At 68.6% G+C, this 111338-nt stretch carries 111 protein-coding genes and 1 tRNA gene (2 of these 112 cut by a window edge); 69 read left to right on the top strand and 43 right to left on the bottom strand.

Going from position 1 to position 111338, the window contains the following annotated elements:
- The 4 genes from VH569_RS02715 to VH569_RS02700 form a co-directional block, all read left to right on the top strand.
- Nucleotides 1-283, top strand: partial view of a PrkA family serine protein kinase gene (locus tag VH569_RS02715; RefSeq protein ID WP_423313825.1) — the final stretch only. The gene continues 1664 nt to the left of window position 1, outside the view; only the last 283 of its 1947 coding nucleotides appear in the window; its start codon lies beyond the left edge, outside the window; the stop codon is at nt 281-283.
- Nucleotides 284-431: 148 nt separating this feature from the next.
- Nucleotides 432-1724, top strand: coding sequence for a YeaH/YhbH family protein (locus VH569_RS02710; RefSeq protein WP_109051971.1), 1293 nt, complete (start codon nt 432-434; stop codon nt 1722-1724).
- Between the two features lie 79 nt (nt 1725-1803).
- Nucleotides 1804-3357: a SpoVR family protein gene (locus tag VH569_RS02705; protein WP_423313823.1), complete on the top strand. Its 1554-nt coding sequence runs from the start codon at nt 1804-1806 to the stop codon at nt 3355-3357.
- 128 nt (nt 3358-3485) lie between these two features.
- Complete coding sequence (locus VH569_RS02700) at nt 3486-4373, top strand: FkbM family methyltransferase (protein WP_423313821.1); 888 nt, start codon at nt 3486-3488, stop codon at nt 4371-4373.
- A 30-nt stretch (nt 4374-4403) separates the two neighbouring features.
- Here VH569_RS02700 and VH569_RS02695 read toward each other — a convergent pair whose 3' ends face one another.
- Nucleotides 4404-5270 carry a hypothetical protein gene (locus tag VH569_RS02695; RefSeq protein WP_423313819.1) on the bottom strand — a complete coding sequence of 289 codons (867 nt, stop codon included), beginning with the start codon at nt 5268-5270 and terminating at the stop codon, nt 4404-4406.
- 187 nt (nt 5271-5457) lie between these two features.
- Between VH569_RS02695 and VH569_RS02690 the strand changes: the two genes are divergently transcribed.
- The 5 genes from VH569_RS02690 to VH569_RS02670 all read left to right on the top strand — a co-directional run bounded on the left by VH569_RS02690 (nt 5458) and on the right by VH569_RS02670 (nt 10262).
- The gene (locus VH569_RS02690) at nt 5458-6549 is read left to right on the top strand and encodes a serine hydrolase domain-containing protein (protein WP_423313817.1); all 1092 of its coding nucleotides are present in this window, start codon (nt 5458-5460) and stop codon (nt 6547-6549) included.
- Nucleotides 6550-6724: 175 nt separating this feature from the next.
- A complete protein-coding gene (locus VH569_RS02685) occupies nt 6725-8470 on the top strand; it encodes a long-chain-fatty-acid--CoA ligase (RefSeq protein ID WP_423313815.1) in 1746 nt (581 codons plus the stop codon).
- Nucleotides 8467-8757, top strand: a complete 291-nt coding sequence (locus tag VH569_RS02680) for an acylphosphatase (RefSeq protein ID WP_423313813.1) — start codon at nt 8467-8469, stop codon at nt 8755-8757. Before VH569_RS02685 ends, VH569_RS02680 begins: the two co-directional genes overlap by 4 nt.
- A 121-nt stretch (nt 8758-8878) precedes the next feature.
- Nucleotides 8879-9763 (top strand): hypothetical protein, encoded by an 885-nt coding sequence (locus tag VH569_RS02675; protein ID WP_423313811.1) that lies wholly within the window; start codon nt 8879-8881, stop codon nt 9761-9763.
- Entirely contained in the window at nt 9750-10262 is a 513-nt protein-coding gene (locus tag VH569_RS02670) for a hypothetical protein (RefSeq protein WP_423313809.1), read from the top strand. Before VH569_RS02675 ends, VH569_RS02670 begins: the two co-directional genes overlap by 14 nt.
- Here the strand turns inward: VH569_RS02670 and lipB are convergent.
- A complete protein-coding gene (gene lipB / locus VH569_RS02665) occupies nt 10259-10921 on the bottom strand; it encodes a lipoyl(octanoyl) transferase LipB (protein ID WP_423314119.1) in 663 nt (220 codons plus the stop codon). The two genes, VH569_RS02670 and lipB, sit on opposite strands and share 4 nt — an antisense overlap.
- Nucleotides 10922-11179: 258 nt before the next feature.
- Here lipB and VH569_RS02660 point away from each other — a divergent pair.
- Nucleotides 11180-11264 (top strand) — tRNA-Leu (locus tag VH569_RS02660).
- Between the two features lie 102 nt (nt 11265-11366).
- Here VH569_RS02660 and VH569_RS02655 read toward each other — a convergent pair.
- Nucleotides 11367-12080: a phosphatase PAP2 family protein gene (locus VH569_RS02655; RefSeq protein ID WP_423313807.1), complete on the bottom strand. Its 714-nt coding sequence runs from the start codon at nt 12078-12080 to the stop codon at nt 11367-11369.
- A gap of 401 nt (nt 12081-12481) precedes the next feature.
- On the opposite strand from VH569_RS02655, the gene VH569_RS02650 reads away from it, so the two are divergent.
- Nucleotides 12482-12802, top strand: coding sequence for a hypothetical protein (locus VH569_RS02650; protein ID WP_423313805.1), 321 nt, complete (start codon nt 12482-12484; stop codon nt 12800-12802).
- 92 nt (nt 12803-12894) lie between these two features.
- Here VH569_RS02650 and VH569_RS02645 read toward each other — a convergent pair whose 3' ends face one another.
- Complete coding sequence (locus VH569_RS02645) at nt 12895-13197, bottom strand: STAS domain-containing protein (RefSeq protein ID WP_423313803.1); 303 nt, start codon at nt 13195-13197, stop codon at nt 12895-12897.
- A 379-nt stretch (nt 13198-13576) separates the two neighbouring features.
- On the opposite strand from VH569_RS02645, the gene mgtE reads away from it, so the two are divergent.
- Nucleotides 13577-15004, top strand: a complete 1428-nt coding sequence (gene mgtE, locus VH569_RS02640) for a magnesium transporter (RefSeq protein WP_423313801.1) — start codon at nt 13577-13579, stop codon at nt 15002-15004.
- Nucleotides 15005-15133: 129 nt separating this feature from the next.
- On the opposite strand, the gene VH569_RS02635 is transcribed toward mgtE, so the two are convergent.
- A complete protein-coding gene (locus VH569_RS02635) occupies nt 15134-16090 on the bottom strand; it encodes an acetyl-CoA carboxylase carboxyltransferase subunit alpha (RefSeq protein ID WP_377808596.1) in 957 nt (318 codons plus the stop codon).
- Nucleotides 16091-16283: 193 nt separating this feature from the next.
- Between VH569_RS02635 and VH569_RS02630 the strand changes: the two genes are divergently transcribed.
- A complete protein-coding gene (locus VH569_RS02630; protein ID WP_423313799.1) occupies nt 16284-17066 on the top strand; it encodes a class I SAM-dependent methyltransferase in 783 nt (260 codons plus the stop codon).
- Between the two features lie 32 nt (nt 17067-17098).
- Here the strand turns inward: VH569_RS02630 and aceB are convergent, their stop codons facing one another.
- The gene (gene aceB / locus VH569_RS02625; protein ID WP_423313797.1) at nt 17099-18718 is read right to left on the bottom strand and encodes a malate synthase A; all 1620 of its coding nucleotides are present in this window, start codon (nt 18716-18718) and stop codon (nt 17099-17101) included.
- A gap of 91 nt (nt 18719-18809) precedes the next feature.
- A complete protein-coding gene (gene pspF / locus VH569_RS02620) occupies nt 18810-19844 on the bottom strand; it encodes a phage shock protein operon transcriptional activator (RefSeq protein ID WP_423313795.1) in 1035 nt (344 codons plus the stop codon).
- A 179-nt stretch (nt 19845-20023) separates the two neighbouring features.
- Here pspF and VH569_RS02615 point away from each other — a divergent pair, with 179 nt between their 5' ends.
- The 4 genes from VH569_RS02615 to pspC all read left to right on the top strand — a co-directional run bounded on the left by VH569_RS02615 (nt 20024) and on the right by pspC (nt 21662).
- Nucleotides 20024-20188, top strand: a complete 165-nt coding sequence (locus VH569_RS02615) for a hypothetical protein (RefSeq protein ID WP_199235430.1) — start codon at nt 20024-20026, stop codon at nt 20186-20188.
- Between the two features lie 17 nt (nt 20189-20205).
- Nucleotides 20206-20877: a phage shock protein PspA gene (gene pspA / locus VH569_RS02610; protein WP_377808600.1), complete on the top strand. Its 672-nt coding sequence runs from the start codon at nt 20206-20208 to the stop codon at nt 20875-20877.
- A gap of 81 nt (nt 20878-20958) precedes the next feature.
- A complete protein-coding gene (pspB, locus tag VH569_RS02605) occupies nt 20959-21186 on the top strand; it encodes an envelope stress response membrane protein PspB (RefSeq protein ID WP_109051986.1) in 228 nt (75 codons plus the stop codon).
- Nucleotides 21187-21260: 74 nt separating this feature from the next.
- Nucleotides 21261-21662, top strand: coding sequence for an envelope stress response membrane protein PspC (pspC, locus tag VH569_RS02600; RefSeq protein ID WP_423313792.1), 402 nt, complete (start codon nt 21261-21263; stop codon nt 21660-21662).
- A gap of 68 nt (nt 21663-21730) precedes the next feature.
- On the opposite strand, the gene VH569_RS02595 is transcribed toward pspC, so the two are convergent.
- Nucleotides 21731-21859 carry a hypothetical protein gene (locus VH569_RS02595; protein ID WP_256379242.1) on the bottom strand — a complete coding sequence of 43 codons (129 nt, stop codon included), beginning with the start codon at nt 21857-21859 and terminating at the stop codon, nt 21731-21733.
- 268 nt (nt 21860-22127) lie between these two features.
- Here VH569_RS02595 and VH569_RS02590 point away from each other — a divergent pair, with 268 nt between their 5' ends.
- The gene (locus VH569_RS02590; RefSeq protein ID WP_395459093.1) at nt 22128-22694 is read left to right on the top strand and encodes an MAPEG family protein; all 567 of its coding nucleotides are present in this window, start codon (nt 22128-22130) and stop codon (nt 22692-22694) included.
- On the opposite strand, the gene VH569_RS02585 is transcribed toward VH569_RS02590, so the two are convergent.
- Together VH569_RS02585 and VH569_RS02580 are read right to left on the bottom strand one after the other, a co-directional pair.
- On the bottom strand, nt 22633-23583 hold the full coding sequence (locus VH569_RS02585) for a glycosyltransferase family 2 protein (RefSeq protein ID WP_423313789.1): 951 nt from the start codon (nt 23581-23583) through the stop codon (nt 22633-22635). The genes VH569_RS02590 and VH569_RS02585 overlap by 62 nt on opposite strands.
- Entirely contained in the window at nt 23580-24989 is a 1410-nt protein-coding gene (locus VH569_RS02580) for a hypothetical protein (protein WP_423313787.1), read from the bottom strand. The genes VH569_RS02585 and VH569_RS02580 overlap by 4 nt, the downstream gene beginning before the upstream one ends.
- A gap of 352 nt (nt 24990-25341) precedes the next feature.
- On the opposite strand from VH569_RS02580, the gene VH569_RS02575 reads away from it, so the two are divergent.
- Nucleotides 25342-27189, top strand: a complete 1848-nt coding sequence (locus VH569_RS02575) for a right-handed parallel beta-helix repeat-containing protein (protein WP_423313785.1) — start codon at nt 25342-25344, stop codon at nt 27187-27189.
- A gap of 131 nt (nt 27190-27320) precedes the next feature.
- On the opposite strand, the gene VH569_RS02570 is transcribed toward VH569_RS02575, so the two are convergent.
- The 4 genes from VH569_RS02570 to hemC form a co-directional block, all read right to left on the bottom strand.
- Complete coding sequence (locus VH569_RS02570; protein ID WP_423313784.1) at nt 27321-28670, bottom strand: heme biosynthesis protein HemY; 1350 nt, start codon at nt 28668-28670, stop codon at nt 27321-27323.
- Complete coding sequence (locus VH569_RS02565) at nt 28667-30433, bottom strand: mitofilin family membrane protein (RefSeq protein WP_423313783.1); 1767 nt, start codon at nt 30431-30433, stop codon at nt 28667-28669. Before VH569_RS02565 ends, VH569_RS02570 begins: the two co-directional genes overlap by 4 nt.
- A gap of 135 nt (nt 30434-30568) precedes the next feature.
- The gene (locus VH569_RS02560; protein ID WP_423313781.1) at nt 30569-31339 is read right to left on the bottom strand and encodes a uroporphyrinogen-III synthase; all 771 of its coding nucleotides are present in this window, start codon (nt 31337-31339) and stop codon (nt 30569-30571) included.
- A 26-nt stretch (nt 31340-31365) separates the two neighbouring features.
- The gene (gene hemC, locus VH569_RS02555) at nt 31366-32304 is read right to left on the bottom strand and encodes a hydroxymethylbilane synthase (protein ID WP_423313779.1); all 939 of its coding nucleotides are present in this window, start codon (nt 32302-32304) and stop codon (nt 31366-31368) included.
- Nucleotides 32305-32461: 157 nt separating this feature from the next.
- On the opposite strand from hemC, the gene tsaD reads away from it, so the two are divergent.
- From tsaD to VH569_RS02540, 3 genes are all read left to right on the top strand, one after another.
- Nucleotides 32462-33547 (top strand): tRNA (adenosine(37)-N6)-threonylcarbamoyltransferase complex transferase subunit TsaD, encoded by a 1086-nt coding sequence (gene tsaD, locus VH569_RS02550; protein WP_423313777.1) that lies wholly within the window; start codon nt 32462-32464, stop codon nt 33545-33547.
- Between the two features lie 46 nt (nt 33548-33593).
- On the top strand, nt 33594-34613 hold the full coding sequence (locus VH569_RS02545) for an NAD(P)H-dependent glycerol-3-phosphate dehydrogenase (protein WP_423313775.1): 1020 nt from the start codon (nt 33594-33596) through the stop codon (nt 34611-34613).
- 137 nt (nt 34614-34750) lie between these two features.
- Entirely contained in the window at nt 34751-35179 is a 429-nt protein-coding gene (locus VH569_RS02540) for a DUF2141 domain-containing protein (RefSeq protein ID WP_423313773.1), read from the top strand.
- Between the two features lie 16 nt (nt 35180-35195).
- Here the strand turns inward: VH569_RS02540 and VH569_RS02535 are convergent, their stop codons facing one another.
- From VH569_RS02535 to VH569_RS02525, 3 genes are all read right to left on the bottom strand, one after another.
- Complete coding sequence (locus VH569_RS02535) at nt 35196-35990, bottom strand: methyltransferase domain-containing protein (RefSeq protein WP_423313771.1); 795 nt, start codon at nt 35988-35990, stop codon at nt 35196-35198.
- An 89-nt stretch (nt 35991-36079) separates the two neighbouring features.
- Nucleotides 36080-36268 (bottom strand): hypothetical protein, encoded by a 189-nt coding sequence (locus tag VH569_RS02530; RefSeq protein ID WP_376957395.1) that lies wholly within the window; start codon nt 36266-36268, stop codon nt 36080-36082.
- A 119-nt stretch (nt 36269-36387) separates the two neighbouring features.
- Nucleotides 36388-37869: a sensor histidine kinase gene (locus VH569_RS02525; protein WP_423313769.1), complete on the bottom strand. Its 1482-nt coding sequence runs from the start codon at nt 37867-37869 to the stop codon at nt 36388-36390.
- 130 nt (nt 37870-37999) lie between these two features.
- On the opposite strand from VH569_RS02525, the gene VH569_RS02520 reads away from it, so the two are divergent.
- From VH569_RS02520 to VH569_RS02505, 4 genes are all read left to right on the top strand, one after another.
- On the top strand, nt 38000-38314 hold the full coding sequence (locus tag VH569_RS02520) for a hypothetical protein (RefSeq protein WP_423313767.1): 315 nt from the start codon (nt 38000-38002) through the stop codon (nt 38312-38314).
- Nucleotides 38315-38383: 69 nt separating this feature from the next.
- Nucleotides 38384-39829 carry a D-glycero-beta-D-manno-heptose-7-phosphate kinase gene (gene rfaE1 / locus VH569_RS02515; RefSeq protein ID WP_423313765.1) on the top strand — a complete coding sequence of 482 codons (1446 nt, stop codon included), beginning with the start codon at nt 38384-38386 and terminating at the stop codon, nt 39827-39829.
- A 198-nt stretch (nt 39830-40027) separates the two neighbouring features.
- On the top strand, nt 40028-40237 hold the full coding sequence (locus VH569_RS02510; protein ID WP_098739051.1) for a cold-shock protein: 210 nt from the start codon (nt 40028-40030) through the stop codon (nt 40235-40237).
- 140 nt (nt 40238-40377) lie between these two features.
- Nucleotides 40378-40791 (top strand): DUF6481 family protein, encoded by a 414-nt coding sequence (locus tag VH569_RS02505; RefSeq protein WP_423313762.1) that lies wholly within the window; start codon nt 40378-40380, stop codon nt 40789-40791.
- A gap of 157 nt (nt 40792-40948) precedes the next feature.
- On the opposite strand, the gene VH569_RS02500 is transcribed toward VH569_RS02505, so the two are convergent.
- On the bottom strand, nt 40949-41107 hold the full coding sequence (locus VH569_RS02500; protein ID WP_042692070.1) for an entericidin A/B family lipoprotein: 159 nt from the start codon (nt 41105-41107) through the stop codon (nt 40949-40951).
- Between the two features lie 281 nt (nt 41108-41388).
- Here VH569_RS02500 and lpdA point away from each other — a divergent pair, with 281 nt between their 5' ends.
- The gene (gene lpdA, locus VH569_RS02495; RefSeq protein ID WP_423313760.1) at nt 41389-42786 is read left to right on the top strand and encodes a dihydrolipoyl dehydrogenase; all 1398 of its coding nucleotides are present in this window, start codon (nt 41389-41391) and stop codon (nt 42784-42786) included.
- A 68-nt stretch (nt 42787-42854) separates the two neighbouring features.
- Here the strand turns inward: lpdA and VH569_RS02490 are convergent, their stop codons facing one another.
- The 6 genes from VH569_RS02490 to fsa all read right to left on the bottom strand — a co-directional run bounded on the left by VH569_RS02490 (nt 42855) and on the right by fsa (nt 48776).
- Complete coding sequence (locus VH569_RS02490; RefSeq protein ID WP_423313758.1) at nt 42855-43484, bottom strand: nucleotidyl transferase AbiEii/AbiGii toxin family protein; 630 nt, start codon at nt 43482-43484, stop codon at nt 42855-42857.
- Nucleotides 43393-43800: a hypothetical protein gene (locus VH569_RS02485; RefSeq protein ID WP_423313756.1), complete on the bottom strand. Its 408-nt coding sequence runs from the start codon at nt 43798-43800 to the stop codon at nt 43393-43395. The genes VH569_RS02490 and VH569_RS02485 overlap by 92 nt, the downstream gene beginning before the upstream one ends.
- Nucleotides 43801-43943: 143 nt before the next feature.
- Nucleotides 43944-46124, bottom strand: coding sequence for a methyl-accepting chemotaxis protein (locus VH569_RS02480; protein ID WP_423313754.1), 2181 nt, complete (start codon nt 46122-46124; stop codon nt 43944-43946).
- Between the two features lie 308 nt (nt 46125-46432).
- Nucleotides 46433-47383 (bottom strand): tyrosine recombinase XerC, encoded by a 951-nt coding sequence (locus VH569_RS02475; protein WP_423313752.1) that lies wholly within the window; start codon nt 47381-47383, stop codon nt 46433-46435.
- Nucleotides 47380-48102, bottom strand: a complete 723-nt coding sequence (locus VH569_RS02470; RefSeq protein WP_098739055.1) for a DUF484 family protein — start codon at nt 48100-48102, stop codon at nt 47380-47382. The genes VH569_RS02475 and VH569_RS02470 overlap by 4 nt, the downstream gene beginning before the upstream one ends.
- Nucleotides 48103-48119: 17 nt before the next feature.
- Nucleotides 48120-48776, bottom strand: a complete 657-nt coding sequence (fsa, locus tag VH569_RS02465) for a fructose-6-phosphate aldolase (RefSeq protein WP_063635338.1) — start codon at nt 48774-48776, stop codon at nt 48120-48122.
- Between the two features lie 105 nt (nt 48777-48881).
- Between fsa and VH569_RS02460 the strand changes: the two genes are divergently transcribed.
- Both VH569_RS02460 and VH569_RS02455 read left to right on the top strand, forming a co-directional pair.
- A complete protein-coding gene (locus VH569_RS02460; RefSeq protein ID WP_423313749.1) occupies nt 48882-51188 on the top strand; it encodes a primosomal protein N' in 2307 nt (768 codons plus the stop codon).
- A 210-nt stretch (nt 51189-51398) separates the two neighbouring features.
- Nucleotides 51399-51905 carry a cache domain-containing protein gene (locus VH569_RS02455; RefSeq protein ID WP_423313747.1) on the top strand — a complete coding sequence of 169 codons (507 nt, stop codon included), beginning with the start codon at nt 51399-51401 and terminating at the stop codon, nt 51903-51905.
- A 110-nt stretch (nt 51906-52015) separates the two neighbouring features.
- Here VH569_RS02455 and VH569_RS02450 read toward each other — a convergent pair whose 3' ends face one another.
- Nucleotides 52016-52411, bottom strand: coding sequence for a hypothetical protein (locus VH569_RS02450; protein ID WP_098739057.1), 396 nt, complete (start codon nt 52409-52411; stop codon nt 52016-52018).
- Nucleotides 52412-52794: 383 nt separating this feature from the next.
- Here VH569_RS02450 and VH569_RS02445 point away from each other — a divergent pair, with 383 nt between their 5' ends.
- From VH569_RS02445 to gstA, 7 genes are all read left to right on the top strand, one after another.
- On the top strand, nt 52795-53364 hold the full coding sequence (locus tag VH569_RS02445) for a F0F1 ATP synthase subunit delta (protein ID WP_098739058.1): 570 nt from the start codon (nt 52795-52797) through the stop codon (nt 53362-53364).
- Entirely contained in the window at nt 53364-54893 is a 1530-nt protein-coding gene (gene atpA / locus VH569_RS02440; RefSeq protein WP_098739059.1) for a F0F1 ATP synthase subunit alpha, read from the top strand. Before VH569_RS02445 ends, atpA begins: the two co-directional genes overlap by 1 nt.
- 85 nt (nt 54894-54978) lie before the next feature.
- Entirely contained in the window at nt 54979-55863 is an 885-nt protein-coding gene (locus tag VH569_RS02435; RefSeq protein WP_423313744.1) for a F0F1 ATP synthase subunit gamma, read from the top strand.
- A gap of 86 nt (nt 55864-55949) precedes the next feature.
- Complete coding sequence (gene atpD, locus VH569_RS02430; RefSeq protein ID WP_098739061.1) at nt 55950-57371, top strand: F0F1 ATP synthase subunit beta; 1422 nt, start codon at nt 55950-55952, stop codon at nt 57369-57371.
- Between the two features lie 146 nt (nt 57372-57517).
- On the top strand, nt 57518-57934 hold the full coding sequence (locus VH569_RS02425) for a F0F1 ATP synthase subunit epsilon (protein ID WP_109048033.1): 417 nt from the start codon (nt 57518-57520) through the stop codon (nt 57932-57934).
- Nucleotides 57935-58207: 273 nt separating this feature from the next.
- The gene (locus VH569_RS02420) at nt 58208-59032 is read left to right on the top strand and encodes an acyl-ACP desaturase (RefSeq protein WP_423313741.1); all 825 of its coding nucleotides are present in this window, start codon (nt 58208-58210) and stop codon (nt 59030-59032) included.
- Between the two features lie 79 nt (nt 59033-59111).
- A complete protein-coding gene (gene gstA / locus VH569_RS02415; RefSeq protein ID WP_423313739.1) occupies nt 59112-59726 on the top strand; it encodes a glutathione transferase GstA in 615 nt (204 codons plus the stop codon).
- 88 nt (nt 59727-59814) lie between these two features.
- Here the strand turns inward: gstA and VH569_RS02410 are convergent, their stop codons facing one another.
- Complete coding sequence (locus VH569_RS02410; protein WP_423313737.1) at nt 59815-61302, bottom strand: DEAD/DEAH box helicase; 1488 nt, start codon at nt 61300-61302, stop codon at nt 59815-59817.
- A 315-nt stretch (nt 61303-61617) separates the two neighbouring features.
- Nucleotides 61618-62160 carry a superoxide dismutase family protein gene (locus VH569_RS02405; RefSeq protein WP_423313735.1) on the bottom strand — a complete coding sequence of 181 codons (543 nt, stop codon included), beginning with the start codon at nt 62158-62160 and terminating at the stop codon, nt 61618-61620.
- A 155-nt stretch (nt 62161-62315) separates the two neighbouring features.
- On the opposite strand from VH569_RS02405, the gene VH569_RS02400 reads away from it, so the two are divergent.
- The 10 genes from VH569_RS02400 to VH569_RS02355 all read left to right on the top strand — a co-directional run bounded on the left by VH569_RS02400 (nt 62316) and on the right by VH569_RS02355 (nt 71768).
- Nucleotides 62316-62762 carry a Fur family transcriptional regulator gene (locus tag VH569_RS02400; RefSeq protein ID WP_423313733.1) on the top strand — a complete coding sequence of 149 codons (447 nt, stop codon included), beginning with the start codon at nt 62316-62318 and terminating at the stop codon, nt 62760-62762.
- Nucleotides 62759-62983 (top strand): hypothetical protein, encoded by a 225-nt coding sequence (locus tag VH569_RS02395; protein ID WP_098739068.1) that lies wholly within the window; start codon nt 62759-62761, stop codon nt 62981-62983. Before VH569_RS02400 ends, VH569_RS02395 begins: the two co-directional genes overlap by 4 nt.
- Before the next feature lie 325 nt (nt 62984-63308).
- A complete protein-coding gene (locus VH569_RS02390; RefSeq protein ID WP_174471114.1) occupies nt 63309-64127 on the top strand; it encodes a phage capsid protein in 819 nt (272 codons plus the stop codon).
- A gap of 63 nt (nt 64128-64190) precedes the next feature.
- Nucleotides 64191-64463, top strand: coding sequence for a hypothetical protein (locus tag VH569_RS02385; RefSeq protein ID WP_377808636.1), 273 nt, complete (start codon nt 64191-64193; stop codon nt 64461-64463).
- A gap of 81 nt (nt 64464-64544) precedes the next feature.
- Nucleotides 64545-65114 (top strand): hypothetical protein, encoded by a 570-nt coding sequence (locus VH569_RS02380; RefSeq protein WP_423313730.1) that lies wholly within the window; start codon nt 64545-64547, stop codon nt 65112-65114.
- 13 nt (nt 65115-65127) lie between these two features.
- A complete protein-coding gene (locus VH569_RS02375; RefSeq protein WP_423313728.1) occupies nt 65128-67023 on the top strand; it encodes a hypothetical protein in 1896 nt (631 codons plus the stop codon).
- Entirely contained in the window at nt 67023-67829 is an 807-nt protein-coding gene (locus VH569_RS02370; protein WP_423313726.1) for a hypothetical protein, read from the top strand. Before VH569_RS02375 ends, VH569_RS02370 begins: the two co-directional genes overlap by 1 nt.
- Before the next feature lie 30 nt (nt 67830-67859).
- Nucleotides 67860-69890: a glycosyl hydrolase family 28-related protein gene (locus VH569_RS02365; protein WP_423313724.1), complete on the top strand. Its 2031-nt coding sequence runs from the start codon at nt 67860-67862 to the stop codon at nt 69888-69890.
- The gene (gene terL, locus VH569_RS02360; RefSeq protein WP_423313722.1) at nt 69887-71413 is read left to right on the top strand and encodes a phage terminase large subunit; all 1527 of its coding nucleotides are present in this window, start codon (nt 69887-69889) and stop codon (nt 71411-71413) included. The genes VH569_RS02365 and terL overlap by 4 nt, the downstream gene beginning before the upstream one ends.
- Before the next feature lie 34 nt (nt 71414-71447).
- Nucleotides 71448-71768, top strand: a complete 321-nt coding sequence (locus tag VH569_RS02355; protein ID WP_376957341.1) for a hypothetical protein — start codon at nt 71448-71450, stop codon at nt 71766-71768.
- A gap of 14 nt (nt 71769-71782) precedes the next feature.
- Here the strand turns inward: VH569_RS02355 and VH569_RS02350 are convergent, their stop codons facing one another.
- On the bottom strand, nt 71783-72001 hold the full coding sequence (locus VH569_RS02350; RefSeq protein ID WP_109048021.1) for a hypothetical protein: 219 nt from the start codon (nt 71999-72001) through the stop codon (nt 71783-71785).
- A gap of 343 nt (nt 72002-72344) precedes the next feature.
- Between VH569_RS02350 and VH569_RS02345 the strand changes: the two genes are divergently transcribed.
- From VH569_RS02345 to infC, 5 genes are all read left to right on the top strand, one after another.
- On the top strand, nt 72345-72719 hold the full coding sequence (locus VH569_RS02345; protein ID WP_109048020.1) for a DUF952 domain-containing protein: 375 nt from the start codon (nt 72345-72347) through the stop codon (nt 72717-72719).
- Nucleotides 72716-73789 carry a quinone-dependent dihydroorotate dehydrogenase gene (locus VH569_RS02340; protein WP_423313719.1) on the top strand — a complete coding sequence of 358 codons (1074 nt, stop codon included), beginning with the start codon at nt 72716-72718 and terminating at the stop codon, nt 73787-73789. The genes VH569_RS02345 and VH569_RS02340 overlap by 4 nt, the downstream gene beginning before the upstream one ends.
- A gap of 128 nt (nt 73790-73917) precedes the next feature.
- Nucleotides 73918-75192, top strand: coding sequence for an EAL domain-containing protein (locus VH569_RS02335; RefSeq protein WP_423313717.1), 1275 nt, complete (start codon nt 73918-73920; stop codon nt 75190-75192).
- A gap of 176 nt (nt 75193-75368) precedes the next feature.
- Complete coding sequence (gene thrS, locus VH569_RS02330; protein ID WP_423313715.1) at nt 75369-77333, top strand: threonine--tRNA ligase; 1965 nt, start codon at nt 75369-75371, stop codon at nt 77331-77333.
- An 84-nt stretch (nt 77334-77417) separates the two neighbouring features.
- Nucleotides 77418-77945 (top strand): translation initiation factor IF-3, encoded by a 528-nt coding sequence (gene infC, locus VH569_RS02325; protein WP_423314117.1) that lies wholly within the window; start codon nt 77418-77420, stop codon nt 77943-77945.
- Nucleotides 77946-78022: 77 nt separating this feature from the next.
- Here the strand turns inward: infC and VH569_RS02320 are convergent, their stop codons facing one another.
- The 3 genes from VH569_RS02320 to VH569_RS02310 form a co-directional block, all read right to left on the bottom strand.
- On the bottom strand, nt 78023-79438 hold the full coding sequence (locus tag VH569_RS02320; protein WP_423313713.1) for a CocE/NonD family hydrolase: 1416 nt from the start codon (nt 79436-79438) through the stop codon (nt 78023-78025).
- 126 nt (nt 79439-79564) lie between these two features.
- Entirely contained in the window at nt 79565-79762 is a 198-nt protein-coding gene (locus VH569_RS02315) for a DUF2783 domain-containing protein (RefSeq protein ID WP_423313711.1), read from the bottom strand.
- A gap of 27 nt (nt 79763-79789) precedes the next feature.
- Entirely contained in the window at nt 79790-81457 is a 1668-nt protein-coding gene (locus VH569_RS02310) for an FAD-dependent oxidoreductase (RefSeq protein WP_423313709.1), read from the bottom strand.
- A 274-nt stretch (nt 81458-81731) separates the two neighbouring features.
- On the opposite strand from VH569_RS02310, the gene VH569_RS02305 reads away from it, so the two are divergent.
- Nucleotides 81732-82370 carry a transferase hexapeptide repeat family protein gene (locus VH569_RS02305; protein ID WP_423313707.1) on the top strand — a complete coding sequence of 213 codons (639 nt, stop codon included), beginning with the start codon at nt 81732-81734 and terminating at the stop codon, nt 82368-82370.
- Between the two features lie 9 nt (nt 82371-82379).
- Here VH569_RS02305 and VH569_RS02300 read toward each other — a convergent pair whose 3' ends face one another.
- Nucleotides 82380-82925: a MarR family winged helix-turn-helix transcriptional regulator gene (locus VH569_RS02300; RefSeq protein WP_423313705.1), complete on the bottom strand. Its 546-nt coding sequence runs from the start codon at nt 82923-82925 to the stop codon at nt 82380-82382.
- A 158-nt stretch (nt 82926-83083) separates the two neighbouring features.
- On the opposite strand from VH569_RS02300, the gene VH569_RS02295 reads away from it, so the two are divergent.
- The 3 genes from VH569_RS02295 (at nt 83084) to VH569_RS02285 (ending at nt 87673) form a co-directional block, all read left to right on the top strand.
- Nucleotides 83084-84208: a homogentisate 1,2-dioxygenase gene (locus VH569_RS02295; RefSeq protein WP_423313703.1), complete on the top strand. Its 1125-nt coding sequence runs from the start codon at nt 83084-83086 to the stop codon at nt 84206-84208.
- A gap of 49 nt (nt 84209-84257) precedes the next feature.
- Nucleotides 84258-85274 (top strand): fumarylacetoacetate hydrolase family protein, encoded by a 1017-nt coding sequence (locus tag VH569_RS02290; RefSeq protein WP_423313701.1) that lies wholly within the window; start codon nt 84258-84260, stop codon nt 85272-85274.
- Between the two features lie 314 nt (nt 85275-85588).
- Complete coding sequence (locus VH569_RS02285) at nt 85589-87673, top strand: methyl-accepting chemotaxis protein (protein ID WP_423313699.1); 2085 nt, start codon at nt 85589-85591, stop codon at nt 87671-87673.
- 15 nt (nt 87674-87688) lie between these two features.
- Here VH569_RS02285 and VH569_RS02280 read toward each other — a convergent pair whose 3' ends face one another.
- The 4 genes from VH569_RS02280 to paaX all read right to left on the bottom strand — a co-directional run bounded on the left by VH569_RS02280 (nt 87689) and on the right by paaX (nt 91696).
- Nucleotides 87689-88741: a 2Fe-2S iron-sulfur cluster-binding protein gene (locus tag VH569_RS02280; protein ID WP_423313697.1), complete on the bottom strand. Its 1053-nt coding sequence runs from the start codon at nt 88739-88741 to the stop codon at nt 87689-87691.
- A 111-nt stretch (nt 88742-88852) separates the two neighbouring features.
- Nucleotides 88853-89881, bottom strand: coding sequence for a hypothetical protein (locus tag VH569_RS02275; protein ID WP_423313695.1), 1029 nt, complete (start codon nt 89879-89881; stop codon nt 88853-88855).
- 253 nt (nt 89882-90134) lie between these two features.
- On the bottom strand, nt 90135-90620 hold the full coding sequence (locus VH569_RS02270; RefSeq protein ID WP_423313693.1) for a BLUF domain-containing protein: 486 nt from the start codon (nt 90618-90620) through the stop codon (nt 90135-90137).
- Nucleotides 90621-90751: 131 nt separating this feature from the next.
- Complete coding sequence (gene paaX / locus VH569_RS02265) at nt 90752-91696, bottom strand: phenylacetic acid degradation operon negative regulatory protein PaaX (RefSeq protein ID WP_395459142.1); 945 nt, start codon at nt 91694-91696, stop codon at nt 90752-90754.
- Between the two features lie 440 nt (nt 91697-92136).
- Here paaX and VH569_RS02260 point away from each other — a divergent pair, with 440 nt between their 5' ends.
- The 7 genes from VH569_RS02260 to VH569_RS02230 all read left to right on the top strand — a co-directional run bounded on the left by VH569_RS02260 (nt 92137) and on the right by VH569_RS02230 (nt 100356).
- The gene (locus VH569_RS02260) at nt 92137-93303 is read left to right on the top strand and encodes an ABC transporter substrate-binding protein (protein ID WP_423313690.1); all 1167 of its coding nucleotides are present in this window, start codon (nt 92137-92139) and stop codon (nt 93301-93303) included.
- Between the two features lie 251 nt (nt 93304-93554).
- Nucleotides 93555-94430, top strand: a complete 876-nt coding sequence (locus tag VH569_RS02255) for a branched-chain amino acid ABC transporter permease (protein WP_109048007.1) — start codon at nt 93555-93557, stop codon at nt 94428-94430.
- A 13-nt stretch (nt 94431-94443) separates the two neighbouring features.
- Nucleotides 94444-95391: a branched-chain amino acid ABC transporter permease gene (locus VH569_RS02250; RefSeq protein ID WP_423313687.1), complete on the top strand. Its 948-nt coding sequence runs from the start codon at nt 94444-94446 to the stop codon at nt 95389-95391.
- Complete coding sequence (locus VH569_RS02245) at nt 95388-96212, top strand: ABC transporter ATP-binding protein (protein ID WP_423313685.1); 825 nt, start codon at nt 95388-95390, stop codon at nt 96210-96212. Before VH569_RS02250 ends, VH569_RS02245 begins: the two co-directional genes overlap by 4 nt.
- A 12-nt stretch (nt 96213-96224) precedes the next feature.
- Nucleotides 96225-96929, top strand: a complete 705-nt coding sequence (locus VH569_RS02240; protein ID WP_109048004.1) for an ABC transporter ATP-binding protein — start codon at nt 96225-96227, stop codon at nt 96927-96929.
- 51 nt (nt 96930-96980) lie between these two features.
- Nucleotides 96981-97631, top strand: coding sequence for a maleylacetoacetate isomerase (maiA, locus tag VH569_RS02235; protein WP_423313682.1), 651 nt, complete (start codon nt 96981-96983; stop codon nt 97629-97631).
- A gap of 160 nt (nt 97632-97791) precedes the next feature.
- Nucleotides 97792-100356, top strand: a complete 2565-nt coding sequence (locus VH569_RS02230; RefSeq protein ID WP_423313680.1) for an ATP-binding protein — start codon at nt 97792-97794, stop codon at nt 100354-100356.
- Nucleotides 100357-100365: 9 nt separating this feature from the next.
- On the opposite strand, the gene VH569_RS02225 is transcribed toward VH569_RS02230, so the two are convergent.
- Entirely contained in the window at nt 100366-101313 is a 948-nt protein-coding gene (locus VH569_RS02225) for a DMT family transporter (RefSeq protein WP_423313678.1), read from the bottom strand.
- A 250-nt stretch (nt 101314-101563) separates the two neighbouring features.
- On the opposite strand from VH569_RS02225, the gene VH569_RS02220 reads away from it, so the two are divergent.
- From VH569_RS02220 to VH569_RS02210, 3 genes are all read left to right on the top strand, one after another.
- Nucleotides 101564-102154: a hypothetical protein gene (locus VH569_RS02220; protein WP_423313676.1), complete on the top strand. Its 591-nt coding sequence runs from the start codon at nt 101564-101566 to the stop codon at nt 102152-102154.
- Between the two features lie 40 nt (nt 102155-102194).
- Nucleotides 102195-102380: a hypothetical protein gene (locus tag VH569_RS02215; protein WP_174470945.1), complete on the top strand. Its 186-nt coding sequence runs from the start codon at nt 102195-102197 to the stop codon at nt 102378-102380.
- A gap of 174 nt (nt 102381-102554) precedes the next feature.
- On the top strand, nt 102555-103349 hold the full coding sequence (locus tag VH569_RS02210; RefSeq protein ID WP_423313673.1) for a cold-shock protein: 795 nt from the start codon (nt 102555-102557) through the stop codon (nt 103347-103349).
- A 17-nt stretch (nt 103350-103366) separates the two neighbouring features.
- On the opposite strand, the gene VH569_RS02205 is transcribed toward VH569_RS02210, so the two are convergent.
- The 3 genes from VH569_RS02205 to VH569_RS02195 form a co-directional block, all read right to left on the bottom strand.
- On the bottom strand, nt 103367-103633 hold the full coding sequence (locus tag VH569_RS02205; protein WP_423313671.1) for a DUF2934 domain-containing protein: 267 nt from the start codon (nt 103631-103633) through the stop codon (nt 103367-103369).
- A 32-nt stretch (nt 103634-103665) separates the two neighbouring features.
- A complete protein-coding gene (locus VH569_RS02200; RefSeq protein ID WP_109047997.1) occupies nt 103666-104100 on the bottom strand; it encodes a CBS domain-containing protein in 435 nt (144 codons plus the stop codon).
- Between the two features lie 110 nt (nt 104101-104210).
- Nucleotides 104211-104882 carry an NnrU family protein gene (locus tag VH569_RS02195; protein WP_423313669.1) on the bottom strand — a complete coding sequence of 224 codons (672 nt, stop codon included), beginning with the start codon at nt 104880-104882 and terminating at the stop codon, nt 104211-104213.
- Nucleotides 104883-105030: 148 nt separating this feature from the next.
- Between VH569_RS02195 and VH569_RS02190 the strand changes: the two genes are divergently transcribed.
- From VH569_RS02190 to VH569_RS02180, 3 genes are all read left to right on the top strand, one after another.
- A complete protein-coding gene (locus VH569_RS02190; RefSeq protein ID WP_377808675.1) occupies nt 105031-105669 on the top strand; it encodes a DedA family protein in 639 nt (212 codons plus the stop codon).
- Nucleotides 105670-105818: 149 nt separating this feature from the next.
- Nucleotides 105819-106412: a DUF4398 domain-containing protein gene (locus tag VH569_RS02185; RefSeq protein WP_423313666.1), complete on the top strand. Its 594-nt coding sequence runs from the start codon at nt 105819-105821 to the stop codon at nt 106410-106412.
- A complete protein-coding gene (locus VH569_RS02180; RefSeq protein WP_423313664.1) occupies nt 106409-107179 on the top strand; it encodes an OmpA family protein in 771 nt (256 codons plus the stop codon). The genes VH569_RS02185 and VH569_RS02180 overlap by 4 nt, the downstream gene beginning before the upstream one ends.
- Before the next feature lie 75 nt (nt 107180-107254).
- Here VH569_RS02180 and VH569_RS02175 read toward each other — a convergent pair whose 3' ends face one another.
- Nucleotides 107255-108814, bottom strand: coding sequence for a phospholipase D-like domain-containing protein (locus tag VH569_RS02175; protein ID WP_423313662.1), 1560 nt, complete (start codon nt 108812-108814; stop codon nt 107255-107257).
- Between the two features lie 444 nt (nt 108815-109258).
- On the opposite strand from VH569_RS02175, the gene VH569_RS02170 reads away from it, so the two are divergent.
- Nucleotides 109259-109675: a hypothetical protein gene (locus VH569_RS02170; protein WP_109047992.1), complete on the top strand. Its 417-nt coding sequence runs from the start codon at nt 109259-109261 to the stop codon at nt 109673-109675.
- A 176-nt stretch (nt 109676-109851) separates the two neighbouring features.
- Here the strand turns inward: VH569_RS02170 and VH569_RS02165 are convergent, their stop codons facing one another.
- Nucleotides 109852-110595: a gamma-glutamyl-gamma-aminobutyrate hydrolase family protein gene (locus VH569_RS02165; protein ID WP_423313660.1), complete on the bottom strand. Its 744-nt coding sequence runs from the start codon at nt 110593-110595 to the stop codon at nt 109852-109854.
- Nucleotides 110596-110619: 24 nt separating this feature from the next.
- Nucleotides 110620-111338, bottom strand: partial view of an amidoligase family protein gene (locus VH569_RS02160; protein ID WP_423313658.1) — the 3' portion only. It continues 343 nt past the right edge of the window; 719 of the gene's 1062 nt are visible here — the last part of the coding sequence; its start codon lies beyond the right edge, outside the window — the gene reads right to left on this strand; the stop codon is at nt 110620-110622.

The raw sequence follows: 111338 nt of genomic DNA, 5'->3' as shown, positions 1-111338 counted from the left end.
CTTCCGCAACGAGGTGGTGAAGTTCGCGCTGAGGGCTCGGGCGGCCAATTCCGGCCGCAACCCGTCCTGGACCTCTTACGAGAAGATCCGCGAGGTGATCGAGAAGCGGATGTTCAGCCAGGTCGAGGATCTGCTGCCGGTCATCAGCTTCGGCTCGAAGAAGGACGGCGACACCGAGAAGAAGCACACCGAGTTCGTCTCGCGCATGATGACCCGCGGCTACACCGAGCGGCAGGTCCGCCGGCTGGTCGAGTGGTACATGCGGGTGAAGCAGGCGGGCTGAGGCCGGCGGGTTGGGACAGGTGGACCGAGGGGACGCTTAATTGCCGCGGGGCGGGGTGTTGCAACGCCCCGCGGCAACCCCACTGTCATAGAAAGCTGTCAGAATCCTAAGGCCGCGTGACGAAACGGGTGGGAGGGCCAGCCCCTTGATGAACATCATCGACCGTCGCCTGAACCCGCAGGGCAAGAGCCTGGCCAACCGCCAGCGCTTCCTGCGCCGTGCCAAGGAACAGGTGGTCAAGGCGGTCCGCGACGCCTCGGGAAAACGGGGCATCCAGGATATCGAGAACGGCGAGAAGGTGACGATCGCCGCCGGCGGCGTGCGCGAACCGTCCTTCCACCGCGCCAGCCAGGGCGGGGTGCGCGACTATGTCGTGCCCGGCAACAAGGAATATGTGGAAGGCGACACTATCCAGCGCCCGGACGGCGGCGGTGGCGGCCGCGGCAGCGAGGGCAGCGCCGACGGCGAGGGCGAGGACGAGTTCCGCTTCGTCCTGTCGCGCGACGAGTTCCTCGACATCTTCCTGGAGGATCTGGAGCTTCCCGATCTGGTGAAGCAGAAGGTCAAGCAGTCGGAATCGCACACGCTGACGCGGGCCGGCTATTCGGTGTCGGGGTCGCCCGCCAACCTGAACCTGGTCCGCACCATGCGGAACAGCCTGTCGCGCCGCATCGCGCTGAAACGCCCGAAGCGCGACGAGATCCGCGAGCTGGAGGAGATGCTGCGCGAGGCCGAGGAGTCCGGCGAGGACGCGACGCAGATTCAGGCGCTGCGCGAACAGCTGGAACACATCGTCCTGCGTTCCCGCCGGATTCCCTTCATCGACCCGATCGACGTTCGCTACAACCGGTTCGAATCGGTGCCGAAGCCGATCGCCCAGGCGGTGATGTTCTGCCTGATGGATGTGTCCGGCTCGATGACCGAGCACATGAAGGATCTGGCCAAGCGCTTCTTCATGCTGCTGTACCTGTTCCTGCGGCGGCGCTACCGCTCGGTCGACATCGTCTTCATCCGCCACACCCACGAGGCCAAGGAGGTGGACGAGGAAACCTTCTTCTATTCCACCGAGACCGGCGGCACCGTGGTGTCGACGGCGCTGGAGGAGATGCAGAAGGTGGTGCAGGAGCGCTACCCGCACAATGAATGGAACATCTACGCCGCCCAGGCGTCGGACGGCGACAACATGTCGTCGGACAATGCCAAGTCGGCGACCCTGCTGCGCGATGTCGTCCTGCCGATGTGCCAGTATTTCGCCTACATCGAGGTGGCGGCGGAACACAATATGGGCCTGTCGGCGCTGGGCCGCGAAACCGAGCTGTGGCGCACCTACAAGCAGGTGCAAAGCCCGGAACGCCCGCTGGCGATGCGCCGCGTCCGCTCCCGCCGGGAGATCTTCCCGGTCTTCCGCGAGCTGTTCGCCCGCGAGAAGGCGGGAGCGTAAGGGACGCCTGAGGGGATAAAGGGAAATCACCGCCCTCATCCCCGACAGGGGGCAGAAGGGCGGCAGGGGGAGATCGAGAATGACCGCTGTGATCACCAGACCCGAGGCGCTGCTGTATGACGGCGTCGAGTGGGATTACGACAAGATCAAGCGCGTCTATGACGCCATCGAGCACATCGCGCTGAAGGAGATGGGCCTCGACGTCTATCCCAACCAGATCGAGGTCATCACCGCCGAGCAGATGCTCGACGCCTATTCGTCCATCGGCATGCCGCTGATGTACAAGCACTGGTCCTTCGGCAAGCATTTCGCCCGCGACGAGATGATGTACCGCAAGGGCTATCGCGGCCTCGCCTACGAGATCGTCATCAACTCCAGCCCCTGCATCAGCTACATCATGGAAGAAAACACCATGACGATGCAGACGCTGGTCATCGCCCACGCCGCCTTCGGCCATAACCATTTCTTCAAGAACAACCAGCTGTTCCAGCAATGGACCGATGCCCAGGGCATCCTCGACTATCTGGAATTCGCCAAGACCTACATCGCCCATTGCGAGGAACGCTACGGCCATGCCGCGGTGGAGCGGGTGCTCGATGCCGCCCATGCGCTGATGAGCCAGGGCGTGCACAAATACCCGAAGAAGCGTTCCGACCTGCGGACCGAGCAGCGGCGCGAGCGCGAGCGGCAGGAATATCAGGACCAGACCTTCAACGACCTGTGGCGCACGGTGCCCAAGACCACCGCCGGCCCGCGCCCGGCCAAGTCGGTGTCGGAGCGCAAGAAGCTGCTGGGCCTGCCGGAGGAGAACATCCTCTATTTCCTGGAGAAGAAGGCGCCGCGGCTTGAGCACTGGCAGCGCGAGCTTCTGCGCATCGTCCGCCACATCTCGCAGTATTTCTATCCGCAGAAACAGACCAAGGTGATGAACGAGGGCTGCGCCACCTACGTCCATTACCAGATCATGAGCCGCCTGCATGAGACCGGCCAGATCAGCGAAGGCGCCTTCCTGGAGTTCCTGCACTCGCACACGTCCGTCGTGTTCCAGCCGGAATTCGACGACAAGCGCTTCTCCGGCCTGAACCCCTACGCGCTGGGCTTCGCGATGATGCAGGACATCGCCCGCATCGCCGAAAAGCCGACCGACGAGGACCGCCAGTGGTTCCCCGAGCTTGCCGGCCGCGGCGACGGCATGGCGGCGGTGCGCGAGGCCTGGGCCAACTTCCGCGACGAGAGCTTCGTCCTGCAATATCTCAGCCCGCACCTGATGCGGAAGCTGAAGCTGTTCAGCGTGCGCGACGACGCCGAAGACCCTTATCTGCTGGTCGATCACATCCACAACGAGCGCGGATACCGCGACATCCGCAAGAAGCTGGCCCGCCAGTACGACCTGGGATATCTGGAGCCGGACATCCAGATCGTCGACGTCGATCTCGCCGGCGACCGCAAGCTGATCCTGCAGCACCGCGTCACCAACGGCGTGCTGCTGGACGAGAGCGACGCCAAGGCGGTGCTGCGCCACATCGCCAATTTGTGGGGCTACGAGGTGCAGCTGATCGAGGTGTCGGCGATCTCCGAAGCGATCCTGAAGGAGCATGCCGTCACCGCGCCCAGTGGAATCGGCGTGGTGTGATGCCTTGCCCTCTCCCCCCGGCCGCCGTACGGACGGGCCGGGGAGGGGGGCCGTCATGGCTCCGGCGGACGCGACCTTTGCATCGGGCTCCGCTACAGTTCCGGCCGATGGAGCGGCGGGAGGGGGCGATGGCGGACGATCTGCTGGGTGGAGAGGGGCCGGTCGGGCTGGTGAAGGCACGGCACGGCCTGATGATGTACCGGCGGACCGACAGCGTCGTCGGGCGTTCGCTTGGCTATTATGGTGAATATTTCGAGCAGGAGGTCGCACTGTTCCGCCAGTGCGTCCGGGCCGGCGACCGGGTGATCGACGTCGGCGCCAACATCGGCGCCCACACGGTGGCGCTGGCGCGGCTGGTCGGCCCCGCCGGCCGGGTGCTGGCGCTGGAGCCGGTCGATGCCAACCACCGGCTGCTCTGCGGAAATCTGGCGCTGAACGGGCTGGACTGGGCCGATGGCTTGCTGGCCGCCGCCGGGGCTGCTGACGGCATGCTGCATCTCGCCGCGGTGGCGATGGACACGGACGGCAATTTCGGCGCGCTGTCCCTTGACGAACTGGCCGGCGACCGGCCGGTGCCGGTGCATCGCCTGGACGGGCTGTGCCGTGAGGGGGCGGGCCGCATCCGCCTGATCAAGATCGACGTCGAGGGCATGGAGGCCGAGGTTCTGGAGGGCGCGCGCGGCCTGATCGCCCGCGACCGGCCGGTCCTGTATGTGGAGAACGACCGTCCCGACCGGTCGGCCGCGCTGATCCGGCTGCTCGGCGAGCTGGGCTATGCCTGCTACTGGTATCTGCCGGCCTTCCACAATCCCGCCAATTTCGCCGGCCGGTCGGAAGCGATCTTCGGCTATGGGCTGGTCGACAACGGGACGGAGATCCACGGGCTCGGCATGGGGATCAACCTGTTCTGCCTGCCGGCGGAAGCGGGCGCGCGGATCAACGGCCTGCTGCCGGTCGCCGATCCGGACGAACATCCGCTGGTGCGCGGCCACAACGGACGCTTCATCGGCGGTTGAGGGCACGGTGCCGGCCTGAGGGCGGCCGCATCAGCGCTCCGGTTCGGGCTTGATGCCGGCTTCCTTCATGGCGTGCATCAGGTCAAGCATCACGGTGCTGATGTCGGGGAAGGACAGGGCCACCGCGCGGCGGTCGGGGTCGAGGCGCACCACATGGGCGATCTGCCGGCCGCCGACCCGATGGCCGGCCTTGTCCGGACGGCTTGTTTCCGGACCGGCTGCCTCCGGAATTTCCGGGCAATGCAGGTCCAGCCGCAGCTTGCCGCCGACGGCATGGGCGAACTCCTCCGGCGGCAGATCGACCAGCAGGCCGCGGGTCGACCAGTTGATCGTGGTGCAGCGCCGGCCCTCCGCCTCCACCGCCAGGACCGGATCGGCATAGCGGATGGCACGGCGGCGTTCGATCCCGTTCGGCGGCTTGGCGCCGACATCGTGCTGGTCGAGCTTGCGTTTGGCCGCCTGCTTGGTGCGCTCGTCCACCCCGTCCTTGCTGGTCATCAGCGTCGCCTGCACGCGCCGTTCGACGCCGTGGCGGAACTCGTCGTCGGCACCGAAACGCAGGGCCTTGGCGAAATGGTCCTTGGCCTGGGTCAGCAGCGCGTTGCGCCCCTTTTCGTCGCCGCGATGGCCGCAGCGTTCGGCCTGGACCAGCAGAGAATCGACGCTGCGCTGGTAGGCGCCGCGCTGGTAGACGCGGGACAGCTCGCGGAACTCGGCGGCGCGCAGGCTGGGGAATTCTTTGGTCTTCAGCAGCCCGGCCAGCCCCTCCGCCAGCGAGTCGACATGGGCGGGATCGCCGGTTTCCGCCTCCCGGCGCAGGATCCGGGCCGCCTCCTCCGCCTTGCGAAGCAGCTGATCTTCCAGTTTACGGCGCTGGTCGGCGTCCATCACGGGCATGGCGCGGCCCTCCACACGGGCGATCGCATCAGGATAGCTCAACTCGTGGGGTGCGTCAGCGGCCGGCTATGGTTAATGGGACAGTTGAGGGGCGCCCCAGTAGGATCGGACCGGATTTTCATTTGCCGGCCGACGGCCTTCTTATCTGTGATGACAAACGGAAACGGCGGCGGGGAGCGGACAGGCGATGGGTAAGGACAGGAACGGGGCGGCCGGGGCGGATCCCGGATTGGCGGTGCTGACCGTGGCGCTCGCCGGCCTGCTGGAGGAGGACAGCGCAAGCCCGGCCCCGGCTTCCACGGCGCTCGTCGCCATCGCCCGCGGCCGGGGCGCCGATGCGGAACCGGTGCGGACGCTGGTGCTGCGGTGGAAGGGGACGCATAGCGGGGCGGCGGGCGAGGATTTGGCCGACCGGCGCGCCCTGGTCTACAGCCTGACCAAGACCATTCTCGCCGCCGCCGTGCTGCGGCTGGTCGCCCGCGGCGTGGTCGAGCTGGATGGGCCGGCGGAGCGCTGGCTGCCGGAACTGGCCGGGCGGCCGGGGTCGGTCACCGTGGCGCAAATCCTGACCCATCGTGCCGGACTGCCCGATTATGGCGGACAGGCCGACTATCACGCCGCCGTCGCCGCGGGTGCGGCGCCTTGGAGCGGCGACGAGTTCCTGGCCCGCTGCGGACTGGAGGGGCCGCCGGTCGGCAGCTTCGCCTATTCCAACATCGGCTATCTGCTGATCGGCCGGCTGCTGGAGCGGGCGGGCGGCGCTTCGCTCGCCGAGGTTCTGGGGCGCGAGGTCTTCGCGCCGCTCGGCCTCGCCAGTGCGTCGCTGCTGCGTGACCGCGCCGACCTCGACGGGCTGTTCTTCGGGCCGAGCCCGGCCTTCGGCGGGGCCGCGGTGGCGGAGGCCTATCATCCCGGCTGGGTATCGCATGGGGTGGTGGCGATGACGGCGGCGGACGCCTGCCGCTTCGTTCATGGTTTGACCGAGGAGTATCTGCCGGGCCTGTTGCTGCGGCGGATGCGCGATGGGCTGCCGGTCGGCGGGCCGATGGGCGGGCGTCCCTGGGTCGAGCCATCCTATGGGCTGGGGATGATGGTGGAGCTTGATCCGGCGGCCGGTCCTTACTGGGGCCACACCGGCGGCGGTCCGGGGGTGACGCCGGCGGCCTACCACGCGCCGGGGCCGGTCCCGGTCTCCGTCGCCGTCTTTCTGGATGGCGAGGACGGCAACCTCGCCGAATGGATGGCGGTGGAGGTGCTGCACCGGCTGCGCAGTCGATAAGGGAGCGCGGCACCACATCCTCCGCTTGTTCATGGCCTGCTTGTTCAGGGGTATCGCGATCCCATCTCCTCTCCAGGGGACAATTCCCCGCTTCCCGGCGTAGGCTTGGGGGAGAAGACGGTGCCGGACGAAACCGGCAACCGGGAGCAAGAACCAATGGGGGAGGAACCGCGCGATGGGAGATGCCGTCCGCAAGCTGCCCGATTATCCATGGCTGGCCTCGTACCCGCCGACGGTGGACTGGGGCATGCCGATCCCGGTCCGGCCGCTGACCGAACTGCTGGAGGGGGCGGTAGCCCGCCATGGCGACAGGCCCTGCCTGAATTTCCTCGGCAAGCGCACCAGCTACCGTGAGTTGGGCCGGCTGGTCGACCGCGCCGCCCGCGGCTTCCAGGCCATCGGGGTGGGGAAGGGGACGCGGGTCGGGCTGTTCCTGCCCAACACGCCCTATTATGTCGTCGCCTTCTTCGCTATCCTGAAGGCCGGCGGCACGGTGGTGAACTTCAACCCGCTCTATGCCGAACGCGAACTGGTCCACCAGATCGGCGACAGCGACATCGACCTGATGGTCACGCTGGACCTGAAGCTGCTCTATGACAAGATGGCGCGGATGCTGGCCGAGACCGGGCTGAAGCGGCTGGTGATCTGCCGCATGGCCGATATCCTGCCCTTCCCGAAGAACTGGCTGTTCCCCATCGCCAAGAAGGCGGAGATCGCGGCGATCCCGCGCGACGACCGCCACATCCCCTTTGCCAGGCTGATCGCCAACGACGGCCGGCCGAGCCCGGTCGCCATCGATGCGCGCGAGGACGTGGCGGTTCTGCAATACACCGGCGGCACCACCGGCGTGCCGAAGGGCGCGATGCTGACCCACGCCAACCTCTACGCCAACACCATCCAGTGCGCGACCTGGTACGCGGCCAAGGAGCGCAAGCCGGGGGAGGGCGGCGCGGAAGACGGGCAGGAGCGCATGCTGGGCGTGCTGCCGCTGTTCCATGTCTTCGCCATGACCGCGGTGATGAATTTCGGCCTGCATCTGGGGGCGGAGATCATCCTGCTGCCGCGCTTCGAACTGGAGCAGGTGATGCGCACCTTGCAGAAGGAGCGGATCACCCTGTTCCCGGCGGTGCCGACCATCTACACGGCGATCAACCATCACAAGCACTTGAAGGACTACGACCTGTCTTCCATCCGCTTCTGCATGTCGGGCGGGGCGCCGCTGCCGCTGGAGGTGAAGGAGGCGTTCGAGCGCACCACCGGCTGCACGCTGGTGGAAGGCTATGGACTGTCGGAATGCTCGCCCGTCGCGACGGTGAACCCGGCGGTGCTGCACAGCGATAAGAAGGGCTCCATCGGCCTGCCGCTGCCCGGCACGATCATCGAGATCGTCAGCCTGGAGGAGCCGCGCCGCGTCCTGCCCCCCGGCGAGAAGGGCGAGGTCTGCATCCGCGGGCCGCAGGTGATGAAGGGCTATTGGCGCCGCCCGGCCGAAACGGCACAGACGTTGATCGACGGACGGCTGCACACCGGCGATGTCGGGATCATGGACGAGGACGGCTACACCACCATCGTCGACCGCATCAAGGACATGATCCTGTGCAGCGGTTTCAACGTCTATCCCCGCAATGTGGAGGAGGCGATCTACCTGCACCCCGCCGTCGCCGAATGCGTGGTGGCCGGCGTGCCGGACGAGTATCGCGGCCAGACGGTCAAGGCCTATGTCCGGCTGGACGACGGCCAGAGCCTGACCGCCGAGGCGCTGATCGCCTTCCTGAAGGACAAGCTGTCGCCCATCGAGATGCCGAAAGTCGTGGAATTCCGCCAGGAGCTGCCCAAGACCATGATCGGAAAACTGTCGCGCAAGGCCCTGCTGGACGAGGAGCAGGGCAGGCGCAACGTGGCAAAGGATGGCGCCGCATGAGCGCTGACGACCGGAAGGCGGTGCGTGTCCGCATCCAGGGCAAGGTGCAGGGGGTGTGGTATCGCGGCTGGACCGTCGACAGGGCCGGCGCGCTCGGCCTGACCGGCTGGGTGCGCAACCGCAGCGACGGCACGGTGGAGGCCCTGTTCGCCGGTCCCGCCGACGCCGTCGACCGCATGCTGGAGGACTGCCGCCGCGGTCCGCCGTCGGCAATCGTCCGCGACGTGGTGTCCGAACCGGAGCAGGATCCGGGCATGGCCGGATTCGAGCAGCGGCCGACGGCGTGAGCCCCGCGTTAGCCTTCCGCTAACCATGACGGCGGCATGCTGGCGGTGGACGCGGGTTTTTGGGCCTTGTGGTTGAGGGGCGACGGCCGGGATGACCGCCAGCAAATCGGATGTGGCCGGGATGAAGGCCATGCTCACCGGTGTCTTCGCCAAGGCGGCGAAGGCCAAGGACAAGGCTGGGGACAAGGCTGGCCGCAAGCCGGGGGCCGCCCCGGCTCCGAAATCCTCCACTGTGCCGGGGCACGACCCCGCCGTCCGTCTCAGCCTGGGGCCGGCGGCGGTGGAGGATGCGCCGGCACGCCCGTTCCAAGCTCCGGCGGGTGATGATGATCTTGCCGACCGGCTGGAACCAGCGATCCGGGCGCTGGCGCGCGATCTGGGGCGGCTGCTGACCGCCTTCGGGATGGACGGGGGCGAGGCCACGGCGGCGGAGGCGGCACTGGCCGCCCGCTTCGGCGATGCCGAGCGCCGGGTAGCCGTCGCGGCGCTGGATGGTCCGGCCGGCGCGTTGCGGCCCTTGGCAGACGATGTCCGGCAGGAGGTGGCGGTCGAACTGAGCGGGATCGGCCTTGTCCTGGGCGATGGGACGGCGGGCTTGCGGTTGGACGGTACGGCTCTTGCGCTGGCGCGGGTGCCGGCTGAGGAGAAGGGGGAGGGGCTGGCGGCCATGCTCGGCGCCCTCCGCTCCGCCATACGGCCGGGCAAGGGGTTGACGGTCGAGACCGACCGGATCGCCATCGACGATCTGGGCCGGGTGATGGAGATGCTGACCGCGGCGATGGCCGCGCCGCCGCAGGGGCTGGAAGGCACGGTGACGCTGTCGCCCTTGGGTGCGCCTGCCGATGGCGGGGCAATGGAGCTGTCGCTGACGCTTTCCGGCCGGCTGGGAGAGGCGGTCGCCCCCGCACCGCCCGAACGCAAGCCGGCAAAGGAGCGGCCGTCTGGCGATGCGGTGGGCAATGTGGCGGGCGAGGGGAAGGAGCGTGGGTTCGATGTCCGGATTTGATGTGCGGTCCCTGGCGGTCCTGTGCTTGTGCGCACTGGTGCTGCCGGGAGCCGCCCCGGCGCTGGCCGGTGCGCTGGAGCGGACGGAGCCCGGCCATCAGGCGCCGCCGCAGCCGGGCGGCAACCTGCCCATCGCGCCGCCCATCGTGCAGTATGCGCTGCCGTCGCAATGGATGACGATCCGCTCCAAGGAGGACTGGCGCAAGGCCGGTACCTTCGAGAAGGAGCTGAGCAAGGATTGCGCCGCCCTGCGCTTCGGCGAGATCGAGCCGATGCGCTTCCGCGCCTATTACAAGGGCGAGGTGCTTGGCGTCGCCTTCGGCCATGGGCTGAACCTGCGCGACCCCGGCAAGAAGGCCGACCGCAAGAAGATCTATCTGTTCCGCAACGGCGATTCGACCAACTGCACCGTGCAGTCGATGGACAACAAGGATCCGCGGGTGAACCCCGCCGGCAACCAGGCCGCCACCCCGGCCGCCGGCGGGTTCAAGAAGTATTAGGCTTCCTCCCCGCCCCGCAGCGGGCCGCCGAACACCTCCGGCCAGGCCGCGATCAGGGCCGAGTCCACATCCTCCATCGTCACCAGCTGGCCCAGCGCCACGATGGAGGTGACGCCATGCTCGGCGATGCCGCAGGGGACGATGCCGCCGAAATGGGACAGGTCCGGCTCGACGTTCAGGGCGATGCCGTGGAAGCTGACCCAGCGGCGCACCCGCACGCCGATGGCGGCGATCTTGTCCTCCTGCCCCTTCAGCCCGCCATAGGGCTGCTTGTCGACCCAGATGCCGACGCGCCCCTCGCGCCGCTCGCCCTTGATGTTGAAGGAGGCGAGCGTGCGGACGATCCACTCCTCCAAATCGCGGACGAAGCCGCGGATGTCGGCGCCGCGCGCCTTCAGGTCCAGCATGACGTAGGCAACCCGCTGTCCCGGCCCGTGATAGGTGTACTGGCCGCCGCGGCCGCTGCGGTAGACGGGGAAACGGTCGGCCTCCAGCAGATCCTCGTCGCGCGCGCTGGTGCCGGCGGTGTAGAGCGGCGGATGTTCCAGCAGCCAGACCAGTTCCGGTGCCGTGCCGGCGCGGATCGCCTCGACGCGCGCCTCCATCTCGGCGATGGCGTCGGGGTAGGGCACGGGCTGGTCGGAGATGCGCCACTCGATCGGCTGGCGCGGGGGGCAACTGTCGGGCTGGCTGGCGGAAAGGCTGGCTGGCTGGCTGGTGGGGGAGGTCATTCGATGGGGTCTCTGGCGCTATGGGCGGCGGTGCCGGCAAGGGTCTCGTGGGACCGGCCGGAGGGCCGTTCCGAATTTTTCTTCGCAGAAGATGATTGTAGCGCTTGATCGACCGTCGGGAAGCTGATATCTACCCGCTCCACCCGATGAGGCGCGCAAGCGAGCGTCGGGGACTACCAGCCTGATGCGGTCGTGGCGGAATTGGTAGACGCGCAGCGTTGAGGTCGCTGTGGGGCAACCCGTGGAAGTTCGAGTCTTCTCGACCGCACCACTCTCCCATGCAGATGGGACCATCCCGGGGATACGGGAAAGACGAAAGGCCCGCAGGTCGCAAGACCGAGCGGGCTTTTTCGTGTCCGGGCCTTGCCGGGTTCTAGCCGGCCAGCGCGTGCAGCAGCTTCGATGCTCCGCCTGCGGCGCGGCGGACATCTTCGAACAGCACCATCATCTCGTAGATCGCCAGGAAGGCGCCGCTGTAGAACCAGGGGCGCCAGCGTTCCTCGATCCAGGCGACCAGCCGGTGGGCGCCGTCCATCGGCAGCAGCCGGGCAACCGCCACGGCGCTGAGGATGCCCAGCAGCGCGCCGCCGGTGACGTCGCCGGGGTAGTGCAGGCCGAGATAGACCCGCGGCAGGGAGATCGCCAGTGCCGCCCACAGGCAGGCCAGCAGTCCCCACGGGCGGGAGGCGCGGACGAAGGTGGCGGCCAGTGCGAAGCCCAGGGCGGCATTGTCGCTGGGGAAGGAACTCCAGTTCTTCAGCGCCTCGCGGCTCTGGCCGATGGGCGGGACGAAGGGCAGGCCGGCGTCGTGCAGCGGTCGGGGCCGGGCGGGCATCACCGCCTGGATCAGAATGGATGCCGCCACCGCCAGCACCACGGCGGCGATGGCGTCCACCACCAGCCGGCGTCCGCCCTGCGTGTCCTCCCGGCGGAACCAGAGCCACCACAGCGCCGCGCTGAACAGGCCGAGCTTGACCAGATAGATGTTGGCGATCCCGCGCACCGCCATGTCCAAGGCCGCGCTGTGCCCGGCAAACTGGTTCAGCCAGAGCAGCAGCGTCTGGTCGAGGCGATGCAGCGACTCCACACGGCGTCTCCTCTGGTGGATGGGGGCGGAGGAAAGTGTTGCGGTTTCATGACAAGGGCGGTCAACGGAGCATCGGAAGGCGCCATCCGGGTCAGGGGCAGAGGCTTCGGGGTGCCCCCTCCCGCCAATCCTTGCCGCCGATCCTCGCCGCCGTTGCCGGGATATCCACTGCGGCTGGCGGGCAGCCGGTGCTTTCATGAGATGGCGCAGTATTTAATATCGCCTTTGATAATATAAAGAAAATGTCATCGTCAAAATGATGCCGGAAGAGAATGATTTGGCCAGGATTCATCTGGACTGCTCTTGCTGCTTATCGAAAGTGGTAATATCCTGCGCTGCGAAAGACGGAATGGATGGCGATACGCCAAACCATTCAAGATACGGATTGCATGGGGGATTTGATGGCGACTGTCGTGATGATGAAGCACCCGCAGACGGGGCTTACCAAGAAGGGGCTGGTCGGGTTCAGCTGGACCACGCTGTTCTTCGGCGGCTTTCCCGCCCTGTTCCGCGGCGACTGGGGAATGGGGCTTCTCCTGACGCTGCTGGCCTTCTTCACCGGTAACATTTCCAGCATCATCGCCGCGTTTCTCTACAACAAGAGCTACACGTCCAAGCTGATCGAAAAGGGCTACCTCTTCGCCGATACCGAGGCGCTGAACAGCCTGGCCCGCGCCAAGCTCGGCGTCGAGGCGGCCGCTGCGGTCCCGAACCCGACCTGATCGGCCCTGACGGATCGATCTCGGGAGTTGAAAAGACGACGGGCGGCGCACGGTACGGCGCCGCCCGTCGTCTTTTCAGCTTTTCGTCTTTTTCAGTGGAACTCGATGTAGCGGTCCAGCGCGGCGCGGCGCAGCGCGCGGACGATATGAGGGGGTGCGCCGCTGGCGACGATGTGGCCGCCGGCCTCCCGGCAGCGGTTGGCCAGGATGAACATCATCCCGATGGCGGCGGAATCGATGAAGGTGACGAAACGCAGGTCGAGCCGGACCACCGGGTTGGCTGCGAAATCCCAGTCGCGCAGCATGTCATGGAAGCGGTTGCCATCCTCATAGGTGCAGCGGCCGGACAACAGGATGCCGTCGCAACCGTCGACAGTGGTGAAGGCATACTCCATCGGCCCGTCCAGTCCCTCTCCCCATGATGCGGCGCCTGCGATGCGCCGCCGGCCCATGGGAGCATGAAGGGTTGCGGCGGTGCAAGGGTATGGTGGCAAAAGCGGCGGAACCGGCCGGCCGGTGCCGAAGCGGGCTGGACAAACCGGGGCGACGCCTCTATGTCGGGGTCGCTTCCGCCGACACCGGTCCCGCTCCTGTGCAGCGGGCCTCCGGAACCGGCCGGAAGGCTTCCACAACCCGCAAACCCTGAACGCCGCCGGCCACCGTCCGATGTCGCGGAGGTGTCAGCCTTTCCCTTGCCGCCGTTCCCTCGCCGCGGGACCTCTGGCATTCCGGCTCGGCATCCGGGGATTGCATCGTCGAAGGGAGGGTGCCGGCATGCACACCGATCCCCATGCACCGGTTCCGCGGACGGACAGCGCCGCCAACCCCCATGGCCATGCCCAGGAGGTGGAGGACGAACGCCGCTATGGCGTCGAGCCGGACTTCGTGGAGGAGATCGCCGGCCTGCTGCGCGCCCGCGAGCGCGATGCCGTGCTGGCGCGGCTGGACGGGCTGCATGCCGCCGACATCGCCGACCTGATCGAACAGGCGGAGCCGGCCGAGCGCGCCGACCTGATCGACCTGCTCCCCACCGAGCTGGACGGCGAGGTGCTGTCCTACCTGAACCCGGACCTGCGCGAATCGCTGATCGGGCGGTTCGAGCCGCAGGAACTGGCCGACGCCGTCGCCGACCTCGACACCGACGATGCGGTGGAACTGATCGAGGATCTGGACGCGGAGACGCGGGCGCAGATCCTGGCGAAGCTGCCCGACGCCGAACGCGCCCTGGTCCAGGAGAACCTGACCTACGACGAGGACAGCGCCGGCCGCATGATGCAGCGCGAGCTGGTCGCGGTGCCGGAATTCTGGACGGTCGGCAAGACCATCGACTTCGTCCGGGCGGCGACCGACACGCTGCCGGAGGATTTCTACGACATCTTCATCGTAGACCCGATGCACCGGGTGGTCGGGGCCGTGCCGCTGTCGCGCCTGCTGCGCCAGCGCCGGGCCGTGCGCATCGCCGATCTGGTGACCGGCGAGGTCGACGCCATCCCCGCCACCATGGAGCGGGAGGAGGTGGCGAACCTGTTCCGGCAATATGCCCTGGTCTCGGCCCCGGTGGTCGATGCCGCCGGCCGGCTGATCGGCGTCATCACCGTCGACGACGTCGTCCGCATCATCGACGAGGAGGCGGACGACGACCTGCGCAAGCTGAGCGGGTCGGGCGACACCGGCGTGTTCAGCGGCATCGGCGACATCGCCCGCAGCCGTGTCGGCTGGCTGACCATCAACCTCGGCACCGCTTTCCTGGCGTCGGGCGTCATCTCGCTGTTCGAGGGCACCATCGAGCAGATCGTGGCGCTGGCGGTGCTGATGCCCATCGTCGCCTCGATGGGCGGCAATGCCGGCACCCAGACGCTGGCCGTCGTCGTCCGCGCGCTCGCGACTCACGACCTGTCGTCGGCCAACGCGATGCGCGTGGTGGGGAAGGAGCTGCTGGTCGGGCTGATCAACGGCGGTATCTTCGCCGTGATGGTCGGGCTGATCGCGCTGGTCTGGTACGGCCCTCTGATCGGCGTCGTCATCGGGCTCGCCATGATCATCAATCTGGTCGTGGCGGGCCTGAGCGGTGCCCTGATCCCGCTGGGGCTGGAAAAGTTGGGGGTGGACCCGGCGGTGTCGAGCGCGGTGTTCCTGACGACGGTGACGGACGTCGTCGGGTTCCTGGCGTTCCTCGGGCTGGCGTCGGTGTTCCTGCTGTAGGGAGCAGGGTGCGGGGCGATGGCGCCCGCTGCCTCATCCATTCCCCGCCCCGCTCGACCGAGGAGCGGGCCGAACGCGGGGAGGGGTGGAAAAGGGTAGAGGAATGGAGAGGCGGGAAAGGGCCGGGCCTCAGCCCAGCCCCTTCTGCCCCATCTCCAGGAACTTCTCGCGGCGCTTGGCGCGCAGGGTGACGCCGTCCAGCCCGTCCAGCTCGCCCAGCGACTCCTCGATGCAGTCGCCCAGCTTCCTGATCGTCTCGGCCGGGTCGCGGTGGGCGCCGCCGATGGGCTCGCTCACCACATGGTCGATGACGCCCAGCTCCTTCAGATCCTGGCTGATCAGGCGCAGCGCGATGGCCGCCTCGCCCGCCATGTCGGAGCTGCGCCACAGGATCGACGCGCAGCCTTCCGGCGAGATCACCGAATAGATTGCGTGTTCCAGCATCAGCACGCGGTCGGCGGTGGCAATCGCGATGGCGCCGCCCGAGCCGCCTTCGCCGATGACCGAGGCGACCATCGGCACGTTCAACCGCAGGCAGCGCTCGATGCTCTTGGCGATGGCCTCGGCCTGGCCGCGCTCCTCCGCCTGGACACCGGGGAAGGCGCCGGCGGTGTCGACCAGCGAGACGACCGGCAGCTTGAAGCGGTCGGCCAGATCCATCAGGCGCTGGGCCTTGCGGTAGCCTTCCGGCTTCGCCATGCCGAAATTGTGGCGGACGCGCGTTTCGGTGTCGTTGCCCTTTTCCTGGCCGATCACCACCACGGACCGGCCGCGGAAGCGACCCAGACCGCCGATGACCGCGCGGTCTTCGGCGAAATGGCGGTCGCCGGCCAGCGGCGTGAAGTCCTCGATCAGGCCATGCACATAGTCCAGGCAGTGCGGCCGGTTGGGGTGGCGGGCCACCTGTACCTTCTGCGCGGGCGTGAGCTTGGCGTAGGTCTGCCGCAGGAGCTTGTCGACCTTGGACTGCAGCTTGGCGACCTCGTCGGCGATGTTGATGTCGCCGGCGTTGGTCAGGTGCCGCAACTCCTCGATCTTGCCTTCAAGCTCGGCGATGGGCTTTTCGAATTCCAGGAAGGTCTGCATGCCGGACACAGGTGGTTGGCGAGGCGCACGAAAAATCGCGCGCTTGGTAGCACGCCCGGCGCGCCTGCGCCACAGCGGAAAGGTGCGGGTCACCCTGGGAAGGGTTCCGCGACGAACCCACAGGGTTTATCCTCATCGCCCGGGAAATTCCAAGCCTAATCGTTGTCCCGGTTGATCGAGGCGATCCCATCCCATGCGTTCCTTCCCCCCGCCTTCCTTCCCCTCGCCTTCCTTCAAGGACCATTTTTCCGGCCATGCCGGTGATTACCGCGCGTTCCGGCCGACCTATCCGCCCGGATTGGCCGCCGCCCTGGCCGATGCGGCGCCGGCGCGCGGGCTGGCCTGGGACGTCGGTTGCGGCAACGGGCAGTTCTCCGTGGCGTTGGCCGGCCACTTCGCGGCGGTCCAGGCCACCGACGCCAGCGCCGAGCAGATCGCCCAGGCTGAAGCGCACGATCACGTTCGCTATGCCGTCGCCCCGGCGGAGGAAAGCGGCCTGCCCGACGGCTGCTGCGACCTGATCGTCGCGGCGCAGGCGGCGCACTGGTTCGACCTCGGACGCTTCTATGCCGAGGTGCGGCGGGTGGCGAAGCCGGGGGCGGCGGTGGCGCTCGTCTGCTATGGCCGGCAGTGGCTGGACGATCCCGTGCTGGACCCGGTGGTGGAGCGATTCCACAACGGCACGCTGGGACCGTACTGGCCGGCCGACCGCTGGAAGGTGATCGAGGGCTATCGTGGCATGGACTTCCCGTTTCCGGAACTGCCCGTGCCGCCGCTGGCGATGGAGGCGGTGTGGCCGCTGGCGCGGCTGCTCGGCTACATGAACACATGGTCGGGGGTGAAGGCGGCGACCAGGGCGCTGGGCGGCAATCCGCTGGAGGATTTTGCCGAGGAGATCGTGCCGCTGTGGGGCGATCCGGAAACGGAGCGGCGGATCCGCTGGCCGCTGACGGTCCGGCTGGGGCGGGTGGGGTAGGGGGCGCTGCGTCCCCCTGCCGCGTTGTCCCTTTACGCCCCCTCCGCCACCACGCGCTCATAGGCCGGCAGGGTCAGGAAGTCGGTGAAGTCCTCTCGCGCCACCAGATCGCGGAACAGGGACGCGGCGTCGGCGTAGCGACCCTTGGCATAGGCATCGGCGCCGACGCGGGTTTCCCAGGCCGACAGCTCTTCGGCGACGATGCGGTCGATCAGATCCAGCGTCACGGCCTGACTGTCGTCCAGCGCGGTGCCGGTGTGGACCCACTGCCAGACCTGGGTGCGGCTGATCTCCGCCGTGGCGGCGTCCTCCATCAGGTTGAACAGCGGGACGCAGCCCTGGCCGCGCAGCCATGCCTCGATATAACCGATGCCGACCGCCACATTGTTGCGCAGGCCCGCCTCGGTCTTCGGCCCGGCGGGCACCGCCAGCAGGTCTGCGGCGGTGACGGTCACGTCGGTGCGCTTGCGGGCGATCTGGTTCGGCGTCGGCATGTAGGCGTCGAACACCTCGCGCGCCACCGGGACCAGTCCGGGATGGGCGACCCAGGTGCCGTCATGGCCGTTGGACGCCTCGCGCTCCTTGTCGGCGCGCACGCGGGAGAAGGCGACCTCGTTGGCCTCCGGGTTGTCCTTCACCGGGATGAAGGCGGCCATGCCGCCGATGGCCGGCGCGCCGCGGCGGTGGCAGGTGCGGATCGCCAGCTGGCTGTAGGCCGACAGGAAGGGGGTGGCCATCGTCACCTCCGCCCGGTCGGGCATGACGGCGGCGGGGTCCTTGCGGAACTTCTTGATGAAGCTGAAGATATAGTCCCAGCGCCCGCAGTTCAGGCCGGCGGAATGCTCGCGCAGTTCATAGAGGATCTCGTCCATCTCGAAGGCGGCGAGGATGGTCTCGATCAGCACCGTCGCCTTGATCGAACCATGCGGCAGGTGGAGATACTCCTCCGCCACCAGGAAGACCTCACGCCACAGCCGCGCCTCGAAATGGCTTTCCAGCTTGGGCAGGTAGAAGTAGGGGCCGCTGCCGCGCGCCAGCAGCTCGTGCGCGTTGTGGAAGACATGCAGGCCGAAATCGAACAGCGCGCCCGACATCGGCTCGCCGTCCATCAGCACATGGCGCTCCTCCAGATGCCAGCCGCGCGGCCGGACCTTCAGCACCGCGGTCCTGTCGCCGAGGCGGTATTTCTTCCCGCTGACGGGATCCTCGTGGGTGATGGTCCGGCGCACCGCGTCGCGGATGTTGATCTGCCCCTCGACCAGATTGGTCCAGGTTGGGCAGGTGGCATCCTCGTAATCGGCCATGAAGACTTTGGCGCCGCTGTTCAGCGCGTTGATGACCATCTTGCGGTCGACCGGTCCGGTGATCTCCACCCGGCGGTCGAGCAGGTCGACGGGCAGCGGGCTGATCGTCCAGTCGGCGTCGCGGATCGCGCGGGTTTCCGGCGGGAAGTCGGGCTTGTGGCCCTGGTCAAGCAAAGCCTGCCGCTTGGTTCGCACATTCAGCAGCCGCAGCCGTTCGCCGCCGAAGCGCCCTTCCAGCTCCGCCAGGAAGGCCATCGCCTCCGGCGTCAGGATCTCCTCGAAACCGGGATTGATCGGACCGCGGACCTCGAGACCTGAAATGACTGGACCGGACATGCTGGTGGCCATCGTGCTGCTCCCCATCCCGTAGCGTGACGAACCGCTCTCCCGGCGGTTGGGCACCCGGTATAACACGGGAAACGGACGGTCCGGGGACGGCCTAAGGTCGCAGATGGGCTGGCGGGATCAGCCCATGCTTCTTCAGCATGCCGCGCAGCTGATGGTAGCCCAGCCCGAGAGCCTCGGCGGTCTGGCGCTGGTTGAAGCGATTGCGCTCCAGCGCGTCGCGCAGGATCGACGCTTCGAAGGTGCGGACCTGATCGAGGATGCCGCCGTCGAAGGTGGGGGCGGGGGCTTTCGCCTGGGGGGACGCTATGTCCTGACGGGCGGCCTCCGGACGGGCGGTCGGGGCCACGGCCGGACGCCAGGGCGACTCGAAGGGATCGAGGACGATGTGGTCGAGCGGCTCGTCGGGATCGGCGGCGGCGACGGAGCGCTCCACCGCGTTGCGCAGCTCGCGCACGTTGCCGGGCCAGTCATGGCCGCATAGCCGGTCGAGTGCCGCATCGGTGAAGCCGGGGAACAGCGGGCGTTGCAGCTCGCGGATCATGCCCAGCGCGAAATGCTCGGCCAGCGGCGGGATGTCGTCGGGGCGGGCGCGCAGCGGCGGCAGGGTCACCACGTCGAAGGCCAGCCGGTCCAGCAGGTCGGCGCGGAAGCGGCCGGCGGCGGCCAGCGCCGGCAGGTCGGCGTTGGTGGCGCCGACAACCCGGACATCGACGGTGGCGGTGCGGCCGCCCACCCGCTCGATCTCGCCATACTCGACGGCGCGCAGCAGCTTTTCCTGAACGGCGGGAGAGGCGGTTGCGATCTCGTCGAGGAACAGGGTGCCGCCGTCCGCCTGCTCGATCCGGCCGATCTGCCGGCGGGTGGCGCCGGTGAAGGCCCCGGCCTCATGCCCGAACAGCTCCGAATCCAGCAGCGACTCCGGCAGGGCCGCGCAGTTCATCTTGATGAAGGGACGGTCCCACCGCTGCGACAGGTAGTGCAGCCGGGCGGCGATCAACTCCTTGCCGGTCCCGCGCTCCCCGATCACCAGCACCGGCCGCTCCAGTGGCGCCACCCGCGACACATGGGTCAGCGTGGCGAGGAAGGCCGGCGATTCGCCGAGGAGGGAGGGCGGAGTGACCGTCATCGTTGATTTCGCCATCAGTTCGCTGATCTTGCGATAATATCGCCTGAATGGCGATACGGCAACGGATGGGTCCTGCTGGTCCGGAGCGCCGAACGCCCAAGCGCTTCAAGGGGTTCGTTGCCTTTCGGCGGAATTGGCACGGCGGTTGCGATAGCTCTGTCATGGCAAGGAGGTCATCCATGAGCGACTTCAGCGATTTCCGCCGCCGCTACGGCGGTGACCGCTTCAACGCTTCGCAGGGGCGCCCGCTGGCGCGCCGCGTGCGCAACTATCTCGCCACCCGGCCGGCCGAAAGCTGGCTGTTCTTCTTCGCCGGCATCGTCGCCGGCGCCATCCTCGGCTGATTGACGGGACACGTATCATGAGCATCTTTTCGCGCCTGACCGACATCGTGCAGTCGAACCTCAACTCCCTGCTCGACCGCGCCGAGGAGCCGGAGAAGCTGATCCGCCTGATCATCCAGGAGATGGAGGACACGCTGGTCGAGGTGCGCTCCTCCACCGTCAAGATCATCGCGGAGAAGAAGGAGATCGAACGCCGCGTCGCCGATCTGCGCCGCGAGCGCGATGAATGGGACCGCAAGGCCGAAGTGGCGCTGACCGCCGGCCGCGAGGATCTCGCCAAGGGCGCCCTGATCGCCAAGTCGAAGGTCGCCGAACAGGCCGACACGCTGACCGAACAGCTGGTGCAGGTCGAGGCCGCCCTGTCCAAGGCCAACGAGGACATCGGCCGCCTGCAGGCCAAGCTGACCGATGCCAAGGCCCGTGAGAAGGCGCTGGTCGCCCGCACTCAGACCGCGGCCAACCGCGTCAAGGTGCGCGGCGCCCTGCATGACGAGCGCATCAACGAGGCGCTGTCGCGCTTCGAGCAGGTCGAACGCAACCTGGACGAGCTGGAGGGCCGCGTCGAGTCCTACGACATCGGCCGGACCAAGAGCCTGACCGAGGAGATTGCCGAGCTTGAGGCGAGCCAGAAGGTCGAAGAGGATCTGGCGGCGCTGAAGGCCCGCATCGCCGCCCGCCGCAACGGCTGAGGGCGGATCGGACCCGGCTGCCGGGGTGGGGCGGTGACGCCCCGCCCACTCCCCTCACGACAATAAGAAGGCCCGACGACCATGGGGTTCCTGGGTTTCGTCCTTGCGGTGCTGTTCCTGGTGGTGGTGGCGCCGGTCTGGATCGTCTTCCACTACATCACCAAATGGCGCTCGCAGCGCGGGCTGTCCGCGCAGGACGAACGGCTTCTGGCCGAACTGTGGGAAATCTCCAACCGGCTGGAGACCCGCGTCCATGCGCTGGAACGTGTGCTGGACGCCGAGGCGCCGAACTGGCGCAACAAGCTGTGACGGCGGCTTTTACGGTGGTTTGCCGGCTGTAGCGCGCCTTTTCAGGCTGTGTCATTCAATTCTTGGGAGGAGTCATGGACCGCGCGTCCCCCTACGACTCGCCGAATCCGCACCGGCTCTACCGCGACCCGCAGCGCGGGGTGCTGGGTGGGGTATGCACGGGCATCGCCGATTACTTCGGGATGCAGCCGGGCGTCGTCCGGCTGGCGATGCTGGTCGCCCTGTTCTTCTTTTCGGTGCCGCTGGTGATCGCCTACGTGATCGCGCTGATCGTGCTGCCGGTGCGGCCGCCGCAGCTGTACCGCGATGCCGAGGAAGAGGCGTTCTGGCGCACGGTGTCGACCAAGCCCGACCGCACGCTCGCCGGTCTGACCCAGCGCTTCCGCGACATGGAGAAGCGGATCGTCGGGATGGAAGCCTACGTCGCCTCGAAGGAATTCGAGTTGAACCGCGCGATCCGCGATCTGGATCGCTGATTGGCCTGAAATTTCCCGATGACAGTCCGGTCCGCCGATCCCCGACCGGGGTCGGGGGGCCGGTGACGTCAGCGCCGCTGGCGGCGCCGGTCGCGGACGCGGATCGGAATCGGTTTGGGTGTCGGCATCGTGGCGATCAGACCGGCCAACGCCGCAGCCGTCGCCACCGCACCACCCAGCAGAACGAGATCCATCATAGGCCCTCCACCATCGAGATCCCCGCGTTCACCCACATGGTGAAGCAGATGGTTACAACATGGTAGCGAAAAGAGTGACTGACAACATCTCCGCCACTGCGGTCGCCCCTAGGTCACACCGGTAGGGGACACCCGAGGCGGCGTCCAAGCCTTGATCCAAATCACGGACTGGGCCGTTATTGGTCGAAAGGACAGAGCGCCGTCTTTTCCAGATGGGAAGGGACGGCGCCTTTGTCGAATCCCCGCCCTTCGACGGAGCCCCGCCCCGATGTCCGACAGCAGCCTTCAGCAACGCGCCTCCCGCCGGCGCAAATCCCTGCTCCGCGGCGCCCTGATGCTGAACGGGGCGTCGGTCGTCGTGACCGCGCTGCTGTTCGTCCTGCTGCTGTCGCTGGTGGCGCCGCCGATGGGGCTGAACGCGCCCGGCGCACGGATGGCGCTGTGGGCCCGGCTGGCGCTGTGGCCGGCGCTGCTGCTGTTCGGCATGGTCGTCGGCGTGATGGCGATGCGCGGCCGCACCCAGGCCTTCAATCCGATCGAGGATCCCGAGTCGCGCGGCCAGCGCGTCTGCCAGCGGGTGCTGGCCAACAGCGTGGAGCAGTCCGCCATCTTCGTCCCGGCACTGGCCGCCCTGGTCGCCACCCTGCCGCAGCCCTCGCTGGGGGCCGCGGTGGTGGCGACCGGGCTGTTCGTGCTGGGGCGGCTGCTGTTCTGGGCGGGCTATCTGGTGCATCCCTTCGCGCGGGCACCGGGCATGGCAATGACGCTGACCGTCAATCTGATCGTGCTGGGCTGGGCCGTTCTGCTGCAACTGGGCGGGATGCAGCCCGGCTGACGGGCTTGTCCGCGGGGGGAGCGCTGGCCGGAGCCGCGGTCTTCGCCAGATGCAGCCAGCGGTTATAGGCCTCCACACTGACCGGCGCCCGGTGCTTCCGCCCGATGCGGACGATCTCCGGCAGGGCCAGAAGCACCTTCAAATCGGTCAGGCGCGGGCCGTTGCGCAGGTTCTTCCAGCTGTTGCCGGCCCAGGATCGGGCCAGCCGCCACGCCATCAGCGAGGAGGGGCAGCGCGCCACCTCGCGGATCAGGTCGTTGCGGTGGTTGTAGAAGCGCTCCATCCCCGGCTTGCGGCCCTTCTCGCTCTTGTCGTGGTAGACCATGATGTCGGGCAATGCCACGACGCGGTATCCGGCGCCGATCAGCCGCAGGCAGCGGTCCTTCTCCTCGCCCTGGCGGTAGAGTTCGGGCATATAGAGGCCGACCCGCTCCACGGCGCTGCGCCGCAGCAGGTGACCGCAGCCGACATACCAGGGAACGTCGAACGGAGCGGCGCCCTTGGGGAAATAGACCAGCCCGTCGCGCGTCTCGATGTTGCAGGCGACGGCGGCGACCTCCGGATTCTCCTCCAGATAGGCGACGCAGCGGGCCAGCCCGTCCGGATCCTCGAACCAGCTGTCGTCGTCGACCGACAGGATGCAGTCGCCGGTGGTGTTCACGAAACCGAAGTTGCGGGCCAGGATCAGCCCGCCATTGTGCGGCTGGCGGACATAGCGGACGGTGGGGAACTCCGCCCGCATCATGGCACCGGTGCCGTCGCTGGAGCCGTCGTCGATGACGATGATCTCCATCGGCGGGGTGGTCTGGTTCATCAGCCGGGTCAGCGCGATGCGCAGCTCCGGCCCGCGGTTGTAGGTGGCGATGACGGCGCTGACGCTCAGCGTCATGACGGCCTCCTTCCGACGTAATTGGGCGGTGCCACCACCGGGCGAAGCGGGTCGTCGTCCAGGATGCCCCAGGCGCGCAGCGCCCGCGTCAGCCCGATCCACAGCAGGATCGGCAGCAGCGAGAAGAAGCCGAACTTCACGATGGTGATGTTGCCGTCGCGGAACCATTGCAGGCACAGCGGCAGGAAGGCGCAATAGAACAGCACGGCGTAGCGGTTGCGGAACCCGCTGGTCCAGAACCAGCGGTGCAGGCGGCCGAGGATCAGGCCGACCACCACCATGGTGACGACCATGCCGATCCAGCCGGCGCTCATCCAGCCGTCGCCGGGCAGCGAGGTGGTCAGGTTGTAGAAGACGCCGTAGTCGTTCAGATCCACCCACTTCACCGGCGCGCCCACCGGCTTGCCCGGCCACAGCAGGCGGGGGATCGGCTCGGTGAACAGCTGCAGATACTGGGTGAACCAGGTGTAGGTCGCCGACTGCTTCGGCACCACCCACAGGATGTAGGCGAGGAAGTCGAAGTTCGCCAGATCCTGGCCGGCCAAGGCGTCGAGCGCCCGGCCGCTGCCGCTGCCGCCGTTGAACTTCAGCAGGACGGAGGCGGGCGCGTCGCCGGCCAGCACGTCGCGGAAGGCGTCGCGGTTGTTGCCCAGCACGGTGAACAGGCCCATCACCGGGATGGCGGCCAGCACATGCCACAGCCGGAACCACTTGGTGCGGCTGCGGTACAGCATCAGCAGCACCAGACCCAGGATGCCCATGATGATGGCCCAGCGGCCCCAGCCCAGATAGGCGCGGTAGGCGACGAAGCCGGCGAAGGGGATGAAGGACAGCGGGTGGAAGCGGCAGACCCAGATCAGCCCCAGCGTCAGCGGCAGGCCCATCGAATGGGCTTCCGCGATGTAGCCGGTGGTGTTGGTGTAGATCGGCTGGCCGGTCAGCGGGTCGCGCTCCATCTGCACGTCGCCGGTGCCGTCGAAGCTGGCGCCGCCCTGGCGCTGGACCGCCGAATAGATGGCGAGCGGACCCAGCAGTGCCGCGGTGGTCAGGAAGGCGACGATGTCGACGCGGTCGAAGGTGAAGACCGGCGCCGGCTCGCCGTTCGGGGTCCAGTCGGGCCGGACCAGACCTGCCCAGATGCAGGCGGCGGCGAAGGCGATCAACGCCACCGAACTGACCACCAGCGTCATGACGAACTGCTGCTCACTCGGCCAGAATCCCATGAACAGCCAGACATCGTCGAAATGCTGGGTGTGGACCAGGATCGGCCGCATGACGAAGACCAGGGTGTGGAAGATCAGGTACAGCGTCAGCGGATGGAACATCGACGCGCTGCCGGAGCTGAGGTACACCGCGGTCACCAGCACCAGCACCAGGACCTGCGCGATCAGCGCCATTTCGATCATCGGCAAACCGTCCCCGGTTGTAGGCTCCGCCTGAACAGACGGGCACTCCGCAGGCAAACGGGTACGACCGGCCGGTCAGGCTAGGATGAAAAGCCAGCCTATACGTCCCGTCCCGGTCGGGCAGGTGTGCAGAGGGCGTGGCCCCTTCGCACCCGCACACCCCCTTCGCGCTTTTGCCGGTGCCGTTGGCCTGGGTCAGTCTCCCTCCTTCGGCGGCATCTGCCGCTGTCTTTGAGGAGGTTCTCCCATGTTCCGTTCCCAAACTCGTCTTCGGAGTGGAGCGGCCCAAATCCTGCCTCGGGTTCTGCTGACTTCGGCGTTTTTGCTGACTGCCGCCGGATGGGGGCCGGCTGTGGCGGCACAGACCGGTTCCAATGAAACGACCTTCTACGTCTCGCCCACCGGCAACGACCGCTGGTCGGGACACCTGGCCCAGCCGTCGGCCGACGGGCGGGATGGTCCGTTCGCCACACCGGCCCGTGCGCTGGCCGCCGCCAAGGGAAGCGGCCCGGCGACCGTGCGGCTGCATGGCGGCACCTATCGGCTGACGGCGCCGCTGGTGGTGGATGCGTCGCTGCCGGGGCTTCGGTTGGCCGCGGTGGAGGGCGAGCAGCCGGTGCTGTCGGGGGGCGAGGCGGTCGGCGGCGCGCAGACGGCCAACGGCGTGCTGTCGGCGCCGCTGGCGCGCGATCCGGCGCTGGACGTGTCCATCGGCGGGCAGCGTTTGGATGCTGCGCGCAGCGGCGACTTCACGCCCGGCGATCCGCGCAGCGGCTGGTTCCCGGCCAAGGCGGTGCAGTCCGATCCCAAGAGCCATGGGAGCAAGCGGCAGATGCGGCTGCCTCCCGGCGTGCTGGAGGCCGGCTGGGCCGGGCCGGGGGTGCGGGCGCAGGCGCTGGACCGCGAACGGCTGTCGGACGACCTGCTGGGCGTGGTGTCGGCCGATCCCGGCGGGCTGCTGAGCTTCGACGGCGACGGGCAGTATCCGTATCGCGACGGCTCGACCGTGCGGCTGCTCGGCCATCCCGACTTCCTGACGCGGCCGGGCGAATTCGCCTGGGACGCCAGGGCGAAGCGCCTGCTGGTCAGGCCGCCGACCGGGCTGAACGCCGCGGGGGCGGACCTCATGGTGGCGCGGCAGCCGGTGCTGCTGCGGCTGGACAATGCCCGCAACGTGTCAGTCGAGGGGCTGACCTTCACCGACGTGCCGTGGGACGGCAATGCGGTGGTGGTGAAGGGCGGCAGCGGGGCCAGGGTCGCCGGCAACCGCTTCGCCCTGGTCGGCACCGCGGTGATGCTGGACGGCGCCAGCCGGACCGAGGTGTCGGGCAACCGGATGGAGCATCTCGGCCGGTCCGGCGTGGTGCTGGCGCCGGGCAGCAGCGACAACCGCATCCTCGCCAACCGCATCAGCGACATCGGCGAGGTGCGCTTCTTCAGCGGCGGGGTGATGGGCGCCGGCATCCGCAACACGCTGATCGCCCACAACGACATCCGGCGGTCGGCCCGCTACGGCATCTCGATCAAGAACTGGAACCCGCAGACGGTGAACAGCGACAACACCATCGAGTTCAACCGCATCCGCGACACATCGCGCCAGACCGCCGACGCCGGCGCCATCGAGATGCTGGGCCGCAGCGGCAACGACACCCGCAGCGTCGTCCGCTTCAACGACATCCGCGACACCGGCGGCCTCGCCACCGACGCGCAGGGGCGCTGGCTGGCCCGCTACAAAGGCTTCGGCATCTATCTCGATGACATGACCAGCGGCGTGACGGTGCAGGGCAACCTGCTGGAGAACACCGGCATGGCGGCGATCTTCCTGCATGGCGGCGACAACAACCGGGTGGCCGACAACATCACGGTGATGAATGACGGCAAGGACCGCTTCCTGCGGCTGGAATGGGTGCCCAGCGCCGGACAGGCCGGACGGATGCACGGCAATGTCGCCGACGGCAATGTCGTAGCCGGCCCGTCGCCGAAGGAGCAGCTCGTCAACAGCCTGTCGGGCGGCGAGTACCGCATCGACAACACCCGGCTGGAGAGCGCCGCACCCGTTGCGGAGGCGGCCGGTGCCGCCAATGCCGCCAGGGCAGCGGCTCCGCCGGCCAACGCGCCTGCCGGGGGGCGTTTGCTGGACCGCCTGCTGGCGATGAAGGAACTGCCGCTGGACCGCGTCGGGCCGGAAGGGATGCGGTAGGGCTGCGACGTTCGGTGGGGAGATCGCAGGCGCGGTGGACGGGAGACCGCTGACGCCTGCGTCTGTCCCATAAAGAAAAAGCGCCCTTCCCGGTGGGGAAGGGCGCTTTTTTCGTGCGTTGCAACGATCCCTTACGCGGTCGCCGGACGGGCCAGCGCCGGGGGGATGTCGGTCGGCTCCATCACTGGGACGGCCACCGTCGGGGTCTTCCAGGTCAGGCTGTCGAAGGCGCCGCAATGGCCGCACAGACCGCCCCAGTTGTGGCTGACCGCCCCGCAGGAGCCGCAGGTCCACACCGGATCCTCCGGCGCGTTGGCGGCCTGGGCCAGCCAGTCCTTCGCCGCCTCTTCGTCATGGCGCTCGCTGCGGTCCAGCTCAGCCATCAGGCGATAGGCGCGGCGGGTCGGGCCGATCTCCATGGCGCGGTTCAGGTGCTGGCGCGCCTCGCCCCACAGTTGAGCATCGATGGCGGCCTGGGCGACGGCGAGGTGGGACTCGGCCGAATCGGGGGCTTGACGCACCAGCTTCTGGAACAGACGCACGCGGGTCAGCGCGTCATAGCTGGAAACGATGGTCCGGTAGATGTCGGCAAGTTCCGGGTGCGGCGCGTGGCGCCACGCCCGCTCGACCACCTTGGCGGCCGGCTTCAGCCGGTCGGCGGCGACCTGGAGACGGGCCAGACGCACGGCGGCGGGGGCGAAGCCCGGCATCATGTCGTGCGCGGCTTGAGCATGCGACAGGGCGGCGTCGGCACGGCCGCGGCGCTCCGCCTCGAAGCTGCGTTCCAGCAGCAGGACGGCCCGGTGGCGGCGGCCCTCCTCGGTCGGGATGGCCCCGGTCTGGATCGCCTGCTGCAACGTGCCCTCGGCGGCAGCCCAGTCGCCGGCCTGTGCCTCCAGGTCATAGAGCGTGCTGAGCAGCCAGGGTGTGTTGGGCTGGAGCCCGCGCGCCTTGCGGGCGAGGTTCAGCGCCTCCACCCGGTCGCCCGACTTGATCGCCTGGGTCAGCAGCCCGCGCATGCCGAGGAATGCGGTTTCCGGCCGCTCCAGCATCGCTTCGAAATACTGACGGGCGGCGCGCTCGTCGCCTTGCAGCTGAGCGGCCTGGGCCGACAGCAGCATGGTCAGCGGCGGCTCGTTCAGCAGGCCGTCGGCCTTGCGCGCCATCTTGCGCGCGGTCGGCGCGTCGCCGGCGGCGATGGCGACCATGCCCTGGGTCAGGGCGCGGTAGCCGCGTTCGCGGCGGCGGGCCCGGCTGTGGCGGCGGAGGCGCTGCGGCGTGCGGATCATGCCGCGGAGCAGGCGGTAGCCCAGCGCCGCGATGCCCAGCGCCACCAGCGTGACCAGCAGGGCGACCCAGAAGGGCGCCTCGACGGCGTAGCCCAGCCAATGGACGCTGACGGTGCCGGGACGGTCGGCAAGCCAGATCGCGGCGGCGATGACCACCGCGACCTTCAGAAGGAACCAGAGGGCGCGGATCATTGGGCCGTCCCCTTCCCGCCGGCGGCGGTGGTCATCAGGGCGATGGCGCGGTCGTTCAGCTGGCGCGCGGCCTGATCGGCGGCCACGCGCGCCTTGGCGTCGGCCAGCCACGGCGCGGCGGTCTGGGCGGCCGGACCCTGGAGGGTCGACAGCTCTTCCACCGCCTTGGCCAGATTGCCGGCGGCGAGAGCGGCCTCGGCACGGGCGACGACGGCGTCGGCGGTGGTGCCGACCACCCCGCCGCCCTCACGGCGCACGGTGACCAGGGTGGACAGCTTGCCGACCGCCGAGTCGATCCAGCTGTTGCCCTCGCCGCGGATTTCGGCACGGACGATCTCGCCGGCCAGCGGCTGGAAGCGGTCGGTCAGCTGGGCGCGGGTCGGGATGCCCTTGGCGGCATAGGGCGCCACGGCGTCGAGCGGCTGGGTCACGCCGGCATCGGCGATGTTGAGCGCACGGACGGCCTGGAGGTCCTGCTGGAACGGCTGCCCGCCCGACAGCGAGGCGCGCAGCTGACCGGCGGCCAGCACCAGCGCCTGGGCGGCGGTGGCGGCATCCTGCCGCTCGCTGACGGCCTGGTTGACGCTGGTGACCTGCTGCTTGAGCGCATCGACCTCGCCACGCAGCTCCTGCGCGGCCTGGGCGTTGCCGGAGGCGGCGGTGACCTTCTGCTCCAGGGCGGCGAGGCGGTCGGCCAGCGCCTTCTGGGCTTCGGCGGCGCTGGCGGTGGCACCGGTGTCAGGGGTGGCGGCCGGGCGCTTCTCAAGCGCGTCGATCCGCTGGGTCAGTGCGGAGACGTCGACGCTGGCGCTGCCGTTGCCGGCGGCGGCCGGACGCTGTTCCAGCTTGCCGACGCGGTCGGCCAGCTGCTGGATCTGCGAGCGCAGCGCCGGGTCGGCCGCAGCAGGGGCGGCGCCGGAGGCGGCGGGCGGCGGGGATGCCGGCCAGCCGGGCAGGGCCGGACCCCACCAGGGCTCCGACAGGGCGGCGGCGCCGACGAGCAGGGCCACGACCGACAGGGCGGTGGCGAAACCGCCACCGGAACGCGGCTCCTCGATATAGGACGGGGTCGGGGCGATGGTCGGACGCACCGGCTCGGCATCGGCGCTGCGGCTGTAGCCCGCGCTGCCGGTGGTGCCGGAGGGCGTCCAGCTGGTGGTCGAAGAGGTCGTCTTCGTCCCGCCCGACTTGATGGACTCCGTCTTCGTGTCTTCGGCCTTCTCCGCGTCGCTCTTCGGCAGGTCACCCAGGCTGTCGGTGGCGCCGATGGGCGTGGCCGGCGGGATCAGGGCGTCGGCGGATTGCAGCTCGGTCACCGCACCGGCGGTCGCGCCGGGGGCCGGGGTATCGGCGCCGGAAATGGTGTCGGGGATGGTGTCGGCCGGGGAGGCGGCCGGGATCGGCTCGACCACCGGAACCACGTCGATCGTGGTGACGGAGGCAGCGGCGGGCGGGATGATGACGGTGGCCGCGGAGGCATCCGTCGGACGGTCCTCGCTGGGGGTCGCCGCGTCCAGGTCGGCGTCGTCCAGCTTGATGCGGTGCTTGGCGGCGGCGGCGCGCAGGTCGGCATGGCGCGCCAGCGGGATGGCGCCGCGCTTCTTCCAGCCCTGGACCGTCGTCACCGGGGTGTCCAGCTTATGGGCCATCGGGCGGATGCCGCCGAAACGTTCGACGATGCGGTCGACCGCCGCATTGCCGGTGCTGGCGCCGTCGCCGTCACGGTCGGTGCCGGGGCGTTCGGAGCCTGGACGAGAGGTCATGGGCTGTACCTTCGGTTCGCTGTTGTTCGTTGTAACGTCACAGCCCCCTGACCGGTCCCCCTCGTCCCCCGTACGGCTGACCCGACCATCCGGAAGCACCGGAGGCGTAAGCCGTACGGCCGGACCGCGCCGGGGTTACCCGGCGACCGGCAACAGATCGAGCAGGGAGTCCTGCTCCGGCCGAGCCGCCACCCGTACGCTTCGCCACGGCATCTCTCCCTGTCCGCCGTACGCACGGGCAGCCTCCGCGACCGCGGGGCTGAGGCAGAACGCATCGACCGTACGACAACAGTCGACCAGCCCCGCCTCGGCGAGCAGCCTAACAAAGGATGCTGCGGTACGGGGAGAGAAAAACAACACGCCGTCGAGTGCGGACGTACGCAAAAATGTCGCGGTATCGTCCGAGAGGGTTAGTGCGGGTACGGCATCGTACATCACGCTGCGCCGCAGCGTGAAACCGTCCGCCGCCAGCAGGCCGGCAAGGTCGCCCGCCACCTTGCTTCCCGCCACATGCAGCAGTGCCCCGGCGGCCGGATCGCGCAGCGAGCGCACCCGTTCGGCCAGCGCGTACACGTCGCCCGATGCGCTGTCGACTTGGCCGAAGCCGGCCGCCCGCGCCGCCCGCGCCGTGGCATCTCCGACGGCTTGCACCGGACGGTCGCGCCGGCTCGTACGTTTGGCGTATGCGCGTACGCCGTTTGCGCTGGTGAACAAGAGCGCTTGTACGTCCGAAAGGTCGGGTTCCGGCCCGTCGAGCCAGACCATCGACAGCATCGGCTCCACCGCCGCCGCATGGCCAAGCGCTTCCAGCCGGCGGACCAGCGGCTCGGCATCCTCCGCCGGGCGGGTCACCAGCAGGCGCGTACGGGGCTGCCGGCGAGGCTGTTCGGGCTGCTTTTCCGTCATGCGGAAAACCTGACCGGAGCGGGGGATCAGTGGGGTGAGGCGGCGAAGAAATCGGGCGGCAGCTGTGCCCGGATCTCGGCGCCGGCATCGCTGCCGAGCGACTCGGCATCGGCCGACCGGCCGCGGCGTTCGGTCCGGAAAATGATGCTCCCGTCATGCGACAGCACCTTGGCACGCAGATGCAGCCCGTCGCCGTCCAGCACCGCCAGCGCGGCGATGGGCGTGCGGCAGGAGCCGTCCAGCGCGGCCAGCAGGGCGCGCTCCGCCGTGACGCGGACCATGGTCTCCGCACAGTTCAGCGGGGCCAGCAGCGCACGGGTGGCGTCGTCGTCGCTGCGGATTTCGATGCCGATGGCGCCCTGGGCCACCGCCGGCAGCATGGTTTCCGGTTCCAGAACCGCGGTGATGCGGTCGGTCAGGCCGAGGCGGCGCAGGCCGGCCAGCGCCAGCAGGGTGGCGTCGACCTCGCCGGCGTCCAGCTTGGACAGGCGGGTCTGCACGTTGCCGCGCAGCGGGAAGATCTTCAGGTCGGGGCGCAGTTCCAGGACCTGGGCCTGACGGCGCAGGCCGGCGGTGCCGACCACCGCGCCCGGAGGCAGATCGACCAGCCCGCAGCCGGTGCGGGAGAAGAAGGCGTCGCGCGGATCCTCGCGCGGCAGCAGGGTGGCGATCTCCAGCCCGTCGGGAAGCTGGGTCGGCACGTCCTTCATCGAATGGACGGCGAGGTCGGCGCGGCCGTCGAACAGCGCCTCCTCCAGCTCCTTGGTGAACAGGCCCTTGCCGCCCGCCTCCGCCAGGGTGCGGTCGAGGATGCGGTCGCCGGTGGTCTTGAAGACGACGATCTCGATGGCGCCGGGCGCGGCGAGATGCGGATGCGCGGCGATCAGGCGGTCGCGGGTTTCATGGGCCTGCGCCAGCGCCAGCGGGCTGCCGCGCGTCCCGATACGGAGCGGGTGGGTCGTCATAGGGCGTGTTCTAGGGGATCCGCGCAGCTTTGCAAGGATTCGTCTGCCCTCCATACGTAAGATTGAGGCGGATCAAATCTGCGGCTCAAATGTTGGGCGCGCGGCCACCCGCAACTCCATCCTGTACCCGGACCGCCAAGGCGGCTAATTTGGCGCCATGATCGTTCTTGGAATCGAAACGAGCTGCGACGAGACGGCCGCCGCAATCGTCACCGACGCGCGCGAAATCCGCGCCGACGTCGTGCTGTCGCAGCTGGACGACCACACGCCCTATGGCGGCGTCGTCCCGGAAATCGCCGCCCGTGCCCATCTCGAGCATCTGGACGGGTTGATCCGCCGCGCCATGAGCGAGGCCGGGATCGGCTTCGGCGACCTGGATGCGGTGGCGGCCACCGGCGGGCCGGGGCTGATCGGCGGCGTCATCGTCGGCGTGATGACCGCCAAGGCCATCGCCGCGGCGCGCGGGCTGCCCTTCGTCGCTGTCAATCATCTGGAAGGCCACGCGCTGACCGCACGGCTGACCGACAATGTCGCCTTTCCCTACCTGCTGCTGCTGGTGTCGGGCGGCCATTGCCAGCTGCTGGCGGTGGAGGGGGTTGGGCGCTACCGCCGGCTCGGCACCACCATCGACGATGCGGTCGGCGAGGCGTTCGACAAGACCGCCAAGCTGCTGGGGCTGGGCTATCCCGGCGGGCCGCTGGTGGAGAAGGCGGCGGCGCGGGCCACCGATCCGGCGCGCTTCGAACTGCCGCGGCCGATGCTGGGGCGTCCGGGCTGCGATTTCTCCTTCTCCGGGCTGAAGACCGCGGTGCGGCGTCATGTGGAGGAGTTGGGCGGCATGGCGGGCGGCGTGCTGTCGGATGCGGATCGCGACGACCTCGCCGCTGCCTTCCAGGCGACGGTGGCGGAGGTGCTGGCCGACCGTTGCGCCCGCGCCATCCGCCGCTTCAAGGAGGATCATCCGCAGGGCGGTGCCCTCGTGGTCGCTGGTGGCGTGGCGGCCAACAAGGCGATCCGCAGCCGCCTGTCGATCCTGGCGGAGACGCATCGCATGCCGTTCGTCGCCCCGCCGCTGCGCCTGTGCACCGACAATGCGGCAATGATCGCCTGGGCCGGGATCGAGCGCTTCCGCATGGGCGAGAGCGATCCGCTGAATTTCGCCCCCCGTCCGCGCTGGCCGCTGGACCCGAACGCCGCGCCGGTGATCGGGCGTGCAGGCGTGGGGGCGGGGGTGAAGGCGTGACGAGTGTGCGCATACCCCTCTGTTTCCTATGCGTGAGTGACCTGCCATGAGTGCCTTGCCCACCTCCTCCCTCAACCGCATCGGCGTCGTCGGTGGCGGCGCCTGGGGTACTGCGCTGGCGCTGGCGGCGTTGCGGGCCGGGCGGGAGACCTTGTTGTGGGCGCGCGAGCCGGCGGTGGTGGAGGCGATGAGCATCCGCCGCGAGAACCGCGATTATCTTCCCGGCGTGCCGCTGCCCGATGCGCTGCGGGTCACCGGCGATCTGGCCGATCTGGGCGGCTGCGACGCGGTGCTGCTGGTGTCGCCGGCCCAGCATGCGCGTAGCGTCACCGCACAGATGGCGCCGGTTCTGAAGCCGGGCGCGCCGGTCGTCGTCTGTGCCAAGGGGATCGAACTGGACAGCCACGCGCTGATGAGCGAGGCGGTGGCGGCATCGCTGCCGGCCGGCAATCCGGTGGCGATCCTGTCCGGTCCGACCTTCGCGGCGGAAGTGGCGCGCGGGCTGCCGACGGCGGTGACGCTGGCCTGTGCCGACGAGGAGTTGGGCACGGCGCTGGTCGCGGCGCTGGGCAGCCGCACCTTCCGGCCCTACCGCTCGGACGATGTCGTCGGCTCGCAGATCGGCGGGGCGGTGAAGAATGTGCTGGCCATCGCCTGCGGCGTGGTCGAGGGGCGGCGGCTGGGCGACAATGCGCGGGCGGCGCTGATCACCCGCGGGCTGGCGGAGATCACCCGGCTGGCGCTGGCGCTCGGCGGCCGGGCGGAGACTCTGATGGGGCTGTCGGGGCTGGGCGACCTGACGCTGACCTGCTCCAGCCTGCAATCGCGCAACATGTCGCTGGGGGCGGCGCTGGGCGAGGGCAAGGCGCTGGCCGAGATCCTGGCGGTGCGCCGGTCGGTGGCGGAGGGCGTCTATACCGCCGCCGCAGTGGTCGGGCTGGCCGGGAAGCTTGGCGTCGACATGCCGATCTGCGCCGCCGTCGACGCCATCCTGAACCGCGGCGCCGGGCTGGACGAGACCATCGACGGGCTGCTGTCGCGGCCATTCCGCGGGGAAGGCGTTTAAGGGACGGGCTGATCTGCGGTCGCCATGGTCGCGTACTGTACCGCGAAGCACCCGGCCGGTCGGGTGCCGCCAGGGGAGAACGGGGAATGACGGCACGGCGACGGTTCGCGCGTTGGTCCACACGCTGGTCCACAAGGATGATCGCCCCGGTGACGCTGCTGGCGCTGGCCGCCATGGGATCGGGCGCGGGTACCGCTACGGCCGGGGAACTCCGCGCGATCGTGCGCAACGTCAAGCCCAACCAGGGCAAGGTGATGGTCGCGTTGTTCGACAGCGCCGAGGCGCAGAAGGCGAAGGCGCCGCGCGCCGGCTATTTCGCCGCGGCGCTGGGGACCGAGGTGCAGGTGGTGTTTCCGGACCTGCCGGCCGGGCGCTACGGGCTGATCGCCTTCCAGGATCTCGACAACAATGGGGAGATGGCCACCGGCCTGTTCGGCATCCCGGCCGAGCCGCACGGTTTCAGCCGCTCCGCCCGCGGCAGCTTCGGTCCGCCGGGCTTCGACGACTATGCCGTTGCGGTCGGGGCCTCCGGCGTCGCGACGACGGAGATCCTGCTGGTCGAGTGACGGGCTGGCGGCATCCTCACACCTGCGCCACCAGGAGCAGCCATTTGGTCGGGATCAAGGCGCCGCCGCTGGAATGTTCGGGATAGGCGGTCTCCAGCCGGCGGCGGTAGGCGGCGAGGAAGCGGTCGAGGTCGGGTCCGGCCAGACGGTCCATCACCGGAACCAGCGCCGACTGGTGCAACCATTGCAGAAGCGGCACGTCGCCGTCGAGCGCGTGGAAATATTCGGTTTCCCACAGGTCGATCACGGCGCCCTGGGGAGCCAGCCAGTCATAATAGTCCTGGGCGTCGTGGCTGGGGCTTTCCGTCCGCTCGGCCGCTGGCCAGACATCGTGCAGCCGGTCCGACCAGGGGCCGTCGGCAGCGGTTTCCAGCAGCAGGCGATGGGCGGTCTGGGCCTGCGGACGGGGCAGGGCGACGGCAAGGATGCCGCCGGGGCCAAGCGATTGCAGCAGGTCGGGGAGCAGCCGTTCGTGCCCGCCCACATGGTGGAGCCCGCCGGCGGAGATGATGAGGTCCACCGGCCAGTGCGGGCGCCATTCGCCGAGATCGGCCTGCTGGTAGCGCACGCGCGACGGCGTGTCGGCAGCCCAGCGCAGCATCGCCGGGGAATGGTCGACCGCCAGCACGTCGGCCTTGGGCCAGCGCGCCGCCAGCAGCCGGGACAGCTGTCCGGCTCCGCAGCAGAGATCGACGACGGTGTGCGGGGTTAGGGATAAGGGAAGCGCCGCCGTCAAATCCATGACGGGACGGCGGCGCAGGACATCGATGGTCGCGAAGGCGTTGGGGTCCGCCGTTGTTGCCCGTGTCATAGAGCATGTCATGTGGCACCCGTTTCGTTGGGCGCCTGCCCCCGGGTGGTTCACCCGGCCTTCGCGTTACCGGTCGCCTGGCGCGACCGTCAGTGGGCGGAGCCCGGACGGTCGAAATAGCGGCCGATCGATGCGAAGATGAAGAGCACGCAGCCGAGGAAAACGATCAGGCCGCCGGCCGCGAAGGCTTCGTCTGCCGCGCGCGAGGAGGCGAGCAGCCCGACGAAAGCCATGATGCCGGCGAGGATGGGGTTGATCCAGAAGGAGAAGGCTTTCACGTCGCGGAGTCCTTTCAGAACAAGGCGTTGGCGGTGGGGAAGCGCCCGCCTCCCGCCCCGCCGGGCTGCTCGCGAACGCTTCGGCTTTGAAGGAATTCTGCGGGACTGGCCCGGCAGAATCAATGCGACACAAACGACTTGTGCGCTGCAACGGCTACAGCACCGGTGTCCGCATTGCATTGCGGTATGTCAAGGGCGAAGGCTGTTCCGGCGGCGTCGCTTTCCACCAGCCGCAGCTCGCCGCCATGGGCGCGCAGCACCTCCCGCGCGATGGCGAGGCCAAGGCCCACTCCGCCGGCCCGCGCCGATCCGGCGAAGGGCTGGAACAGGTTTTCCCGTGCCCGCGGCGCAAGTCCGGGGCCGTTGTCCGCGACGGTCAGGGTCAGCCGGTTTGCCGGTTCGGCCTGGATGGAGATGCGCACCCGGTCGGCGCCGGCCTGCACCGCGTTGCGGCCGAGATTGACCAGAGCGCGGCCAAGCTGGGCGGCATCGACCTGCGCCAGCGTGCCGGCGGGGACATCGTTGACCCAGTCCGCCTCCACCCGGCCGCCATCGGGCCGGGCGGTGGCGAGAACCTCGGCGCCGACCTCCTCCACCAGCCGGCGCAGGTCCGTAGGTGCGGGAGAGAGCGGCAGGACGCCGTCGCGGGTGAAGGACAGGGTCTGGCTGCACAGCTCCACCGCCCGGTCGAGCGAGGCGACCAGCCGCGGCGTCACCCGCCGCACCTCGGGATCGGCGCTTTCGGTCAGCCGCTCCGACAGGAGGGAGGCGGTGGACAGGATGCCGCGCAGGTCGTGGTTGATCTTCGCCACCGCGGTGCCCAGCGTGGCGAGCCGCTCGCGCTGGCGCAGGGCGGCGCGCACCGTGCCCTGCATGGCGGCCAGCTCGCGCTCCGCCACGCCGATCTCGTCGGCGCGGGTGCCGGGCACCAGTGGCGGGGCGCCGTCGGGGTCGCGGCGGAAGGCGACCACCTCGGCGGTCAGCCGCCGCATCGGCCGCACCAGCAGGGCATGCAGCGTGACATAGACCAGGATCGCCGCGATCAGCGAGATGGCGACCGACACCGCCAGGATGCGGCGGGAGAAGTCGAGCATGGCATCGATCAGCGGCCGCTCGTCCATCGTCACTTCGACGCGCTGGGCCGGGTCGTTGGGAGACCGGTCGATCACCCGGATCACCCGGTTGCGCTGCGGCCCGACGGTTCCCTCCACAGCTCCCTCCAGGGCGAGCCACAGGGCGTTGCCGGCATCGACGAACTGCATGCCCATGCCGGTGCCGCGCAGGTCGTACACCGCATCGGCCTGCGGCGGCATCGGACGCGACAGCATGTAGACGCGGGCACCCGGCTGGATCAGGTCGATGACGTGGGTGCCGGTGTAGGCCAGCAGCTTGGCCTGCAATTCCTTCGTCACCATCAGGTCGGGGGCCGCTTCCACCGACAATGCTGCGATGTGGGCGGCGGCCAGCCGCTCCTCCAGGTAGCTCATCCGGAAGCGCGCGATGGAGGGGGCGTAGATCAGCACCTCCGCCAGCAGCACGAACAGGATGGTGAGCAGCAGGAGCTTGGCCGACAGGCTGGTCGCGACGGTGGAGCGGGGCATGGTGGCTCGCAGTGTGCCGGATGCACCGGCGGAGAGGGCGCGTGACCTTACGCGCCGGACAGTCATCCACTACACTAAGCCACCGTCAACGGCTCGGATGTCGGAAGGCGGTGGAACCGGAGGACATGCTATGCGGAGCTTTCTGAAATACGAAGCGATGGTCGCCATGGAGCGCAATGCGGCGCTGACCGTGGTCGCCGACGCGCTGGGGGCGGCCGGCGGCTGGATCGTCGACCACACGCTGTTCTCCGACATCATGGCGACCGTCCGCTTCGCGCTGCCGGGCGACCGGGCCGGAATGTTCGAAACCGCGCTGGCCGATGCCGGCCTGACGGTCGAACCGGCCGCGGGGACTACTGGTGCGGAGGAGGTGAACGGGGCGATCACCCTGACCTTCGCCCGCGGAACCGGCGATCTGCGCCGGGACGTTCCCGCTTTTTCCTGACGCCTTCATTCCTGCCGGCGCAAACTTGTCCTCTGGCGTTACCGCTTTGGCGTTGGTAAGACAGGCGCCATGAGCGACCTTGCCCGTCACATCGACACCCTGTCGCGCGCCAACGTGCTGTGCATTGGCGACGTGATGCTTGACCGTTTCGTCTATGGTTCGGTGGACCGGGTGTCGCCGGAGGCGCCGATTCCCGTCCTGCGCGTTGACCGCGAAGTGCCCAAGCTGGGCGGCGCCGGCAATGTCGCGGCCAATCTGGTGGCGCTGGAGGCGGACTGCCGCTTCGTCTCGGTGGTCGGGCGCGACGGCGTCGGCACCGATCTGCTGGCCCTGCTGCGGCGCGAGGGCGTCAGCGACGGCGCCATCGTGATGGAGGACGGGCGCCAGACCACGGTGAAGACCCGCTTCATCGCCGGCCAGCAGCAGCTTCTGCGCACCGACATCGAGACGGTGGTCCCGATCACCGTGACCGACCGCGTGCTGGAGCGGGTGCGCGACCTGCTGCCCGAGGTGGGCGGCGTCATTCTGTCTGATTACGGCAAGGGCGTGCTGACCGACGAGCTGGTGGTGGCGGTGATCGCCGCCGCGCGGCAGGCCGGGCGCACCGTGGTGGTCGATCCGAAGGGGCGCGACTACCGCCGCTATCGCGGGGCCGACATCGTCACGCCGAACCGCAAGGAGCTGATGGAGGCGACCGGCCTGCCGGCGCGCACCGACGAGGAGGTGATCGCCGCCGCCCGCCACCTGATCGCCACCTGCGGCATCGGTGCCGTCGTCGCCACCCGCAGCGAACAGGGCATGTCGGTGGTGACCGCCGAGGATGCGGTGCATCTGCCGGCCGAGGCGCGCGAGGTGTTCGACGTGTCCGGCGCCGGCGACACCGTGGTGGCGACGCTGACGGCCGCGCTGTCGGTGGGGATCGATCTGGTCGATTCGGCGCGGCTTGCCAATCTGGCGGCCGGCATCGTGGTGGGCAAGGTCGGCACGGCGGTGGTCCGCTCGGCCGAACTGCTGTCCGGCCTGCACGAGCAGCAGTGGCGCCATGGCGAGGAAAAGGTGCTGACCCGTGACGCCGCGGCGGAACGTGCGGAGCGCTGGCGGCTGCGCGGCAAGCGGGTCGGCTTCACCAACGGCTGCTTCGATTTGCTGCACCCCGGCCATATCGCGCTGCTGAAGCAGGCCCGCTCCGCCTGCGACGTGCTGGTGGTCGGGCTGAACAGCGATGCGTCGGTGAAGCGGCTGAAGGGCGAAAGCCGGCCGGTCCAGAACGAGACGGCGCGCGCCACGGTTCTGGCGTCGCTGGGCTGCGTCGATCTGGTGGTGATCTTCGGCGAGGACACGCCGGAGACGCTGATCCACGCCCTGCGCCCGGACGTGCTGGTCAAGGGGGCCGACTACACCATCGCGACGGTGGTGGGGGCGGATTTCGTCCAGAGCTATGGCGGAAAAGTGGTGCTGGCCGAACTGGTCCAGGGACAGAGCACGACCAACACGATCAAGCGCATGAAGGGCTGAGACAACTCGGCGCGCATGGCGGACCAGCGTCGTTTGTCGCTTGTAACTGTCCGATGCATGCCCTATCTGTGGGTAGTCGACGTTGCTCTGGGCTTTGTTATTCTGATCCGTCACACGGATTTGGGTCTCTTCCCCGAAGTGAAATTGATGCATCTGCGCAAACTCGCGCGGGTGCAACGCCAGGAAGGGAACTGACCCATGGCTATCGGTACCGTCAAGTTTTTCAATTCGACCAAGGGCTTTGGCTTCATTCAGCCGGAAGACGGCACGCCCGACGTGTTCGTCCATATCTCGGCTGTCGAGCGCGCTGGCATCAGCAACCTCGGCGAAGGCCAGAAGCTGTCCTTCGACGCGATCCGCGATCCGCGCCGCGGCAAGGTTGCGGCTGAGAACCTGCGCGCGCTCTGAGCGCAGCAGGTTCGAAGAGAAAGGGCGGCTTCGGCCGCCTTTTTTTGTACCGGAATTCGGGAGCGCCGCAGCCGGGACCTCTTGTCCCTGGCGCCGCATCGCCATTTTTGGCGGCTTGTGCCCGGTACGGGATTTGTTCGATGGCCTGCCTTGTGGGCAAGGCCGACCTCACGAAATGGATGGATATGAACGGTTTTAAGAATGCAGGGCTTTCCGAGCGTCTGGCCACCGCGGCCGGCGCAAAAAAGGCACTGTTGGAAAAGTTCAAGGCGCAGCCCGGTGTGAACGATCCGGTCTTTGCCGAGCGCGAAGAGGCCCGGCGGGCCATCCGCGTCGCCCGCGAGGCCCGCGAGGCTGAACGCAATGCCGCCCGCGATGCCCGCAAGGCCGCCGAACAGGAAGCGTTGAAGGCCGAACAGGCCGAGCAGGCCGCCCGCGAGGCGCTGGCGGTTCAGGAGATTGCCGAGCAGGCCAAGCGCCAGGTTGCGACCGCAGCGGAGGCGAAAGCCGCCCGCGACGCCCGCTACGCTGCCCGCAAGGCCAGAAGCCGCTGAGGCGGATCGCAGGACGCCGGCAACCGATCCGGCCCGCGGCGCCGATTGTCCAACACAGCAATGGCCTCCCATGCGTTCGATCCGAACCGCATGGGAGGCCATTGCTTTTTGGGGTCGGCTCCGGAGGGCGTTTTCCGAGGCCGCGAGTGCTTCGGGATTACATCTTCTTCTGGACGTTGTCGGCGCCGCGCTCGATGGCGCGGCCACCGGCCTGCACGTCCTGGCCGGCGCCCTCGACGGTGTTGCAGGCGGCCAGCGTGGTGCCCAGCAGGGTGCCCAGGACGGCGAGCAGGGCGAACTTCTTGATGGTGGTCATGGCGGTGGTCTCCGTTGCGGTGGCGCTGTGATGCCGCTTTGAACGCAAGCGGGGCCGTAAAGGTTTCCGGAATCGGAAGGAGAGGGGCCTTGCGCAAAAGGGGTGCCCTTCGCTTCGCCGTTCCCGGTTCCGGCCGCAGCCCTGCGTGCAGAGACGAAGTGTCCCGTTGCCACGCGGCGTGAGCGCGGGCATAAATCGCCCCGCGGATGATCCCGCGTGCCCTCCCCGCTGGATGGGACGGCTTTTGGCAACGAGCAAGAATGGCGAAAGGAAAGCCTCTCATGGCTGAAAGCACTTTTGACGTCGTTGTGATCGGCGGCGGCCCCGGCGGGTATGTCTGCGCGATCCGCGCGGCGCAGCTCGGCTTCAAGGTCGCCTGCGTCGAGAAGCGGGGGACGCTGGGCGGCACCTGCCTGAACGTCGGCTGCATCCCGTCCAAGGCTCTGCTGGCGGCGTCGGAGAAGTTCGAGGAAGCGGCCCACGGCCTCGCCAAGTTCGGCATCAAGGTCGGTGGCGTCGAACTCGACCTGCCGGGCATGCAGGCCCACAAGGACAAAGTCGTCAAGGACAACGTCACCGGCATCGAGTTCCTGTTCAAGAAGAACAAGATCGCCTGGCTGAAGGGTGCCGGCAAGATCACCGCCGCCAACACCGTCGAGGTCGAGGGCGTCGGCGCCATCACCGCGTCGAAGGCGATCGTCATCGCCACCGGGTCGGACGTGACCCCGCTGCCGGGCATCGCCATCGACGAGAAGCGCGTAGTGTCCTCCACCGGCGCCCTGTCGCTGCCGGAGGTGCCGAAGCATCTGGTCGTCATCGGCGGCGGCGTGATCGGGCTGGAGCTGGGCTCGGTCTGGGGCCGCCTGGGCGCCAAGGTGACCGTGGTCGAGTATCTCGACCGCGTGCTGCCGACGATGGACAACGAGCTGTCGAAGCAGGCCCAGCGCATCTTTGCCAAGCAGGGCATGGATTTCAAGCTGAGCACCAAGGTGACCGGCGCGTCCGTGACCGGGACCGGCGTGACCCTGACGGTCGAGCCCGCTGCCGGCGGTGCCGCGCAGACCATCGAGGCCGACACCGTCCTGGTCGCCATCGGCCGCCGCCCCTACACCGAAGGCCTCGGCCTGGAGACGGTGGGCGTCGAGCTGGAGCGCGGCCGCGTCAAGATCGACGGCCATTTCCAGACCAGCGTGCCGGGCATCTACGCCATCGGCGACGTCGTCGAAGGCCCGATGCTGGCCCACAAGGCCGAGGAAGAGGGCGTGGCGCTGGCAGAGCAGCTGGCCGGCCAGAAGAGCCACGTCAACCACGACCTGGTTCCCGGCGTCGTCTACACCTGGCCGGAAGTCGCCGCCGTCGGCAAGACCGAGGAGCAGCTGAAGGCCGCGGGCGTCGCCTACAAGGCCGGCAAGTTCCCGTTCACCGCCAACGGCCGCGCCCGTGCCGGCGGCAACACCGACGGCTTCGTGAAGATCCTGTCGGATGCTTCCACCGATCAGGTGCTGGGCGTCCACATGATCGGCCCGAACGTATCGGAGATGATCGGCGAGCTGGTGCTGGCCATGGAGTTCAGCGCGTCCGCCGAAGACGTCGCCCGCACCTGCCACGCCCACCCGACTTTGTCGGAAGCGGTCAAGGAAGCGGCGCTGGCGGTGGATGGCCGTCCGCTGCACATCTGATCGGGCTTTCCGAACAGATACTGGTGTTGAGCGCCCTCTCCCGCATGCGCGGGAGGGGGCGTTTCGTTTCAGGAATGTGTCGGGCGACCGGATTTGAGGAAGGACAGCGCCCGTTCCGCAGCTTCGCGCGTCATGTAACGCTGCCCGCCGGCGGTTGGATTGATGTCGGTCGCCGCGGCGTCGGCATAATCCGGAACCAGCCGCTCGACCCGGTCGATGACCTTGTCCAGGCGATCCTCCACTTCAGGCAGGCAGGCTGCCAGGCCGGCAGGATCCCGGTCGAGCACCGCCGCCAGATCGAAGAGATCGCGGATCTTGAAGGAGGACGGCCGATAGAAGATTTTCTTGATCGCGATTTCCCATGGCGTTTCGATCAGGATTTCTTCGCCATCGAACGTCCAGGGACGTGTCGGAGTCTCCGTGCGGCGCCCGGCGACGATGAAGTCGATTTCGCCGCTTTCCAGATTGAGTTTGAGGTAGTTGCCCGGGTATTCGAACCCACGCCCCGCCAGCAGTGCGCGGGTGGTCGCGTTGCGCGCTGGAGTCAGGTCTCGCAGCACGTCTGAGTCACGGACGAAGATGTCGATGTCGTAGCTGACGCGGTGGTCATACTGGGCGGCGAGCGCCGTGCCGCCGCCGAAGCTCCAGCGCGGTCTGTCCGGGAGCGACCGTAGCAGACGGAGGGCGTCCGAGAGCAAGGCAGGCCAGCGTGAGGGCGGCCATTTCCTTGATCCAGGGATGGTTTCTTCCATCGGTCACACCCCATATGTCAGCCGCCCGGTCCAGCTGATCGAAATCCACCACGCCGGCCAGCACCAGATCGTGCAGCGCCTCGATCGACACCTCGTCGAACAGGGCTTCGATATGCGGGCGCCAACGCGGATCGGGGCGGTCGGCGCCGAGGCAGTCGAGCAGCGTTGCCTCGTCCATCGTGGCCGGACGGGGCGCGTTGATCGTGCCGAGCACGAGGGCGACAGCCCGGCGGGCCCGCTCCGACAGCGTCACATCCAACATTTCCATCTCCGACCAACGGCCCACAGTGTGGGGAGATGGCGAAGGGGCGTCAACAGCCGGAGAGGCGACGGGCGGCAAAGTTGGTGGATGGCAACAGGTTCCCCCGCCGTCCGGCAGGGGAGCCTGTCTGCGTGTGCAGACCGTCAGGCGGCGCGGATCGTCGACAGGAAGCCGTTCACCGCGGTGCGCAGGCGCCCGGCGTCGTTGGCGAGCTGGCCGGAGACCGACAGGACGTTCTCGGCGGAATGGCCGGCCTCGACGGCGGCGCTGCGGACATCGGCGATGGTCTTCGTCACCTCCTGGGTGCCGCTGGCCGCCTGCTGGACATTGCGGGCGATCTCGGCGGTGGCGGAGCCCTGTTCCTCCACCGCGGCGGCGATGGCGGTGGAGATCTCGTCGATCTGGGCGATGATGCCGCCGATGCCCTTGATCGCGCCGGCGGTCTCGCCGGTGACCCGCTGCATGCCGGTGACGTGGCCGGCGATCTCCTCCGTCGCCTTGGCGGTCTGGCTGGCGAGGCTCTTCACCTCCTGGGCCACCACGGCGAAGCCCTTGCCGGCCTCTCCGGCGCGGGCGGCCTCGATGGTGGCGTTCAGCGCCAGCAGGTTGGTCTGGCTGGCGATGTCCTGGATCAACTGCACCACGGTGCCGATCTTCTCCGCCGCCTCCGTCAGGCTCAGGACCTGACCGTTGGCCTGCTGGGCCGCCTCCACCGCCTCGCGGGCGATCTGGGCGGAGCGGTTGACGCTTTCGCCGATCTCCTGGATCGAGGCCGACAGTTCCTCCGTCGCGCTGGCGACGGTCTGCACGTTGCTGCTGGCATCCTGGGAGGCGTTGGCGACCACGCCCGCCTGCTGGCTGGTCTGGGTCGCGGTGGCGGTCATCGTCTGGGCAGTGCCGGTCATCGACTGGGCGGCGCGGTCGACGCCGTCCACCACGTTCATCACCTGGGCTTCCAGAGTGTCGGCCAGCTGCAGCATGGCCTTGCGGCGCTCGGCGTCGGCCTTGGCCTGATCCTCGGCCCGCTGGTCGATCATCCGCTTCAGCTCGGCCATCATCTTGCGCAGGGCCTCGGCCAGCGCGCCGACCTCGTCGGTCTGCCGGACATCCAGCGTCTGGTCGAAGCGGCCGGCGGCGATGCCTTCGGCGAAGGCGACGCTGGCGCGGATCGGCCGGGCGACGCCGCCGGCGACCACCCACATCACCGCGACGGCACCGAGCGCGACCAGGGCGCCGACGGCGACCTGCCAGAGGATGTTGGAGTTGGCCCGCTCCCCCAGCGCCGATGCCAGGGCCATGCCGTCGGCCAGCACGATGTCCTTCGGTACCTGGACCAGCACGGCCCACGGCTTCTCGGTGTTGCCGAGCGTGATGGGAGCGAAGCTGCGCAGCATGTTGGTGGAGGCTTCGATGTCGACATGCGGCTTGCCCGCCTGGACGCTCGCCAGATCGGCCTGCCAGGAGGCGTCGAAGGTGGAGATCGACTGGCCGATCAGGTCGGGCCGGGCGCTGTGGGCGACGATCAGGCCCATGTTGCTGATAATGACCACCTGGCTGCGGCCGTTGAACACCGCGGCGCTGACCTTGGTCGACAGCTGCTGGACGAAGTCGAGGTTGAAGTCGGCGCCGGCCACGCCGCGGAACTTGCCGCCGATGACCACCGGAACCGACAGGGTCGCCAGGAACACCTGCTTGCCCTGTACGATGTAGGGCAGGGGGTCGAGCACGCTTTCGCGCCCGGTTTCCTGCGGGCCGATGTACCAGCCGCCCTTCATCACGCCGTTGGGATGACGGTCGCGGCTGTCGTATTCGACCAGCGGCTGCATGGCGATGCGGCCGTTCTGGTCGCGGTTCCAGTAGGGGATGAAGCGGCCGGTGGCGTCGGTGCCGGTCTCGCGGCGGCCCCGGAATTCCTCGTCCCGGCCATCGAGCGTGTCGGGCTCCCAGGCCGAATAGGTGCCGTTGAACAGCGGGTTGCGCTTCAGCACCGACAGCAGCACGCCGTTGAAGGCCTCACGCCGCCGTTCCGGCAGGACATTGCCGGGCGCCCCGTCGTCGGCGAGGCTGGAGAAGCTGCTGGCCATCGTCCGCGCGGCATTCAGCGCGGTGTCGAACTCCGACCGCAGCAGTCCGGCCTGGGTGGCCGCGAGATTCTGCAGGGATTCCGTCGTTTTGCTTTCGAGGATCCGTTCGACGTTCCCGGTGACGAACTCATTGCTTGAGCGGGTCGACAGTACGGCGAAGCCGACCAGCACGGCGACGGTGCCTGCCAGGCAGAAGCCCGACAGCATCGCAATCTTCGATTGGATGGATTTCGTCTGCATAAAGTCTTTCCCCCGTCTTCGCCGCATGTATGGGGGGAACTGTCGATCTTCAGAATTAATGATAGATTAACGAGAGTTAAGGGGTCAAATCTCGTCTTTCGTCCTTAAGTATCATCTCCGAGTTGCTCTCTGGGATAATTTAAAAAGTCTGGCGGGGAGGTTTGAAAGTCTTAGAGGATAATTTTATTTCAATGAAGGGATCTTATCGTGAGCGTCGGGGGCCAGCTGGCTGCCCCACGGCACGTGACGCCGCCATAGGCGTAGAAATGAATACCCTAATATGCACAGACGCTTAGAGGCGGTGAGCGTCAGCCCTTGCGCGCCCGCGGATGGGCATTGCGGTACACGTTCATCAGCTGCTCGTTCTCGACATCCGTATAGCGCTGGGTCGTGGAGAGCGACGCGTGGCCGAGCAGATCCTGGATGGCGCGCAGATCGCCGCCGTCCGCCAAAAGATGCGTCGCGAAACTATGCCGCAGGGCGTGCGGGGTGGCGCTGTCCGGCATGCCCATCAGGGCGCGCAGCTTCTGCATCTGGTGTTGGGCGACCCCGGCGTTCAGCCGGCCGCCGCGGGTGCCGACGAACAGGGGGCCGTCGGGCGCGAGTGTGAAGGGGCAGGACTCGATATAGGCGCGCACCGCGTCCGTCACCGCCGGCAGGACCGGGATCATGCGGTCCTTGCGCCCCTTGCCGGTGACGCGCAGCGTGTCGCCCAGCGGGGCGTCCTTGCGCGCCAGCCCCAGGGCTTCGGAAATGCGCAGGCCGCAGCCGTAGAGCAGGGTGAACAGGGCACGGTCGCGCTTGCCGATCCAGGGCTCCTCGCGGTCGCGCTCGGCCTCCTCCAGCAGGCGGTCGGCGTCGATCTCGGTCAGCGGGCGCGGAGCGGGGCGCTTGACCTTCGGGGTCGCCAGCGTGGCGACGGCAGGGTTGTGCAGCCGGCCGCTGCGGTCCAGCCAGCGGAACAGGTTGCGCACCGACGCCAGCTTGCGCGCCCGGCTGGCCCCGACCAGCCCGTCCATCGCCAGCCGGGACATCCAGGCGCGGAAATCCACCGCCTTCAGGTCGCCCAGATCGTTGAGCGAGGGCGGGGAGCCGCCGCGGAATTCGGTGAGGAAGCGCAGGAACTCTCCCACATCGGCAGTGTAGGCCGACAGGGTGTGGCGGGAAACCGCCTTCTCGCTCTCCATCCAGCGCCGCCAGTGGGCCAGCACGTCCTGGACATCGGGCTTCGCTGAAAAACCCAAAATTGGTTCGGTCACGCCGGCAGCTCCAGCCAGCCGCGGATCACCCGCTCGATCACGCGGGCGAGGAAGCCGACCAGCTCGGTGCCCTGGCCGCTGTGGAAGGTGTCGGGTTCGCGGCTGCCGAAGGCGAGCAGCCCGTCGGGCGTCTCGCTGGAGACCTGGATGCGGATCAGCGCCTCCGACCGGACGAGGCCGGCGCCGGGGCCGTAGATCTCGGGATCGCCCTGGATGTCGGTGTTCAGCACCACGTCGGCGCGGCCCAGCCGGTCGGCGATGGCGCCCGGCTCCACCACCCGCACGCCGGAGCGGTGGACATGGGGGATGTCGGTGCCGTTGGATTCGATGACCAGACAGGCGACGTCGAGGTCGAGCAGGACCGCGAGGTCGGTGGTGATGGTCTGGATCAGCTGTTCGAAGCTCTGGGCGTCGAGCAGGAACAGCACCGCGGCATGGATGCGGTTCTGGCTGTTCAGGTTGGCCCGGCTGGTGCCGATCAGCTCGCGCTGCTGGTCCTTGAGGGTGCGGACCTCGGCGCGCAGCCGGTCGACCATGAAGGCCTGGAGGTCCACCACCCCACGCCCGCGGTCGAGCGACGGCGGGGTCAGGTGGTGGACCAGATCGGCGTTCTGGGCCAGGAAGTCCGGGTGGGTCCGCAGATAGGCGCGCACATCCTCCGAAGAGAGCGTCGACGCCTGACGCGGGGGGTGGCCCGGTTCGCGGCCCCTGTCGGCCATGATCGCTCCGGCCCGCCTTACAGGATCGACTGGCCGGTCTTCTTCCAGTCCTCGACGAACTGGGAGAGACCCTTGTCGGTCAGCGGGTGGTTGAACAGCTGCTTCAGCACCGACGCCGGCGCGGTCACGACATGGGCGCCCAGGCGGGCGGCCTTGACGATGTGCATCGGGTTGCGGATCGAGGCGACCAGCACCTCGGTCTTGAAGGCGTCGTAATTGTTATAGATCTCGCAGATGTCCTTGATGATGCCCATACCGTCCTGGCCGATGTCGTCCAGGCGGCCGACGAAGGGCGAGACGAAGCTGGCGCCGGCCTTGGCCGCCAGGATCGCCTGGGCGGGGGAGAAGCACAGCGTGACGTTGACCATCGTCCCTTCGGACGAGATGATCTTGCAGACCTTCAGGCCGGCCGGGGTCAGCGGCACCTTCACCGCGACGCGGTGGGAGATCTTGGCGATCTTGTGGGCCTCGGCGAGCATGGTCTCGAAGTCGGTGGACGCCACCTCGGCGCTGACCGGACCGTTGACGACGTCGCAAATCTCGGCCACGAGGTCGAGGAATTGACGGCCGGACTTGGCGATCAGGGAGGGGTTGGTGGTAACACCGTCCAGCAGACCGGTATCGGCCAGATCGCGGATCTCGGCGATGTCGGCGGTGTCGACAAAGAACTTCATGACGAAGGGTCCATGCTTGCTGATGTTGACCGGAACCGGCCGCGCCGGAAAGCTGACCGACGCGCCGTCCCGCCCGGTGCCCGGGACATGAGGCCACTCTAGCCGATGCGTTCGATTTCCGCCAGTTCCGCCCCGGGCTTTCAGGGGGATCTTCTTGGGGACGCGCCCGAAACGGGGCAGCCCGAAGGCGATTCCACGGCAAATTCCGCAGATTTCCCGGCGAAGCCGCAGCAGCACGGGCCCGACCGCCGCGTCGCCGTGCTGCTGCCGCTGCCCTTGCGCGAGGCCTACGACTACCGCGTGCCCGACGGAATGACGCTGGTTCCCGGCGATTTCGTTGAGGTGCCGCTGGGGCCGCGCCGGCTGATCGGCGTGGTCTGGGGTCCCGGCGCCGGGACGGTGGAGTCCGGCCGGCTGAAGGCGGTGGTGCGCCGGTTCGATGTGCCGCCGATGACCGAGGTCGGCCGCCGCTTCGTCGAATGGGTCGCCGCCTACACCATGACGCCTCCGGGCTTCGTCCTGCGCATGGCGGTCAGCGTGCCGTCGGCGCTGGAGCCGCCCAAGCCGATGCTGGCCTATCTGCGCAAGCCGGATGCGGAACCGCCGCCCGGCTTCAAGATGACCGACCCGCGCAAGCGCATCCTGGCGCTGCTGACGGATGGGCCGCCGCGGACACCGGCGGAACTGGCCGAGGAGGCCGGCTGCGGCGTGACGGTGGTGCGCGGGCTGGCCGAGGCCGGGCTGCTCGACCCGGTGATGCTGCAACCGACGCGGCTCGGCCGACCGGACTGGCGCCGGCCCGGACCGACCCTGTCGGCGAACCAGCAGGGGGCCGCCGACGATCTGCGCGAGCGGGTGATCTCCGGGAGCTATTCCACCGTCCTGCTCGACGGCGTCACCGGATCGGGCAAGACGGAGGTCTACTACGAGGCGATCTCCGCGGCACTGGAACAGGGCAAACAGGCGCTGGTGCTGCTGCCGGAGATTGCGCTGTCGGCCCAGTGGCTCGACCGCTTCGCCCGCCGCTTCGGCGCTCCGCCGGCGGAATGGCATTCGGAGCTGACCGGGGCGCAGCGCCGCGACACCTGGCGCGCGGTGTCGAAGGGCGAGGTGCCGGTGGTGGTGGGTGCCCGCTCGGCGCTGTTCCTGCCTTATCCCGACCTGGGCGTCATCATCGTCGATGAGGAGCACGACTCCGCCTACAAGCAGGAGGAGGGGGCGATCTACCATGCCCGCGACATGGCGGTGGCGCGGGCGCATCTCGGCGGGCTGCCCATCGTGCTTGTGTCGGCCACGCCGTCGCTGGAGACCAAGGTCAATGCCGACAGCCACCGTTATGCCCGGATCGAGCTGCCGTCCCGCCATGGCGGCGCCGTGCTGCCCGACGTGGAACTGGTCGATCTGCGGCGCGACCGTCCTCCGGCCCGGCACTGGCTGGCGCCCAGCCTGCGCAAGGCGCTGACCGACACGCTGGCCGGCGGCGAACAGGCGATGCTGTTCCTGAACCGCCGCGGCTATGCCCCGCTGACCCTGTGCCGCGCCTGCGGCCACCGCATGCAGTGCCCGAACTGCACGGCGTGGCTGGTGGAGCACCGGCTCGCCCGCAAGCTGCAATGCCACCATTGCGGTTTGCAGCAGCCCTTGCCCCATGCCTGCCCGGACTGCGGCGAGGAAGGGACGATGGCCGCCTGCGGTCCGGGGGTGGAGCGCATCGCCGAGGAGGTGGCGGAGCTGTTCCCCGACGCCCGCGCCGCCATCATGGCGTCCGACACCCTGCACGGCCCGCGCGCCATCCAGGAGATGGTGGAAAGCATCGGCCGGCACGAGCTGGACATCATCATCGGCACCCAGGTGATGGCCAAGGGCCACCATTTCCCGATGCTGACGCTGGTCGGGGTGGTCGATGCCGATCTGGGGCTGAACGGCGGCGACCTGCGGGCGGCGGAGCGCACCTATCAGCTGCTGCATCAGGTGGCGGGACGTGCCGGGCGCGGCGAGCGGCCGGGCCGGGTGATGCTGCAGACCTTCATGCCCGAACATCCGGTGATGCAGGCGCTGGCCGCCGGCGACCGCGACGGCTTCTATCAGTTGGAGGCGGAGATGCGGCTGGAGGCCGGCATGCCGCCCTTCGGCCGGCTGGCGGCGCTGATCGTGTCGGGTGAGGATCCGACGCTGGTGGAGCGGGTGGCGATGGCGCTGGGCCGCGCGGCACCGCGCAGCGACACCGTCCATATATTGGGGCCGGCCCCGGCGCCGCTGGCGCTGCTGCGCGGGCGGCACCGCCGCCGCCTGCTGATGAAGGCGCCGCGCAGCACCCAGGTTCAGCCGCTGATCGCGGAGTGGCTGGACCGGGTGGAGATCCCGCCGGCCATCCGCGTGCAGATCGATGTCGATCCCTACAGCTTTCTTTAGGTGCGGTTAATGCGATCGGACCAGGCTGCGGCGAATTGACACGATGCGGTCCCGCGGGCGATCCGGCATGGCACCTGTGACGTTTGGCCCGTTGCACAGCGCGGGGCATGGTATTACCACGACAGGGATGGTTCCGAATCCAAACATCCCTGCCGGGATGAAACCCGCGGAGCCAAACGTCACAGGGACAGGTTCGGGCTGATGGTCGGCATGCTCTCCAAGCTTCGTCTGCGCGTTCAGCGGCAAACCCTGCTGACCGTGCTGCCGGTTCTTCTGCTGCTGGTGGTCATCGCGTTCGCCGCCGGCGCCCCGGCCCGCACCCGCGGCACCGATGCCGAGGCGCTGACGATGATCGACCGTGCCCAGCAGCTGCTGGAGCGGATCGGTCCGGACGCGGCGGCCGAAGCGTTTGCCGGCCATGATAGCGCTTTCACCGACCGCGACCTCTACCCGATGCTGCTGGACGACAAGGGGGTGATGGTCGCCCATGGCTGGACCGCGACGCTGAACGGGTCGAACTTGAACGAACTGCACGACATCGAGGGTAAGCCCTTCATCCGCGAGGCGTTGGACGGGGTGGCGCGCGACGGACGGACCGACGTCACCTATCGATGGATCGATCCGCTGACGGGCCATGTCGCGCGCAAGACGATGCATGCCCGCCGTCTGGTGCTGAACGGCAAGCCATATATGCTGGCGGTCGGCGTCTATCGCTGAGGTGCCGTGTATCGTTGAGGTGTTTGTGAAACCGGTGCGGCGGGTTGCCGCACGTCACTTTTTTACATGGTGAAATTTCGGGGCGGCCGCCGGTCCAGGCCTGAAGCGGGTCAGAAAGCCCGCGGGCGGCGCGGGCGCCAGATCGACAGGCAGTCCGCGGCGCTGTCGCCGGCGCCGATGCCGTACCAGCCCGACCGGTCGTGGAAGGACAGGCTGTAGCGGCCCTTGGCGTCGCGTTCGAAGCGGAAGACGGGGCGGTCCACCTCGGGCAGCAGCACCAGAAGCCGGTCGTGATCGCGTCCCGACTCGCGCAGCACACCGACCCAATGACCGTCGCGAATCTTCGGTTCGGCCACGGCGGCGAAGGCATCCATATCGTCCGGGGTAAAGCGGGCGCGGCAGAACTGGATGACGGTCGCCCCGCGCTCTTCCCCGCGGGAGCCGGCGCCGGCGGCGGTGTCCGCGTCGGCAGTCGCAACGGTGTCGGTCGTCGGCAGGATGGTCATCGCGGATAAGGTCCTTGGTCGCCTGGAGCGGCTGCGGCGGGGCAAAGTGACGGGAAACCAAGGTCGGATCGCCCACCCGCGCGGTTCCGGCCGACCGTGGATCAGATTGGTTAACCTTGAATTAAACAGGCAATAGGGCCACATCGAAGTCACAGCCGGTATGACCAGTCGAGAGCGACTCGAGTCATTGGCGAACGCAGTTGCGACCAATGATTCCGCAGTTGCTCAAAACGCCGCAGCCAAATTGTCCAGACCCCGTTGCGTGGGCGCGATTCCTGTGATATTGGACCGCTCGCTTTCGCGGCCGGGGTGTTTGTGCCTCGGGTTGACACCCTATAAGGCCGCCGAATTCACCGTCTACCGAACTCAATTCGAGGGATCAGGTGGCATCCGAAGGAACAGGCGTATCCGAACTCGCCGCGCGTTACTCCATCGCGCTGTTCGAGCTTGCGGACGAAAACCAGGCGTTGGACACGGTCGCGAGCGATCTGACCACGCTGAAGCAGATCCTGGCCGAGAGCGCTGACCTCCGTCGCCTCGTCCGCAGCCCCGTCATCAGCCGCGCCGACCAGGGCAAGGCCATGGCCGCTGTCCTGGACAGCGCCGGCGTGTCCGATCTGACCAAGCGCTTCATCGGGCTGGTGGCGGCCAACCGCCGCCTGTTCTCGATCGACGGCATGATCGAAGGCTTCCTGGCCGAACTGGCCCGGCGCCGCGGCGAGGTCACGGCGCAGGTCACCTCGGCCCAGCCGCTGAGCGATGCCCAGCGCAACGCCGTCATCGACGCGCTCAAGGCGTCCATCGGTTCCAAGGTGCTGGTGAACACCTCCGTCGATCCGGAGTTGATCGGCGGCATGATCGTTAAGTTCGGCTCGCGCATGGTCGATACCTCGGTGCGAACGAAGCTGAACAAATTGCAACTCGCCATGAAGGCCTCAGGGGGATCAGTCTGATGGATATCCGCGCCGCAGAAATCTCTGCGATCCTCAAGCAGCAGATCGCGAATTTCGGGACCGAGGCGGATGTCGCCGAGGTTGGTCAGGTCCTGTCGGTGGGTGACGGCGTCGCCCGCGTGCACGGCCTGGACAACGTCCGCGCCGGCGAAATGGTCGAGTTCCCGGGTGGCCTGCAGGGCATGGCGCTGAACCTCGAGACCGACAATGTCGGTATCGTGATCTTCGGCGACGACCGCGGCATCAAGGAAGGCGACACCGTCAAGCGCACCGGCACCATCGTCGACGTTCCGGTCGGCCGTGGCCTGCTGGGCCGCGTCGTGGACGGCCTGGGCAATCCGATCGACGGCAAGGGCCCGCTGGTCGACGTGACCCGCACCCGCGTGGAAGTGAAGGCCCCCGGCATCATCCCGCGCAAGTCGGTGCACGAGCCGATGCAGACCGGCCTGAAGGCCGTCGACAGCCTGGTTCCGATCGGGCGCGGCCAGCGCGAGCTGATCATCGGTGACCGTCAGACCGGCAAGACCGCCGTCGTCATCGACACCTTCCTGAACCAGAAGCCGATCAACCAGGGCGACGACGAGAGCAAGAAGCTCTACTGCATCTACGTCGCCGTCGGCCAGAAGCGCTCCACCGTCGCCCAGATCGTCAAGACCCTGGAAGACGCCGGCGCCATGGAATACTCCATCGTCGTCGCCGCCACCGCGTCGGAGCCGGCTCCGCTGCAGTTCCTGGCGCCGTACACCGGCTGCACGATGGGCGAGTATTTCCGCGACAACGGCATGCACGCCCTGATCGTGTACGACGATCTGTCCAAGCAGGCCGTCGCCTACCGTCAGATGTCGCTGCTGCTCCGCCGTCCGCCGGGCCGCGAAGCCTATCCGGGCGACGTGTTCTACCTCCACAGCCGCCTGCTGGAGCGCGCCGCCAAGATGGGCGACGCCCACGGCAACGGCTCGCTGACCGCCCTGCCGGTCATCGAAACCCAGGCCGGCGACGTGTCCGCCTACATCCCGACCAACGTGATTTCGATCACCGACGGTCAGATCTTCCTGGAAACCGGCCTGTTCTACAAGGGCATCCGCCCTGCCATCAACGTCGGTCTGTCGGTGAGCCGCGTCGGCTCCGCCGCCCAGATCAAGGCGATGAAGCAGGTCGCCGGCACCATCAAGATGGAACTCGCGCAGTACCGCGAGATGGCCGCCTTCGCCCAGTTCGCCTCGGACCTCGACGCCTCGACCCAGCGCCTGCTGGCCCGTGGCGCCCGTCTGACCGAGCTGCTGAAGCAGGGGCAGTTCCAGCCGCTTCCGGTTGAAGAGCAGGTCGTGTCGATCTTCGCCGGCGTGAAGGGCTACCTGGACGCCATCAAGGTCGAGGACGTCAACCGCTTCGAGGCCAAGTTCCTGTCGGAAATCCGCGCCAAGGGCGCCGATATCCTGGCGGCGATCCGCACCGACAAGCAGATCACCTCGGCGACCGAAGAGAAGCTGAAGGCTTTCCTCGACGGCTTCGCCAAGGTCTTCGCCTGACCGACCGCGCGTGGGGGCGGGAAACCGCCCCCCACCGTCTTAAAGACGGTCACGGAACGACCTCGAGCGGAATTGAAGGGCCGGCATGCCTAACCTCAAGGACCTAAAGAACCGGATCGCGAGCGTCCAGTCGACGCGCAAGATCACCTCGGCCATGAAGATGGTTGCGGCTTCCAAGCTGCGCCGCGCCCAGGAGCAGGCGGAAGCCAGCGGTCCCTACGCGGAGCGTATGGGCCGGATGCTGTCGTCCCTGGCCGCCAACGTGCAGGACAGCGGCAACGGGCCGAAGCTGATGACCGGGACGGGCGCCGACAAGGTGCATCTGCTGGTCGTCATCAGCTCCGACCGTGGTCTGTGCGGCGCCTTCAACGGCTCCATCGTCCGCGAGGCCAAGCGCCAGATCACGCGCCTGCAGGGCGAGGGCAAGACCGTCAAGGTGCTGACCGTCGGCCGCAAGGGCCGCGACCAGCTGAAGCGCGACTTCGCCTCGCTGATCGTCGAGAGCTACGAGGATGTCGGCCGCCGCCGGCTCGGCTTCAGCGACGCCGACATGGTGGCGACGAAGGTGCTGGCGATGTTCGACGCCGGCGAGTTCGACGTCTGCTCCGTCGTCTTCAACAAGTTCAAGTCGGCGATCTCCCAGATCGTCACGGTTCAGCAGCTCATTCCGTTCGCCGTCCCCGGCGAGGCGGTCGCGGCCACCGACGAGGTGAAGCCGCTCTATGAGTTCGAGCCGGACGAGGAGCAGATCCTCGCCGAACTGCTGCCGCGCAACCTGTCCATCCAGATCTACCGCGCCCTCCTGGAGAGCGCCGCGTCCGAGCAGGGCGCCCGGATGACCGCGATGGACAACGCGACGCGCAACGCCGGCGACATGATCAACAAGCTGACGATCACCTACAACCGGACGCGCCAGGCCTACATCACCAAGGAGCTGATCGAGATCATCTCCGGTGCCGAGGCCCTGTAACGGCGGCATCCGACCCGTAGGGTCAAGCCCATTTGCGCCGGCGACGGCATACCGACACTTACCGAGTTCCTAGGGAGCTTTACTCCATGGCCACCACCAATTCTGTCGGCAAGATCACGCAGGTCACGGGCGCTGTCGTGGACGTGCAGTTCAGCGGCGACCTGCCGGCGATCCTGAACGCCCTGCACACCCAGAACGACGGCAAGACCCTCGTTCTGGAAGTGGCGCAGCACCTGGGCGAGAGCACGGTCCGCACCATCGCCATGGACAGCACCGACGGTCTGGTGCGTGGCTCGGAAGTGACGGACACCGGCAACCCGATCGCCGTGCCGGTCGGTCCGGAGACGCTCGGCCGCATCATCAACGTCATCGGCGAGCCGATCGACGAGCGCGGCGCCGTCAACGCCGCCCGCACCCTGCCGATCCACCGTCAGGCCCCGGACTTCGTCGACCAGTCGACGGACGCCGAAGTGCTGATCACCGGCATCAAGGTCATCGATCTGCTGGCCCCCTACGCCAAGGGCGGCAAGATCGGCCTGTTCGGTGGCGCCGGCGTCGGCAAGACCGTGACGATCATGGAGCTGATCAACAACGTCGCCAAGGCGCACGGCGGTGTGTCGGTGTTCGCCGGCGTGGGTGAGCGTACCCGCGAGGGCAACGACCTCTACCACGAGATGATCGAGTCGGGCGTCATCAAGCTCGACGGCCCGGGCTCCAAGGTGGCCCTGGTGTACGGCCAGATGAACGAGCCGCCGGGCGCCCGCGCCCGCGTCGCGCTGAGCGGCCTGACGCTCGCGGAATATTTCCGCGACGAGGAAGGCCAGGACGTGCTGTTCTTCGTGGACAACATCTTCCGCTTCACGCAGGCCGGTTCGGAAGTGTCGGCTCTGCTGGGCCGCATCCCGTCGGCGGTGGGCTATCAGCCGACGCTGGGCACCGACATGGGCGCCCTGCAGGAGCGCATCACCTCGACGAAGAAGGGCTCGATCACCTCGGTGCAGGCCATTTACGTGCCCGCCGACGATCTGACCGACCCGGCCCCGGCCGCCTCCTTCGCCCACCTGGACGCCACCACGGTGCTGTCGCGCTCGATCGCCGAAATGGCCATCTTCCCGGCCGTGGACCCGCTCGACTCGACCAGCCGCATCCTCGACCCGCGCGTCGTCGGTGAGGAGCACTACGGCGTCGCCCGTTCGGTGCAGAAGGTTCTGCAGACCTACAAGTCCCTGCAGGACATCATCGCCATCCTGGGCATGGACGAGCTGTCGGAAGAGGACAAGCTGGTCGTCGCCCGCGCCCGCAAGATCCAGCGCTTCCTGTCGCAGCCGTTCCACGTCGCCGAGGTGTTCACCGGCACCCCGGGCGTGCTGGTCCCGCTCGAGGAGACCATCAAGGGCTTCAAGGGCATCGTGAACGGCGACTACGATCACCTGCCGGAGGCCGCCTTCTACATGGTCGGCACCATCGACGAGGCGATCGCCAAGGCCAAGAAGCTGGCCGCCGCCTGATCCCACACCAGGGATTGCGGCATTCCGACCCGGCCCCATCGGCCTTGTGAAGAGGCGTGAGACGGCCGGGCGGAAATCGACATCAGCACACCCCCTCCCTCCGTCAGCGGGGGAGGGGGTTCCTATGAAGAGGCACCAGGAAACCCATGGCCGATAAAGTCGAATTCGAGCTGGTCTCGCCGGAAAAGCTGCTGAAGTCGCAGCCCGTGGACATGGTCGTGGTGCCGGGTTCGGAAGGCGATTTCGGCGTCCTCGCCGGTCATTCGCCGATGATCTCGACCGTGCGTCCGGGTGTCATCGACGTCTATGAAGGCGACCGCATCGTCGACCGCGTCTTCGTCGCCGGCGGCTTCGCCGAGGTCACCGAAGCCCGCTGCACCGTCCTGGCCGAGGAAGCGGTTGCGCTGACCGATCTGGACCGCGCCGCGGTCGAGAAGCAGATCAAGGACCTGTCCGAGGATCTGGACGACAGCAAGTCCGACGCCGAGCGGGCCGCCGCCGAGTCCAAGCTGGCCGTCGCGCGTGCCAAGCTGGACGCGCTGAGCCAGGGCTCCGCTCACTGAGCGGCAGCGGCCGTCGGCCTGCATTGGGGCGAACGGCATACATCTCTTCGACGGAACGGGCGGCTTGGGCTTCCAGGCCGCCCGTTTTCCGTTGCGACTTGGTTGCATCGCGGCGAAGACCGATTACATTCGAAGGCCTGAACCGTGAACCCCGCCGCATCCGACGGCAAAAGACGGGGACACGGGAGACAGACCCTTTCCCGGAACGAACCTTTCCCGATATGAACCGGCCGCCACGGCAGGGCGGCCCAAAACGAGGCGGTAGAGCGGATCATGGCGCGTGCGCATTGGCGGATCGACGAGCTTCCCTGGGACCGTTTCGATGCCAGCAAGATCGATCCGGACCTGCTTCCGCTGATCAAGGCGGCGGCGCTGGTGGAGTTCAACGCCGACGACTACACCGCCTATCTGTGCAACGTCTTCAGCGACGATCCTGAGTTCCAGGAGGCCGCCCACGCCTGGTCGGTCGAGGAGGTCCAGCATGGCGAGGCGCTGGGCCGCTGGGCCGAGCTGGTTGACCCGACCTTCGACTTCCGGGCGGCGGTCGAGCGCTTCCGCGCCGGCTATCGCGTGCCGATCGACCTCGACGCCTCGGTCCGTGGTTCGCGCACCGGCGAGATGATCGCCCGCTGCATGGTGGAGACCGGCACCAGCTCCTATTACGCCGCCATCGGCGATTCGACCGACGAGCCGGTGTTGAAGGAGATCTGCCGCAACATCGCCGCCGACGAGTTGCGCCACTACAAGATCTTCTACACCTACGCCAAGAAGTATCTGGACCGCGAAGGGCTGAACAAGGTCCAGCGGCTGAAGGTGGCGCTGTCGCGCATCGGTGAGTCGGAGGACGACGAACTGGCCTATGCCTATTACGCGGCCAACGCGCCGGCCGACGCCGTCTACGAGCACAAGCTCTACAACGCCGCCTACAAGCGCCGGGCGTTCGGCCGCTATCGCCGCAAGCATGTCGACCGTGCCATCGCCATGGTGTTCAAGGCCTGCGGGTTGAAGCCGCACACCCGCCTTTGCAGCGTTGCCTCCCGCGGGGCCTGGTGGTTCATCGACCGTCAGGCGCGGAAGCTGGCGGCGCAGGCCGTCTGATCCCTCGGGAAAGCTGGCGGCGCCGCCCTCTTTGGAGTAGCCATTGCGGCGCCAACCACCCAAAGAGGGTTCCGGAGACATGAAGCTCTATTACAAGCCGGGCGCCTGTTCCTTGTCGCCGCACATCGTCCTGCGCGAAGCGGGACTGCCCTTCGAACTGGTCAAGGTCGATCTCGTGACCAAGACGCTGGCCGACGGCAGCGATTTTCGCGCGGTGAACCCGAAGGGGCAGGTGCCCACCCTGGCGCTCGATGAGGGCGGCATCCTGACCGAGGGTGCGGTGATCGTGCAGTACATCGCCGACAAGGCGCCGGCCAGCGGCCTGATCCCGGCGGCCGGCACGATGGAGCGCTACCGCGTGCAGGAACTGCTGAACTTCATCGGGTCGGAACTGCACAAGGGTGTCGTCCCGCTCTTCCCGATGTTGAACGACGTGGTGTCCGACACCCACCGCCAATTTGCAACCAAGGTCCTGAGCGGCAAGCTGGCGGTGCTGAACCAGCAGTTGGAGGGCAAAGCCTACCTGACCGGCGACAGCTTCACCGTCGCCGACGCCTATGCCTACACGGTGCTGAGCTGGCTGCCGCGCATCAAGTTCGACCTGTCGCCCTTCCCGAACCTTACGGCCTTCGCCGAACGCGTCGCCGCCCGTCCGGCGGTGCAGGCGGCGCACGCTGCCGAAGCCCAGGGCTGAACGCCGGCTGGCCTGGATGAGGACCGGATGAAAAAAGGCCCCGTCTCGCTGGAGACGGGGCCTTTTCCTTGTGGGCGCGCTGTCGGGGTCAGGCGGCGTTGGGCTTGCGCCGCATCGGGGTGTTGCCGCCGGGGGTGCCGGCCGCACGCGACGCCTGCTTGCCGCTGCCGCTGCCATGGCTGTTGCCATGCGACACGGCGTGCGGGGCCGGGCGGCGGTCGTGGCGGGTCTGGTCGTTGCGGGCGGCGTCCGGACGCGGGGCGCCGGCCGGCTTGCCGGCCTTCTGCGGCGCCTTGGCGGGCTGCTGGGCAGCCTTGGGCGCCGCCTTCGGCGCGGCGGGGCGGGCCTGCTGCTGGTTGCGGTTGTTCTGGTTGCGATTGCTGCCCGGCGCCTTGGGGCGGGGCGGCGGCTTGGACGACGCGTGGATCTGCGCCACCTCCACCGCATGGTAGGGATGGGTGGTGTCGGCCGGGATTGGCTGGCGGATCGTCTTCTCGATGTCCTTCAGATAGCCGACCTCTTCATGGTCGCAGAAGGACACCGCGCTGCCGTCGGTGCCGGCGCGCGCGGTCCGGCCGATGCGGTGTACGTAGCTTTCCGGCTCGTTCGGCAGGTCGAAGTTGATGACGTGGCTGATGCCGTCGATGTCGATGCCGCGCGCGGCGATGTCGGTCGCCACCAGCGCCCGCAGCTCGCCGTTGCGGAAGCTTTCCAGCGCGCGGACGCGGGCAGACTGCGACTTGTCGCCGTGGATGGCGTCGGCGGTGATGCCGGCCTTCTTCAGATGGTCGGCGATGCGGTCGGCGCCGTGCTTGGTGCGGGCGAAGACGATGGTGCGGGCCATCGCCGAATCTTCCAGCAGATCGGCCAGCAGGCGGCGCTTGTCGGCGCGGTCGACGAACAGGACGCGCTGGTTGATGCGCTCCACCGTGGTCGACTGCGGCGTCACCTCGATGCGCTCGGCATCGGTCAGGATGCTGTTGGCGAGGTCCACCACGGCGTCGGGCATGGTGGCGGAGAACAGCAGGGTCTGCCGGTCTTTCGGCAGCACCGCGACCACCTTCCGCACGTCGCGGATGAAGCCCATGTCGAGCATGCGGTCGGCCTCGTCGAGGACGAAGAACTCGATGGTGCCGAGATTGACGTGGTTCTGCGCCATCAGGTCGAGCAGGCGGCCGGGGGTGGCGATCAGCACCTCGACGCCGCGGGCGATGGCGGAGACCTGCGGGCTCTGGCCGACGCCGCCGTGGATGACGGTGCGGCGGATCGGCAGATGGCGGCCATAGGTGGTGAAGCTGTCGCCGATCTGAAGCGCCAGTTCGCGCGTCGGCGTCAGGATCAGCACGCGGGGCGACTTGGCGGCCACGCGCTTCTTGTTCTGGAACAGCCGCTGCAGGATCGGCAACGTGAAGGCTGCGGTCTTGCCGGTGCCGGTCTGGGCGAGGCCGAGCACGTCGCGGCCGGCCAGCAGCAGCGGGATGGCGCCGGCCTGGATCGGCGTGGCCGTGGAGTAGCCTTCCTCGGCGACGGCGCGCAGAAGAGGCTCGATCAGGCCGAGGCCGGAAAATTCGGTCATGGAAGCGATGGTCCTGGTCACCAGAATGGGGGCCGCGCCAGGAGGGAGCGGCCGGGCTTGCGCGCTCCGCGGCGGGTTGGCGCGGAGCCGTCGGGCGGCGGGCGATCAGGCGCGCGCAAGTCCTGCGCGGCGCCGGGCGCCGTCCGACCCCGGACAGATAGGGCCGATGGCTTGATTTGGCAAGCAAACTCGGCGCGCGGCAGGGGTGCGCCGTGCCGGTTCGTCTGAACAGGCGGAGGCTTGGCGGCAGGAAAGGGGCGCGAACCGGCTATGCTCTCTTGCGGCATATGGTCGCGCCCCGATGCCTGCGGACGCTTACGGCTTCTTGATGACGCCGCAGGCGAGGCGGTCGCCGGAATTGCCGGCCGGCTGGCTGAGGTAATCGTCGGGCTGGGCGTGGACGATGATCGAGGTGCCGCCCTGCTTGAACAGGCCGTCGGCTCCGTCGGTCAGGGTTACCATGTGGGTGATCGCCTCGAACCCGGCCTTGCCGGCCTCGTTGGCCCAGATGTTGGGCAGCTCGCCGTAATGCATATGCTCGGCCTCAAGCCCGTGCTTGGCGCCCTGGGCGGCGAAATGGCCGCCGGCCGCCTTGAAATCGGGGGTGCAGGCGCCGTTTTCGTGGATGTGGATGCCGTGCCAGCCCGGCGAGAGTCCTTCCAGCTGGCCATGCACCAGGATGCCGTGCGGGAACTTGGTGAAGGTGACGGTGCCCAGCGGCTTGCCCTGCGCGTCGGCGACGGCGGCCTGGGCGGCGGGAGCAGGGGCTGGGGCGGACTGCTGGGCCAGTGCCGGAGCGGCGGCCAGCGACAGGCCGGCGAACAGCAGGGCCGGGGCGAGGGACAGGGTGCGGGGCATTCTGGTGGGTCCTCCGTCTTGAGTGTTGGCCTGTTGGCCGGCGCGCCTGGACGGCCGGCGGGTGACGACTTTACGCCGCTGCGAAACCGCTCTGGGATTGCGAACGGTTTTCAGTATGATGGGGGCATCGGCAAGCAAAGACCAGGGTTGGGGTTATGACGTCGCGTCTGGAAGCGTTGTGCATGGAAAAGGGCCTGAAGATGACCGGCCAGCGTCGTGTCATTTCACAGGTGTTGTCGGAGGCGGACGACCACCCCGACGTCGAGGAGGTGCATCGCCGCGCCGTGCAGATCGACCCGCGCATCTCCATCGCCACCGTCTACCGCACCATGCGGCTGCTGGAGGACGCGCAGGTGATCGAGCGCGTCGACCTGGGCGACGGCCGCGCCCGCTATGAAGAGGCGACGGCGGACCACCACCATCACCTGATCGACACCCGCACCGGCCGGATCATCGAATTCGCCAGCCCGGAGCTGGAGGCGATGAAGGAGCGGATTGCCCACGAGCTTGGCTACAGGATCGTCGGCCACCGGCTTGAAATCTACGGGGTGCCGCTGGACGACGCGGCCGACGGCGCCCGGGATGAGGAGGAGCGTCCATGACCGATCCCCGTTTCCCCGAGGCCGACCAGCCCATCGCCGAGGCCATCGCCTGCCGGAATGCGGTACAGCGCTGCTACTCCGGCCTGTGCCGCTGCGGCCAGCCGGAGCGCTATGCGCTGGAGGCGGCGGTGACCGTCTACCGCTACCACCATCCGGAGATTCCGCCGGCCCAGGCGGAGACCATCGTCAGCCATTGGGTGGCGGGTCCGGTCCGGCATTGAGGTTCCCGGCGGCAAGACAGTCTCCGGCGGATGGTTTTATGAAAATAGTCCTTGATCACCACCGCATAAAATCCTAAAACCAACCCTGTCAAGGCGACGGGTCCGCCCCCGGACCTTACGCCCGACAGCACCAGAGCTCCCCCCTCGCTTCGGTCCGAAAAGGGCCGGCCGGACACTCTCAAGTCCGGCCGGCCCTTTTTGTTTTCGCGTTTCGCCCGCGGCCGGCGCTGCGTCCTGCACGCACCCCCGACAACCGGATGGCGGAACGAATCCCCCCGCCATGCTCCCCGCGGGATCCGCAGGAACGCGAAAGGAAATCATACCCATGTCGACCAGCATCGCCCAGGCATTCGTCAAGCAGTTCGAGCGCGAGGTCCATGAGGCTTACCAGCGCATGGGCTCCAAGCTGCGCAACACGGTGCGCGGCAAGAACAATGTGCAGGGCGCTTCCACCGTCTTCCAGAAGGTCGGCAAGGGCGCCGCCGCCACCAAGTCGCGCCACGGCGCTGTTCCGGTGATGAACCTGGACCACACGCCGGTGGAGTGCGCGCTGTACGACTTCTATGCCGGCGACTGGGTCGACCGGCTGGACGAGCTGAAGACCAACATCGACGAGCGGCAGATCATCGCCAATGCCGGCGCCTATGCGCTGGGCCGCAAGACCGACGAGCTGCTGATCGCCGAGCTGAACAGGTCCGTCAACTATGCCGGCAGCGCCACCGACGGGCTGACCAAGGCCAAGATCCTGACGGCCTTCGAGATGATGGGCGAGGCCGACGTGCCGGACGACGGCCAGCGCTATGCCGTCGTCGGCTGGAAGCAGTGGAGCCAGCTGCTGGGGATCGAGGAGTTCGCCAGCGCCGACTATGTCGGTTCCGACGAGCTGCCTTGGCGCGGCACCCAGGCCAAGCGCTGGCTCGGCACGCTGTGGCTGCCGCATTCCGGCCTGACGCTGAGCGGCAACGTCCGGCTCTGCCACTGGTACCACAAGACGGCGGTCGGCCATGCGGCGGGTGCCGACGTGAAGACCGACATCACCTGGCACGGCGACCGTGCGGCGCATTTCGTCAACAACATGATGAGCCAGGGCGCCGCACTGATCGACACCAGCGGCGTGGTCACCCTGCGCTGCCTGGAGAGCTGAACGGAGGAGGGTGAGCTGCCCTCCCGTCCGCATCCCCCACACAAAATCCGGAGTTTTCGATCCATGGCCTATGCGTCCAAGGATTTGAGCGTGCTCGCCTATGCGAACGGCTTCACGCTCTGGCACTACACCACCCATGACGTGGCGACCGACGTCGACACCGCCGGCTATTTCAACGGGGCGGCCGATCTGTTGCGGGTGGGCGACATGCTGCTGGCGAACTGCGCGGTCGGCAGCGCCACCCCCGCCACCGGCGTGCTGGTGGTGGCGGCCAGCGCCAACGGGGCCGTCGATGTCGCCAACCTGACGCCGTTCGGTAGCGTCAACAGCGACTGATCCACCGAAGGGAAGGGCGCCGTACCGACGGCGCCTTCCGCTCGCCTCCCGCTTCACGTCCGCTACCCGGAGACATGTCCCATGTCCCTGACCGCCATCGGCCTGTGCGGCCGTGCGCTGATCAAGCTCGGCGCCACCGCCATCGCTTCCTTCGAAGACGGCTCAGCCGAGGCGGAGGTGGCCGCCGCGCTTTACGGGCCGACGCGCGATGCACTGCTGTCGGCCAACGCCTGGAGCTTCGCCAACGTGCAGGCCACGCTGCCGCGGCTGGCCGAGCCGCCTGTCGCCGATTATGCCAATGCCTTCCAGCTGCCGGCCGGCTTCCTGCGGGCGCTGGGAGCGGGGGGCGGGGGGCGGGGGCGCGGCCTGTCCTACCGCATCGTCGGACGCACGCTGCTGTGCGATGCCGGCACCGTCACCCTGTCCTACATCGGCCGCCCGGCGGAGGAGGAGTTTCCCGCCTTCTTCGATCAGGCGCTGATCGCCCGGCTGGCTGCCGAGTTCTGCCTGCCGCTGACCGAAAGCTCGACGCGGGCGGAACTGCTGGCCCAGCAGGCCGAGAGCGAATTCCGCCGCGCCCGCCAGATCGACGCCCAGCAGGACAGCCAGCCCGGCTTCGAGGACTTCACCCTGATCGACGCGAGATCCTGACGGGGAGGGCGTGATGGGACGGCTGCATCAGGTCAAGACCAACTTCACCGCCGGCGAGGTGTCGCGCCGCCTGCTGGGGCGCGGCGACCTCAAGGCCTACGACAACGGTGCGCTGGCTTTGCGCAACCTGTTCATCGACCCGACCGGCGGGGTGACGCGGCGGTCGGGGCTCGCCTTCACCGCGCTGGCGCGTGGCGACGGGCGGCTGGTGGCGTTCGAGCGCAATGCCGAGCAGACCTATCTGCTGGTCTTCACCGACCGCTGGATCGACGTGTTCCAGGGCGGCACCCGGTTGGCGTCGGTCGCCGCCCCCTGGACGTTGACGCAACTGGCGCAGATCACCTGGACGCAGAGCGCCGACACGCTGCTGGTCTGCCATCCCGATTTGCCGCCGCGCAAGCTGACGCGCAGCGACGATGGCGGGTGGACGCTGTCGGACTGGATCTTCGCGGTCGAGGGCGAACTGGTGCGCATCCCCTTCCACCGCTTCGGCGATCCGGCGGTGACGCTGACGCCGTCTGGCACCACTGGGGCGATCACGGTCACCGCGTCGGCTCCCGTCTTCGATCCGCGCCATGACGGCACCCGGATCCGCATCAAGGGCAGGCAGTTGCTGGTGACCGGCGTGGTGTCGGCGACGCAGGTGAACGCCACGGTGAAGGAGACGCTGGCCGACACCCAGCCGACGACGGCTTGGGAGGAACAGGCTTTCTCTGCCTATCGCGGCTGGCCGGTGTCGGCGGCCTTCCATCAGGACCGGCTGGTGATCGGCGGGTCGCGCGACCTGCCCAACCGGCTGTGGCTGTCGCGCTCCGCCCAGATCTGGAACTTCGATCTGGGCGAGGGGCTGGACGATCAGGCCATCGAGTTCGGCATCCTGTCCGATCAGGTCAATGCGGTGCGCGCCGTCTTCTCCGGCCGGCATCTGCAGATCTTCACCTCGGGCGCCGAGTATATGGTGACCGGCGACCCGCTGACCCCGCAGAGCATGCAGGTCAACCGGCAGACGCGCATCGGCTCGCCGATGGACCGCGCCATCCCGCCGCGCGACGTGGAGGGGGCGACGCTGTTCGTGCCGCGCAACCGGCGCGAAATCCGCGAGTTCCTCTACACCGACACCGAGGCGGCCTACCAGGCGAACGACTTGGCATTGCTGGCCCGCCATCTGATGGCCGGCCCGCGCGACCAGGATTACGACCAGAACCGCCGGCTGCTGTTCGTCGCGATGGAGGACGGCACGCTGGGGGCGCTGACCGCCTACCGAGCGGAGGATGTCACCGCCTGGACCCTGCTGGAGACCGACGGGGCTGTGCGCTCCGTCGCCGCGGTGGGGGACGAGGTCTACACGCTGGTGGAGCGGCGGGGCGTGTGGACCGTCGAGCGGTTCGACGACGGGCTGAACCTCGACACCGCCATCACGGCGGAGCGGGGTGAGGCAACCGCCGTCTGGGGCGGGCTGGCGCATCTGGAGGGACGGACGGTCGCCGTCGTCGCCGACGGGGTGATCCGCAACCCCGCCACCGTCCAGGCCGGCAGCGTCACGCTCGACCCGCCGGCGCGCAAAATCGAGATCGGACTGCCCTACACCCACCGGATCGAGCCGTTGCCGCCCAACCTGCTGGGGCAGGCGGCCGGGGCCGACATCGTCCGGCTGGTCGCCGTCACCTTCCGGTTGGAGGAGACAGCGGCACTGCGCGTCGATCTGGGACGCGGGTTGCAGGAACTTCCGCTTCACCGGCTGGGGCCGCAACCGGCCGGCGGGGTGCCGCCGCGGGTGTCGGGCGACCGGCGGCTACGGGCGCTCGGCTGGCGCCACGACACCGATGTCCCGCTATGGCGCATCGAACAGGATGCGCCGCTGCCTTTCACGCTGCTTTCCGTGACCATGGAACTGAAGGTGAATGACTGATGGGTGGAATCACTCCCCTCGTGACCACGGCGCTGCCGCTGGCGAACTCCGTCATCGGCACCGTGCGCAATGCCGGCGCCGCATCGTCCAGCGCCGCCACGCAACAGGCCGCCGCCCAGCAGGCCGCGGCCGAACTCGAATACAAGCGCCAGCAGGATGCGGCGCAGGCCGCAGCCGCGCAGGCGGCGCTGGAACAGAAATATCGCGAGGAAGCGGCAGCGGCCGAGCGCAGCGCCCAGGCGGCAGCGACTTCCCGCCAGCAGCAGGCCCAGCTGGAGGCCGAGGCGCAGGCCCGCCAATGGGCGCATGACGCCGAGTTGCGTCAACAGGAACAGGAGCTTCAGCGCCAGAAGGACGAAACTGCGGCGGCCGCGGCGGCGGCGGCGCGGGCCAAGGAGATGGACGATTTCCGCGGAGCACAGGAGCAGACGCTGGCTCAGCTGCGCGCCGGCCAGGACGAGACCGTCCGCGCCAGGGAGACCGATGCGCAGACCCAGCTCGCCCAACTGACCGCCGCGGCGGATGCCGCGGAACAGCGGCGGCTGGCCGCCTTGCGCCAGGCTGTCAGCAAGACCCGCGCCGGGTTGGGTGCGCGGGGAGTCACCGCCCAGGACGGGTCGGGCGAGGCGATCCTGCTGGGTCTGACCAACTCCAGCGAAACCGAGCGCAAGGATGCCCAGGCGACCGATCAGCTGAAACGCGCCGCCATCCAGCAGGGGCTGGACGATGCCAAGCGCCGCAACCTGCTGGAGTTGTCGCAACTCGCCGACCGTCAGCGACTGGAATACATGAGCAAGTTCTTTTGAGGAACGGCTCCATCCTCCGGAGACCCCCCGATGTCCACGCCGCTTCTCATCCCGCGCGGAACCCCGCGCGTCCAGTATCTCGCAGACGGCATGCAGCGGGTCTTTACCTACCCGTTTCCGATCTTTGCCAGCGAGGATCTCCAGGTCTTCCTGGGTGCGGCGCTCCAGAGCACCGGCTATGCGGTCAGCGGATCCGGTACGACCGCGGGCGGCGCGGTGACTTTCGCCGCCGCACCGGCCGAGGGGACCGTCGTGCTGCTGCGCCGGCGCCTGCCCATCGAACGGCGCAGCGATTTCGGCGAGAGCGGGCCGCTGCCGGCCGCCGCCCTCAACGGCGAGCTGGACCGGCTGACGGCCATGCTCCAGCAGGTGGCGGGCGATCAGGAGTTGATGCTGCGCTATGGCGACAGCGACCTGCCGGCCTCCCCCCTGCTGCCGGAGCGGGCCTTGCGCCGGGGCAAGCTGCTGGCCTTCGACAGCGCCGGCAACCCGACAATCCGCCCGCCGGTGGACGAGGAGGCGCTGGCGACCTATGTGCCGCCGGGGGCCGGGGCCACCGCCCGGCCGGTGCGCGACAAGCTGGCCGATCTCGTGTCGGTGAAGGATTTCGGCGCGGCAGGCGACGGGCTGGTCGACGACACGCTGGCCTTGCAGGCGGCGCTGACCTCCGCCCGTGCCGTGTTCGTGCCGCCGGGCAGCTACCGCATCGCCAACACGCTGACGCTCGGCCATGGCCAGACGCTGTATGGGGCGGGGCAGGCGTCGGTGATCCGGGGGGCGTCGAACGGATTCGACCTGATCCATCTGCCGGACGGCTACGCCACCCTGTCGGGCCTGCGGCTGGAGCAGGGCAAGGCGGGGGTACGGCTGTTCGGACGCGACGGCGCTTGCGTGCAGAACAGCCTGACCGACCTGACGCTGTGGGAGCCGGAGGTGGGGCTGGTCTTCGACGGCCACACCGATCCGAACCTGCCCTGCTATTGGAACAACATCGCCCGCGTGCTGGTGGCGCGGCCGTCGCGCCATGGGGTGTGGCTGACGCGGACGGGGGCGGGCGATACGCCGAACGCCAACCGCTTCCAGGCCGTGCGGGTCTATTCGCTGTCGGCGCCGATGAGCGGCTGCGGCTTCTTCGTCGAGCAGGGGCGGTTCAACAACGCCTTCTTCGACTGCGAGGCCAATCTGTGGCCCGAGGCGGAAGCCTGTTTCCGTGTCGGTGCCGTCACCGACAAGACGCTGATCGTGAATTTCTACGCCGAATCGCTGGGCGCCCTGCCGAACCTGCAACTGGATGCCGGATCGGTGGAGACGGCGGTCGTCAACCTGTTCTCCGCCGCCGCCGGGCCGGCGATCCTCGACCGGTCGGGTGGGCGCTATACGGCGGTCAATGCTGGCTATCCGGAGAAGAACCGGCTCCAGCGCAGCCGCATCACCGAGCTGGTGGTGGAGGCCCTGCGCTACGACACCGAGTATGTCGAGCCGGCCGGGGGCGGGGTGATGGCGCTGGACCTGACCAGTTCGGTCTATCTGGCCAGCGCCTATGCCGGGGCGGTGGAGTTGCGGCTCCCCAAGGCCGAGGACGCCAACGGCCATGCGGTGACGATCAAGCGCACCGATGCGTCGACCAACCCGCTCACAGTGACCGAGACCGGCGGGCCGGGGCCGGACGGGCGGGTGCTGTCGCTGGGCAACCGGTACGACTTCGTGACGCTGGTGTCGAACGGGGCCGGCTGGTGGATCGTCGCCGGCAACAGCCCGCCCGGCAACGCCCGCTATCACGAGGCTCCCGGCCTGTTCGAGCCGGACCTGAACCAGCAGCTCTATCTGGTCAGCGCCTGGAACGGGGCGGTGGAGGTGCGGCTGCCGACGCCCTCGGCCCTGCATGCGGTCGGCCGCACGGTCACCATCAAGAAGTCCGACACCGGCGGCAACCGCGTCACCGTCACCCAGGCCGGCGGCGGCGGGCCGGACAGCGAGGCCATCGCGCTGACCGCGCAGGGCCATGCGGTGACGGCGATGTCGAACGGTGCCGGCTGGCACATCCTGGGGCGGAATCCATGAAGGAAAAGGACGACGACGGTTTCCGCGCCTTCGTCCAGGGCTGGAACGCCATGGTGGAGCTGAAGACCCCCGCCCACCATGCGCGGATGGCTGGCTGGTTGGAGGATCATATGGCCGGGCAGAGCCGGCGCATGCTGCTGATGGCCTTCCGCGGGTCGGGCAAATCGACGCTGGTCGGGCTGTTCGCGGCCTGGCTGCTGCTGCGCGATCCCAACCGGCGGCTGCTGGTGCTGGCCGCCGACCTGAAGCTGGCGATGAAGATGGTGCGCAACGTCAAGCGCATCCTGGAACGCCATCCCGATTGCAGCCACCTGAAGCCGCCCTCATCGGTGCGGGATCAGTGGGCGGCCGACCGCTTCACCGTGGTGCGGCCGATGGAACTGCGCGACCCGTCGATGGCGGCGGCCGGCATCGGCGGCAACATCACCGGCAGCCGTGCCGACGTGGTGATCTGCGACGACGTGGAGGTGCCGCGCAACGCCGACACCGCGGTGAAGCGCGCGGCCCTGCGCGAACGGCTGTCGGAGCTGGAGTATGTGCTGGTGCCGGGCGGGGCGCAGCTCTATGTCGGCACGCCGCATGCGCAGGACAGCCTCTATGCCGGGGAGAGCGACGACGGCGGTCCGCCCTTCCTGGACGGGTTCGAGCGGCTGGTCCTGCCGGTCTACACCGAGGATGCCGAAGGCAACCGCAGCTACGCCTGGAAGGAGCGCTTCGGCGAGGCGCATGTCGCCCGCATCCGCAAATCGACCGGTCCCAACAAATTCACCAGCCAGATGCTGCTGCGTCCGGTCAGCGTCACCGACGGGGTGCTGAATGTCGAAAAGCTCGGCCGCTACGACGCGGAGCTGGAGTATCGCGAGGCGCTGGGGCGCGCGGTGCTGACGCTGGACGGGGTGAAGATGGTCTCCGCCACCTGCTGGTGGGATCCGGCCTTCGCCCGGCCGGCGGGGGAGGGGGACGGCAGGTCCAAAGGCGGCGACGGCAGCGTGGTCGCCGCCGTCTTCGCCGGGGAGAATGAGCACTTCTACCTGCACCGGGTGCTGTATCTGTCCGTCGATCCCAGGGCGGAGGAGACGGAGGCCGACCAGCAATGCATGCAGGTCTCCCGCTTCCTGGCCGACAACCATCTGCCGGCGGTCCACATCGAGATCAACGGTCTCGGCCGTTTCCTGCCCGGACTGCTGCGCAAGCGGCTGCGCGACGACCGGCTGGCCGCAGGCGTGGTCGAGCAGAACAGCCGGACGCCCAAGGCGCAGCGCATCATCAAGGCCTTCGACGCCCTGCTGGCCGACCGCCGCCTGCTGGCCCACCGGCAGGTCTGGCAAACACCGCTGATCCGCGAAATGCGCGACTGGCGCCCGGATGGCCGCTATCGCGGGCCCGACGACGGGCTGGACGCGGTGGCCGGCTGCCTGGGCGCCGAACCGTACCGCTTCGACCGCAGCACCACCCCGCCCGAGCGCCGCGCCGACTGGCGCGGTGCGGGCGCCGTGGTGGCCCCTGCGGACTGGGAGCTTTGAGTCGTTTCCACACCCACATGAACGGGAGACCCCGATGCATGAATCACTGACCGCAGGCCTGGATCTCGCCTGGTGGATCACCGCCGTCGAGTTGCCGGCGCTGGGCGGGCTGTTCTGGCTGATCGCGCGGGTGCGCAAGGATGCGGACAGCGCGCTGGACGATCTGCGCAACCGGGCGGAGGAGGCCCAGGCGCAGGTGCGCGAGAGCCTTGCCGCATACAAGCTGGAGGTCGCGAAGACCTATGTCTCCTTCGCGACTCTCAAGGACGTCGAGCAGCGTCTGACCGACCATCTGCTGCGGATAGAGACCAAGCTCGATTCGGGCTTCATGCCGTTCGAAGGCGGACGGCGCTGACTGGAAAAGCCGGGTCAGTCGGCGTGGTGGATCATCGCCTGGTAGATCTTCCAGGCGATTTCGACCGACACGCCGCCGGCCCGCGCGCCCGCCGCCAGCATCGTGGCGCTCGGCTTCAGTGGGACCGCGGTCTGACCCGGCTCGCACAGCGCGCCCATGGCGGTGACCGACGCGCCCAGATCCGTTTCGCAGGACGAGGTCTTCTTCAGCAGGCTCATGGAGATGGCGTTCATGGCGGGTCCTCCGTTGACTTGCTTCTGTCACAGCAAAAGCGGTGCCAACCGCCTGAGGCGGCCCAAAGCCAGGAATTCCGGGGGATTCGCGGGGGTTGAGCGGGCAATGCCCATAATCTAGGGACGAATGCCGCAGCCGAATTTCAAAAATACCCGCAAAATGCCGAATAGTTTCGAGTGTGCTTTGCAAAATGCAACGCGCGAAGCGTGCGGAATTGCAATCGGGGAGTCGATCTTGCGTTGTGCCATCGGTCACGATCCGCGGGCTGCGACCCGTTACGGCGAAGCTGCGGCTTCGAGGTCTCTGGCCGCTGGGCATGCATTGCGTTAGTGTCCGACCGTCATGACCGACCGAATCATTCACCACATGTGCCGTGCGGACGAGTGGGATGCCGCCCGCCCGGCCGGCCGCTATCCCGGCTCGTCCCAGGACGTCCAGGACGGCTTCATCCATTTCTCGACCGCCGCACAGGTGGTGGAGAGTGCGGCCAAGCACCGCGCCGGCCAGGACGGCCTGCTGCTGCTGACGGTGGACGCCGACCGGCTGGGCGATGCCCTGCGCTGGGAACCGTCGCGCGGCGGCCAGCTGTTCCCGCACCTCTACGGGCCGTTGCCGGTGGACGCCGCGCTGCGGGTCGATCCGCTGCCGCTGGGACCGGACGGGCGCCATGTCTTCCCGGCCGGCTTTCCCTTCACCCTTCAGGACCTCGTTCCGTGATCGACCTCTATCCGCTTGCCGGGCCGCTGCTGTTCCGCTTCGACCCTGAGACCGCGCATGGCCTGACCATCAAGGCGCTGAAGTCCGGACTGGTCCCGCCGGCCCGCGGCAGGGACGAGCCGGCGCTGCACACCCGCGTGTGGGGGCTGGACCTCGCCAACCCGGTCGGGCTGGCCGCCGGCTTCGACAAGAATGCCGAGGTGGTCGACGCCATGCTCAACCTGGGCTTCGGCTTCGTCGAGCCCGGCAGCGTCACCCCGCGGCCCCAGCCCGGCAACCCGCGCCCCCGCCTGTTCCGGCTGGTGGAGCAGCGCGCGGTGATCAACCGCATGGGCTTTAACAACGAGGGGCTGGAGGCCTTCGCCCAGCGGCTGGAGCGTCGCCGTGACTCGGCCAAGCGGGCGCCCGGCATCGTCGGCGCCAACCTGGGTAAGAACAAGGACACGGTGGACGCCGCCGACGACTATGTGATCGGCGTGCGCCGGCTGGCGCCGCTGGCCGACTATCTGGTCGTCAACGTCTCCTCCCCCAATACGCCCGGCCTGCGCGCGCTCCAGGGCCGCGACCCGCTGCGTGCCCTGCTGGAACGGGTGCTGGAGGCGCGGGCGTCCTGCGGCCTGACCCGCAATCCGCCGCTGCTGCTGAAGATCGCCCCCGACCTGACGGTGGAGGACAAGAGCGACATCGCTGCGGTGGCGCTGGAGTCCGGCATCGATGGGCTGATCGTCTCCAACACCACCATCGCCCGGCCCGACAGCATTCCGGCGGCGATGCGCAGCGAGGCCGGCGGCCTGTCCGGCCGTCCGCTGTTCGAGGCCTCCACCTCCGTCCTGCGCGAGATCTATGCGCTGACCGGCGGCAAGCTGCCGATCGTCGGCGTCGGCGGTGTCGCGACCGGCGAGGATGCCTATGCCAAGATCCGTGCCGGCGCCTCGCTGGTGCAGCTCTATTCGGCGATGGTCTATGCCGGGCCGGCGGTGGTCCACCGCATCCGCCGCGAACTGGCGGGGCTGCTGCGCCGCGACGGCTTCCGGTCGGTGGCCGAGGCGGTGGGGGCCGATCACCGCTGATCCCGCGCAGGGTGGGGCCGGCGGCGGCGTAGCATTAACGGATCGTCAAGCGGGCGTCCCGACAGTGGGTCCCACGGTTGGAACGCCCGCAAGGTCCGCATCATGCTCCTGCCGGAGGCTGCGAACCCGTGAAGGCCCTGACCGCCGATTTCCGCCCCGGCACCGCCGTCCCGACCGCGGCGGCGCCCACCACTCCGGTTCCCGCGATGACCCTGCTGACGCACCTCGTCTATGCGCTGGCCTATCTGATCGCCGGCGGTTCGGCCGGTGCGGCGCTGTGGGCGCTGCGTCCGGAGGCCGACCCGCTGGTGGCGTGTCTGGTGGGCGCGCTGGTGGTGCTGGCCGGCGCGCTGGTCCATGAGGCGGTGACGCGGCTGGAGCGCGAGCGCAAGGCCGCCCGCCGCATCGCCCGCCTGAACGACCGGGTGGAGGAACTGGCCCAACTGCTGGAGCGGCGGCTTGCGGCCGATCCCGACGCCCAGCCCGACGGTGGGGTGCGGTACGACGCGGTGATGCAGGAGGTGAAGCTTCTGCAGTCTCTGGTCGCCCGCCTGACCGAGCGGCGTGCACCCCGTCCGCCGTCCGCCAGTGGGGAGCGCCGTCCCGCGCCGTCCGCACCGCCCTCCGCACCGCCTTCTGCCGCCGCCGTTCCCGCCGCGCCCCCGATGGACGATGCGGCGGTGCTGGAGGCGGTGCGCGACGCGCTGAAGGCCGACCGCATCGACGTCTATCTCCAGCCCATCGTCAGCCTGCCCCAGCGCAAGCATCGCTTCTATGAAGTGTTTTCGCGCGTGCGCGCCGCCGACGGGCAGCAGATCATGCCCGACCGCTATCTCGACATCGCCGAGCGCGAAGGGCTGATCGCCACCATCGACAATTTGCAGCTGGTGCGTTGCGTCCAGCTGATCCGCGAGACGGAAAGGCGCCAGCACGCCATCGGCTTCTTCGCCAACATCTCCGCCGCCACACTGGCCGATGCGGAGTTCATGCGCCAGTTCCTGAACATGATGGCGCAGAACCACGCCCTGGTGCCCAAGCTGGTGTTCGAGCTGAGCCAGCACGCCGTGAGCGCGGGCGGGGCAGTGACGATGGGCATCCTGTCGCAGTTGGCGCGGCTGGGCTTCCGCTTCTCGATGGATCAGGTGACCGACCTCGCCATCGACCTGGACCGGCTGCTGCGCCACGAGTTCCGCTGCATCAAGCTGGACCGTGCGCTGGTGCTGGATCCCGCCAACGCCGGGCGCATCCGCGAGCTGCGCCACCGCTGCGCCGCCGAAGGGATCGACCTGATCGTCGAGAAGATCGAGACGGAGAACCAGCTGGTCGACGTGCTCGACACCGGCTTCGACTTCGGCCAGGGCTATCTGTTCGGCGAACCGCGGCTGAGCCGGAAACCGGAGTGACGGCGGGGGCAGCTGTCCGCATGGGACCGATGCCGGGTTGTGGCGGCAATGCAGCGTTGGCCTGTCCACAGCCTTGATTTCCGCAGCCGCGCTTGACATTCCCCCACGCGGCGATGGAAATTTCGCGTTCCCGGCCAAGTCCGGGCACCCGATGCGGGTGAGACCAACACTAGTAAATGGTGACTTCGGTGACGTCCAACATCGCCATCACGCTGCCCGACGGCAGCGTGCGGGAGTTCGACCGGCCGGTGACGGGGCTCGAGATTGCCCAGTCCATCGGTTCGCGCCTGGCCAAAGATGCGCTTGCCGTCAAGATCGACGGCACGGTGAAGGACCTCACCACCACCGTCACCACCAACGCCAAGATCGAGATCGTCACGCGCAACCACGGCGACGCTCTCGAGGTCATCCGCCACGACGCCGCCCATGTGCTGGCCGACGCGGTGCAGAAGCTCTATCCCGGCACGCAGGTCACCATCGGCCCGTCGATCGCCACCGGCTTCTACTATGACTTCGCGCGCGACGAGCCGTTCACGCCCGAGGATCTGGAGAAGATCGAGGCGAAGATGCGCGAGATCGTCGGGGCCGACATCCCCATCGTCCGCGAGGTCTGGGACCGCGACGAGGCGGTCGCCTACTTCAAGAAGCTTGGCGAACATTACAAGGCCGAGTTGATCGAGGCGATCCCGCAGGGCGAGCCGGTGTCGATCTACCGCCAGGGCGACTGGCTGGATCTGTGCCGCGGCCCCCATGCCATGACGACCGGCAAGGTCGGCCAGGGCTTCAAGCTGATGAAGGTGGCCGGCGCCTACTGGCGCGGCGACAGCCGCAACCCGATGCTCCAGCGCATCTACGGCACCGCCTGGCGCGACGAGAAGGAGCTGAAGGCCTACCTGCACCAGATCGAGGAGGCGGAGAAGCGCGACCACCGCAAGCTGGGCAAGGAACTCGACCTGTTCCATGTCCAGGAAGAGGCGGTCGGCTCGGTCTTCTGGCATCCGAAGGGCTGGACGCTCTACCAGACGCTGGAAAACTACATCCGCACCAAGCTGAAGTCCGCCGGCTATGTCGAGGTGAAGACGCCGCAGCTGATCGACAGCTCGCTGTTCAAGGCGTCGGGCCACTGGGACATGTATGGCGACAACATGTTCAAGGTGGAGGCCGACGGCGGCGAGAAGCTGCTGGGCATCAAGCCGATGAACTGCCCCGGCCATGTCCAGATCTTCCGCCATGGCCTGCGCTCCTACCGCGACCTGCCGATCCGCATGGCGGAGTTCGGCGCCTGCCACCGCAACGAGCCGTCGGGCGCCCTGCATGGCATCATGCGCGTGCGCGCCTTCACCCAGGACGACGCCCACATCTTCTGCACCGAGGATCAGGTGCAGAGCGAGGCGGCCGAGTATTTCAAGCTGCAGCTCGGCGTCTACAAGGATCTGGGCTTCGACAAGATCTCGGTGAAGCTGGCGCTACGTCCGGACGTCCGCACCGGCGCCGACGAGCTGTGGGACCGTGCCGAAGGCGCGCTGGCCCAGGCGTTGCGCGACGCCGGGCTGGAATATGAGGAGCTGCCCGGCGAGGGTGCCTTCTACGGCCCGAAGGTGGAGTTCCACCTGACCGACGCCATCGGCCGGACCTGGCAGTGCGGCACCTTGCAGTATGACCCGAACCTGCCGGAACGACTCGATGCCAGCTATATCGGCGAAGATGGCGCCCGCCATCGTCCGATCATGCTGCACCGCGCGATCCTGGGGTCGATGGAGCGCTTCATCGGCATGCTGATCGAGCATTACGCCGGCAAGTTCCCGCTGTGGCTGTCGCCGGTCCAGGTGACCGTCGCCACCATCACCAGCGAGGCCGACGGCTATGCCGAGGAAGTGGCCAAGCTGTTGAAGCGCAAGGGCCTGCGCGTTGAACTCGACACCCGCAACGAGAAGATCAACCTTAAGGTCCGCGAGCACAGCCTGCAGAAGGTGCCGCTGATGCTGGTTGTCGGAAAACGTGAGGCGGAAGAGCGGACGGTCGCGCTCCGCGTGCTGGGCGGCAAGGATCAGGAAATTCTTGCCCTCGACGCGGCGGTTGCTAAACTGCTTGAGGATGCGAAATCGCCAGCCGGCGATGTCGTGACCGACCCGCCATTCTAACAGACCGCGTGACGCCGCCGGCCGCTCCTCCGGACGGCCGGCTTCCACGTGGTTTCAGACCATGGAGAAGCGTCCATAGCCAGGATCACGTCCGAAGCCGCCCCGACCCGCGATGGCCCGCGGGTTAACCGGGAGATCTCGGCTCGTTCCGTCCGTCTCGTCGGTGCAGATGGCGAGATGATCGGGGTGGTGTCGTTGCGCGATGCTTTGCTGGCTGCCGAGGATGCCGGTCTCGATCTGGTCGAGATCGCTCCCCAGGCGGAGCCGCCCGTCTGCAAAATCCTCGACTATGGCAGGTTCAGGTACGAGGCGCAGAAGAAGGCGAACGAGGCCCGCAAGAAGCAGAAGATCATCGAGGTCAAGGAGATCAAGCTCCGGCCGAACATCGATGACAACGATTATGACGTGAAGATGCGCTCGGCGCGCCGTTTCCTTGAGGAAGGCGATAAGGTCAAGGTGACCCTGCGCTTCCGCGGCCGTGAAATGGCGCACCAGGATCTGGGGATGAATGTGCTGGTCCGCGTCCGCGACGAGTTGGAGGCGCTGGCGAAGGTCGAGCAGATGCCGAAGCTCGAAGGCCGTCAGATGGTCATGGTGCTGGCACCGCGCTGACCTGTGGTGACGGTGTGAAAAAGGCCCGTCCGGGATGCCGGACGGGCCTTTTCATTTGCGGTGACGAGGCTGGCGCCTCAGCGCATTGGCCGGTCGTCGACGATGACGACATAGCAGGTGTGGCGGGTGAATTTGGCGCAGTTGTCGAGTGCGGCGCGGCGGGCGGTGTCCTCGCTCGGCATGCCGGCCTTCCAGCCGAAGGCGCCGTCCTGCGACACGGCGAAGGCCTTGCGTCCGGCTGCCGAGACATAGGCGTCGAACTTCTCGCGTCCGGCGGCGGACAGTTCCGGCGGCGGCTCCAGCCTGACGCGCGTGCCGCGCGGCCCATCCGGCGCGACAGCCATCGGGGCGGCCATTGGGGCGGCAGCCGCCATGTCGGCGGCCCCACCGGCCGGGCGGTCGTTGAGATAGGCGATGCGGCAGCCCTTCTGGGTGTGCGACATGCAGTTTTCCAAGGCACCCTTCTGCGCCTCGTCCAGGCTGCGCAGGCCGGACTTCCAGCCGAAGGCGCCGTCGGGCGAGACGGCGAAGGCCTTGTTGCCGCCGGCTTCGACATAGGCGGGGAACTTGGCCCGGTTGGCGGCCGACAGTTCCGGCGGCGGCGGGAGTGCCGGCAGCGAGACCATGATCGGCGTGCCGCGCGGAGCCAGCCCGGTCCTCGTCAGGAAGCCGTCGACCATCGGCGTCCATTGCGGGATGGCGGCGCTGAAGAAGAAATGCCCGTCCTTGCCATTCGGCGGCGCGGCGACGAACTCAGCCTGTCCGCCCGCTTGGGTGAAGGCCTCCCACAGGCGCCGCGCGAGATCGGGGCCGAAGAACAGGTCGTTCTCGGCATAGATCCACAGGGTGGGAACGCGCGACGTGCGGCCCATGGTGCCGAAGGCACCGACCAGCCGGTCTTCCTGGCAGACCTGATTGTCGGCGATGGAGCCGCGGCCGCCGGCGAAGCTGATGACCGCCTTCAGTCCCGGCGGCGGATCGGCGCTGAGCGCGATGCTGGCGAGCCCGCCGGCCGACACGCCCACCGCCAGGATGCGGCTGGCGTCGGCGAAGGGCTGCGCTGCCACATAGCGGATAGCCTGCCGCAGATCCTCGGCGCTCTGGCGGGCGGAGCGCAGATAGTCCGGGTTGTTGCAGGAGCCGGTCGTTTCGCTGTAGGGGCCGTCCGACCCGCCATAGCCGCGCCGCATCACCGCCACCACGGCCCAGCCGCGCCGCGCGAACTCGCGTGCTTCCGGCAGGTAGCGCAATGGTGTCATCTGCGCCCGCTCCGCCGCGTCGCGCGGCGTGCCGTGGCTGAGGATGGCGATGGGGTAGGGGCCGGGCCCGTCCGGCCGCAGCAGCATCGCCTCCAGCGTGGCGGATGTGCCGTCGGGGAAGCGCGCCGGGATCGGCAGCGCCGTCTGCGTCAGACCTTCGGCCAGGGCGGGACCGCAGCACAGCAGCAGGAAGAACAGGGCGAACAGGCGGCGCAGGGTCATGGCGGGAATCATGGGCTGGCGCAGTCTCCGCAAGGGAAGGGCTCTTGCGCCTTTGTACGCCATCTTGGACTTGGCGTCAGCGGGGGAGGTGAGCGGGGAAGGGGCAGCTGACGACTGCCTCCTCCCTGACCTTTCCCTCTACTCCATCCCCTGCCGCGCCGCGCGCAGCGCCTCGGCCAGAACCTCCGCGTCGCCGATGTGGTTGGCGAGCAGCAGGATCAGCTTGGCGTTCAGGCGGGTGCTCTGGTCGGGCGTCAGATCGCGGTGGCTGTCGATCAGCAGCTGGTAGACGTCGTCCGGGCTGGCGAAGCGCTGCTCGGTCATCAGTTTGGCCATGGGAAGGGCTCCGGAAATTGCGGGGAATCAGCAGCCGGCAGCATGGCCGACCGCGCGGTCCAGCGCGGCGGACAGTGCCGCTGCGTCGAAACGGCGCCAGCGGGCGGCGATGTGCTGGTCGGGGCGGATCAGATAGACGCTGCCGGGGGTCAGGTCATAGCGCTCGCGCAACCGGCAGGCGCTGTCCACCAGTTCCCCGGCGATGCCGCGGCGGCGGTCGGTCACCGCGTGCCAGGCCAGCGGCAGCGGCCCGGCGGCAAGGCTGTCCAACGCCTCCGCCACCTCTGCCGGGACCGGCCCGTCACCTGCGGCGTAGAGCACGGTGAAGCGGCCGTCCAGCGCCTCCATCAGCCAACCGGACTGGCCGTCACGCTCCACCGGCGCGTCGGTGGCCGGGGCGCCCGGCACCATCCTTCCGGCGAAGCTGTCGGCGTCCGGCGTGTTCAGTGGGCTGTCGGTGTAGGTGGTGGGGGTCGACAGCCGGCCGGAATTGACCAGCGCGCGGGCGAAGGGCTGGTCGACCGCCAGTTCCAGCACGGCGTCGCGGAAGACCCGGCTCATCTCGCTTTTCGGCGTGATGAAGTCGGTGGAGCGGGTGGAGTTCAGGATGTTCTCCTTCGCCGCCGCCACCCGTTCGTCGCTGTAGCTGTCCAGCAGCGATTCCGGCGCCTTGCCGTCCAGCACCAGGGCCAGCTTCCACACCAGATTGTCGGCGTCGGGCACGCCGCTGTTGGCGCCGCGGGCACCGAAGGGCGAGACCTGATGGGCGCTGTCGCCGGCGAACAGGATGCGGCCATGGCGGAATTGCTCTAGCCGGCGGCACTGGAAGGTGTAGACCGACACCCATTCCAGCTCGAAGGGCGTGTCGGCGCCCAGCATCGCCTGGACGCGCGGGATGACCCGCTCCGGCTTCTTCTCCTCCTCCGGGTCGGCATCCCAGCCCAGCTGGAAATCCAGGCGCCAGACATTGTCGGGCTGCATGTGCAGCAGGGCCGACTGCTTGCGGTGGAAGGGCGGGTCGAACCAGAACCAGCGCTCCGCCGGGAAATCGGCCTTCATCACCACGTCGGCGATCAGGAAACGGTCCTTGAACACCTCGCCCTGGAACTCCAGCCCCAGCATCTTGCGCACCGACGACTTGGCGCCGTCGCAGGCGATGACCCAGCCGGCCTCGACCGCGTGGACGCCGTCGGGCGTCTCGACCTGAAGCACGACATGGTCGGCCTCCTGCCTGGCGGAGATGACGCGGGAGAGCCAGCGCAGGTCGATCAACTCGCTCTTGCGGGCTTGCGCGACCAGGAAATCCTCCAGGTAATATTGCTGGAGGTTGATGAAGGCGGGGATCTTGTGGTCCGGCTCCGGCAGCAGGTCGAACTGGTAGACCATGCGGTCGCCGTTGAAGACCTTGCCGATCTTCCAGACGACACCCTTGTCGATCATGCGCTGGCCGACGCCCAGCCGGTCCCACACCTCCAGCGCGCGCTTGGCATAGCAGACGGCGCGGCTGCCGACGCTGACGGTGTCCTCGGCATCCAGCACCACCACCGGCACGCCCTTGCGCGCGAAGTCGAGTGCCGCGGTCAGCCCGACCGGGCCGGCGCCGACGATCACCACCGGATGGCGCCGGACGCTGCCGGTGCGCTGTTCCTCGGAGGGTGTGAAGCTGTATTTCGGATAGCTGAAGGTCGCGTGCATTGGGCGTTTCCTCCCCCGGAAACCAAGATCGCCGAAAAGCGTGACTGGGCGCGTTGGCGGATTGTTATTGTTGCCAACGATACAGTTTCATTTGATACCAATCAAGCCCCTGCATCGCTCCCGGCAAGGGAGCCGGCGAAACGATACAGGTATGTTCACTATGCCGGAAAATCAGTATCGCGTACAGCCTGCGGCGGTGTAGCCTTGCGGCAAAAGATCGGCCGCAGACAGCCGAACAAGACAGCCGAACAGCGACACCGAGGAACGCCCGCTCATGACCGCCGCGACCGCCTTTCCCACCTTGCCGCGCCCGACCGTCTATGCCATCGACGGCGTGATCCCGGTCATCGACCCGACCGCCTTCGTCCATCCCTCCGCCGTGCTGATCGGCGACGTGGTCGTCGGACCCGGCTGCTATGTCGGTCCCTGCGCCAGCCTGCGCGGCGATTTCGGACGGATCGTCCTGCACCGGAGCAGCAACGTTCAGGACAACTGCACGATCCACGCCTTCCCCGGCCATGACGCCATCGTCGAGGAGGACGGCCATGTCGGCCATGGCGCGGTGCTGCATGGCTGCGTCGTCCGCCGCAATGCGCTGGTGGGCATGAATGTGGTGGTGATGGACGGGGCGGAGATCGGCGAGGAGTCCATCGTCGCCGCCATGGCCTTCGTCAAGGCCGGCTTCGTCGTGCCGCCGCGCACGCTGGTTGCCGGCCTGCCGGCCAAGGTGATGCGCGAATTGCGTCCCGACGAGGTCGCCTGGAAGTCGGAGGGGACGGAGGAATACCAGCGCCTTGCCCGCCGCTCGCTCGCCACCATGGTCGCCTGTGCGCCCCTGGAAGCGGAGGAGCCCGGCCGCGGCCGCGTCGATGCCGGCACCAGCCAGCCGCTTCACAAGGTGAAGGGAGCCTGAGCGGCGTCCTTACTCGCCCGCCGCCTCCGCCTGCGCGCCGGCCGGCGCCGGGCGGGCGGCGAGCTGGTCGGCGCGGGCCTGGAGCTTGGACAGCAGCGTGTCGAGCTGCGCCCGCTCGTCGATCGACAGGGCGTCGGTGACCTCTTCCTCGTAGGTCAGCGCCATCGGCACGATCTCGGCATAGATCGCCAGCGCCTTGGGCGTCAGGGTCAGCAGGGCCTTGCGCCGGTCGGTGTCGCCCGATTCGCGCAGGATCAGCGCCGAATCCAGCATGCGGCTGATGGCGCGGCTGACCTGCACCTTGTCCATCGCCGTGCGTTGGGCGATCTCGCCTGCGCTCATCGTCTCGCCGCCACCCAGCACGGCGATGATCCGCCATTCCGGGATCGTGATGCCGAACCGCTTCTCGTACAGCTTGGCCAGCGTGTGGCTGACCGTGTTGGCCAGCACCGACAGCCGGTAGGGCAGGAAGCGCGTCAGATGCAGCGCCGGCAAATCCGTCTGGCCGGATGCGGAACTGGGGGAGGCGGTGCGGGAACGGCGGGCAGGCGGCATCGGTGGCGCATCGTCTGTAGGGAGGGTCGCGGGTGCCCCATCCTGCGCTGTAATTTGGCTCTTGCAACAGTTTCAAACGAAACTAAAATGGCGGCAACGGAACAAGCCTGCCGGCGCCCGATGCGGAAACGCCCGGCGGCATTGAGTGGGGAAGCGCCATGAAGAACTGGATTTCGTTTCCGAAGGTCGAGGGTACCGCGTCGCGTCAGGCCCATGTCCGGCTTCCTGCCGGCACCTACGAGCGCGAGATGGGGCGCGAGGGCTTCTTCGGCCCGGCGACCCAGATGCACCATGCCCACCCGCCGACCGGCTGGACCAGCTTCGACGGGCCGCTGCGCCCGCGCGCCTTCGACCTGAACCATGTCGACCATATGCCGGGCTGCCCGCTGGAGGCGCCGGCCCTGATGGGCAACGGGGCGACCCAGGTGCGGCTGTGGCGCTTCAAGGGCAGGATGGAGCATCTGGTCCGCAACGCCGATGGCGACGACCTGCTGTTCTTCCACCAGGGCGGCGGCCACCTGTTCTGCGACTATGGCCATCTTGAGGTGCGCGAGGGCGACTATGTCGTGCTGCCGCGCAACACCTGCTGGCGGCTGGAGACGGACGAGGCGGTGATGGTGCTGATGGTAGAGGCCACCAACGACGCCTACCAGCTGCCGCACAAGGGGCTGGTCGGCACCCATGCCATCTTCGATCCGGCGGTGCTGGACGTGCCGGCGCTGGACGATGCCTTCCAGGCGCAGAAGCACGAGCGCGAGACTCTGGTCCGGGTGAAGAAGCGCGGACAGATCTGCGCCATGACCTATCCGTTCAACCCGCTGGACGCGGTGGGCTGGCATGGCGACCTCGCCCCGGTGCGGCTGAACTGGCGCGACATCCGGCCGCTGATGAGCCACCGCTACCATTTGCCGCCCTCGGCGCACAGCACCTGGATCGCGGGGCGATTCATCGTCTGCACCTTCGTACCCCGGCCCATCGAGTCGGACCCGGAGGCGCTGAAGCTGCCCTACTATCACTCGAACGAGGATTTCGACGAGGTGCTGTTCTATCACCGCGGCCAGTTCTTCTCGCGCGACAACATCCATCCCGGCATGGTCACCTACCACCCCTCGGGCTTCCCGCACGGGCCGCACCCGAAGGCCTACGAGGTGGCGCAGAAGTTCGAGCGGAAGGAGACCGACGAGGTCGCGGTGATGATCGACACCCGCGATCCCCTCGACGTCTATCAGGCGATGGAAGGCGTCGAATGGGGCGGCTACGCCGACAGCTGGAAGGCGAAATGAGCGGCCTTAAGGCCGCCGGACGCTGGATTCCGAGGAAGGGAAGAGACGAATGAAGCTGGCAAGTTTGAAGGCGGGCGGGCGCGACGGCACCCTGGTCGTGGTGTCGCGCGACCTGACCCGCGCCGTCCCGGTGCCGGAGATCGCCCGCACGCTGCAGGCGGCGCTGGACGACTGGACGGCGCTGGCGCCGAAGCTGGAGGAGACCTATCGCGCGCTGAACGGCGATCCGTCCTCCGGCCGGCCCTTTGACCCGGCGCTGGCGGCCGCGCCGCTGCCGCGCGCCTACCAGTGGGCGGACGGGTCGGCCTACGTCAACCATGTGGAACTGGTCCGCAAGGCGCGGGGGGCGGAGATGCCGCCCAGCTTCTGGACCGACCCGCTGATGTATCAGGGCTGTTCCGACAGCTTCCTGGCGCCGACCGACCCGATCCCGGCGGCGACCGAAGCCTGGGGCATCGATTTCGAGGCGGAGATCGCCGTCATCACCGGCGACGTGCCGATGGGCGTTTCGGCCGAGGCGGCGCGCGGGCAGATCAGGCTGCTGATGCTGGTCAACGACGTCAGCTTGCGCAACCTGATCCCGGCGGAGCTTGGCAAGGGCTTCGGCTTCTTCCAGTCCAAGCCGGCCTCCAGCTTCTCCCCTGTCGCGGTGACGCCGGACGAGCTGGGTGAGTCCTGGGACGGCGCCAAGCTGCACCGCCCGCTGGTGACGACGCTGAACGGCGAGCCCTTCGGCAAGCCGGATGCCGGCGTCGACATGACCTTCGACTTCCCGACGCTGATCGCGCATGCCGCCAAGACCCGCCATCTGGCGGCCGGCAGCATCGTCGGTTCGGGCACGGTGTCGAACAAGCTGGACGGCGGTCCCGGCAAGCCGGTCGATGCCGGCGGCGTCGGCTATTCCTGCCTTGCCGAGCTTCGGATGATCGAAACCATCGAGCAGGGCGCGCCGAAGACCCCCTTCATGCGCTTTGGCGACCGGGTGCGGATCGAGCTGTTCGACGCTGCCGGCGCCAGCGTGTTCGGCGCCATCGACCAGCAGGTGGTGCGGTACGACGGGCTGTAAGGGGGCCCCTCCGCACCGGTGCCCTGTCATTGTCCTGGGTGTGGGACATGGCGCCGGCGGGGCTTCTTCGCTCCGCCGGCGCACCCTTTTCGCAGTTGCAGCAATATCGCTCGCTTGACCGCCCGGGCATGGCGCCTGGTCCGGAAGCGGTCCAAAGGTTGCGCCGACAATTGTCAAATCATGAGAATTGACGTGCCTTCCAACCGTTATCGATTATAAAGTGCCGCCCCTTACCCCCTATTTGGCACCGCCTTGGCGTTCATTCCGGAACATTTGGCCCGGAATATCTGGCGGACCGGGAAAAGGCGTGCGGCATGAAGGCTCGGTTCAGGACGAAGATCATCATCGGCGTGGCAGCGGTTCTGGCGGCGGGCGCCGCCGCGGTGACGGCGGTGTCGCTCACCCTGTCGCGCGACGCCGGGCACAAGGCCGCCCAGACCCTGGCGGCCGAGATGGCGGACCGCCATGGGGCGCGGGTCGCCGCCGACCTGTCCGCCGCACTCGACGCCGCCCGTGCCGCCGCGGCCCTCGTGGAGGTCGAACGGTCCACCGGAACCCCGCGGCGTGAAACGGTGAACCGTTACCTGGCCCGTGTGGCGGACGCCAATCCGCTCTATGCCGGGGTGTGGGTGGACATGGCCGACGATGGGTTCGACGGCCGGGATGCGGCGTTCGCCGACCATGACCGCTCGACCGAGATTCTCGGCCTGCCCAAGACCGGCCGGATGAGCCTGCTGTGGCTGCCGGGGGACAAGGGGGTCCATGCCGACGACAGCGAGGGCTATCCCTTCTCCGACGTACAGGAGAAGGAATATTATAAATCGGCCGCCGCCGCCCGGAAGCCGGTCCTGACCGAGCCCTATCTCGACGACTTCACCAAGCGGCTGATGACCAGCGCCGCGGCGCCGGTGATCGACGGGACGGCAGGTGGGGGGCGGGTGATCGGCGTCACCGGGGTCGATATGGCGTTGAGCGGCCTGACCGACCTTGTCCGCTCGGTGAAGCCCTATGGCGACGGTTTCGCCGCGGTGCTGACCGGCTCCGGCCTCTATGTCGCCCATCCCGACGACGGCAGGCTGTCGAAGACCGCCGACGACCTGCCGGAGGCCGCCCGCCGTGCCGTCGCCGAGGGCCGCGCCTTCGACGGCCTCGTCATGCTTGCCGGGGCGCCGCATTATCTGCGGCTGGCGCCGGTGCGCTTCTCCGGCACGGAGGGGGCCTGGTCCTTCATGGTGGCGGCGCCGCAATCCAGCGTGATGGCCGATGCGAACCGGCTCGCCGTCCTGATCGTGCTGGTCAGCCTGGGCTGCGTCGCGCTGGGCTGCGTGGTGGCCTGGAAGGTCGGCGACGGCATCGCCCGGCCGGTCAGCGCCGTCACCGTCGCCATGGACCGGCTGGCGGCCGGCGATCTGGCGGTGACGGTGCCGGGTGCCGACCGCGACGACGAGGCCGGCGGCATGGCCCGCGCCGTCGAGGTGTTCAAGGAGGGGCTGGTTCGGGCAAAGGAGCTCGACCGCCAGCAGCAGGCCGACTGGCACGCCAAGGAGGTCCGCGTCGCGGCTCTGGCCGATTTGCAGAAGAGCTTCGAGGTCCGCGTCGGCGGCCTGACCGGGGCGCTGGCCTCGTCCGCCCAGCAGCTCGAATCGACCGCCCGCGCCCTGACCGGCATCGCCGACCAGAGCCTCGGCCGGTCGGAGCAGGTGGCCGCCTCCGCCAGCGCTGCCGCCGACAGCGTGCAGACCGCCGCCGCGGCGACGGAGGAATTGTCCGCCTCGGTCCAGGACATCGGCCGGCAGGTGGCGGACTCCGCCCGCATCGCCGATGCCGCGGTGTCCGACGTGAAGCGGGCCGACGAGGCGGTCACCGTTCTGGCGGAGAGCGCCGAACGGATCGGCGCCGTGGTGGAACTGATCAACTCCATCGCCGGCCAGACCAACCTGCTGGCGCTGAACGCGACCATCGAGGCGGCGCGCGCCGGTGAGGCAGGCAAGGGCTTCGCCGTCGTGGCGTCGGAGGTCAAGGGCCTCGCCAACCAGACCGCCAAGGCGACCGAAGACATCGTCGCCCAGATCAAGGGCATCCGCGATGCGACGCAGGAGGCGGTGACCGCGGTCCATGGCATCAACGAGACCATCGCCCAGGTCAGCCGCATCGCGTCGGGGATCGCCGCGGCGGTGGATCAGCAGGCGGCGGCGACCCAGGAGATCGCCCGCAGCGTGATCCGGGCGGCCGATGGGGCGCAGGAGGTCAGCGGCGGCATGGGCAACATCCGGGCGGGTGCCGGCGAAACCGGTGCTGCCGCCGACCAGCTGCTCGCTGCCGCCGCCGCGCTTGCCGGCCAGTCGAAGGATCTGACCCGCGAGATCGACGGCTTCATCGCCGGTGTCCGCAAGGCCTGAGGGGCCTGTTTCCCGTTATCCCACTGCCATCAGCCGGTCGGCTGGCAGCGTTTCCGGGATGTGCTGCGAGACATAGCCTTCGCTGTGGAGCTGGTCGTCCCTGGCGCCCAGCGCGCGGGCGGCGGCGACGCAGGAGTCGACGAAGGCGGGGCTGCCGGCGGTGAAGATGGCGTGGCCGGACAGGTCGGGGAACAGGCCGGGCAGGATGGCCGGGATGCGTCCCGCCAGATGGCCGGCGGTCTCCTCCCGCGTCAGGGTCACCTTGACCTTGAAGTTGCGGTATTTGGCCTGCCAGTAGCTCAGCAGGCCCAGCTCATACACGTCGGCCCGCGTGCAGGCGGAGAACAGCAGCGTCACCGGCGGGCGGTAGCCGCGGCGCAGCGCCGCGTCGGTCAGCGCCAGGATGGGGGCGAGGCCGGAGCCGGCGGCCATGCACAGCACCGGGCTGTCCACCGACGGGTCGCCGATGAAGGTGCCGTAGGGGCCGGACAGCTTGACCATGCTGCCGACCGTTAGCGTGTCGTGGATCCAGCCGCTGGTCGGGCCGCCGTCGACGCGGGTCACCTGCAGCACGATCTCGCCGTCCGGACGGGGCGCGTTGGCGATGGAATAGCAGCGCGGCGGCGCACCGGCGGCGGCATCGCCCAGCATCACATACTGGCCCGGCCAGTAGCGCAGCGGCTGGCCCAGCGGGCGCAGGCGCAGCTCCACGATGCGCGGCGTGCGCGGGATGCGGTCGGTGACGATGAACAGCACGTTCTCGCGCGGCGGGAACAGCTTGGGCTGGGCGTCGGCGGTGCCGTATTCGATCACCAGCTCGTCGGAGATCGGCTTGGCCATGCACATCAGGCCATAGCCGTCCTTCCGCTCCGGCTGGGACAGCGCCATGTCCAGGACCATGCCCTGGTCGAACTGGCCGCTGAGGACCTTGACCTTGCATTCGCCGCAGGCGCCGGCGCGGCAGTTGTTGGGCAGGGCGTAGCCGGCCTGTTCCAGCGCCGACAGGACGGTCTCGCCGTCACGGCACTCGACCGTGCGGCCCGAGGGGTGGAGGCGGATGCGGCTCACCGGCGGGATCCTTGGGCGGGATTGGAGATGGGCGGGATTGGAGACGTGATGCCCTCTCCCTGACCCTCGAAAGAGGGCAGGGAGAGGTGGAAGAGTTCAGGCAGGCTTGGCTCAGAACACCGGGATGATCTCGTCCATGTCGACGTCCCGGACTTCCTCGCCGGTGATGCCGACCTCGGGGATGGCCGGGAACGGGATGTCGTAGCGGTCCAGCACGCCCTTCAGGTTCAGCATGGCGTTGCGCCAGTTCTCCTTCTTCGCCTCGTAATCCGGGATGTGGAAGCCGGCGTTGCGGGCGATGGCCTCGGCCTCGCGCTGGGTGGCGATGAAGTCGTCGGGCAGATCCCAGAACTGGGGCGGCGGTTCGAACAGGACGGCGGACAGGAACAGGTAGCCGGCACGGATCTGCTTGGTGATGATCGAGCGGTCCTCCACCGCCAGATGGGTATAGTCGCGCTCCATCACCGACATGCAGATCGCCATGTGGCGGCCCTCGTCGCGTCCAATGTTGCGGAAGGCCTCCTTGAACACCGGCTCGCTGCAACCGGCCGCCATCTGGTGGAAGATGGTCGCCGCCGCGATCTCGCCCATCAGGAAGGAGCTGAACAGCACGGCCAGCGAGTATTTCGGAACCGCCTTCTTGTAGCCGTCCCAATAACGCCCGCCATTGTAGTAGAGCCAGTGGGCGTTCTTCTGCAACCGGCGGCCCAGATCGGTCTTCGGTTCGTAAGTCAGCGGGCTGGTGGCCTCCAGAAGCTTGGTAATGGCGAGGCCGCACATCTGCTCGTGGTTCTGCTCGTCGCGGGTGACCGAGAAGAAGCAGCGGCGGACGGGGTCCTCCTCATGCACCTCGTAGGTCTTGATCAGGGCATGGGCGAAGACCGGCGGCGCGGAGGCGTCGAACACCGACAGGATGGTCCACCAGTAGGCGATGGCCTCCCGCTCCTCCCAGCTGTAGCGCGACACGTCGAAGCTGTCCCAGGGCAGCTTGGCCGGGTCCCAGTTCTCGCGCTGGGCGGCGGCATAGACCTCTTCCAGCTTCTTGGTCTGCGACACCCAGGACAGCGGGTAGACGTTCGGCTGCGGCGTGGCGGGGGGCAGCTCCATCGTGTTGGCGATGGGGGTGTAGTCCTTGGACATGGGGGCGTTTCCTCCGGGGCATTTCGGCGGGCGCTCACATTTCCATCGGCGCCCTGTGGTCTTTATATGACACAGAAAAACAGCACTATCAACAATATGTGTATCGCTTTAAATCGGGAAGAATGCCCAGGTAATCCATTGATTTTAAAAACATAAGCGTGGGAAGGCGATGAATTGATCCAGATCAATTCGTTCGATCGACCAACAAAAATCGCGGGGTGGGTATCGGGATGCCCGGCGGGCAGGGCCGTGTTCAGGACCGGACGAGGACGGGAATGTTGCCGCGCACCAAGTCGCGGGCGGCGGGGTCGACATTGGCGACGATGCAGGCATGCATGTAGGCGCGGCTAAGCACATCGCGCGCGAACCCGACCCCGTGCGACCGTTGCCGGAATTCCTCGCTCCGCATCGGAGTGCCGAAGATCGCCTGCCAGAAGGTCGGCGTGTCGAGCGGGCCGAAATTCATCGCCCAGAAGCCGAATTCGGGGGCCTCGCCCGAGGTCTCCCGCAGCAGCGGCGTCACGTCGCGATGGCGCGGGTCGACGACGATGCGGGCGAACAACCGGTCCACCACCTCCGCTTCGCCTTCCAGAACCTGGAGGAAGATGCCCCCGAACTCGACCAGGAAGCCGGTGATGCCCTGTTCAGAGTTCTTGCGGGCGCTGAACAGACAGATGTCGGCAAGCGCACTGTAGGGAAGCCGGTCGATGGCCTCGCTGCGGTAGACGATGGTCAGCATCGACAGCTTTCCAGCCTTCGGTCGATTGGGAACGATCGTCGACTGTATCGTCTTTTTCTGGGCCTGACGTGTGGTGTTTTGGTGTGACTGCTCCCAGGACGCGGGAATTGCCCGATCCAAGAATGCTTATATTAGCCGGCGGCAATGGTCTCCAGCCCGCCGAACCGGCTCTGGAAGGCGGGCTGGGCTTCCGGCAAGGGGCCGTTGGCGGTGGTCGCCGCCTGCATCAGGAAGGCTTCCGACGGGCCGGCGAGACGGCGGTAGAGGTTGCGCGTCAGCATGCGCGATTCCTGTCCCGGCCAGTCCGCCGGCAACAGGTCGGGCGGCAGCATCGGGTCGCGCAGCAGGATGCGGCGGAAATCGTGGATCATCAGCGTGCGCAGGACGAAGCAGGCCGCCGGGTCCGGCGCCTCCGCGGCATCGACCGCCGCCCAGACCGGACGGAAGTGATCCAGAAACGCGGCATAGTCATGTTCGAGCTGATCGATGTCCCAACAGCCGCGCACCAGATCGCGCAATGCCCCGAAGCCCTCCGCCCGGTCCAGGCTGGCCTTCATGTGGACGATCCTGTCGGCCACGCCCAGCTCCGCCAGCGAACGGTGCATCGCCGCCTCGTCGCAGTTGGGATGGGCGTAGACGGTGGCCGACGCGGCGCCGAAGCCCTGCCAGGTCAGTTCCCGGCGCAGGGCATCCCGCGTCTCGGCATCCAGCGCGTTGGGCGGCACCATCAGCAGGTCCCAGCCGCGGTCCCATTCGCGGGCCAGCGGGGCGTAGATCCGCCGCTCGGCCGCCGCGAAGCGTTCCTTTCCGCTCTCGGTGACGCGGTAGAAGCTGCGCCGGCCGATCTGGGTGTTGGTCAGCCAGTCGTCCTTGCACAGCCGGAAGACCGAGGTGCGGACGATCCGCTCGCTCATGCCGAACAGGCCCATCAACTCGATCAGGCTGCCCAGCCACAGCGATCCACCATGCGGCAGAACCGCGTCGCCATAGACGGTGATGATCAGCGACTTCGCCCGCGGCGCGATGGTCTCGGTCAGCTGGGCGGCAAGGTCTTCGGGGCGGCGCGGGCGGGCCATGCGGAGGGGGCGTCCTTATCGATGCGGCTTTGAGTCGTGTGTCGAAGCGGGTGGCGCGACGGAGTTGTATACGAAACCCGGGGCCGGTTGGGCCAGTGCCACGGCAGCGCGGGCCGGGAGCGGAAAGCAGGGCGGCGGCCGATAGGAGGCAATTCGGACTTTCCGTTTGACAATCATTAATGTGATACACTAGGTTGGCGTATCAAAGTAAATTTGTGTCATAAAACGAAATGACGGTTTCCCGGCGCCAAGCCGGAGGGATCGCAAAGAAAAGGGGAGGCAGGCGGCAACATCCGCAATTCGATTGTGGTTGCGCCCGCCGAAATTTTTCTTTCGAAACCATTTCGTTTGAAACATTATGCGAGACAAATCGTTCCGCAGCGCCGGGATCGGGCCGCCGCCCGGTCCGGCGACAAGCGGGACAGCACTGGGAGGACATCATGCGCAATCGCCTGCTTGCCACCATCGCCTTCACCGCCATGACGGCCATGACGGCGGTGTCCGGTCTGACGCCGGGGGCCGCCCAGGCCGCGGACCCGATCAAGATCGGCGCCATCGTCTCGGCCACCGGCCCGGCCTCCTTCCTCGGCGACCCGGAGAAGAAGGTGCTGGAGCTGTATGCCGACCGCATCAACCAGGCGGGCGGTGTCGGCGGCCGGCCGGTGCAACTGACCGTCTATGACGATGGCGGTGCCGCGGACAAGGCGGCCTCCTTCACCAAGCGGCTGATCGAGAGCGACGGCGTCGACGTGATCGTCGGCGGCACCACGACCGCGGCGACCATGGCGGCGGTGCCGCTGGTGGAACGCGCCGGCGTGCCCTTCATCTCGCTGGCCGGCGCCGTGGTGATCGTCGAGCCGGTGAAGAAGTGGGTGTTCAAGACCCCCCACACCGACCGCATGGCAGCGGAAAAGGTGATGGAGGACATGAAGAAGCGCGGGCTGACCAAGCTGGCGCTGCTGTCGGAGGACAGCGGCTTCGGCAAGTCGGGCCGCGAGCAGACCGTCGCCGTCGCCAAGGAGCGCGGGATCGAACTGGTCGCCGACGAGACCTACGGCGCCAAGGACACCGACGTCACTGCCCAGCTGACCAAGGTCAAGAACAACGCGGCCGCGCAGGCGGTGCTGGTGTTCGGCCTGGGCCAGGGGCCGGCGGTGGTGACCAAGAACTACCGCCAGCTCGGCATCTCGCTGCCGCTCTACCAGTCGCACGGTGTCGCGTCGAAGGAATACATCCGTCTGGCCGGCGGTGCCGCCGAGGGTGTGCGCCTGCCGGCCGCCGGTCTGGTCGTCGCGGCACAGCTGGCCGACAGCGACCCGCAGAAGAAGGTCGTGACCGAATTCACCAAGGTCTACGAGGACAGCTTCAGCACCGAGGTGTCGACCTTCGCCGGCCATGCCTATGACGGGCTGATGATCGCGCTGGACGCGGTGAAGCGCGCCGGCGGCACCGACAAGGCCAAGCTGCGCGACGCCATCGAGCAGACCAAGGACTATGTCGGCACCGGCGGCACCGTGACCATGAGCGCCAAGGACCACATGGGCCTGACGCTGGACGCCTTCCACATGGTGGAGGTCCGCCAAGGCGATTGGGCGCTGGTGAAGTGACGAGCGCGGCCTGGATCCCCTCTTCCCCCTGCTCACGCGCAAACTTCGTTTGCGCTGACGCGACAGGCGGACCTCCGGTCCACCGAAAGCGGGGAGAGGGTTAGGGTGAGGGGGATGCACAGCGTGGCTTTTTTCGACAAGCGACGCCGTAGCTCCCCGTTCAATCCACTCCACGCATCCCCCTCACCCCGACCCTCTCCCCGGGGGGGAGAGGGGGAGTTGTGCGCGGGGGGAACATCAGGAACCCAACGATGTTCGCGGAACTGCTGCAATATCTGCTGTCGGGGCTGACCATCGGCGCGATCTATGCGCTGGCGGGGCTCGGCTTCTCGATCATCTACAACGCCAGCCACGTCATCAACTTCGCCCAGGGCGAGTTCATCATGATCGGCGGCATGGCGTCGGCCACCCTGACGGCGTCGGGCGTGCCGCTGCCGCTGGCGATCATGATCGGCTGCGGCGGCGCCATGCTGGTCGGCGTCCTGGTGGCGAAATTCGCGGTCGAACGCGCCCGCAACGCCTCCACCGTCACGCTCATCATCATCACCATCGGCGCGTCGATCTTCCTGCGCGGCGTCGCCGAGCTGGTCTGGGGCAAGGATTTCAAGCGGCTGGACGCCTTCTCGGGCGAGACGCCGATCCAGATCATGGGCGCCTCGATGCAGCCGCAGTCGCTGTGGGTGGTGGGCACCGCGGGCGTGCTGATCGTCGCCATCGGCCTGTTCTTCGCCAGGACGCTGACTGGCAAGGCGATCCTCGCCACCTCGCACAACCGGCTGGCCGCACAGCTGGTCGGCATCGACGTGAAGCGGGTGGTGCTGGCGTCCTTCGCGCTGTCGGCGGCGCTGGGCGCGGTCGGTGGCGCGGTGGTGGCACCCATCACCTTCTCCTACACCGAGATGGGCATCATGCTGGGGCTGAAGGGCTTCACCGCCGCGGTGCTGGGTGGGCTCGGCCACGGGCCGGGCGCCGTTGCCGGCGGGCTGATCGTCGGCATCGCCGAGGCGCTGGGCGCCGGCTACATCTCGTCTGCCTACAAGGATGCGGTGGCCTTCGTCATCATCCTTGCTGTCCTTCTCTTCATGCCGAACGGGCTGTTCGGCAAGCGCGGCACCGAACGGGTGTAAGGATTTATCTCCGATGAACGCACTCCTTCACGGGCGGCTGACCGGGCTTCTGGCGCTGGGCGCGGTGATCGCGGTCCTGCCGGCCTTCCTGCCCAACAACTTCTATCTCGACATCGCCATCCTCGCCGGCTTCAACGCCGTGGTCTGCGTCGGGCTGAACCTGCTGATCGGCTATGCCGGACAGATCAGCCTGGGCCATGCCGGCTTCTTCGGCATCGGCGCCTACGCGTCCGGCGTGCTGGTCGGCACTTACGGCTGGCCGCCGATTGTGGCGCTGCTGGCCGGCGCCGCCTTCGTCGGACTGCTGGCCTTCCTGGTCGCCAAGCCGATCCTGCGGCTGAAGGGCCATTACCTCGCCATGGCGACGCTCGGCATCGGCATCATCGTGTCCATCGTGCTGCGGACCGAAAGCGGCCTGACCGGCGGTCCCGACGGCATGATGGTGGAGCCGTTCAGGATCTTCGGCGTCGAGCTGTATGGCGAGAAGGTCTGGTACTGGGTGGTCGGCGTGCTGCTGGTCGGCGTGGTCTGGCTGTCGCTGAACCTGATTGATAGCCCGATGGGCCGGGCGCTCCGCGCCGTCCACGGGTCCGAGGTGGCGGCCGAGGTGGTCGGCGTCGACACCGCGCGCTTCAAGGTGCTGGTCTTCGTGCTGTCGGCGGTGTTCGCCAGCGTGGCGGGCAGCCTGTTCGCCCATTACGCCGGCCTGATCACCCCGGCCAAGGCCGACTTCTTCAAGTCGATCGAGCTGGTCACCATGGTGGTGTTCGGCGGCATGGCCTCGACCTTCGGCGCCGTCGTGGGTGCGGTGGTGCTGACGCTGCTGCCGCAGGCGCTGACGATCTTCCAGGATTACCAGCAGATCGTGCTGGGCGGCATCCTGATGGCGACGATGGTGTTCATGCCCAAGGGGCTGCTTCCCACCCTGGCGGCGCTGCTTCCGGCGCGGAGGCGGGCATGAAGATGCTGGCGACCACAGACCTCTCCCCGGACATGACCGCACAGGCCCGCCGCGTCGGCCCGCCGATCCTGAAGGTGGAGCATCTCAGCCGCGAGTTCGGCGGCGTGCTCGCCATCGGCGACCTCAGCTTTTCCATCGCGGCCGGCGACATCCATTCGATCATCGGGCCGAACGGGGCGGGCAAGACCACCCTGTTCAACCTTGTGACCGGCGTCTACAAGCCGTCGGGCGGCCGGGTGCTGTTCGACGGGGCCGACGTGTCGGGCATGGCGCCCTACAGGCTGGCGGCCCGCGGCATGTCGCGCACCTTCCAGAACCTGCAGATCTTCTTCAACATGACGGCGCTGGAGAACGTCATGGTGGGGCGGCACCTGCACCTGAACACCCGGCTGCTGCCGGCGCTGTTCCGCTTCCCCTCGCTGGTGCGCAAGGACCGCGAGGCGAAGGACCGGGCGGTGCAGCTGATGGCCGATGTCGGGCTGGAGAAGTATGTCGACGCCGACGCCTCCTCCATGCCCTACGGCGCGCTGAAGCGCCTGGAGATCGCCCGCGCGCTGGCGTCGGAGCCGAAGCTGCTTCTGCTGGACGAGCCGGCGGCCGGCCTGAACGCCACCGAAAGCCGCGAGATCGACGAGGTGATCAAGACGGTCGCGGCCAGCGGCGTGACCATCGTCCTGGTGGAGCACGACATGAAGATGGTGATGGGCATCTCGCACCGGATCACCGCGCTGAACCAGGGCCGCATGCTGGCCGAGGGCACGCCGCAGGAGGTGGGGGCCAACCCGGACGTCATCGCCGCCTATCTCGGCGCCGCACCGTAAGGAGGGCCACCCATGCTTCTGGAGATCGAGGGCCTCAACAGCCATTACGGCCGCATCCACGCGCTGAAATCGGCCAGCCTGACCGTGCGGGAGGGCGAGCTGGTGGCGCTGGTCGGCGCCAACGGCGCCGGCAAGACGACGCTGCTGCGCACCCTGTCGGGCGTCCATCCCGCCAGCAGCGGGCGCATCACCTTCGACGGCTGCGACATCACCCGGATGAAGGCGTCGCGCCGCGTCGCCGAAGGGGTGGTGCAGGTGCCGGAGGGCCGGCAGCTGTTCGGGCCGCAGAGCGTGGAGGACAATCTCCGCCTCGGCGCCTACCGCCGGGGTAGCGGCAAGCCGGACGACGACATCGACCGGCTCTACGAGATGTTCCCGGTGCTGAAGGTCAAGCGCGACCAGCCGGCCGGCACCCTGTCGGGCGGCCAGCAGCAGATCGTCGCCCTTGGCCGCGCGCTGATGGCGAAGCCGCGCCTGCTGCTGCTCGACGAGCCCAGCATGGGGCTGGCACCGCTGCTGGTCGCGGAGATCTTCGACGCCGTGCAGCGGCTGAAGCGCGAGGGCACCACCATCCTGCTGGTCGAGCAGAACGCCCATGCGGCACTCGCCATCGCCGACCGCGGCTATGTGATCGAGACCGGCGAGATCGTACTGAGCGACAGTGGTGCCGCCCTGCTGAGCAACGAGCGGGTGCGACAGGCCTATCTGGGGCTGTGATAGAGTCCCGTATCCGATCACCGCCGCGACACTTCAACGGACACACGCCCCTTGAAACTCCACACCTACTTCCGCTCCTCCGCCGCCTACCGCGTGCGCATCGCCCTGAACCTGAAGGGGCTGACGCCGGATCAGGCCTTCGTCCATCTGCGCAAAGGCGAGCAGGCCAAGCCGCCCTATTCCGACCTCAACCCGGAACATCTGGTGCCGGCGCTGGAGGTCGACGGGCCGGACGGTCATCATGTGCTGACCCAGTCGCTCGCCATCATCGAGTATCTGGACGAGACGCATCCCACCCCGGCGCTGCTGCCGGCCGACCCGCTGGGCCGGGCGCGGGTGCGGGCGCTCGCCCTGGCGGTCGCCTGCGACCTTCACCCGCTGAACAATCTGCGGGTGCTGAACCACCTGAGGACCATGGGCCACGGCCAGGAGGAGGTCGATGGCTGGTACCGGCACTGGATCGCCGTCGGCCTGACCGCGCTGGAGGCGCAGCTGGCCGGCGATCCGCGCACCGGCCGCTTCTGCCATGGCGACGAGCCCGGTCTGGCCGACATCCTGCTGGTGCCGCAGATGGCGAACGCCCGCCGCCTGGACTGCCCGCTGGACGGCTATCCCACGCTGCTGCGCATCGACGCGGCCTGCCGCGCCCTGCCGGCCTTCGCCGCCGCCCTTCCGGACCGCCAGCCCGACGCCGAGGCCTGAAACGTTGCCGCCTGCCGGCATCGCGAGCCCGACCTTTGTCCCCGCCAGATCACACGTCTCCCGTTGGTGTTAGCGGTTTCGCGACATCCTTCCGTGGTATAGAGGTAACGGGAAATCGGGTGCGGACGGCGGCCGGGCGATGTTGGGCAACTTCTCTTCGATGGCGTACGATCTTGCCGAGAACATCGCGGCGAGCGCCTTCGTCGTTCTTGCCTACACGTTTCTGATCCGCCGCTCCGGCGGCTGGAGCCTGTACACCCGCCAGATCGTCTTCGGCGCGGTGATGGCGCTGACCGCCATCTTCTCGATGGTCCACCCCATCCATATCGGGCCGGGCATCTTCATCGACGCGCGGGCTCCGCTGATCGGGCTGAGCGCGCTGTTCGGCGGTCCGCTCTCCTCCGCCATCACCGCCGTGACGGTCGCGGGGTACCGCATCTTCCTGGGTGGGGTGGGGATGGAGGCCGGCGTCGCCAACGCGCTGCTGTCCTTCCTGACCGGCGTCGGCTTCGCGATGTGGTCGAAGCGGCGCGGGATGGCGATGGGCGTCGGTCCGCTGCTGGGCTTCGGGCTGCTGCTGACGCTGGTGTCGACATCGACCCTGCTGCTGCTGCCCACCTGGGACCTTGCCTTGCAGGTGGGGCAGCGCACGGCGCCGGCACTGCTGGCCATCATCCCGCTCGGCACCCTGTTCCTGGGCGGCCTGCTGCTGCGCGAGCAGCGCCACCACGACGCCGAACGGCGGCTGGGCGAGAGCGAGGCGCGGTACCGCCTGCTGGCCGACAACGCCACCGACATGATCCTGGAGATGAAGGCCGACGGGGCGGTGCACTACCTGTCGCCGTCGGTGCGCGACATTCTGGGCCATAACCCGGCCGAGATCGTCGGCTCCGCCCCGGCCAACCTGCTGCACCCGGACGATCTGGAGAGTGCGGCGATGGCCTTCGCCGGGTTGCAGCCGGGATCGCCCCCCGTCACCTTCACCCACCGGCTGCGCCACCGCGACGGTCACTACCTGTGGGTCGAGTCCAGCATGCGGCCGACGGTGGGGTCCGACGGCGGTTTCGTGGTGGTCGGCGTGGTGCGCGACGTGACCGAGCGCAAGCGCTACGAGGAGGAACTGTCCGCCGCCCGCGCCGAGGCGGAGGCGGCCAACCGCGTGAAGTCGGAATTCCTGGCGTCGATGAGCCATGAGATCCGCACTCCGCTGAACGGCGTCATCGGCTTTGCCGACCTGCTGCTCGGCACCGAGCTGACGGCGGAACAGCGCCAGTATGTGTCGCTCCAGCGCGAGGCCGGGCGCGGGCTGCTGGCGATCATCGGCGACATTCTGGATTATTCGAAGATCGAGGCCGGCAAGCTGGAGCTGGAGGAGCGCGCCTTCGACCTGCACCGGCTGCTGCGCGACTGCCGCGACCTGATGAGCAATGCCGCCTCGCAGAAGGGGCTGCTGCTGCAACTGTCGCTGGGCGGCACCGTTCCGCGCTATGTCCGCGGCGACGAGGCGCGCATCCGCCAGATCCTGCTGAACCTCGTCGGCAATGCGGTGAAGTTCACCGAACGCGGCTCGGTGCTGGTGTCGGCCGGGCTGCTGTCGGGCCAGGGGGGCGGCGAGGGAGAGGCCGTTCCGGCGGCGCATGTGCGGCTTTCGGTGAGCGATACCGGCCCCGGCATCCCGGCGACCGATCAGGCCAACCTGTTCCAGCGTTTCAGCCAGGGCGACCGTTCCACCACCCGGCGCTATGGCGGCACCGGGCTCGGCCTCATCATTTCCAAGCAGCTGTCGGAGCTGATGGGCGGGCATATCGGCGTGCAGAGCAGCCCGGGGGTGGGCAGCACCTTCTGGTTCGAGCTGCCGCTGCCGGTCGCCACCGCGCCGGGGCTGTCCACCGTCGAGCGCAGAGATGCGGCACCGACCCGCAGCGCCCGCATCCTGCTGGCCGAAGACGTGCCGATGAACCAGATCGTCACCTCCTCCATCCTCTGCAAGGCCGGCCATACGGTCGAGGTTGCCGAGGACGGCATCCTGGCGGTGGAGGCGATGCGCCGCGGCGAGTTCGACCTCGTCCTGATGGACATGCAGATGCCGCGGATGGACGGCTTGCAGGCGACTGCGGCGATCCGTCAGCTTGGCGGGCGGCGCGGCGCCGTGCCCATCATCGCGCTGACCGCCAACGCGCTGACCGATCAGCTCCAGCTTTGCCTGGATGTCGGCATGAACGACCATGTGACCAAGCCGATCGAGCGCGAGACGCTGCTGTCCGCGGTCGGCCGCTGGCTCGAGGCCGGGACGGATGGGATGCTGCCGGAGGGGGATGCCGTGGAAGAGGCGACGGTGCTGGCCGGGGTGGCGACGGTGTCGGACAGCGCGCCGGTGCTGAACCGCGCCACGCTGGACACGCTGGCCGAAACGCTGGGCGCGGACGTGCTGCCCCGCTTCATCGCCGGAACCTTGGCCGAGTTGGCCCTGCGCACCGACCGCATCAGCGAGGCGGACTCGTCGAAGGCCGCCGCGGCCGACGCCCATGCCATGGTGTCGCTGGCGGGCAATGTCGGCCTCTTGGAACTGTCGCGCACCGCTCGCAAGCTTCAGCATGCCTGCGAGCAGCAATGGCCGGACGAGCCGGTGCTGAAAGCCGACCTGCGCGACGCCGTCAACCGCGCCTCCTCGGCGCTTCAGGCGGCGCTGCCCACGCTCGGCGTGGCGGTGGAGACGGCCCGCTGAGCCGCCCCCCTACCGATTGACGATCAGGGCGACGCCGGCCACCGCGACCGCGGCGCCGGCCCAGGCGCCCAGCGACGGGCGCTGGCCGGTCAACAGCCACATCATCGGCAGGATCAGGACCGGGCTGAGCGCCGACAGGGTGGCGACCACGCCGGCATTGCCGTGGGCCAGCCCGACCAGCAGCAGCGTCATCCCCAGCCCGACGCCGAGCAGCCCGTTGCCGGCGATCTGCAGCATCAGCTTGGGCGTCAGCCCGCGGGGGACCAGCAACCCGCCGAACCCACCGGCACCTGCCACCGCCGCGCCGCCGTTAACCCCGGCGCGAACCCCCTCGCGAACCGCCGACAGCACGCCGATGGCCGTGAACATCAGGGCCGCCGTGGTGACCCGCACCGCGGCCGACGCAATCGGATCGGCGCCCGCCGTCATCACCGGTTTGGCGATGATCGAGCCGGCGGCCTGACCGACCGCCGCCAGCAGGCAGACCGAAACGCCGGCCAGCAAATTGCCCTGCATCGCCTCCCAGCTGTGGGTGGAGCCGGAGCGCAGGGCCACCGCCAGCATCACCCCCAGCGTGACCAGCGCCACGCCCAGAACGGTCCACGGCCCCAGCGCCTCCCCCAGCAGGGCATAAGCGAGCAAGGCGGTCAGGGGCGCGTTGGCGGCATAGATCACCACGTTGCGGCGCGGTCCCAGGCGGCTGAGCGACCAGAACAGCGCCATGTCCCCCACCACGATCCCCAGAAGCCCCGAGAGCGCCAGCGTCAGCGCGGCCCCGGTGTCCAGCGTCTGCCAGCCGCCCAGCAGGGTGGTGGCGACCAGCAGGGCCGCGGCGACGATGGTCAGGCGCACGCGGTTGAAGGCGATGGAGCCGAGCACCCGCACCGGTCCGATGGCGATCAGGCCGCCCGCGGCCCAGCACAGCGCCGCGCCCAGCGCGGCCATGTTGGCGATCATGATGGAACTGCGGACCGTCGGTTGAGGAGGGGGGACAGGCACTCTACAGCCGCCGCCCTCTGCCTGCGAAATGAGCAAGATGCATGGCCGGGCAGATCTTCGACCGCTCCGCCGGAACCGTGCCCGGCCCAAGACCGTTGATTCCATCGGAACACGCCCCCCCGAGCGGGATCGCCATGGGCATGACCGGATGGACATGGTCAACCCGAGGGGCCAACCCCGAGGAGCCAACCCGAGGAGCACGCGACCGATGCGGACAAATTTCACAAGGTTCGGCCCCGTCGCCCTCGTCATGGCGGCCGGGCTCCTCGCCGCCCACGGGGCAGCGGCCCAGGCGAGTTGCGGCGCGATGGTGGACCAGTTCGCCGCCGATCTCGGTCTGTCGACCGACCCGCCGCCGGTCGCCGTCCCCGGTCCCGGTGGCGGTACCGGCACGCCCGGCCTGTCGGGCTCCACCCCGCGCGACGAACCGGGGTCCGGCAGCGGCAGCGACCGGCTCGCCCAGTCCGGCGGCATGGTGGCGCCTCCCGCCGTCGGCGACCGGTCGGTGGTCGAACCGCCGGCCATCGGCAGCAACATGCCGACCGCTCCGTCCATCAGCCCCCAGGCCAGTTCGCAAGCCGGCCCCCAGGCCAATTCGCGGACGCCGCCTGACAGCGGTCCCGGCGGCTCCGGCGGTGGGGACGGGCTGATGGGGCAGGCGGCGCGGAACGCCCAGGTGGAATCGCTGGTCACTGCGGCCCGCAGCGCCGCCCGCGACGGCGACGAGACCCGCTGCATGACCAGCCTGAACGATGCCCGGCGCCTGTCGCGGACCGCCCCAGGCGGCCATGGCGGCTGATGACATCGATTGCCTTATCAATGATTTCGAGGAACCGCGCATGATCTTCGAACTTGGACCCTTTCCGCCCTCGCCGCCGCGCGAACCGTCGGTGCCGGATGACTCGATGCCGGTGCCGGGCGATCCGGCGCGTCCGCCGCTGGGAGAACCGCCGGGCCCGATCCCGGTTCCGCCGCGCGAGCCGCCGCCGGCACCGGACCGCCTGATGGACCGCCTGATGGGCTGAGGCCCGTCCATCGGGCCCCCAGGGGTGTGATTTAACGGCCTGTCCGGCTTATTCGGAGCGGTCCCGACTTGCCAAGAGCGCGCGGACGGGCGATGTGTCAGGGGTTGGCGTCCACCGGTCCATGAGATGGACCGGCAAGGGCGCCGCTTCTGTTTGCCGGAGTTCGGGTTTCCCATGCACAATCAGCCGCCCCGCAGCCACGTCTATCGCCAGCCCAACGTCGTCGCCACCCAGGTGACGGCCACCGTGAAATGGTTCAACCCCGAACGTGGCTACGGCTTCGTCAAGGTCGGCGACAGCGGCAAGGACGCCCTGCTGCCGGCCTCGCTCGTCGTGCCCGCCGGCCACACCACCCTGCCGGACGGCGCCACCGTCGTCGTCGACCTCGTCGAGGATCGCAAGGGCCAGCAGGTCAGCGTCCTGCACTCCGTCGACCTCTCCACCGCCGCCGCCCCGGCCCGTCCGCAGGGGCGCGAGCGCAGCTTCGGGGACCGCGGCGACCGGGGCTTCGGTGACCGGGGTGGGGATCGGGGCGGTGACCGCGGCGGAGATCGCGGCTTCGGTGCGCGCCGCGATGCCGGCGGCCCGCGCGACCGCGGCTTCGGCGACCGTGGTGGCGACCGGGGCGGCTTCCAGAGCCGCAACCAGGATCGCGGTTTCCAGGATCGGGGCTCCGACCGTGGCTTCCAGGATCGAGGCCAGGACCGGGGTTTCCAGGATCGTGGTGGCCCCCGCCGGCCGCAGCAGGCCAGCGGTCCGACCAGCGAGATGGGCGCCACGGTGAAGTGGTTCAACGGCGGCAAGGGCTATGGTTTCGCGCAGCCCGACGACGGCGGGCGCGACGTCTTCATTCCGGCCCGTGCGCTGGAGAGTGCCGGCCTGCGCGGGCTGGATGACGGGCAGCGCGTGCGCATGACCGTCCGCCAGGGCGAAAAGGGCATGGAAGCGGTCAGCCTCAAGATCGAGTGACCGCCTCCATCCGGTGATCAGCTGTCCGACGGAACCGAGGACTGGCCCAGATGCGCCGCCGCTTCCCGCTGGTTGCGGGCGGCGGCGTCATCGGGAACGGCCAGCCCGGCATCCGGGCTGTTGACGCGGGGACCGCCGGAGTTGCGGCGGTCCTCCTCCTCGATCTCGCGGGCGGCCTGCGCCCAATGGTCGAGATGGCGGTTGTCGGGCCGCCCCTCCTCTTCCCAAAGCCGGTAGGCCCGTTCACGGACCCGCGGGTCGTCCGGACCCGATGTGTCTTCCATGATGGTCGGTTCCTGTTGTCGAGGGAGGCCGCTCAGGTCCGGTCCGGCTCGGAGGGGGAGGAAATCCGTTCCAGCGTGTCCTGGACCGCACGGTCGTTCTTGGCATCTGTGGCAAGGTCTCCCAGCGAGACGATGCCGGTCAGCCGGTCGTTGCGGTCCACCACCGGCACCCGCCGGATCTGCTGGCCCGCCATCAACTGGGTCACGCTGCCAACCGGGTCGTCCTCGTAGCAATAGCGGGGATTGGCGGTCATCACCTCCGACACCTTGCAGCGGTCGGGCTGCTTTCCGGCGGAGATCGCCCGGATGGTGATGTCGCGGTCGGTGACGACGCCGACCAGATCCCGCCCTTCGCAGACGGGCAGGATGCCGACGTTCAACTGATCCATCAATTGCGCGGCCCGGCGGATGCTGTCGTCGGGCCGTACCGTCTGCACGTCGCGGGTCATGATCTCGCGGATTTTCATGCGGGGGCTTCCTGAAGCAATGGCGGGGAGAGCAGCGGCGAGGGCAGGCTGGAGGTGGTACGCGGTCCTCCTGTCCCGTCCTCAACAGATGCACCGGTCCGCCGTCCCGCTCAACCTACCCAGTAGAGTGGATCCACCCCGAAGAGCAGGGGGTGCAGCATCAGCATCCCACCATAAACGGCAAGCCCGCCGATCAGTCTTGCCGGCCCCATCTCCGCCAGTCCGCGCAGCGCTCCGCGCCAGCCCTGCGGCCCGGTCAGCGGCAAAAGCGAGGTCTCGTCCCGGTAGGCGCGGCCGGCGGGGCTGCGGCGCAGCACGATCTCGTTCTTCACCAGCGCGAACAGGGCGATGGCCGCCATGGTGCCGAACAGCAGCACCCGGCGCCCGTCGCCGGTGGCGTTCAGGTGCGCGCATGCCCACAGCAGCAGCGCCAGGCTGCCCGGCGCGCGGGTCAGGCGGTAGATGCCGCGGGGCGGGTTCGGCGCGCCCTGGCTGCCGAAGCGGGTGGTGACGCGGGCGACCAGCAGCAGGAAGACGACGGGCATCGCCACCGCCACCAGCGGGGCCGCCCAGTCGAAGGGCGTGAACACCACATCCCCGCCGTCGGCGGCGCGGTAGGCCAGCACGAACAGGGTCAGCGTCAGCAGCGAGCCGACGGAATGGATCGTCACGAAGCCGCCGCGGCCGAGCCGGGCGATCAGGGCGGGCCGCACCCCCGGCCAGGACGGCAGGGCATGGCTGAGGAACAGCAGGGCGGCGGCGAGGGCGAGGGATGCGGTCATGATGGAGACACTGAACCGTGTACGAACGGCCTCTGCCTTGATTGGGGTCAAGATTGGGGTCAGGGGGGATGGAAAAACGGGGAACGCCGGCAAGGTCCGCACGGTTCACTGGAGACGGCTTTCTTTTCCCCGACCCCCCGTGGACCCAATGACCGAGTGGATCATCCAGATCGTGCAGCAGTTCGGCTATCTCGGCATCTTCCTGATGCTGATCCTGGCCCGCGTGCTGCCGCCGGTGCCGGCAGAGACGGTGATCCCGCTGGCCGGCATGGGGGCCGCGACGGGTGAGTTCAACCTGCTGCTGGTGGCGCTGGCCGCCGGGGCGGGGTCCGCGGTGGGGGAGCTGGTGTGGTACCTGCCGGCCCACTGGATGGGGCGCGAGCGGTTCGAAGCCTTCCTCCGCCGCCACGGCCATTGGCTGACGGTGAAGCCCGAGCAGGTCCACCGCGCCACCGAATGGTTCGCCCGGCGCGGCGGCGTCGCCGTTCTGCTGTGCCAGCCGCTGCCGGGGCTGCGCACGCTGATCTCGGTTCCCGCCGGGGCCTGCGGGCTGCCGATGGCGGTTTTCCTGCTCTATGCCGCCGCCGGGGCGGCGCTGTGGTCGCTGGTGCTGGCCGGCACCGGCTATCTGGTGCGGGTCGGCTTTCCCTGGATCGCCGACTGGATGGTGCCGGGGGCGCTGGTGCTGTTCATCGTCCTGCTGGCCGCCTATGTGCTGCGGCTGGTCCGCCACCGCCGCGACAACCGCCGGGCGGAGCGTGACGGGATTTCGCGCAGCGGCGGCTGAACCGGCGCGGAACCTTCGCCCCGGCTGGTGCGTTTGAGGCGCGAGACGTCCCGAAAGGACATGGCCGAAGGGACATGGCTTGAGGGGGACACGACCTTGGCCCGCCCCCGGTTTCCGGCGTGAAGCCCGATCCGAAAGGAACCGACCAGATGACCCGCAAATCCGCAATGACGAACCGGTGGCGAGCCGCCGCCGTGTTGTCGGCGGCGCTCGGCATGGCCGCCTGCGCCTCCGACGTGCCGCCGCCCACCGCCCAGCTCGGCGCCGCGTCCCAGGCGGTGCAGGAGGCCGAGCGCGCCAACGCCCTGCAATATGCCCCGGTGGCGTTGCAGAGCGCCCGCGACAAGCTGGCCTCCGCCGACAAGGCGATGCGTGCCGACGAGCGCACCCGCGCCCGCCGCCTTGCCGAAGAGGCCCGCGTCGATGCCGAACTGGCGACGGTGACCTCGCAGCGCGCGGTGACCCAGCAGGCCGCCACCGCGGTGGCCAAGTCCGCTGTCTCCAACACTCCGCGGTCGGCCGCCGCGCCGGACGTGGCGCCGGTCTACAGCGGTTCGACGTTGGGCAGCACGCCGTCCGGCGGGGCCGGCTATGGCGGTTCCGGGATGACCGGTTCCAGCTATCCGGCTCCGTCCGCGGTTCCGCCGGCACCGGCCGGCTCGCTCGGCACGGTGGGCGGTTCGGGTGTCGGAACCAGCGGCGGCAACAGCTGGGGCTACAGCTATCCGGAGGTGCGTCAATGACCGCGTTCGCTTCCCGCACCATTCTTGTCCTCGCAGGTCTCGGCCTCGGGCTGGCCGGTTGCGCCACCCAGCCCACCGACAGCGCCGCCCTGACCCAGGCGCGGCAGGATTACAGCCTCGCCGCCGCCAACCCGCAGGTCGCCGGCAACGCCCCGCTTCAGCTGCGCGACGCCGAGACGGCCTTGCGCCGTGCCGAGGCGATGCGCGACCAGGGCGCCGATGCCGCCGAGGTCGACCACCAGGCCTATATCGTCAGCCGCCGGGTCCAGATCGCCCAGGAGACGGCCGGGGTGAAGGGCGCCCAGACCGTGGTCGCCAACGCCGACACCTACCGCCTCCAGGCCCGCAACACCGAGCTGGAGCAGCAGCTGCGCGACCTCCAGGCGCAGCGGACCGAGCGCGGTCTGGTCATGACGCTGGGCGACATCCTGTTCGCCACCGGCCGGGCGGAACTGACCCCCGGCGCCTATGAGCGCATCGACCGGCTCGCCCAGTTCCTGCAATCCCAGCCCGGCCGCACCATCCGGATCGAGGGCCACACCGACAGCACCGGCAGCGACACCACCAACCTGCGCCTGTCGGAAGCCCGCGCCAACTCCGTCCGCGACGCCCTGACCATGCGCGGCGTCTCGCCGGCGCGCATCGTCACCCAGGGCATGGGCGAGGCGCAGCCCGTGGCCGCCAACAACACCGATGCCGGCCGCCAGCAGAACCGCCGTGTCGAGATCGTCATCTCCGACGATGGCCGCGTCGCGGAAACGCGATAAGTCCAGACATGGAAATCCTCTCTCTCACGGTGGGAGAGGGGATTTCGGAAAGCGGGCCCACCCCTTGCGTGACGGTCAGTCGCGCGGGGGGCGGGCTTTTTCGCGTCCGCTCCGAACCGCGCCCCAGACCCCGGCGGCCAGCCCGACCGTCAGCAGGGCGGCGGCAGCGGCGCGCAGGGCGGAGCGTGGCGGCGGCGGCAGACGCTTCCACGGCGCCCAGGCCTCGTTCGGGTCGTCGGGGTCGGCGATGCGCAGGGCGGCGAAAGCCTGTTCGGTCAGGCTGGGATCGCTGGCGGGCAGTTCGGCCAGCCGGCGGCCGGACTGCGGACAGAGCCGGTCGATGGCGGCGACGACGCTGTCGGCCGCTTGGATTTCCGCCTCCAGCCGGGGCTGGTCGATGCCCATATGCTCGGCCAGCAGGCGGTTGCGCACGCCCATGATCGCGGCCTCCGCGCTGGTCCGGTCCGGCCCATCCTCCCGCGGCGCCTCGATGGTCAGGTCGCATTCGCTGTCGTAGCCCATCGAACGGTTGTTCAGGTTGGACGAGCCGATGCGCAGCAGCCGGCCGTCCACCGCCACCACCTTGGAATGGACGATCACCGGCCCGCCGCCCTCCGTCACCGGGGTCAGGGCGCGCAGCCGGCCGTAGCGGTCGGCTGCGCGCAGGCAGCGCAAGGCCACCGAGCGGGGCGTGTCCATCGCCATGCGGTCGAACCAGCTCGGGCTTTCCATCGACACCACCAGCACCACCTCCGGCCCGTCGGGCTCGGCCAGCCGGCGGGCCAGCGCCTCGGCGACGCGGGCGGAGGCGAAATACTGGTTTTCCAGATAGATGATGCGCTCGGCCGCGGCGATGGCGGCGAAGGTCAGCGCCTCGCTCTCGCGGATCGCCGGACGATCTTCGGTCTCCGGCACGGTACGGGAGATGCCGATCCGTGCGTCGGTCAGGATCGGGCTGGTGCAGTCGGGCAGGGGGCAGTCCGGCCAGGGATCCTGCTCGGCCCGGTCGGTGTCGGGTGGCGGGCAGGGCTCCAGCACCTCGCCGGTGGCGCCGCGCCAGCGCTCCCTCGCCAGTTCGGACAGGGCGCGGGCGGCATCGCCGTCGACCATCATCATCACGTCGTGGCGCGGGCCATAGGGCTCGCCGTTCGGGCAGCGACGGCGCGGATCGTCGTCGCGATGCTCCGACGTGTCCCAGCGGTCGAAGGAGAAGTCCATCCCGCCGCAGAAGGCCAGGGCATCGTCGATCACCAGCAGCTTCTGGTGCTGGGCGGCGCCGACCGGCAGTTCCCCGTCGAGCCGGGCGTTCAGCCGGTGGCCGGTGCTGCGGTCCAGCCGCTCCAGCGGCTCATGCGGATGGTCGAGCGCGATGGGAAAGGGCATGTCCCATTTCAGCGCCCGCACATGCAGCCCGGGCCGCGACCGCATCAGCCGGGCGAGGAAACGGCCCAGCGTCTCATGGCTTTCGGGGTCCAGGCGCATGCGCGGGTCGATGTCCCAGCCGACCAGCAGGATCGACCGCTTCGCCTGTTCCATGGCGGCACGGGCGGCAACGAAATAATCGGCGCCGTCGACCAGCACCGCCACCCGCCCGGCGCGTTCGGTCCGCCAGCAGGTCAAACCGGGACGGAGCACTGGGCCGGAGGTTCCGATGGCACCGGAAGGATCGGGGGGCAGCGGGGGCGTTGCAGAATGATGGGGGGCGGAATGTGGGGCGGCGTCCTGGGAGGCGTCGGGCACGGCTGGAACCCTCATTGAAAACGCGTCGGGAGGAGGCTTTGCACGGACCACCCGCCTCGCGGCTTGAACCCTCTGGCGCGCCTGTTGTTCCCGCCTCGCCGGCTGTGCGTCGGTGGCTCGCCGAAGGAACCCGCCGGGCGCGTTCTTGCCCCTCTTTTGCCGGCGTTTTTCCAAAAAAAGCGCATGGACCGACCGAGATCATGCCCCGATTGCCCTGTTCTAAACCCATGAAAGACAACGACGCCCTGGCCGGACGCCGATTGCGGCTCCAAACACGGCGTCCGTCCCGTTCCAAAGACGCCCAAATGCGAGGCGTTGCCACCATGAAGGAGTTCGAGGATGCGTAACCTGATGATCGGTGCTGTTTCGGCAGTTCTCCTGATGGCCGCCCCGGCCATGGCCCAGACCGCTCAGCAAGCCAACCCCGGCGCCGTCAAGGGCAGCGGCGCATACACCACCGCTCCGAGCAGCACCACCAACGTCGGACCGGACGGCATCGTCCACACCCCGCCGGGCGCCACCACCTCGCCGTCGGCCGGCTCCACGACCGGCGGTGCGGGCATGTCGGGTTCGACCGGCACCACCGGCACCATGTCGGGCTCCTCGACCTCGCCGGTGCCGGGTGTGACCACCGCGCCGTCGGGCATGGGCAACAACACCGGCAGCAACGTTCCGCGCGACAACCAGACCGCCACCGGCACCCACTGCCCGCCGGGCACCCCGAACTGCGGCCCGGACAACGGCGGCAGCCAGTAACACCCCTCTTGCGGCAACAGCGCGGGCGCCCCGGAGCCATCCCTCCGGCGGCGCCCGCGTCGTTTCCGGTGCCGCGATCCGTCTGGATCGGATGTGCGAGCCGGCGGCCGCTGCGCCGGCGGAATCAGCCTGTGAAGTTCAGTCTGAATCGAAGATCGGCTTAAAGGCTGCGGGTATCAGCCGGATGCGCGGACCGACCGGTGGGACGGAACCTCCACCAATTCGTCCAGCGGCGCGGTTCCGGCGGCGGTGTCGACCAGACGGCGGAACAGCGCCTGCTGCCGGCTGTCGGCGACCAGATATTCCGGATGCCACTGTACGCCGATCATGAAGGGCTCGTTCGGTGCCTCGATGCCCTGGACGACGCCGGCGCGTTCGCGGGCGACCACGCGCAGACCGTCGCCGACGCGGTCCACCGACTGGTGGTGCAGGGCGTTCACGCGGCATTCGGCGATGCCGAGGATGCGGTAGAGCCTGCTGTCCGGTGCGATCCGGATGCGCTTGCGCGGCAGCACGGTGCGCATGTGCGGCGCTTCGTCGTAGACCTCGTGGATGTCGACGTGGAGCGAGCCGCCGCGGTGGACGTTGATCATCTGGGAGCCGCGGCAGATGCCCAGCACCGGCAGTCCGATCTTGGCGGCGCAGTCCAGCGCCAGCATCTCCAGCCGGTCTCGTTCGGGATCGATGCGGATGTGCGGGCGGGCGGATTCGCCGTAGAGCGAGGCGTCGATGTCGTCGCCGCCGCCGACGACCAGCGCATCCAGCCGGTCGATGGGGAAGGGCGACTCGGCGGTGATACGGACCGACGATGCACCGGCCCGCCACAGGGCAAGCCGGTTGGCCATGGCGGCGATGCGGCTGCCATGGATCGAGGCGGTGATGCCGACCAGCGGCCGGGACCTGCCGACGATGGCTGCCATGGAAAACTCCCTCAGAAAACTCCCTCAGCCGGCCTGACGGGCGGGGTCATCGACCCCATCGACCCCATCGACCCCATCGACGTGCCCGGCCCTGTCTGCCCCAGCGTCCGCCCCGGCGCCGTGAATGCCCGGATTGACGGTCAGCACGGCGTCGATGCGCTCGGCCCAGCCGTCGAGCTGCTGCGCTTCGGCTGCCCGGCGGTACTCGGTGCCGAGGCCGTCCAGCAGGGCGCGGTCGGCGGCCAGCCGCTCCACCGCCACCCAGCGGTTCCAGTCGGCGGCAAGCGACCAGTTGGGGTCGCTCAGCCGCGCGTTCGGCAGCCGGTAATGGAAGGTCGGGCGCGGCCGGATATGCGGGTCCTCCATCGCCGCGGCCAGACGGTCGCGGTCGAGATGGGCGAACAGCGGGAACAGGTCCAGCTCGCGGTTGCGGGTTGGGTTGTCGGCCAGATAATCGTCGATCAACCCGCCCAGGTCGGGACGATAGCCGGGATCGACGACCTTGGCGGCATAGGGCGTCGGGAAGGCGGCGATGAAACCGGACAGACGCCGGGTGACATCGACCCGGATTTCCCGCCGCAGCCAGGGGGCCAGCAGCAGGAAGGCCTTTAAAGTGTCCAGCAGGTAATCGCCGTCGGTCCGCGCCACCTCGGGATTGAAATGCAGGCCGAAGGCGAACAGCGGGCTGGCCTCCGTCCCGGCGGCGCCCAGCGCGCGCAGGCGGGCGACCATCTCCTCCAACT

It is taken from the genome of Azospirillum sp. 11R-A (assembly GCF_049472615.1).
Taxonomy (GTDB): Bacteria; Pseudomonadota; Alphaproteobacteria; order Azospirillales; family Azospirillaceae; genus Azospirillum; species Azospirillum palustre.
Note: the sequence above shows the minus strand (reverse complement) of the source record. Positions and strands in the feature narration are given on the sequence as shown.

Excerpts from the sequence above, each read along its gene's own strand:
- VH569_RS02710 (WP_109051971.1), top strand. The coding sequence starts at position 432 with ATGAACATCATCGACCGTCGCCTGAACCCGCAGGGCAAGAGCCTGGCC.
- VH569_RS02705 (WP_423313823.1), top strand. The coding sequence starts at position 1,804 with ATGACCGCTGTGATCACCAGACCCGAGGCGCTGCTGTATGACGGCGTC.
- VH569_RS02700 (WP_423313821.1), top strand. The coding sequence starts at position 3,486 with ATGGCGGACGATCTGCTGGGTGGAGAGGGGCCGGTCGGGCTGGTGAAG.
- VH569_RS02695 (WP_423313819.1), bottom strand. The coding sequence starts at position 5,270 with ATGCCCGTGATGGACGCCGACCAGCGCCGTAAACTGGAAGATCAGCTG.
- VH569_RS02690 (WP_423313817.1), top strand. The coding sequence starts at position 5,458 with ATGGGTAAGGACAGGAACGGGGCGGCCGGGGCGGATCCCGGATTGGCG.
- VH569_RS02685 (WP_423313815.1), top strand. The coding sequence starts at position 6,725 with ATGGGAGATGCCGTCCGCAAGCTGCCCGATTATCCATGGCTGGCCTCG.
- VH569_RS02680 (WP_423313813.1), top strand. The coding sequence starts at position 8,467 with ATGAGCGCTGACGACCGGAAGGCGGTGCGTGTCCGCATCCAGGGCAAG.
- VH569_RS02675 (WP_423313811.1), top strand. The coding sequence starts at position 8,879 with ATGAAGGCCATGCTCACCGGTGTCTTCGCCAAGGCGGCGAAGGCCAAG.
- VH569_RS02670 (WP_423313809.1), top strand. The coding sequence starts at position 9,750 with ATGTCCGGATTTGATGTGCGGTCCCTGGCGGTCCTGTGCTTGTGCGCA.
- VH569_RS02650 (WP_423313805.1), top strand. The coding sequence starts at position 12,482 with ATGGCGACTGTCGTGATGATGAAGCACCCGCAGACGGGGCTTACCAAG.
- VH569_RS02645 (WP_423313803.1), bottom strand. The coding sequence starts at position 13,197 with ATGGAGTATGCCTTCACCACTGTCGACGGTTGCGACGGCATCCTGTTG.
- mgtE (WP_423313801.1), top strand. The coding sequence starts at position 13,577 with ATGCACACCGATCCCCATGCACCGGTTCCGCGGACGGACAGCGCCGCC.
- VH569_RS02635 (WP_377808596.1), bottom strand. The coding sequence starts at position 16,090 with ATGCAGACCTTCCTGGAATTCGAAAAGCCCATCGCCGAGCTTGAAGGC.
- VH569_RS02630 (WP_423313799.1), top strand. The coding sequence starts at position 16,284 with ATGCGTTCCTTCCCCCCGCCTTCCTTCCCCTCGCCTTCCTTCAAGGAC.
- aceB (WP_423313797.1), bottom strand. The coding sequence starts at position 18,718 with ATGGCCACCAGCATGTCCGGTCCAGTCATTTCAGGTCTCGAGGTCCGC.
- pspF (WP_423313795.1), bottom strand. The coding sequence starts at position 19,844 with ATGACGGTCACTCCGCCCTCCCTCCTCGGCGAATCGCCGGCCTTCCTC.
- VH569_RS02615 (WP_199235430.1), top strand. The coding sequence starts at position 20,024 with ATGAGCGACTTCAGCGATTTCCGCCGCCGCTACGGCGGTGACCGCTTC.
- pspA (WP_377808600.1), top strand. The coding sequence starts at position 20,206 with ATGAGCATCTTTTCGCGCCTGACCGACATCGTGCAGTCGAACCTCAAC.
- pspB (WP_109051986.1), top strand. The coding sequence starts at position 20,959 with ATGGGGTTCCTGGGTTTCGTCCTTGCGGTGCTGTTCCTGGTGGTGGTG.
- pspC (WP_423313792.1), top strand. The coding sequence starts at position 21,261 with ATGGACCGCGCGTCCCCCTACGACTCGCCGAATCCGCACCGGCTCTAC.
- VH569_RS02595 (WP_256379242.1), bottom strand. The coding sequence starts at position 21,859 with ATGATGGATCTCGTTCTGCTGGGTGGTGCGGTGGCGACGGCTGCGGCG.
- VH569_RS02590 (WP_395459093.1), top strand. The coding sequence starts at position 22,128 with ATGTCCGACAGCAGCCTTCAGCAACGCGCCTCCCGCCGGCGCAAATCC.
- VH569_RS02585 (WP_423313789.1), bottom strand. The coding sequence starts at position 23,583 with ATGACGCTGAGCGTCAGCGCCGTCATCGCCACCTACAACCGCGGGCCG.
- VH569_RS02580 (WP_423313787.1), bottom strand. The coding sequence starts at position 24,989 with ATGATCGAAATGGCGCTGATCGCGCAGGTCCTGGTGCTGGTGCTGGTG.
- VH569_RS02570 (WP_423313784.1), bottom strand. The coding sequence starts at position 28,670 with ATGATCCGCGCCCTCTGGTTCCTTCTGAAGGTCGCGGTGGTCATCGCC.
- VH569_RS02565 (WP_423313783.1), bottom strand. The coding sequence starts at position 30,433 with ATGACCTCTCGTCCAGGCTCCGAACGCCCCGGCACCGACCGTGACGGC.
- VH569_RS02560 (WP_423313781.1), bottom strand. The coding sequence starts at position 31,339 with ATGACGGAAAAGCAGCCCGAACAGCCTCGCCGGCAGCCCCGTACGCGC.
- hemC (WP_423313779.1), bottom strand. The coding sequence starts at position 32,304 with ATGACGACCCACCCGCTCCGTATCGGGACGCGCGGCAGCCCGCTGGCG.
- tsaD (WP_423313777.1), top strand. The coding sequence starts at position 32,462 with ATGATCGTTCTTGGAATCGAAACGAGCTGCGACGAGACGGCCGCCGCA.
- VH569_RS02545 (WP_423313775.1), top strand. The coding sequence starts at position 33,594 with ATGAGTGCCTTGCCCACCTCCTCCCTCAACCGCATCGGCGTCGTCGGT.
- VH569_RS02540 (WP_423313773.1), top strand. The coding sequence starts at position 34,751 with ATGATCGCCCCGGTGACGCTGCTGGCGCTGGCCGCCATGGGATCGGGC.
- VH569_RS02535 (WP_423313771.1), bottom strand. The coding sequence starts at position 35,990 with ATGACACGGGCAACAACGGCGGACCCCAACGCCTTCGCGACCATCGAT.
- VH569_RS02525 (WP_423313769.1), bottom strand. The coding sequence starts at position 37,869 with ATGCCCCGCTCCACCGTCGCGACCAGCCTGTCGGCCAAGCTCCTGCTG.
- VH569_RS02520 (WP_423313767.1), top strand. The coding sequence starts at position 38,000 with ATGCGGAGCTTTCTGAAATACGAAGCGATGGTCGCCATGGAGCGCAAT.
- rfaE1 (WP_423313765.1), top strand. The coding sequence starts at position 38,384 with ATGAGCGACCTTGCCCGTCACATCGACACCCTGTCGCGCGCCAACGTG.
- VH569_RS02510 (WP_098739051.1), top strand. The coding sequence starts at position 40,028 with ATGGCTATCGGTACCGTCAAGTTTTTCAATTCGACCAAGGGCTTTGGC.
- VH569_RS02505 (WP_423313762.1), top strand. The coding sequence starts at position 40,378 with ATGGCCTGCCTTGTGGGCAAGGCCGACCTCACGAAATGGATGGATATG.
- VH569_RS02500 (WP_042692070.1), bottom strand. The coding sequence starts at position 41,107 with ATGACCACCATCAAGAAGTTCGCCCTGCTCGCCGTCCTGGGCACCCTG.
- lpdA (WP_423313760.1), top strand. The coding sequence starts at position 41,389 with ATGGCTGAAAGCACTTTTGACGTCGTTGTGATCGGCGGCGGCCCCGGC.
- VH569_RS02485 (WP_423313756.1), bottom strand. The coding sequence starts at position 43,800 with ATGTTGGATGTGACGCTGTCGGAGCGGGCCCGCCGGGCTGTCGCCCTC.
- VH569_RS02480 (WP_423313754.1), bottom strand. The coding sequence starts at position 46,124 with ATGCAGACGAAATCCATCCAATCGAAGATTGCGATGCTGTCGGGCTTC.
- VH569_RS02470 (WP_098739055.1), bottom strand. The coding sequence starts at position 48,102 with ATGGCCGACAGGGGCCGCGAACCGGGCCACCCCCCGCGTCAGGCGTCG.
- fsa (WP_063635338.1), bottom strand. The coding sequence starts at position 48,776 with ATGAAGTTCTTTGTCGACACCGCCGACATCGCCGAGATCCGCGATCTG.
- VH569_RS02460 (WP_423313749.1), top strand. The coding sequence starts at position 48,882 with ATGCGTTCGATTTCCGCCAGTTCCGCCCCGGGCTTTCAGGGGGATCTT.
- VH569_RS02455 (WP_423313747.1), top strand. The coding sequence starts at position 51,399 with ATGCTCTCCAAGCTTCGTCTGCGCGTTCAGCGGCAAACCCTGCTGACC.
- VH569_RS02450 (WP_098739057.1), bottom strand. The coding sequence starts at position 52,411 with ATGACCATCCTGCCGACGACCGACACCGTTGCGACTGCCGACGCGGAC.
- atpA (WP_098739059.1), top strand. The coding sequence starts at position 53,364 with ATGGATATCCGCGCCGCAGAAATCTCTGCGATCCTCAAGCAGCAGATC.
- VH569_RS02435 (WP_423313744.1), top strand. The coding sequence starts at position 54,979 with ATGCCTAACCTCAAGGACCTAAAGAACCGGATCGCGAGCGTCCAGTCG.
- atpD (WP_098739061.1), top strand. The coding sequence starts at position 55,950 with ATGGCCACCACCAATTCTGTCGGCAAGATCACGCAGGTCACGGGCGCT.
- VH569_RS02425 (WP_109048033.1), top strand. The coding sequence starts at position 57,518 with ATGGCCGATAAAGTCGAATTCGAGCTGGTCTCGCCGGAAAAGCTGCTG.
- VH569_RS02420 (WP_423313741.1), top strand. The coding sequence starts at position 58,208 with ATGGCGCGTGCGCATTGGCGGATCGACGAGCTTCCCTGGGACCGTTTC.
- gstA (WP_423313739.1), top strand. The coding sequence starts at position 59,112 with ATGAAGCTCTATTACAAGCCGGGCGCCTGTTCCTTGTCGCCGCACATC.
- VH569_RS02410 (WP_423313737.1), bottom strand. The coding sequence starts at position 61,302 with ATGACCGAATTTTCCGGCCTCGGCCTGATCGAGCCTCTTCTGCGCGCC.
- VH569_RS02405 (WP_423313735.1), bottom strand. The coding sequence starts at position 62,160 with ATGCCCCGCACCCTGTCCCTCGCCCCGGCCCTGCTGTTCGCCGGCCTG.
- VH569_RS02400 (WP_423313733.1), top strand. The coding sequence starts at position 62,316 with ATGACGTCGCGTCTGGAAGCGTTGTGCATGGAAAAGGGCCTGAAGATG.
- VH569_RS02395 (WP_098739068.1), top strand. The coding sequence starts at position 62,759 with ATGACCGATCCCCGTTTCCCCGAGGCCGACCAGCCCATCGCCGAGGCC.
- VH569_RS02390 (WP_174471114.1), top strand. The coding sequence starts at position 63,309 with ATGTCGACCAGCATCGCCCAGGCATTCGTCAAGCAGTTCGAGCGCGAG.
- VH569_RS02385 (WP_377808636.1), top strand. The coding sequence starts at position 64,191 with ATGGCCTATGCGTCCAAGGATTTGAGCGTGCTCGCCTATGCGAACGGC.
- VH569_RS02380 (WP_423313730.1), top strand. The coding sequence starts at position 64,545 with ATGTCCCTGACCGCCATCGGCCTGTGCGGCCGTGCGCTGATCAAGCTC.
- VH569_RS02375 (WP_423313728.1), top strand. The coding sequence starts at position 65,128 with ATGGGACGGCTGCATCAGGTCAAGACCAACTTCACCGCCGGCGAGGTG.
- VH569_RS02370 (WP_423313726.1), top strand. The coding sequence starts at position 67,023 with ATGGGTGGAATCACTCCCCTCGTGACCACGGCGCTGCCGCTGGCGAAC.
- VH569_RS02365 (WP_423313724.1), top strand. The coding sequence starts at position 67,860 with ATGTCCACGCCGCTTCTCATCCCGCGCGGAACCCCGCGCGTCCAGTAT.
- terL (WP_423313722.1), top strand. The coding sequence starts at position 69,887 with ATGAAGGAAAAGGACGACGACGGTTTCCGCGCCTTCGTCCAGGGCTGG.
- VH569_RS02355 (WP_376957341.1), top strand. The coding sequence starts at position 71,448 with ATGCATGAATCACTGACCGCAGGCCTGGATCTCGCCTGGTGGATCACC.
- VH569_RS02350 (WP_109048021.1), bottom strand. The coding sequence starts at position 72,001 with ATGAACGCCATCTCCATGAGCCTGCTGAAGAAGACCTCGTCCTGCGAA.
- VH569_RS02345 (WP_109048020.1), top strand. The coding sequence starts at position 72,345 with ATGACCGACCGAATCATTCACCACATGTGCCGTGCGGACGAGTGGGAT.
- thrS (WP_423313715.1), top strand. The coding sequence starts at position 75,369 with ATGGTGACTTCGGTGACGTCCAACATCGCCATCACGCTGCCCGACGGC.
- VH569_RS02320 (WP_423313713.1), bottom strand. The coding sequence starts at position 79,438 with ATGATTCCCGCCATGACCCTGCGCCGCCTGTTCGCCCTGTTCTTCCTG.
- VH569_RS02315 (WP_423313711.1), bottom strand. The coding sequence starts at position 79,762 with ATGGCCAAACTGATGACCGAGCAGCGCTTCGCCAGCCCGGACGACGTC.
- VH569_RS02310 (WP_423313709.1), bottom strand. The coding sequence starts at position 81,457 with ATGCACGCGACCTTCAGCTATCCGAAATACAGCTTCACACCCTCCGAG.
- VH569_RS02305 (WP_423313707.1), top strand. The coding sequence starts at position 81,732 with ATGACCGCCGCGACCGCCTTTCCCACCTTGCCGCGCCCGACCGTCTAT.
- VH569_RS02300 (WP_423313705.1), bottom strand. The coding sequence starts at position 82,925 with ATGCCGCCTGCCCGCCGTTCCCGCACCGCCTCCCCCAGTTCCGCATCC.
- VH569_RS02295 (WP_423313703.1), top strand. The coding sequence starts at position 83,084 with ATGAAGAACTGGATTTCGTTTCCGAAGGTCGAGGGTACCGCGTCGCGT.
- VH569_RS02290 (WP_423313701.1), top strand. The coding sequence starts at position 84,258 with ATGAAGCTGGCAAGTTTGAAGGCGGGCGGGCGCGACGGCACCCTGGTC.
- VH569_RS02285 (WP_423313699.1), top strand. The coding sequence starts at position 85,589 with ATGAAGGCTCGGTTCAGGACGAAGATCATCATCGGCGTGGCAGCGGTT.
- VH569_RS02275 (WP_423313695.1), bottom strand. The coding sequence starts at position 89,881 with ATGTCCAAGGACTACACCCCCATCGCCAACACGATGGAGCTGCCCCCC.
- VH569_RS02270 (WP_423313693.1), bottom strand. The coding sequence starts at position 90,620 with ATGCTGACCATCGTCTACCGCAGCGAGGCCATCGACCGGCTTCCCTAC.
- paaX (WP_395459142.1), bottom strand. The coding sequence starts at position 91,696 with ATGGCCCGCCCGCGCCGCCCCGAAGACCTTGCCGCCCAGCTGACCGAG.
- VH569_RS02260 (WP_423313690.1), top strand. The coding sequence starts at position 92,137 with ATGCGCAATCGCCTGCTTGCCACCATCGCCTTCACCGCCATGACGGCC.
- VH569_RS02255 (WP_109048007.1), top strand. The coding sequence starts at position 93,555 with ATGTTCGCGGAACTGCTGCAATATCTGCTGTCGGGGCTGACCATCGGC.
- VH569_RS02250 (WP_423313687.1), top strand. The coding sequence starts at position 94,444 with ATGAACGCACTCCTTCACGGGCGGCTGACCGGGCTTCTGGCGCTGGGC.
- VH569_RS02245 (WP_423313685.1), top strand. The coding sequence starts at position 95,388 with ATGAAGATGCTGGCGACCACAGACCTCTCCCCGGACATGACCGCACAG.
- VH569_RS02240 (WP_109048004.1), top strand. The coding sequence starts at position 96,225 with ATGCTTCTGGAGATCGAGGGCCTCAACAGCCATTACGGCCGCATCCAC.
- VH569_RS02230 (WP_423313680.1), top strand. The coding sequence starts at position 97,792 with ATGGCGTACGATCTTGCCGAGAACATCGCGGCGAGCGCCTTCGTCGTT.
- VH569_RS02225 (WP_423313678.1), bottom strand. The coding sequence starts at position 101,313 with ATGATCGCCAACATGGCCGCGCTGGGCGCGGCGCTGTGCTGGGCCGCG.
- VH569_RS02220 (WP_423313676.1), top strand. The coding sequence starts at position 101,564 with ATGCGGACAAATTTCACAAGGTTCGGCCCCGTCGCCCTCGTCATGGCG.
- VH569_RS02215 (WP_174470945.1), top strand. The coding sequence starts at position 102,195 with ATGATCTTCGAACTTGGACCCTTTCCGCCCTCGCCGCCGCGCGAACCG.
- VH569_RS02210 (WP_423313673.1), top strand. The coding sequence starts at position 102,555 with ATGCACAATCAGCCGCCCCGCAGCCACGTCTATCGCCAGCCCAACGTC.
- VH569_RS02205 (WP_423313671.1), bottom strand. The coding sequence starts at position 103,633 with ATGGAAGACACATCGGGTCCGGACGACCCGCGGGTCCGTGAACGGGCC.
- VH569_RS02200 (WP_109047997.1), bottom strand. The coding sequence starts at position 104,100 with ATGAAAATCCGCGAGATCATGACCCGCGACGTGCAGACGGTACGGCCC.
- VH569_RS02195 (WP_423313669.1), bottom strand. The coding sequence starts at position 104,882 with ATGACCGCATCCCTCGCCCTCGCCGCCGCCCTGCTGTTCCTCAGCCAT.
- VH569_RS02190 (WP_377808675.1), top strand. The coding sequence starts at position 105,031 with ATGACCGAGTGGATCATCCAGATCGTGCAGCAGTTCGGCTATCTCGGC.
- VH569_RS02185 (WP_423313666.1), top strand. The coding sequence starts at position 105,819 with ATGACCCGCAAATCCGCAATGACGAACCGGTGGCGAGCCGCCGCCGTG.
- VH569_RS02180 (WP_423313664.1), top strand. The coding sequence starts at position 106,409 with ATGACCGCGTTCGCTTCCCGCACCATTCTTGTCCTCGCAGGTCTCGGC.
- VH569_RS02170 (WP_109047992.1), top strand. The coding sequence starts at position 109,259 with ATGCGTAACCTGATGATCGGTGCTGTTTCGGCAGTTCTCCTGATGGCC.
- VH569_RS02165 (WP_423313660.1), bottom strand. The coding sequence starts at position 110,595 with ATGGCAGCCATCGTCGGCAGGTCCCGGCCGCTGGTCGGCATCACCGCC.